101 protein-coding genes, 1 tRNA gene and 3 pseudogenes (2 of these 105 running past the window's edge) are annotated in these 114777 nt (G+C 59.7%); 41 read left to right on the forward strand and 64 right to left on the reverse strand.

Annotated features, from left to right (window positions below):
* The 4 genes in view from ACKUG4_RS02560 to ACKUG4_RS02575 are tightly spaced (at most 54 nt apart) and all read left to right on the forward strand, a layout consistent with a single transcriptional unit that may run on beyond the window.
* Positions 1-79, forward strand: partial view of a VRR-NUC domain-containing protein gene (locus ACKUG4_RS02560; protein WP_445433343.1) — the end only. The gene continues 1574 nt to the left of window position 1, outside the view; the window shows 79 of its 1653 coding nt (coding positions 1575-1653); its start codon lies off the left edge, out of view; its stop codon occupies positions 77-79.
* Positions 76-2394, forward strand: a complete 2319-nt coding sequence (locus ACKUG4_RS02565; protein ID WP_445433344.1) for an ATP-dependent DNA helicase — start codon at positions 76-78, stop codon at positions 2392-2394. Before ACKUG4_RS02560 ends, ACKUG4_RS02565 begins: the two co-directional genes overlap by 4 nt.
* Before the next feature lie 10 nt (positions 2395-2404).
* Entirely contained in the window at positions 2405-4345 is a 1941-nt protein-coding gene (locus ACKUG4_RS02570; RefSeq protein WP_445433345.1) for a hybrid sensor histidine kinase/response regulator, read from the forward strand.
* A gap of 54 nt (positions 4346-4399) precedes the next feature.
* Complete coding sequence (locus ACKUG4_RS02575; RefSeq protein WP_064596549.1) at positions 4400-4936, forward strand: hypothetical protein; 537 nt, start codon at positions 4400-4402, stop codon at positions 4934-4936.
* Between the two features lie 11 nt (positions 4937-4947).
* Here ACKUG4_RS02575 and ACKUG4_RS02580 read toward each other — a convergent pair whose 3' ends face one another.
* The 4 genes from ACKUG4_RS02580 to ACKUG4_RS02595 form a co-directional block, all read right to left on the reverse strand.
* Entirely contained in the window at positions 4948-6324 is a 1377-nt protein-coding gene (locus tag ACKUG4_RS02580; protein WP_445433346.1) for a cation:proton antiporter, read from the reverse strand.
* 48 nt (positions 6325-6372) lie between these two features.
* On the reverse strand, positions 6373-6984 hold the full coding sequence (locus tag ACKUG4_RS02585) for a Yip1 family protein (protein WP_445433347.1): 612 nt from the start codon (positions 6982-6984) through the stop codon (positions 6373-6375).
* Between the two features lie 90 nt (positions 6985-7074).
* Positions 7075-7932: a glucose 1-dehydrogenase gene (locus ACKUG4_RS02590; RefSeq protein ID WP_085610275.1), complete on the reverse strand. Its 858-nt coding sequence runs from the start codon at positions 7930-7932 to the stop codon at positions 7075-7077.
* 95 nt (positions 7933-8027) lie between these two features.
* Positions 8028-9176 (reverse strand): MalY/PatB family protein, encoded by a 1149-nt coding sequence (locus ACKUG4_RS02595; RefSeq protein ID WP_445433348.1) that lies wholly within the window; start codon positions 9174-9176, stop codon positions 8028-8030.
* A gap of 321 nt (positions 9177-9497) precedes the next feature.
* Here ACKUG4_RS02595 and fdnG point away from each other — a divergent pair, with 321 nt between their 5' ends.
* From fdnG to ACKUG4_RS02630, 7 genes are all read left to right on the forward strand, one after another.
* Positions 9498-12563, forward strand: coding sequence for a formate dehydrogenase-N subunit alpha (gene fdnG / locus ACKUG4_RS02600; protein ID WP_146615283.1), 3066 nt, complete (start codon positions 9498-9500; stop codon positions 12561-12563).
* Between the two features lie 14 nt (positions 12564-12577).
* Positions 12578-13513, forward strand: coding sequence for a formate dehydrogenase subunit beta (gene fdxH / locus ACKUG4_RS02605; protein ID WP_221397335.1), 936 nt, complete (start codon positions 12578-12580; stop codon positions 13511-13513).
* Complete coding sequence (locus tag ACKUG4_RS02610; protein ID WP_011334113.1) at positions 13510-14163, forward strand: formate dehydrogenase subunit gamma; 654 nt, start codon at positions 13510-13512, stop codon at positions 14161-14163. The genes fdxH and ACKUG4_RS02610 overlap by 4 nt, the downstream gene beginning before the upstream one ends.
* A gap of 3 nt (positions 14164-14166) precedes the next feature.
* The gene (gene fdhE / locus ACKUG4_RS02615) at positions 14167-15093 is read left to right on the forward strand and encodes a formate dehydrogenase accessory protein FdhE (protein WP_445433349.1); all 927 of its coding nucleotides are present in this window, start codon (positions 14167-14169) and stop codon (positions 15091-15093) included.
* A gap of 47 nt (positions 15094-15140) precedes the next feature.
* A complete protein-coding gene (selA, locus tag ACKUG4_RS02620) occupies positions 15141-16550 on the forward strand; it encodes an L-seryl-tRNA(Sec) selenium transferase (protein ID WP_445433350.1) in 1410 nt (469 codons plus the stop codon).
* Entirely contained in the window at positions 16547-18457 is a 1911-nt protein-coding gene (selB, locus tag ACKUG4_RS02625) for a selenocysteine-specific translation elongation factor (RefSeq protein ID WP_445433480.1), read from the forward strand. Before selA ends, selB begins: the two co-directional genes overlap by 4 nt.
* A 6-nt stretch (positions 18458-18463) precedes the next feature.
* A tRNA-Sec gene (locus ACKUG4_RS02630) sits at positions 18464-18559 on the forward strand.
* A 6-nt stretch (positions 18560-18565) separates the two neighbouring features.
* Here ACKUG4_RS02630 and ACKUG4_RS02635 read toward each other — a convergent pair.
* On the reverse strand, positions 18566-19861 hold the full coding sequence (locus ACKUG4_RS02635; RefSeq protein WP_445433351.1) for an OprD family porin: 1296 nt from the start codon (positions 19859-19861) through the stop codon (positions 18566-18568).
* Between the two features lie 207 nt (positions 19862-20068).
* Here ACKUG4_RS02635 and ACKUG4_RS02640 point away from each other — a divergent pair, with 207 nt between their 5' ends.
* Positions 20069-22264, forward strand: a complete 2196-nt coding sequence (locus ACKUG4_RS02640) for an OsmC domain/YcaO domain-containing protein (protein ID WP_445433352.1) — start codon at positions 20069-20071, stop codon at positions 22262-22264.
* A 67-nt stretch (positions 22265-22331) separates the two neighbouring features.
* Here ACKUG4_RS02640 and ACKUG4_RS02645 read toward each other — a convergent pair whose 3' ends face one another.
* Both ACKUG4_RS02645 and ACKUG4_RS02650 read right to left on the reverse strand, forming a co-directional pair.
* A complete protein-coding gene (locus tag ACKUG4_RS02645; RefSeq protein WP_445433353.1) occupies positions 22332-23630 on the reverse strand; it encodes a carbohydrate porin in 1299 nt (432 codons plus the stop codon).
* A gap of 84 nt (positions 23631-23714) precedes the next feature.
* Entirely contained in the window at positions 23715-26120 is a 2406-nt protein-coding gene (locus ACKUG4_RS02650) for a glucose/quinate/shikimate family membrane-bound PQQ-dependent dehydrogenase (protein WP_445433354.1), read from the reverse strand.
* 284 nt (positions 26121-26404) lie between these two features.
* Between ACKUG4_RS02650 and ACKUG4_RS02655 the strand changes: the two genes are divergently transcribed.
* Positions 26405-27376 (forward strand): LysR family transcriptional regulator, encoded by a 972-nt coding sequence (locus tag ACKUG4_RS02655; protein WP_172829483.1) that lies wholly within the window; start codon positions 26405-26407, stop codon positions 27374-27376.
* Between the two features lie 72 nt (positions 27377-27448).
* On the opposite strand, the gene ACKUG4_RS02660 is transcribed toward ACKUG4_RS02655, so the two are convergent.
* The 3 genes from ACKUG4_RS02660 to ACKUG4_RS02670 all read right to left on the reverse strand — a co-directional run bounded on the left by ACKUG4_RS02660 (position 27449) and on the right by ACKUG4_RS02670 (position 30398).
* Positions 27449-28600, reverse strand: coding sequence for an L-dopachrome tautomerase-related protein (locus ACKUG4_RS02660; RefSeq protein ID WP_445433355.1), 1152 nt, complete (start codon positions 28598-28600; stop codon positions 27449-27451).
* Positions 28601-28812: 212 nt separating this feature from the next.
* Complete coding sequence (locus tag ACKUG4_RS02665; RefSeq protein ID WP_011334128.1) at positions 28813-29577, reverse strand: SDR family oxidoreductase; 765 nt, start codon at positions 29575-29577, stop codon at positions 28813-28815.
* A gap of 23 nt (positions 29578-29600) precedes the next feature.
* Entirely contained in the window at positions 29601-30398 is a 798-nt protein-coding gene (locus tag ACKUG4_RS02670; protein WP_064381600.1) for an SDR family NAD(P)-dependent oxidoreductase, read from the reverse strand.
* A gap of 105 nt (positions 30399-30503) precedes the next feature.
* On the opposite strand from ACKUG4_RS02670, the gene ACKUG4_RS02675 reads away from it, so the two are divergent.
* Positions 30504-31475, forward strand: a complete 972-nt coding sequence (locus ACKUG4_RS02675; protein WP_445433356.1) for a GlxA family transcriptional regulator — start codon at positions 30504-30506, stop codon at positions 31473-31475.
* 27 nt (positions 31476-31502) lie between these two features.
* Here ACKUG4_RS02675 and ACKUG4_RS02680 read toward each other — a convergent pair whose 3' ends face one another.
* The 4 genes from ACKUG4_RS02680 to ACKUG4_RS02695 form a co-directional block, all read right to left on the reverse strand.
* Positions 31503-32525, reverse strand: a complete 1023-nt coding sequence (locus ACKUG4_RS02680; RefSeq protein WP_011334131.1) for a transketolase family protein — start codon at positions 32523-32525, stop codon at positions 31503-31505.
* Positions 32522-33370 carry a transketolase gene (locus ACKUG4_RS02685; RefSeq protein WP_445433357.1) on the reverse strand — a complete coding sequence of 283 codons (849 nt, stop codon included), beginning with the start codon at positions 33368-33370 and terminating at the stop codon, positions 32522-32524. The genes ACKUG4_RS02680 and ACKUG4_RS02685 overlap by 4 nt, the downstream gene beginning before the upstream one ends.
* Before the next feature lie 18 nt (positions 33371-33388).
* Complete coding sequence (locus ACKUG4_RS02690; protein WP_445433358.1) at positions 33389-34687, reverse strand: MFS transporter; 1299 nt, start codon at positions 34685-34687, stop codon at positions 33389-33391.
* Positions 34688-34784: 97 nt separating this feature from the next.
* On the reverse strand, positions 34785-35534 hold the full coding sequence (locus tag ACKUG4_RS02695) for an SDR family NAD(P)-dependent oxidoreductase (protein ID WP_064381592.1): 750 nt from the start codon (positions 35532-35534) through the stop codon (positions 34785-34787).
* A gap of 197 nt (positions 35535-35731) precedes the next feature.
* Here ACKUG4_RS02695 and ACKUG4_RS02700 point away from each other — a divergent pair, with 197 nt between their 5' ends.
* Positions 35732-36646, forward strand: coding sequence for a LysR substrate-binding domain-containing protein (locus tag ACKUG4_RS02700; protein ID WP_011334135.1), 915 nt, complete (start codon positions 35732-35734; stop codon positions 36644-36646).
* Here the strand turns inward: ACKUG4_RS02700 and ACKUG4_RS02705 are convergent.
* Positions 36640-37440 carry a DUF1206 domain-containing protein gene (locus ACKUG4_RS02705; RefSeq protein WP_221397345.1) on the reverse strand — a complete coding sequence of 267 codons (801 nt, stop codon included), beginning with the start codon at positions 37438-37440 and terminating at the stop codon, positions 36640-36642. The two genes, ACKUG4_RS02700 and ACKUG4_RS02705, sit on opposite strands and share 7 nt — an antisense overlap.
* A 282-nt stretch (positions 37441-37722) precedes the next feature.
* Between ACKUG4_RS02705 and ACKUG4_RS02710 the strand changes: the two genes are divergently transcribed.
* A complete protein-coding gene (locus tag ACKUG4_RS02710; RefSeq protein WP_011334137.1) occupies positions 37723-37953 on the forward strand; it encodes a hypothetical protein in 231 nt (76 codons plus the stop codon).
* A 93-nt stretch (positions 37954-38046) separates the two neighbouring features.
* A complete protein-coding gene (locus tag ACKUG4_RS02715; protein WP_445433359.1) occupies positions 38047-38898 on the forward strand; it encodes a LysR family transcriptional regulator in 852 nt (283 codons plus the stop codon).
* 4 nt (positions 38899-38902) lie between these two features.
* On the opposite strand, the gene ACKUG4_RS02720 is transcribed toward ACKUG4_RS02715, so the two are convergent.
* Complete coding sequence (locus tag ACKUG4_RS02720) at positions 38903-40357, reverse strand: MFS transporter (RefSeq protein ID WP_445433360.1); 1455 nt, start codon at positions 40355-40357, stop codon at positions 38903-38905.
* A 230-nt stretch (positions 40358-40587) separates the two neighbouring features.
* Between ACKUG4_RS02720 and ACKUG4_RS02725 the strand changes: the two genes are divergently transcribed.
* Positions 40588-41346: an SDR family NAD(P)-dependent oxidoreductase gene (locus tag ACKUG4_RS02725; protein ID WP_445433361.1), complete on the forward strand. Its 759-nt coding sequence runs from the start codon at positions 40588-40590 to the stop codon at positions 41344-41346.
* Positions 41347-41406: 60 nt separating this feature from the next.
* Here ACKUG4_RS02725 and ACKUG4_RS02730 read toward each other — a convergent pair whose 3' ends face one another.
* Positions 41407-42321, reverse strand: a complete 915-nt coding sequence (locus ACKUG4_RS02730; RefSeq protein WP_085646569.1) for a LysR family transcriptional regulator — start codon at positions 42319-42321, stop codon at positions 41407-41409.
* A gap of 213 nt (positions 42322-42534) precedes the next feature.
* On the opposite strand from ACKUG4_RS02730, the gene ACKUG4_RS02735 reads away from it, so the two are divergent.
* The 3 genes from ACKUG4_RS02735 (at position 42535) to ACKUG4_RS02745 (ending at position 45209) form a co-directional block, all read left to right on the forward strand.
* Entirely contained in the window at positions 42535-43875 is a 1341-nt protein-coding gene (locus tag ACKUG4_RS02735; RefSeq protein ID WP_445433362.1) for a nucleobase:cation symporter-2 family protein, read from the forward strand.
* Between the two features lie 30 nt (positions 43876-43905).
* Positions 43906-44415, forward strand: coding sequence for a nucleoside deaminase (locus tag ACKUG4_RS02740; RefSeq protein WP_011334143.1), 510 nt, complete (start codon positions 43906-43908; stop codon positions 44413-44415).
* Between the two features lie 134 nt (positions 44416-44549).
* On the forward strand, positions 44550-45209 hold the full coding sequence (locus ACKUG4_RS02745; protein WP_445433363.1) for a carbonic anhydrase: 660 nt from the start codon (positions 44550-44552) through the stop codon (positions 45207-45209).
* A 124-nt stretch (positions 45210-45333) separates the two neighbouring features.
* On the opposite strand, the gene ACKUG4_RS02750 is transcribed toward ACKUG4_RS02745, so the two are convergent.
* On the reverse strand, positions 45334-46557 hold the full coding sequence (locus tag ACKUG4_RS02750; RefSeq protein ID WP_064596590.1) for a zinc-dependent alcohol dehydrogenase: 1224 nt from the start codon (positions 46555-46557) through the stop codon (positions 45334-45336).
* Between the two features lie 264 nt (positions 46558-46821).
* On the opposite strand from ACKUG4_RS02750, the gene ACKUG4_RS02755 reads away from it, so the two are divergent.
* On the forward strand, positions 46822-48612 hold the full coding sequence (locus tag ACKUG4_RS02755) for a thiamine pyrophosphate-requiring protein (protein ID WP_064596592.1): 1791 nt from the start codon (positions 46822-46824) through the stop codon (positions 48610-48612).
* Positions 48613-48879: 267 nt separating this feature from the next.
* Here ACKUG4_RS02755 and ACKUG4_RS02760 read toward each other — a convergent pair whose 3' ends face one another.
* Positions 48880-49395, reverse strand: a complete 516-nt coding sequence (locus ACKUG4_RS02760) for a cupin domain-containing protein (RefSeq protein WP_445433364.1) — start codon at positions 49393-49395, stop codon at positions 48880-48882.
* Positions 49396-49517: 122 nt separating this feature from the next.
* Entirely contained in the window at positions 49518-49988 is a 471-nt protein-coding gene (locus ACKUG4_RS02765) for a MarR family winged helix-turn-helix transcriptional regulator (RefSeq protein WP_445433365.1), read from the reverse strand.
* A gap of 284 nt (positions 49989-50272) precedes the next feature.
* Here ACKUG4_RS02765 and ACKUG4_RS02770 point away from each other — a divergent pair, with 284 nt between their 5' ends.
* Positions 50273-51226 (forward strand): PDR/VanB family oxidoreductase, encoded by a 954-nt coding sequence (locus ACKUG4_RS02770; protein ID WP_445433366.1) that lies wholly within the window; start codon positions 50273-50275, stop codon positions 51224-51226.
* Between the two features lie 36 nt (positions 51227-51262).
* Entirely contained in the window at positions 51263-52336 is a 1074-nt protein-coding gene (locus ACKUG4_RS02775) for a Rieske 2Fe-2S domain-containing protein (RefSeq protein ID WP_064596598.1), read from the forward strand.
* A 95-nt stretch (positions 52337-52431) separates the two neighbouring features.
* On the opposite strand, the gene ACKUG4_RS02780 is transcribed toward ACKUG4_RS02775, so the two are convergent.
* The 12 genes from ACKUG4_RS02780 to ACKUG4_RS02835 form a co-directional block, all read right to left on the reverse strand.
* Positions 52432-53226: a cyclase family protein gene (locus tag ACKUG4_RS02780; RefSeq protein WP_236188040.1), complete on the reverse strand. Its 795-nt coding sequence runs from the start codon at positions 53224-53226 to the stop codon at positions 52432-52434.
* Complete coding sequence (locus ACKUG4_RS02785; RefSeq protein WP_445433367.1) at positions 53204-54205, reverse strand: NAD-dependent epimerase/dehydratase family protein; 1002 nt, start codon at positions 54203-54205, stop codon at positions 53204-53206. The genes ACKUG4_RS02780 and ACKUG4_RS02785 overlap by 23 nt, the downstream gene beginning before the upstream one ends.
* Before the next feature lie 9 nt (positions 54206-54214).
* Complete coding sequence (locus tag ACKUG4_RS02790) at positions 54215-55198, reverse strand: fumarylacetoacetate hydrolase family protein (RefSeq protein ID WP_064596603.1); 984 nt, start codon at positions 55196-55198, stop codon at positions 54215-54217.
* On the reverse strand, positions 55195-55776 hold the full coding sequence (locus ACKUG4_RS02795; protein WP_445433368.1) for a cupin domain-containing protein: 582 nt from the start codon (positions 55774-55776) through the stop codon (positions 55195-55197). The genes ACKUG4_RS02790 and ACKUG4_RS02795 overlap by 4 nt, the downstream gene beginning before the upstream one ends.
* A 13-nt stretch (positions 55777-55789) precedes the next feature.
* Positions 55790-57037 carry an MFS transporter gene (locus ACKUG4_RS02800; protein WP_445433369.1) on the reverse strand — a complete coding sequence of 416 codons (1248 nt, stop codon included), beginning with the start codon at positions 57035-57037 and terminating at the stop codon, positions 55790-55792.
* The gene (locus tag ACKUG4_RS02805; RefSeq protein WP_445433370.1) at positions 57027-59501 is read right to left on the reverse strand and encodes an efflux RND transporter permease subunit; all 2475 of its coding nucleotides are present in this window, start codon (positions 59499-59501) and stop codon (positions 57027-57029) included. The genes ACKUG4_RS02800 and ACKUG4_RS02805 overlap by 11 nt, the downstream gene beginning before the upstream one ends.
* A 4-nt stretch (positions 59502-59505) precedes the next feature.
* Positions 59506-60609, reverse strand: coding sequence for a WD40/YVTN/BNR-like repeat-containing protein (locus ACKUG4_RS02810; protein ID WP_445433371.1), 1104 nt, complete (start codon positions 60607-60609; stop codon positions 59506-59508).
* 60 nt (positions 60610-60669) lie between these two features.
* Positions 60670-62058: a DUF1329 domain-containing protein gene (locus ACKUG4_RS02815; RefSeq protein ID WP_236188025.1), complete on the reverse strand. Its 1389-nt coding sequence runs from the start codon at positions 62056-62058 to the stop codon at positions 60670-60672.
* Positions 62059-62070: 12 nt separating this feature from the next.
* Positions 62071-63768: a DUF1302 domain-containing protein gene (locus ACKUG4_RS02820; RefSeq protein ID WP_445433372.1), complete on the reverse strand. Its 1698-nt coding sequence runs from the start codon at positions 63766-63768 to the stop codon at positions 62071-62073.
* Positions 63769-63825: 57 nt separating this feature from the next.
* Entirely contained in the window at positions 63826-64962 is a 1137-nt protein-coding gene (locus ACKUG4_RS02825; protein ID WP_445433373.1) for an FAD-dependent oxidoreductase, read from the reverse strand.
* Between the two features lie 134 nt (positions 64963-65096).
* Positions 65097-65459 carry a Rieske (2Fe-2S) protein gene (locus tag ACKUG4_RS02830; RefSeq protein WP_236188018.1) on the reverse strand — a complete coding sequence of 121 codons (363 nt, stop codon included), beginning with the start codon at positions 65457-65459 and terminating at the stop codon, positions 65097-65099.
* A gap of 14 nt (positions 65460-65473) precedes the next feature.
* Complete coding sequence (locus ACKUG4_RS02835) at positions 65474-66415, reverse strand: VOC family protein (RefSeq protein ID WP_064596619.1); 942 nt, start codon at positions 66413-66415, stop codon at positions 65474-65476.
* 257 nt (positions 66416-66672) lie between these two features.
* On the opposite strand from ACKUG4_RS02835, the gene ACKUG4_RS02840 reads away from it, so the two are divergent.
* The 4 genes from ACKUG4_RS02840 (at position 66673) to ACKUG4_RS02855 (ending at position 70849) form a co-directional block, all read left to right on the forward strand.
* Positions 66673-67635 carry a LysR family transcriptional regulator gene (locus ACKUG4_RS02840; RefSeq protein ID WP_064596621.1) on the forward strand — a complete coding sequence of 321 codons (963 nt, stop codon included), beginning with the start codon at positions 66673-66675 and terminating at the stop codon, positions 67633-67635.
* A gap of 59 nt (positions 67636-67694) precedes the next feature.
* Positions 67695-68852, forward strand: coding sequence for an alpha/beta hydrolase family protein (locus ACKUG4_RS02845; RefSeq protein ID WP_236188010.1), 1158 nt, complete (start codon positions 67695-67697; stop codon positions 68850-68852).
* 189 nt (positions 68853-69041) lie between these two features.
* Positions 69042-70391: a metal-dependent hydrolase family protein gene (locus tag ACKUG4_RS02850; protein ID WP_445433374.1), complete on the forward strand. Its 1350-nt coding sequence runs from the start codon at positions 69042-69044 to the stop codon at positions 70389-70391.
* Between the two features lie 11 nt (positions 70392-70402).
* The gene (locus ACKUG4_RS02855; protein WP_445433375.1) at positions 70403-70849 is read left to right on the forward strand and encodes a GlcG/HbpS family heme-binding protein; all 447 of its coding nucleotides are present in this window, start codon (positions 70403-70405) and stop codon (positions 70847-70849) included.
* Here the strand turns inward: ACKUG4_RS02855 and ACKUG4_RS02860 are convergent.
* Positions 70834-71769 (reverse strand): LysR family transcriptional regulator, encoded by a 936-nt coding sequence (locus tag ACKUG4_RS02860; RefSeq protein WP_445433376.1) that lies wholly within the window; start codon positions 71767-71769, stop codon positions 70834-70836. The two genes, ACKUG4_RS02855 and ACKUG4_RS02860, sit on opposite strands and share 16 nt — an antisense overlap.
* A gap of 668 nt (positions 71770-72437) precedes the next feature.
* Positions 72438-73469, reverse strand: a complete 1032-nt coding sequence (locus ACKUG4_RS02865; RefSeq protein WP_445433377.1) for an alcohol dehydrogenase catalytic domain-containing protein — start codon at positions 73467-73469, stop codon at positions 72438-72440.
* A 157-nt stretch (positions 73470-73626) separates the two neighbouring features.
* On the opposite strand from ACKUG4_RS02865, the gene ACKUG4_RS02870 reads away from it, so the two are divergent.
* Positions 73627-74547 (forward strand): LysR family transcriptional regulator, encoded by a 921-nt coding sequence (locus ACKUG4_RS02870; RefSeq protein WP_248482800.1) that lies wholly within the window; start codon positions 73627-73629, stop codon positions 74545-74547.
* 571 nt (positions 74548-75118) lie between these two features.
* Entirely contained in the window at positions 75119-75277 is a 159-nt protein-coding gene (locus ACKUG4_RS02875; protein ID WP_445433482.1) for a hypothetical protein, read from the forward strand.
* A 74-nt stretch (positions 75278-75351) separates the two neighbouring features.
* On the opposite strand, the pseudogene ACKUG4_RS02880 reads toward ACKUG4_RS02875, so the two are convergent.
* From ACKUG4_RS02880 to ACKUG4_RS02950, 15 genes and pseudogenes are all read right to left on the reverse strand, one after another.
* A pseudogene (locus ACKUG4_RS02880) lies at positions 75352-75567 on the reverse strand (DNA-binding protein); the annotation flags it as partial.
* A 268-nt stretch (positions 75568-75835) separates the two neighbouring features.
* A complete protein-coding gene (msrA, locus tag ACKUG4_RS02885; protein ID WP_103385253.1) occupies positions 75836-76303 on the reverse strand; it encodes a peptide-methionine (S)-S-oxide reductase MsrA in 468 nt (155 codons plus the stop codon).
* A complete protein-coding gene (locus ACKUG4_RS02890) occupies positions 76296-77222 on the reverse strand; it encodes a homocysteine S-methyltransferase family protein (protein ID WP_445433378.1) in 927 nt (308 codons plus the stop codon). The genes msrA and ACKUG4_RS02890 overlap by 8 nt, the downstream gene beginning before the upstream one ends.
* A complete protein-coding gene (locus ACKUG4_RS02895) occupies positions 77219-78196 on the reverse strand; it encodes an ABC transporter substrate-binding protein (RefSeq protein WP_011334193.1) in 978 nt (325 codons plus the stop codon). Before ACKUG4_RS02895 ends, ACKUG4_RS02890 begins: the two co-directional genes overlap by 4 nt.
* Before the next feature lie 87 nt (positions 78197-78283).
* Positions 78284-80338 carry an ATP-binding cassette domain-containing protein gene (locus ACKUG4_RS02900; protein WP_445433481.1) on the reverse strand — a complete coding sequence of 685 codons (2055 nt, stop codon included), beginning with the start codon at positions 80336-80338 and terminating at the stop codon, positions 78284-78286.
* Between the two features lie 488 nt (positions 80339-80826).
* Complete coding sequence (gene metC / locus ACKUG4_RS02905) at positions 80827-83595, reverse strand: cystathionine beta-lyase (protein WP_445433379.1); 2769 nt, start codon at positions 83593-83595, stop codon at positions 80827-80829.
* A gap of 21 nt (positions 83596-83616) precedes the next feature.
* Positions 83617-84273, reverse strand: a complete 657-nt coding sequence (locus ACKUG4_RS02910) for a glutathione S-transferase N-terminal domain-containing protein (protein ID WP_064596647.1) — start codon at positions 84271-84273, stop codon at positions 83617-83619.
* The gene (locus tag ACKUG4_RS02915) at positions 84270-84866 is read right to left on the reverse strand and encodes a cysteine dioxygenase family protein (protein WP_064596649.1); all 597 of its coding nucleotides are present in this window, start codon (positions 84864-84866) and stop codon (positions 84270-84272) included. Before ACKUG4_RS02915 ends, ACKUG4_RS02910 begins: the two co-directional genes overlap by 4 nt.
* A gap of 16 nt (positions 84867-84882) precedes the next feature.
* On the reverse strand, positions 84883-85719 hold the full coding sequence (locus ACKUG4_RS02920; protein ID WP_445433380.1) for an amino acid ABC transporter ATP-binding protein: 837 nt from the start codon (positions 85717-85719) through the stop codon (positions 84883-84885).
* Positions 85706-86494 (reverse strand): amino acid ABC transporter permease, encoded by a 789-nt coding sequence (locus ACKUG4_RS02925; RefSeq protein ID WP_064596653.1) that lies wholly within the window; start codon positions 86492-86494, stop codon positions 85706-85708. Before ACKUG4_RS02925 ends, ACKUG4_RS02920 begins: the two co-directional genes overlap by 14 nt.
* Positions 86484-87218, reverse strand: coding sequence for an amino acid ABC transporter permease (locus tag ACKUG4_RS02930; RefSeq protein ID WP_064596656.1), 735 nt, complete (start codon positions 87216-87218; stop codon positions 86484-86486). The genes ACKUG4_RS02925 and ACKUG4_RS02930 overlap by 11 nt, the downstream gene beginning before the upstream one ends.
* Positions 87215-88426, reverse strand: coding sequence for an aminotransferase class I/II-fold pyridoxal phosphate-dependent enzyme (locus ACKUG4_RS02935; protein WP_445433381.1), 1212 nt, complete (start codon positions 88424-88426; stop codon positions 87215-87217). The genes ACKUG4_RS02930 and ACKUG4_RS02935 overlap by 4 nt, the downstream gene beginning before the upstream one ends.
* Complete coding sequence (locus ACKUG4_RS02940; protein WP_445433382.1) at positions 88423-89847, reverse strand: FAD-binding oxidoreductase; 1425 nt, start codon at positions 89845-89847, stop codon at positions 88423-88425. Before ACKUG4_RS02940 ends, ACKUG4_RS02935 begins: the two co-directional genes overlap by 4 nt.
* On the reverse strand, positions 89844-90695 hold the full coding sequence (locus tag ACKUG4_RS02945) for a transporter substrate-binding domain-containing protein (protein WP_064596663.1): 852 nt from the start codon (positions 90693-90695) through the stop codon (positions 89844-89846). Before ACKUG4_RS02945 ends, ACKUG4_RS02940 begins: the two co-directional genes overlap by 4 nt.
* A gap of 65 nt (positions 90696-90760) precedes the next feature.
* Complete coding sequence (locus ACKUG4_RS02950; protein ID WP_445433383.1) at positions 90761-91603, reverse strand: transporter substrate-binding domain-containing protein; 843 nt, start codon at positions 91601-91603, stop codon at positions 90761-90763.
* Positions 91604-91844: 241 nt separating this feature from the next.
* Between ACKUG4_RS02950 and ACKUG4_RS02955 the strand changes: the two genes are divergently transcribed.
* The gene (locus ACKUG4_RS02955; protein WP_064596666.1) at positions 91845-92696 is read left to right on the forward strand and encodes a LysR substrate-binding domain-containing protein; all 852 of its coding nucleotides are present in this window, start codon (positions 91845-91847) and stop codon (positions 92694-92696) included.
* Between the two features lie 308 nt (positions 92697-93004).
* Here the strand turns inward: ACKUG4_RS02955 and ACKUG4_RS02960 are convergent, their stop codons facing one another.
* The 5 genes from ACKUG4_RS02960 to ACKUG4_RS02980 are packed head-to-tail and all read right to left on the reverse strand — an operon-like array spanning position 93005 to position 97244.
* Positions 93005-93541 carry a carboxymuconolactone decarboxylase family protein gene (locus ACKUG4_RS02960; protein WP_445433384.1) on the reverse strand — a complete coding sequence of 179 codons (537 nt, stop codon included), beginning with the start codon at positions 93539-93541 and terminating at the stop codon, positions 93005-93007.
* A gap of 36 nt (positions 93542-93577) precedes the next feature.
* A complete protein-coding gene (locus tag ACKUG4_RS02965; protein ID WP_445433385.1) occupies positions 93578-94585 on the reverse strand; it encodes a zinc-binding alcohol dehydrogenase family protein in 1008 nt (335 codons plus the stop codon).
* Positions 94586-94619: 34 nt separating this feature from the next.
* Positions 94620-95654 carry an alcohol dehydrogenase catalytic domain-containing protein gene (locus ACKUG4_RS02970; protein ID WP_445433386.1) on the reverse strand — a complete coding sequence of 345 codons (1035 nt, stop codon included), beginning with the start codon at positions 95652-95654 and terminating at the stop codon, positions 94620-94622.
* A gap of 10 nt (positions 95655-95664) precedes the next feature.
* The gene (locus ACKUG4_RS02975; RefSeq protein ID WP_445433387.1) at positions 95665-96384 is read right to left on the reverse strand and encodes a hypothetical protein; all 720 of its coding nucleotides are present in this window, start codon (positions 96382-96384) and stop codon (positions 95665-95667) included.
* On the reverse strand, positions 96381-97244 hold the full coding sequence (locus ACKUG4_RS02980; protein WP_445433388.1) for an alpha/beta fold hydrolase: 864 nt from the start codon (positions 97242-97244) through the stop codon (positions 96381-96383). Before ACKUG4_RS02980 ends, ACKUG4_RS02975 begins: the two co-directional genes overlap by 4 nt.
* 375 nt (positions 97245-97619) lie before the next feature.
* Between ACKUG4_RS02980 and ACKUG4_RS02985 the strand changes: the two genes are divergently transcribed.
* On the forward strand, positions 97620-98573 hold the full coding sequence (locus ACKUG4_RS02985; protein WP_445433389.1) for a GlxA family transcriptional regulator: 954 nt from the start codon (positions 97620-97622) through the stop codon (positions 98571-98573).
* Here the strand turns inward: ACKUG4_RS02985 and ACKUG4_RS02990 are convergent, their stop codons facing one another.
* Positions 98574-99488 (reverse strand): LysR family transcriptional regulator, encoded by a 915-nt coding sequence (locus ACKUG4_RS02990; protein WP_445433390.1) that lies wholly within the window; start codon positions 99486-99488, stop codon positions 98574-98576.
* Between the two features lie 145 nt (positions 99489-99633).
* Here ACKUG4_RS02990 and ACKUG4_RS02995 point away from each other — a divergent pair, with 145 nt between their 5' ends.
* From ACKUG4_RS02995 to ACKUG4_RS03005, 3 genes are all read left to right on the forward strand, one after another.
* Positions 99634-100680, forward strand: coding sequence for an SDR family oxidoreductase (locus ACKUG4_RS02995; RefSeq protein ID WP_445433391.1), 1047 nt, complete (start codon positions 99634-99636; stop codon positions 100678-100680).
* A gap of 58 nt (positions 100681-100738) precedes the next feature.
* Positions 100739-102049: an NTP/NDP exchange transporter gene (locus ACKUG4_RS03000; protein WP_445433392.1), complete on the forward strand. Its 1311-nt coding sequence runs from the start codon at positions 100739-100741 to the stop codon at positions 102047-102049.
* Positions 102050-102222: 173 nt separating this feature from the next.
* A complete protein-coding gene (locus tag ACKUG4_RS03005) occupies positions 102223-103125 on the forward strand; it encodes a bestrophin family protein (RefSeq protein ID WP_039768508.1) in 903 nt (300 codons plus the stop codon).
* Positions 103126-103232: 107 nt separating this feature from the next.
* Here the strand turns inward: ACKUG4_RS03005 and ACKUG4_RS03010 are convergent, their stop codons facing one another.
* From ACKUG4_RS03010 to ACKUG4_RS03025, 4 genes are all read right to left on the reverse strand, one after another.
* A complete protein-coding gene (locus ACKUG4_RS03010; protein ID WP_445433393.1) occupies positions 103233-104150 on the reverse strand; it encodes an alpha/beta fold hydrolase in 918 nt (305 codons plus the stop codon).
* Between the two features lie 21 nt (positions 104151-104171).
* Positions 104172-105101 (reverse strand): ZIP family metal transporter, encoded by a 930-nt coding sequence (locus ACKUG4_RS03015; RefSeq protein WP_085610298.1) that lies wholly within the window; start codon positions 105099-105101, stop codon positions 104172-104174.
* 61 nt (positions 105102-105162) lie between these two features.
* Positions 105163-106047 carry a manganese catalase family protein gene (locus ACKUG4_RS03020; RefSeq protein WP_064596678.1) on the reverse strand — a complete coding sequence of 295 codons (885 nt, stop codon included), beginning with the start codon at positions 106045-106047 and terminating at the stop codon, positions 105163-105165.
* 283 nt (positions 106048-106330) lie between these two features.
* Entirely contained in the window at positions 106331-106579 is a 249-nt protein-coding gene (locus tag ACKUG4_RS03025; RefSeq protein ID WP_178076437.1) for a hypothetical protein, read from the reverse strand.
* 150 nt (positions 106580-106729) lie between these two features.
* Between ACKUG4_RS03025 and ACKUG4_RS03030 the strand changes: the two are divergent.
* Together ACKUG4_RS03030 and ACKUG4_RS03035 are read left to right on the forward strand one after the other, a co-directional pair.
* Positions 106730-106996, forward strand: a pseudogene (locus tag ACKUG4_RS03030) (short chain dehydrogenase); the annotation flags it as partial.
* Positions 106997-107279: 283 nt separating this feature from the next.
* The gene (locus ACKUG4_RS03035; protein WP_445433394.1) at positions 107280-107600 is read left to right on the forward strand and encodes a hypothetical protein; all 321 of its coding nucleotides are present in this window, start codon (positions 107280-107282) and stop codon (positions 107598-107600) included.
* Between the two features lie 152 nt (positions 107601-107752).
* Here the strand turns inward: ACKUG4_RS03035 and ACKUG4_RS03040 are convergent, their stop codons facing one another.
* From ACKUG4_RS03040 to ACKUG4_RS03050, 3 genes are all read right to left on the reverse strand, one after another.
* Positions 107753-109069: an APC family permease gene (locus ACKUG4_RS03040; RefSeq protein WP_445433395.1), complete on the reverse strand. Its 1317-nt coding sequence runs from the start codon at positions 109067-109069 to the stop codon at positions 107753-107755.
* 233 nt (positions 109070-109302) lie between these two features.
* Entirely contained in the window at positions 109303-109668 is a 366-nt protein-coding gene (locus ACKUG4_RS03045) for a histone-like nucleoid-structuring protein, MvaT/MvaU family (protein ID WP_039768520.1), read from the reverse strand.
* Positions 109669-109796: 128 nt separating this feature from the next.
* Complete coding sequence (locus tag ACKUG4_RS03050) at positions 109797-110096, reverse strand: hypothetical protein (RefSeq protein WP_039768521.1); 300 nt, start codon at positions 110094-110096, stop codon at positions 109797-109799.
* A 348-nt stretch (positions 110097-110444) separates the two neighbouring features.
* On the opposite strand from ACKUG4_RS03050, the pseudogene ACKUG4_RS03055 reads away from it, so the two are divergent.
* The 4 genes and pseudogenes from ACKUG4_RS03055 to ACKUG4_RS03070 all read left to right on the forward strand — a co-directional run.
* Positions 110445-110726 (forward strand): annotated as a pseudogene (locus ACKUG4_RS03055) (TolC family protein); the annotation flags it as partial.
* 32 nt (positions 110727-110758) lie between these two features.
* The gene (locus ACKUG4_RS03060) at positions 110759-111301 is read left to right on the forward strand and encodes a redoxin domain-containing protein (protein WP_103385245.1); all 543 of its coding nucleotides are present in this window, start codon (positions 110759-110761) and stop codon (positions 111299-111301) included.
* A gap of 11 nt (positions 111302-111312) precedes the next feature.
* On the forward strand, positions 111313-111840 hold the full coding sequence (locus ACKUG4_RS03065) for a DsbA family protein (RefSeq protein ID WP_064596690.1): 528 nt from the start codon (positions 111313-111315) through the stop codon (positions 111838-111840).
* 159 nt (positions 111841-111999) lie between these two features.
* Positions 112000-113100, forward strand: a complete 1101-nt coding sequence (locus ACKUG4_RS03070; protein WP_064596692.1) for a low temperature requirement protein A — start codon at positions 112000-112002, stop codon at positions 113098-113100.
* Between the two features lie 141 nt (positions 113101-113241).
* On the opposite strand, the gene ACKUG4_RS03075 is transcribed toward ACKUG4_RS03070, so the two are convergent.
* Both ACKUG4_RS03075 and ACKUG4_RS03080 read right to left on the reverse strand, forming a co-directional pair.
* A complete protein-coding gene (locus tag ACKUG4_RS03075) occupies positions 113242-114057 on the reverse strand; it encodes a CmcJ/NvfI family oxidoreductase (RefSeq protein WP_082934417.1) in 816 nt (271 codons plus the stop codon).
* A 264-nt stretch (positions 114058-114321) separates the two neighbouring features.
* On the reverse strand, positions 114322-114777 hold the end of the coding sequence (locus ACKUG4_RS03080) for an OprD family porin (protein WP_047530962.1). It continues 852 nt past the right edge of the window; 456 of the gene's 1308 nt are visible here — the last part of the coding sequence; its start codon lies beyond the right edge, outside the window; the stop codon is at positions 114322-114324.

Raw genomic sequence — 114777 nt, forward strand, 5'->3', positions numbered from 1 at the left:
GCGCTGGCTGGAGTTCTGCAACACGCATCGGATGCCGGTCGCCGTGTGTTACGTGCAATGGGCGGAGCAGGGCGCTTGAGCTACAGCATCGCGGTGCGGGCGCTGTGCGAATTCACCGCAAAAACCGGTGACCTCGACTTGCGCTTCACCCCGTCACCGACCGCGCTGGAGGGCATCGCCGGGCATCGCACGGTGGCGTCCCGACGCAACGACGCCTACCAGAGCGAAGTGGCGCTGGAGGGCGCATTCGGGCCGTTGAAGGTCAAGGGCAGGGCGGACGGCTACGACCCGACGCAGAACTGCCTGGAAGAGGTCAAAACCTACCGCGGCGACCTGAGCAAGCAGCCGGCCAATCACCGTTCGTTGCATTGGGCCCAGGCGAAGGTCTACGGCTGGTTGATGTGCTGTCGATTGCAGCTTCAGCAGATCAATCTGGCGCTGGTGTATTTCGACATCGTCACGGAAAAGGAAACCTGCCTGGTCGAGGTTTTCAGCGCCGAAGCGTTGCGGCAGTTCTTCGAACAACAGTGCGGTTTGTTCCTGAAGTGGGCCGAACAGGAAATGGCTCACCGCGAAGCGCGCAACCGGGCGGCGCAGCAGTTGGGTTTTCCTCATGCTGCCTTTCGTCCCGGTCAGCGTCACCTCGCCGAATCGGTGTTCAAGGCCGTCAGCACCGGCCGCTGCTTGATGGCCCAGGCCCCGACCGGGATCGGCAAGACTCTCGGCACCCTGTTTCCGATGCTCAAGGCCCTGACGCCGCAGAAACTGGACAAGGTCTACTTCCTCACCGCCAAGACGCCCGGACGCAAACTGGCGCTGGATGCAGCGCAAGTGCTGTTCGATCACAGCGAAACCCTGCCGCTGCGGGTGCTGGAAATGGTCGCCCGGGACAAGGCCTGCGAACACCCGGACAAGGCCTGTCACGGCGAATCCTGTCCGTTGGCCCAAGGCTTTTACGACCGTTTACCCGCCGCCCGTGAGGCTGCCAGTCAATTGCGCCTGCTGGATCAGACCGCGCTGCGAGAAGTCGCGACGCAACACGCGGTGTGTCCGTATTACCTGAGCCAGGAAATGGCCCGCTGGGCCGACGTGGTGGTGGCGGACTACAACTATTACTTCGATTTCAGCGCGCTGCTGTTCGGTCTGGCCCAGTTCAATCAATGGAACGTTGCGGTGCTGGTGGACGAGTCGCACAACCTGGTCGAGCGCGGGCGGCAGATGTACAGAGCCACCCTCGATCAGGCGACACTGGGCAGCGTGCGCAAATCCGCGCCCGAGGTCTTGAAGAAGTCGTTGCAACGGGTCAATCGTGAATGGAACGCGCTGCACAATGACCAGTTGGCGCCGTATCAGGCCTACGACAAGGCGCCGGAAAAACTGCTGCAGGCGCTCTCATCCTGCACGGCGAGCATCGGCGACTACCTCAACGATCACCCGCAAGGGCTCGACAGCGGATTGCAGAACTTCTACTTCGAGATGCTGCAGTTCGGTCGGGTAGCGGAACTGTTCGACGCGCATTACCTGTTCGACATCAGCAAACGCGATCTCGAACGCAAACGCCCGTTATCGCAACTGTGCCTGCGCAACGTGGTGCCGGCTGCATTTATCGGCCCGCGCCTGAGCGCGGCACGCAGCAGCGTGCTGTTTTCCGCCACCCTCAGCCCGCGCCACTATTACGCGGATTTACTCGGCACGCCGGCTGACACAGTCTGGATCGACGTCGAGTCGCCGTTCAGCGCCGAACAATTGCAGGTGCAGATCGTCAGCCGGATTTCCACGCGTTTCACGCATCGGCAAGCGTCGCTGGAACCGATTGTCGAGCTGATCGCCCGCCAGTTCAGTGAACGTCCGGGCAACTACCTGGCGTTCTTCAGCAGCTTTGATTACCTGCAACAGGTCGCGCAGTTGCTCGCCGAGCGGCACCCACACATCACCCGCTGGCAGCAATCCCGCGGCATGGCCGAAGGGGCGCGGCGGGATTTTCTCGATCAATTCACCGCCGACAGCCAGGGTGTCGGCTTCGCGGTGCTCGGCGGCGCGTTCGGCGAAGGCATCGATCTCCCCGGGGCGCGGCTGATCGGCGCGTTCATCGCCACCCTCGGGCTGGCCCAGCTCAACCCGGTCAATGAACAGATGAAGCGCCGTATGGCGGCGATCTTCGGTGCCGGCTACGACTACACCTATCTTTTCCCCGGCGTGCAGAAAGTGGTGCAGGCTGCCGGGCGGGTAATCCGCACCCAGCAGGATCGCGGCGTGGTGATGCTGATCGATGATCGCTTCGCCGAAAGTCGCATCAGGCAGTTGTTGCCGCGCTGGTGGCATCTCGATCACACAGAAGACGCTGTCCATTCCCCCGGTTTGACGCATACTCCTGTCATTGAGAATTTGCTTTGAGCCAAGCCTGATGAGCGAGAACAAGAAGTCCGCTGCAATCGAAGACATGCGCTTTCGTTTGCTGATCGATGCGGTGGTCGATTACGCGATCTACATGATCGACCCCGAAGGCATCATCACCAGCTGGAATTCCGGCGCCAAACGCTTCAAGGGTTACGAAGAAGCGGAAATCCTCGGCGAACACTTTTCCCGGTTCTACACCGATGAAGATCGCGCCAACGGTTTGCCGCAGCGGGCGCTGGACACGGCGATCCGCGAAGGTCGGTTCGAGGGTGAGGGCTGGCGGGTACGCAAGGACGGCACGCATTTCTGGTGCCATGTGGTGATCGATCCGATTTACAGTCCGAGCGGGCAACTGCTCGGGTTTGCCAAGATCACCCGCGACCTGACCGACCGCAAGATGGCCGAAGAAACCCTCAAGCAGAGCGAACAGCAGTTTCGCCTGCTGGTGCAGGGCGTTAGCGACTACGCGATCTACATGCTCAGCCCGGACGGCCGCGTGTCCAACTGGAACCCTGGTGCGCAGCGGATCAAGGGCTACAGGCCGGAAGAGGTCATCGGCCAGCACTTTTCGATGTTCTACACCCCTGAAGATCGTGAGATCGGCGAACCCCAGCGCGCTCTGGAAACCGCCGCGCGCGAGGGCCGTTTCGAGAACAAGAGCTGGCGTTTGCGCAAGGATGGCACGCGCTTTCTGGCGCATGTGGTGGTCGATGCGATACGCGGAGACACCGGCACCTTGCTCGGTTTTGCCAAGATTACCCGCGACGTCACCGAGGCTACCCAGGCACAACAGGCACTGGAGAAAACCCGTGAAGCGCTGTTTCAGGCGCAGAAAGTGCAGGCCATCGGTCAACTCAGCGGCGGCATTGCCCACGACTTCAACAATCTGCTGACGGTGATCCTCGGTAATCTGGAGATCGTGCGCAAACGTGTAGGCGACGACCCGAAGGTCAGCCGCCTGCTGGAGAACGCCACTCAGGGAGCATTGCGCGGCGTATCGCTGACCCAACGCATGCTGGCCTTCGCCCGGCGTCAGGAGCTCAAGACCGAACCTGTCGACATTGCGAAGCTGGTGCAGGGCATTACCGGGCTGCTGCGCAGTTCGCTGGGGCCGGGGATCCGCATCGAAACGCAGTTTCCCGAAGACCTGCAAGCGGTGCTGGCCGACAGCAATCAGCTCGAACTGGCGGTGCTCAACCTCGCCACCAACGCCCGCGACGCCATGCCCGAGGGCGGCAGCGTCACCATCAGCGCGGAACCTGAAGTGGTCATCGAACAAAACGATTCGACGCTCGCGGCCGGGCGCTATGTCTGTCTGCGGATGACCGATACCGGGGAAGGCATGGACGCTGATACGCTGGCGTCGGCAACCGATCCGTTTTTCACCACCAAGGGTTTGGGCAAGGGCACCGGCCTGGGATTGTCGATGGTCCATGGCTTCATCGAACAACTGGGCGGCCGGTTCTTTCTGAAAAGTATCAAGGGGCAGGGCACCACTGCTGAGCTCTGGTTACCGGTCGCCCTAGACGGAGTCGCGACCCAATCGTCTGGCACGATGGTGTCCACCGTTACAGTGCCGCGCCTCAGCGTGCTGGTGGTGGATGATGACAGTCTGGTGCGTACCAGCACCGTCCTGCTGCTGGAAGACCTTGGCCATCGGGTGATCAGCGCCTCCTCTGGTACCCACGCGCTTGAGCTGTTTGACCAGGGAGAGGTCATCGACCTGATGATCACCGACATGGCCATGCCGCATATGAGCGGCGCGCAACTGGCTCATGCCGTGCGTTTGCTCAAGCCGGATCTGCCGATCATTCTCGCCACCGGCTTTGCCGAACGCCTCGAAGGCTTCGCAGCGGGGTTGCCACGGCTGTCGAAACCGTTCAATCAGATGAATCTTGTAACGATTATTGCCCAGACGATGAAACGAACCGGGGCTGAATCCGGCTGAACTTGTCCGCGACGGGGCGGCTCCAAACGCTTTGCCTTTCGGAGCGTTCGTACCGTGCCTCGCATACTGACCCAACCGACCGCCGAAGAAACCCTGACTGAACACAACGCGAAGATGTTCGGTTCACCCAAGGAACGACTGGATTTCTACCGCCGGGAAATCCAGTACGAAACCAGCATCCTAGCCAACCGAACCGACGCCTATCTGGCCGCGCAATCGTTTCTGGTAATTGCCTTTGCGTCCTGCATGGCCAACCTCAACCCGGAATGGGGCAAGCTGTTCACCCTGGTGGTGCCGCCGTTTCTGGCGTTACTCGGGCTGCTCAGTTCGCTCAACGCCTGGCCGGGGATTCGCGCCGCCTACGACATCATCGATCATTGGCACTACAAACAAAGTGAATTGCTGCGCAGCGAACCCCTGATGGGCCTGGCTTATGACGAATCGCCGTTATTCAGCGAAATGGAGTCGAGCCACAAGGGGTATCGCAAGTCATTGTTGTTTTCCATTCGTACGCCGTGGATCTTTGCCACGTTCTGGATGTTGCTCGGCAGCTATGCCTTCTATATTCAGGTGACCAATCCGGGAGGATGAACGACACCCCGCTATCGAGCCCGGTCATCATGGCCGGGCTTTTTTCGCCCGTTTCGGTTCTTGCGCCGCTCATAGCTGGCGAGGATCGGCTGGGTGCTGACGCCGTGCAGCAGAATGCTCAGCGCCACCACCGACAGGGTCAGGTCGGTACACAGCGCGCCCACGCTGTCGCCTAGTCCATGGTTCAGTGCATAGAAGAGGTAGAACAGACTGCCGATACCGCGAATACCGAACCAGCCGATCAATAACCGTTGGCGCCCCGCGAGCAGCGATCCCCACGGCATCAACCCCACGCAGACCGGGCGGATGACACAGAACAGCACGCCGCCGACCAACAGCGCCCGCCAATCCCAGTGACTGACCAGCACCACGCCCAGCAGGGTAACCAGAAACACTTCCATCGCCCGTTCCACCAAACCGCCGAACGCGAGCATGTCGCCCATCATGATGCCGGCTGCCACCTGACTGTCTTCCAGCCGCTCGGTATCGCCGTGCACCGCCTGCTGCGGCTCGACGTTCTGATGACCGACCACCGGTTGCACCATGTGTTCGGCGGGCGGTTGGTGGGCGCCGGTGGATTTGACTTCCTCCTGACGCAAGCCAAGGCCGGCGGCGAATACCGACAGAAAGCCGTAGCCACCAATGGATTCAGCCACGACATACGCCAGCGCAATCAACGCCAGGGCCAGATAGTCATTGGGGCTGAGGGTGCTGTCATCGTTGCGAATGCGCAGCGACAAGGTGAGTCGACCGATGCCACGGCCCATCCAGTAGCCGCAAAGCAACCCGACCGGAACCGCCCACAAAAGGCTGCGCAGTACCCAGTCGGGCCACTCGGCGGCAAACCCTTCACCGTGCAGCAGCAACAGCCCGAGGATCACGAAGGGAAATGCAACGCCGTCGTTGAGCCCGGCCTCGCCGGACAGGCCGAAACGCACGCTGTCGACGTCCCGCGCATCGTTGACCTGCACCAGCGCCGCGAGCACCGGGTCGGTCGGAGCCAGAATCGCTCCGATCAACAGCGAAGGGCCCCAATTCAGATCCAGGCCAAAATGCAGCAACAGGCAGACGCCAATGATCGTCAGCACCATCACCGGGCCCGCCAGACCGAATGCAATCCGCCAGCGTTTGTCGCGCAACGGCAACCGCAACTTCAAACCGCAGACGAACAGGGAAAACAGCACCGCGACTTCGGTCAGGTGCTCCATCCACAAAGAGGCTTCGTCCAGCGGCAGTTTCAGCAGATCGAGCCCTGCAGGCCCGATGCCGACGCCCAGCAGCAAGCAAACAGCCGAGGTCGTGACCGGCATCCAGCGCAGGTACGACGATGTCAGCGCCAAGGTCAGCAGCACGGCACCGAGCACCGCCACCCAGATGATGAAGCTCATGACGCGCGGCCCGTAAGGTCAGTTCGATGCCGCCCCGACATGATCGGCCTAACCTGCAGTCGTGCGCAGGTATTCCGGCGTCAGCACGTTGAACCACAGCAGGATCATCGACACCAATAACGTCACCAGCACCAGCAGCGCCACACCCCAGACACTGGCCGAGTACAACAGGCCCTGTTCCTTGCGCTCGTGCATGAAGGTCGGCAGGCCGACGAACAACAGGAATGTCGAATAGATCGATGCAGCGCCGAGCACCAGCACCGCCAGCCACCGGCTGGGATACAGGCCGGCGAGACCGGCGATGAAAAACGGGGTGACGGTGTACGCAGCGAAACCGATGCACTGGTTGAGTGTCGGCCGGGCATCGAAGGTACGCGACATCCAGCGGATGAAACCGCCAATGATCGCCACGCCGAACACGATGGTGATATAGAGCAGGACACTCAGCTGCAAGGCGCTGGCACTGCTGAGCCTCACGGTTTCACCCACTGCCAGGCTCCAGCCGACATACGTGGTGCCAATGAACAGGCACACCGCCGGGACGAGGGCCAGCAACAGCAGGTGAGCAAGGTAATGACGCGGATGTGCCTCTTCTTCGCGGCGGATGTCGGTCCAGGCAAAGTTCGGCTGGGTGAAGAGTTTGATAATAGGCGCAGACATGACGACCTCCTGATCTCTTGCAACCCGAACGGGCCATGAAGGTATGGAGAGGTCGCCGTGTCCAGCGGTTCACTTTTTCTGGCAGGCGGTTCAGAGCATCGGTTTGCCGCCGGTCACGCCGTAGCGCTGGCCGGTGATGTAGCTGGCTTCATCCGATGCCAGCAGCACGTAGATCGGCGCGACCTCCACTGGCTGGCCGGGACGCCCGAGTGGTGTTTGCTCGCCAAAATGCTGCACTTCCTCATCGGGCATGGTCGAGACAATCAGCGGCGTCCAGATCGGCCCCGGCGCCACGCAATTCACGCGGATTTCCCGCGGACCGAGCATCTGCGCCAGTCCACCGGTGAAATTGGCGATGGCGCCTTTGGTGGTCGCATAGGCGAGCAGGGTGGGCTTGGGCATGTCCGAGTTGATCGAACTGGTGTTGATGATCGAGGCACCGGGGCCCATGTGTTTGATCGCAGCCTGGCACAGACGGAAAATCGCAGTGATGTTGACGTCGAAGGTCATCACCCATTCGTCATCGGGAATCTCCTCGAAGGTTTCGTGGGTCATCTGGAAGGCGGCGTTGTTGACCAGCACGTCGATGCGGCCGAAGCGCTCAACGGTTTGGTCCACCAACGCCTGGCACTGGGCTTTCTGGGCAATGTCTCCAGGCAGCAACAGGCACTGGCGACCGGCCTGTTCGACCCAGCGCGCGGTTTCCTTGGCGTCTTCGTGTTCATTTAAATAGGCGACCGCTACATCGGCACCTTCGCGGGCAAAGGCGATCGCCACCGCCCGACCGATGCCACTGTCGGCACCGGTGATCAAGGCAATCTTGCCGGCCAGCCGACCGGAGCCGGTGTAGCTCTGTTCGCCGCAATCAGGATACGGCTCCATTTTGCGCTGCGAACCGGGAACCGGTTGCGCCTGTTTCGGGAACGGGGGTTTTGGATAGTCGGTCATCGTCAATCTCCGGGTCTCATGGCAAGTAGGCCGGTTGACCCGGCCCGCTTGCGCTGAGTTCGATCGGATTGACGCTTGGATTTGCCCTGACTTGATTACCGGGACTTGAGGGTTCGCTCCATCCGGGCAATGCCTTCTTCCAGCATCGAACGCGGGCAACCGAAGTTCAGGCGCACGAATTGCTGGCTGTGGTCGCCAAAGTCCAGACCCGGGCTGAGGCCGACACGAGCGTGGTCCAGGAAGAACTTCTGCGGGTCGTCCAGATCCAGCGCCGAGCAATCGAGCCAGGCCAGATACGTGCCTTGCGGCACATTGAGGGTCACGCCGGGCAAGCGGCTGCGCACGGCGTCCACCAGCCAGTCACGGTTGGCTTGCAGGTACTGCTTCAGCGCCTCAAGCCACGGACCGGCTTCGCTGTAGGCCACGCGGGTGGCTTCCATGCCCAGCGGATTGACGCTGTCGACCATGCCGCAGCGGGCATGGTTGACGCGCTCGCGCAGGGCCGCGTCTTGGATGATCATGAACGAGGTTTTGAGGCCGGCGATGTTGTAGGCCTTGCTCGCCGACATCAGGGTGATGGTGCGGCTGGATATTTCCGGGCTCAGGGATGCGGTCGGAATGTGCACGCGGCCGTCGTAGCACAGCTCGGCGTGGATCTCGTCGGAGATGATCCAGGCGTCCTGCGCCACGCAGATGTCCGCTACCGCTTGCAATTCTTCACGGCCAAAGACCTTGCCGATCGGGTTGTGCGGGTTACTCAGAAGCAGGGCGCCGCCACCGTTCAGGGATTCACGCAGTGCGTCCAGCGGGGTGGCGTAGCTGCCGTCGGCCTGGGCGTTGAATTCCAGCTCAACCTTGTTCAGGCCCCAATGGCCCGGTGCATGACGCAACGGCGGGTAGTTCGGGGTTTGCACCACGACGTTCTGCTGCGGTTGCACCAGCGCCTTGAGCGCCATGTTGAAACCCGATTCCACGCCCGGCAGGAAGATCAACTCCTGCGGTTTCACGCGCCAGGCGAACTTGTTCCAGAGGTCGGCGACGATGGCCTCGCGCAGGTTGTCCTGGGCCACGCTGTAGCCCACCAACGGGTGCAGCAGACGTTGTTGCAGCGCCTCGATGACCACCGGCGGGGCGGCGAAATCCATGTCAGCGACCCACATCGGCAACACGTCGGCCGGGTAGCGGCTCCACTTGGTGCTGCCGGTGTCGTGGCGGTCGAATACCTGATCAAAATCGAAAGTCATGCGCGGTCTCTGAAGGCGGAGATGGGTCGTGCCCGCCATGATAAGCCCATGCCCTTGAAGGAGCACACAAAACCTGTGGGAGCGAGCTTGCTCGCGAATGCGTCTGGTCAGGCAGCATCAATGTTGAATGACACACCGCTTTTCGCGAGCAAGCTCGCTCCCACAGGGAGGTGATGCTCCGACAAACGGCCGACGGTCGGTTTTCACACAGGTCGCAAAGGCTTTGTCTACAGTGAAAAAGTCGGCACTTGTGTGTCGCAACCGTGATTGTCCAGAACAAACCCGGCACCAGTACCGGGTCCACCTGATCAGGAGTGCACGATGGATCTCAGCCGTCGTCAGTTCTTCAAGGTCGCCGGTATCGGCCTTGCAGGCTCTAGCCTGGGCGCGTTGGGCATGGCCCCGACGCAGGCCTTCGCCGAGCAGGTGCGCCACTTTAAGCTTGCCCACACCCATGAAACCCGCAACACCTGCCCGTATTGCTCGGTCGGTTGCGGTTTGATCATGTACAGCCAGGGCGACGCCGCGAAGAACGTTGCGCAAAACATCATCCATATCGAGGGCGACGCCGACCACCCGGTCAACCGCGGCACCCTGTGCCCGAAAGGCGCCGGCCTGCTGGATTTCATTCACAGCCCCGGCCGCTTGCAGTACCCGCAGGTGCGCAAGCCCGGCAGCAGCGAATGGACCCGGATCACCTGGGACGAAGCCCTCGACCGCGTCGCCGACCTGATGAAGGCCGACCGCGATGCCAATTTCGTCGAGCAGAACGCCCAGGGCCAAACGGTCAATCGCTGGCTGACCACCGGATTCCTCGCGGCGTCGGCGGCGTCCAACGAAGCGGGTTACATCACCCACAAGGTGGTTCGCAGTCTCGGCATGCTGGGGTTCGATAACCAGGCGCGTGTCTGACACGGCCCGACGGTGGCAAGTCTTGCCCCGACGTACGGCCGTGGAGCCATGACCAACACCTGGACCGATATCGCCAACGCGAATCTGATCCTGGTGATGGGCGGCAACGCAGCAGAAGCCCACCCTTGTGGCTTCAAATGGGTGACCGAAGCCAAGGCGCATAACGCCGCGCGGCTGATTGTGGTCGATCCGAGGTTTACCCGGACCGCATCCGTGGCCGACTACTACGCGCCGATTCGCACCGGCAGCGACATCGCGTTCATGGGCGGGCTGATCAATTACCTGCTGACCGAGGACAAGATCCAGCACGAATACGTGCGCAACTACACCGACGTATCGTTCATTGTCAGAGCCGGATTCGGCTTCGAGGACGGGCTGTTCACCGGTTACGACGCGGCCAAGCGCAGCTACACCGACAAATCCACCTGGGGTTACGAACTGGGCGAGGACGGCTTCGTCAAAGTCGACCCGACCCTGCAGGACCCGCGCTGCGTCTATCAACTGATGAAGCAGCATTACAGCCGCTACAACATCGACCTGGCGAGCCAGATCTGCGGCATGCCGGTCGATGCGATGAAAAAGATCTGGGAGGAAATCGCCACTTGCTCGGCGCCGGGCAAGACCATGACGATTCTTTATGCACTGGGCTGGACCCAGCACTCGATCGGCTCGCAGATCATTCGCAGCGCGGCGATGGTGCAACTGCTGCTGGGTAACGTCGGCATGCCCGGCGGCGGGGTCAATGCTTTGCGCGGGCACTCGAACATTCAGGGCCTGACCGACCTTGGTCTGCTGTCCAACGCGCTGCCGGGTTACCTGACCTTGCCGACCGACGCCGAGCAGGATTACGCGGCCTTCATCCATAAACGCACGCAAGTCCCGCTGCGGCCGGGGCAATTGTCCTACTGGCAGAACTACAGCAAGTTCCACGTCAGCCTGATGAAAGCCTGGTACGGCGCCAATGCCACCGCCGAGAATCAGTGGGCCTACCACTACCTGCCGAAACTCGACATCCCCAACTACGACATCCTCAAGGTGTTCGACCTGATGGGGCAGGGCAAGGTCAACGGCTACATGTGCCAGGGCTTCAACCCGATTGCCGCGTTGCCGGACAAGAACCGGGTGATGGCGGCACTGGCCAAACTGAAATGGCTGGTGGTGATGGACCCGCTGGCCACCGAAACTTCGCAGTTCTGGGAACACGTCGGGCCGTTCAACGATGTAAAGAGCGCCGACATCCAGACCGAAGTCATCCGCCTGCCCACCACCTGTTTTGCCGAAGAGGACGGCTCGCTGGTCAACAGCAGCCGCTGGCTGCAATGGCATTGGAAAGGCGCCGACGGCCCCGGCGAGGCGCGCACCGACGTGCAGATCATGAGTGCGCTGTTCTTGCGCCTGCGTGAGCGTTATCAGGCTGAGGGTGGCAAATTCGCCGATCCGCTGTTGAAACTGTCGTGGCCGTACAAGATCGCCGAAGAACCCTCGCCGGAAGAGATCGCCAAAGAGGTCAACGGCTACGCCACCACCGATTTCACCGACGCCACGGGTGCGGCGATCAAGGGCAATTCGCAACTGGCCGGGTTCGCCCAGCTCAAGGATGACGGCAGCACCGCGTCCGGCTGCTGGATTTTCTGCGGCAGCTGGACCGAAGCCGGCAACCAGATGGCCCGCCGCGACAACAATGACCCTTACGGCATGCATCAGCATCAAGGCTGGGCGTGGGCCTGGCCGGCCAACCGGCGGATTCTGTACAACCGCGCTTCGGCGGACGTCGCCGGCAAACCCTGGGATCCGAAAAAACGCCTGGTCTGGTGGAACGGCAAAGCCTGGGGCGGCACCGATGTTCCGGACTACAAGGCCGACGTGCCGCCGGAAGCCGGGATGAACCCGTTCATCATGAATCCCGAAGGCGTGGCGCGGTTCTTTGCCGTCGACAAGATGAACGAAGGGCCATTCCCTGAGCACTACGAGCCGTTCGAAACGCCGATCGGCATCAACCCGCTGCACCCGGACAACAAGAAAGCCACCAGCAACCCGGCGGCACGGATCTTCGATTCGGTGTGGGACAGCCTCGGCGTGGCCAAGGATTACCCGTACGCCGCCACCAGCTACCGGTTGACCGAGCACTTCCACTTCTGGAGCAAGCACTGCAAGTTGAACGCGATTGCTCAACCCGAGCAATTCGTGGAAATCGGCGAGGTGTTGGCCAAAGAGAAAGGCATCGTCGCCGGGGATCGGGTTCGCGTGAGCAGCAAGCGCGGGTTCATTGAAGCGGTGGCGGTGGTGACCAAAAGGATCCGGCCGTTGCAGGTCAACAACCAGGTGGTGCACCAGATCGGCATTCCGCTGCACTGGGGCTTCACCGGCCTGACGCGCCACGGTTACCTGACCAACACCCTGGTGCCGTTTCTCGGCGATGGCAATACACAGACCCCGGAATCCAAGTCATTCCTGGTCAACGTGGAGAAGCTCTGATGGAGAATCTTTAGATGGCCAGCCAAGACATCATTGCCCGCTCGGCCACCACCACGCCGGCGCCTTCGATACGCGGCCAGGAACAGGTGGCCAAGCTGATCGACACCACCAAATGCATCGGCTGCAAGGCCTGTCAGGTCGCGTGCTCGGAATGGAACGAGCTGCGCGACGAGGTCGGCCACAACCACGGCACCTACGACAACCCGCAGGACCTGAGCGCCGATTCATGGACGCTGATGCGCTTCACCGAGCACGAAACCGACGCCGGCAACCTCGAATGGCTGATCCGCAAGGACGGCTGCATGCACTGCGCCGAACCCGGTTGCCTGGCGGCGTGCCCCAGCCCCGGCGCGATCATCAAGCACGCCAACGGCATCGTCGATTTCGATCAGGACCACTGCATCGGCTGCGGTTATTGCATCACCGGTTGCCCGTTCAACATCCCGCGCATTTCGCAGAAGGACCACAAGGCCTACAAATGCACGCTGTGTTCGGACCGTGTGGCGGTGGGGCTGGAGCCGGCCTGCGTGAAAACCTGCCCGACCGGGGCCATCGTGTTCGGCACCAAGGACGACATGAAGACCCACGCCGCCGAGCGCATCGTCGACCTGAAAAGCCGTGGCTTCGACAACGCCGGCCTGTATGACCCGCAAGGCGTCGGCGGCACCCACGTCATGTACGTGCTGCACCACGCCGACACCCCGAAAATCTACGCCGGCCTGCCGGACAACCCCGCGATCAGTCCGCTGGTGGGCTTGTGGAAAGGCATCAGCAAGCCCTTGGGTCTGCTGGCCATGGGCGCGGCGGTGCTGGCCGGGTTCTTCCATTACGTGCGGATCGGCCCGAACCGGGTCGAGGAAGATGAACATCCCGATCCGCCCGACACCTCGGTGCACGTCGTCGATCCGGCAGTGCACACCTTCGACCCACGTGGGGAGGGCCGGCCATGAGCAACAAGACGATCCTGCGCTACACCGCCAACCAGCGCACCAATCACTGGCTGGTGGCGATTCTGTTCTTCATGGCCGGGCTGTCGGGGCTGGCGCTGTTTCATCCGTCGATGTTCTGGCTGACAAACCTGTTCGGCGGCGGGCCGTGGACGCGAATCCTGCACCCCTTCATGGGCGTGCTGATGTTCGTGTTCTTCCTGGGCCTGGTGTTTCGCTTCTGGCGCTCGAACTTTTTCATCGACAACGACTGGAAATGGCTGCGGCGCATCGACCGGGTGATGGTCAACGATGAAGAAACCGTGCCGGCGGTGGGCAAGTACAACGCCGGGCAAAAGCTGCTGTTCTGGACTTTACTGCTGTGCATGCTCGGATTGCTGTTCACCGGGCTGGTGATCTGGCGCGCGTATTTCAGTCACTACTTCGGCATCACCACGATTCGCTGGGCCATGCTGCTGCACGCACTGGCGGGGTTTGTGCTGATCCTGAGCATCATCGTTCACATCTACGCCGGGATCTGGATCAAGGGCTCGGTGGACGCGATGATGCACGGCTGGGTCAGCCGCGCCTGGGCCAGGAAACACCATGCACTCTGGTATCGCGAGGTGGAAAGCCAGGATCCGCCGGAGCGACCGGTCACGAAAAAGGGCTGACAGTTGCCAACCATCCTCGAACCCGGAGAAATCGAAGCGGCGGCCAGTTCGCCGCCGTTTCTGCATTTGCCGCCACCCAACCTGTTCATGCTGCGAGCCCAGCGTCTGGAACGTTTGGCCGAAGGACATCCGCTGGCCGATTACCTGCATTTGATCGCCGGTTTGTGCCGTGTCCAACAGCAAATCCTCGATGATCCGCCCTCGACCGCGCCGCTTGATGAACAGCGGCTGGAAGTCTGCCGGCAACACGGCATGCCACCGTTCGCCGCCGACACCCTGATTCGCGAGAAAACCTGGCAGTTGTATCTCGAGGCTTTGCTCCAGCGTTATGTCGCCCCCGAACAACCGGCCGTGATCGAAGCCGTGACCACGCTGCGCATCGCCAGCCCCGGCCAGTTGCGCGCCTGGGCCGTGGCGCTGGTCAGCGGCCAGTATTCGCTGGTGCCGGCGGCGCAGGTGCCGTTTCTCGGGGCGGCGCTGCAAGCGGCGTGGAGTCACTGGCTGCTCAGCGCACCGAACCTGCAACTGACACCCGGCGACAGCCTCAGCCAGTGCCCGGCCTGTGGCTCGCCGGCCATGGCCGGGGTGATCCGCCATCGCGGCAAGCACAACGGCCTGCGTTATCTGGTGTGTTCGCTTTGCGCCTGCGAATGGCATGTGGTACGGGTCAAGTGCGTGTATTGCGAACAGAGCAAAGGCTTGGAATACCTGAGCCTTGAGGATGACCGCCACGCCGCCAATCAGGCGCCGCTGCGCGCCGAAGTCTGTCCGGGCTGCAACAGCTATCTGAAGTTGCTGTATCTGGAAAACGACGGCGAAGGCGAGGCACTGTCGGCGGATCTGGGCAGTCTGTTGCTCGACATGCGCCTGGCTCAGGACGGCTATCAGCGGCTGGCGCCGAATCTGCTGTTGGCGCCAGGAGACGAATGAGGCAAGGGTCTACACTCAGGCGCATCGGCTTTTTTCCGGAGTGCCTGATGTCCGTCAGTGTCTGTGCCTTGCGTTTGCCTTCCCTCGACAGCCTGTTACGCCACCCCGCGTGCCAGCCATTGGCCGAGCGTTACGGGCGTGAGGCCTTGTTGACGGGGTTTCGCCAATTACTGGATGACTTGCGCGAAGCGGTGGTGGCAGGGCAACTGACCGCCGTCGAAATCAGCTCTGAAGCGCTGGCCGGAAGGGTCGCCGAACGTCTGGCGCTGAAGCAGCGCAGCCAGGTGCGCCGTGTGTTCAACCTGACAGGCACGGTGCTGCATACCAACCTCGGGCGCGCTTTGTTGCCCGAAGAAGCCATTGAAGCGGTGCAACTCGCGGCGCGCTATCCGTTGAATCTGGAATTCGATCTGGCCAGCGGCAAGCGCGGTGACCGCGACGACCTGATCGAAGGCCTGATCCGCGAACTCACCGGTGCCGAAGCCGTGACCGTGGTCAACAACAATGCCGCCGCCGTGCTGCTGGCCCTCAACAGCCTCGGCGCGCGCAAGGAAGGCATCATTTCCCGGGGCGAGTTGATCGAGATCGGCGGCGCGTTCCGCATCCCCGACATCATGAGCCGCGCCGGCGTGCGCCTGCACGAGGTCGGCACCACCAATCGCACCCATGCCCGCGATTACGAAGCGGCGATCGGCCCACGCAGCGGCCTGATCATGCGCGTGCACGCGAGCAATTACAGCATCGAAGGCTTCACTGCCCGGGTGCCAACCTCCGAACTGGCCGCGTTGGCCCATCGGCATGACCTGCCGCTGCTGGAAGATCTTGGCAGCGGCAGTCTGCTGGACCTGACCCGCTGGGGGTTGCCGGCGGAACCGACGGTGCGTCAAGCGTTGCTTGATGGCGCCGACATCGTCACCTTCAGCGGCGACAAACTGCTCGGCGGGCCGCAGGCGGGGGTGATCGTCGGGCGCAAGGACTTGATCGCGAAGATCAAGAAAAACCCGCTGAAACGCGCGTTGCGGGTCGACAAACTGACCTTGGCCGCACTCGAAGCAGTACTCGGGCTCTATCGCGACCCGGATCGGCTGGCCGAGCGCTTGCCGAGCCTGCGCCTGCTGACCCGCCCGCAAGCCGAGATTCTGGCCCAGGCCGCACGCTTGCAACCGGCCTTGTCCCAACTGCTGGGCGAGGGCTGGACCGTCACGGCGCAACCCGCTTTGGGCATGATCGGCAGCGGCAGCCAACCGGTGGCGCGCCTGCCAAGCGCGGCGCTGTGCCTGCGACCGCTGGTGTCGAAGCGCCTGCGCGGACGTTACCTGCTGAATCTGGAAGCCGCGTTGCGCGCCTTGCCGATCCCGGTGCTCGGGCGCATCGATGACGACGCGTTGTGGCTGGATCTGCGGCAACTCGACGATGAACCGGCGTGGCAGGCACAACTCGGGCAGTTGCAAACGTGATCGTCGGCACGGCGGGGCACATCGACCACGGCAAGACGTCACTGCTCGAAGCGCTGACCGGGCAAACCGGCGACCGCCGCCCGCAGGAGCGCGAGCGCGGGATGACCATCGACCTCGGTTATCTGTACGCCGAACTGGCACCCGGCGCCGGGCTGACCGGTTTCATCGACGTGCCTGGTCACGAGAAATTCACCCACAACATGCTCGCCGGCGCGCAGGGCATCGATCTGGTGTTGCTGGTGGTGGCGGCGGATGACGGGGTGATGCCACAGACCCGCGAGCATCTGGCGATTGTCGAGCTGCTGGGCATTTCACGGGCGCTGGTGGCGATCACCAAGTGTGATCGGGTTGAGGCGGGCAGAGTGGAAGCGGTTCGCCGACAGATTCAGAGCCTGCTGGCGCCCGGGCCCTATGCCGGCGCGCCGTTGCTGACGGTTTCCAGCGTAACCGGCGAGGGCGTCGATGCGCTGCGCCAGACGTTGCTGCAGATAGAAGGCGAGGAACGCAGTCGCGAAGGCGGTTTTCGCCTGGCCATCGACCGGGCGTTCAGTGTCGCCGGTGCCGGGATCGTGGTGACGGGGACGGCGCTTTCGGGTTCGGTCGCCGTGGGTGACAAGCTGAGTCTGGGCCCGGCGGGCAAAACCGTGCGGATCAGAGGCCTGCACGCGCAAAATCAGACCGCCGAACAAGCCTTCGCCGGCCAACGCGTGGCCCTGAATATCAGCGCGGATCGTCTGGAACTCGGGCAGATCCATCGCGGCCAATGGTTGCTCGCTGAATGGCTGCATGCACCGGCCCAGCGGCTGGACATCGAATTCCGGTTATTGCCGGGCGAGCGGGTTTTCGAGCATTTCCAGCCGGTGCACCTGCATCTCGGCACTCAGGACGTGATCGCCCGAGTCGCCTTGCTTGAAGGTTCGAGCCTGGCGCCCGGCGAGAGCATGTTTGCGCAAGTGCTGACCAACGTCCCGGTGCACGGCGTCCACGGTGATCCGCTGATCCTGCGTGACGCCAGCGCCCAGCGAACGCTCGGTGGCGGGCGCGTGCTCGATCCCTTCGCCCCGGCCCGCCAGCGGCGCAGTCCGGAACGGCTGGCACAACTGCGGGCACTGGCGATCAGCTCCGAACTGGAACAGGCCTTGCCTACGTTGCTGGAATACAGCGCAAGCGGCCTCGACCCGCAACGCCTGGAGCGTCAGTTCAATCGCCCGCGTGACGGCTGGACGCTGCCGGACAACATCCGCCTGATCGAAACCCGTCAGGGCCCGGTGCTGTTCAATGCGCAGCGCTGGGGCATGCTCAAGTTCAGGCTGCTGGAGCAACTGGCGCGTTTTCATGAGCTGGAGCCCGATCAGATGGGTCCGGACCGCGACCGTCTGCGGCGTTTCAGCAGTTTGAGCCTCGAACGCGCGACCTTCATCAGCCTGCTGGAAGAGTTGCTCGGCGCCGGCTCACTGGTCGCCAGCGGCCCGTGGCTGCATTTGCCCGACCATCAGGTGCGCCTGAGCGCCGACGACGAAACCCTGTGGCAGGCGTTGCAGCCGTTGTTTGAACGGGCCGGCTTCGATCCACCGTGGGTACGTGACGTGGCGAAAGTCGTCGGTCAGGACGACGCGATCGTGCGTTTGCTGCTGCGCAAACTGGCGCGCCTTGGCGTGATGCATCAAGTGGTGCGCGACCTGTTTGTCACCGACATCACCCTGCGGCAAATGGTGGCGGTGCTGTTGCGCCTGGCCGAAGAAAATCCGCAGATCGAAGTCACGGCCTTCCGCGATGCGCTAGGCTTGGGACGCAAGCGCAGTATTCAGATCCTCGAATACTTCGATCGGCTGGGCCTGACCCGGCGCGTCGGCGAAGGCCGGCAAATCCGCTCCGACAGTGCGCTGGCCAACCCCGGCGCGGACTGAGTTCAAGGAAGGCAATCGCGCCCGGTGGCGCGGCCGGGCTTCAAACCCGGTTGGGGACGGCATCCGTTCCCGGGCAGGTTCGACTCCGGCTGCCTTCCGCCAATTCCCTCAAAAGCCCAGCGGGTACTGAATCACCACGTAGATCCGGTCGATGTCATCGCCCGCCTGAGCGCTGTTGGCCCGGTGCGACACGTGGGACAGCTGCACCGACAGATCCTTGGCCGCGCCGGACTGGACGATGTAACGCAGATCGATGTCGCGTTCCCAGTGTTTGCCGCCGTCCCCTTGCTGAGGCTGATATTCACCGGAATCCGCGTCGAACGGGTTATAGGCGCCGCCCTTGGGCGCGTGGGTGCCGTCGATGTGGCTGCCGGAAACGTAGCGGGTCATGAAATTCAGCCCCGGAATGCCGAAGGCGCCGAGATCGAGGTCGTAACGCGCTTGCCAGGAGCGCTCGTGGGCACCGTTGAAGTCGGCGTATTTGATCGAGTTGGCCAGGTAGATCGAGTCGCCACCAACGAAATCGAAGGGCGTGTCGCCATTGATGCGTTGCCAGCCGAGCATGACCGCGTGGGCGCCAACGGTGTATTTGCCCGAAAGGCTGAACGCGGTGTTGTCGATGTCGCCGGCCAGTGCCTGCCCGGTGTCGCGGGTGTGATAGACGTTGGCATCGAGCAACAGACCGGACTGTTTGAAATGCAGGTTGGCGTAGTACTGGCGCCAGGTGTCGCTCAGATCGGACGCATACAGCGCGCCGCCCACCGGGCTGTCGCTGAACAGGTCGGTGCCGACAAAACTGATGCTTTCGCCTTGGGTGCTGGCGCCATAGCCCTGAAAGTCGCCTTTGCCGGAGGAACTGTCCTGGTTCTTGAACGCCGTGAAGCGCCCGGCGACAAGGCGCGCGTTATCGATCTCATGGCTGTCGAGCAGAAAACCCGTGGCGTATTCCGGTTGCAAGCGTTTGTCCGAGGTATCGAACACCGGCGTTTCCACGGTCATTTCACCGAAGGCGAGGGTGGTTTTCGAAATCTTCAACTTCAGCGCACCGCCGGCGCTGGAATACTCGCTTTCGCTACGACCGTCGCTGTCCACCGGCAACAACCCGGTACCGGAATGCCCCTTGCCGCCATCGAGTTTCAGCCCATAAAAGGCGTGGGCATCAAGGCCAAATCCGACGGTTCCTTGCGTGAAACCGGATGCGAAAGTGCCGATAAACCCTTGAGCCCATTCCTGTTTGTAGTTTTTTCCGGCAGGCGAGGGCGAGCGGTAATCGTTGCTCAAGTAGAAATTGCGACTGAGCACTTCGGTCTTGGCGTCGTCGAGAATTCCGCTGGCGCACGCGGTGTCGGCGAGCCCGCCAATCATTAAGGCGAGCGCGAGGCGCGGCTTGGATAAAACCATCATGTGTCAGCAACCAGGATTGGCGGAAGGTGGCGCCATGGTCACGCGGATCGGCTGCCGGCGATTGAGCGCATGTGCTGAGTTGAATGTGTGAACAAGCGTCATGTTCCGCCGGCCGGCTCAGGATTGATTGCTCAAAGCACAAGACTTCACGCTCAAAAGCCGGATAATGGCGGCCAATTTGTTTAGCTCGCTATTCTGGTAACCCGCATGGAAATCAAGGTCAATTTTCTCGACAACCTCCGACTCGAAGCCAAGTTCGATGACTTCACGGTGGTGGCCGACCAACCGATCCGTTACAAGGGCGATGGCTCTGCACCGGGTCCGTTCGACTATTTCCTGGCGTCGTCGGCCTTGTGCGCGGCTTACTTCGTAAAGTTGTACTGCAGCACCCGCAATATCCCGACCGAAAACATTCGTCTGTCGCAGAACAACATTGTCGACCCGGAAAACCGCTACAACCAGATCTTCAAGATCCAGGTCGAGCTGCCGGCAGACATCTCGGAGAAGGATCGCCAGGGCATCCTGCGCTCCATCGACCGCTGCACGGTGAAGAAGGTGGTGCAGGCCGGGCCGGAGTTCGTAATCGAGGAAGTCGAGAACCTCGACGCCGATGCCCAGGCCTTGCTGATGCCGGCGTCCACCTCAGGCGCGGGCACCTGCATTGCCGGCAAGGACCTGCCGCTGGAACAGACCATCGCCAACATGTCGGGGATTCTGGCCGACCTGGGCATGAAGATCGAAATCGCTTCGTGGCGCAACATCGTGCCCAACGTCTGGTCGCTGCACATCCGCGATGCGCAGTCGCCAATGTGCTTCACCAATGGCAAGGGCGCGACCAAAGAAGGCGCGCTGGCCTCGGCGCTGGGCGAGTTCATCGAGCGGCTCAACTGCAACTTCTTCTACAACGACCAGTTCTGGGGCGAAGAGATCGCCAATGCCGAGTTCGTGCATTACCCGGACGAGCGCTGGTTCAAGCCTGGCGCCAAAGATGAGTTGCCTGCGGAAATCCTCGACGACTATTGCCTGGGCATTTACAACCGCGACGGCGAACTGCGTGGCTCGCACCTGTACGACACCAACTCCGGCAACACCCAGCGCGGCATCTGCTCGCTGCCGTTCGTGCGTCAGTCCGACGGTGAAGTGGTGTATTTCCCGTCCAACCTGATCGAGAACCTGTTTCTCAGCAACGGCATGAGCGCCGGCAACACCCTGGCCGAAGCGCAGGTGCAGTGCCTGTCGGAAATTTTCGAGCGGGCGGTGAAACGCGAAATCCTCGAAGGCGAAATGGCCCTGCCGGATGTGCCGCAAGAGGTGCTGGCGAAGTACCCGGGCATTCTCGCCGGGATCAAGGCGCTGGAAGAGCAGGGCTTCCCGGTGCTGGTCAAGGACGCGTCGCTGGGCGGTGAATTCCCGGTAATGTGCGTGACGCTGATGAACCCGCGCACCGGTGGCGTGTTCGCCTCGTTCGGCGCCCACCCGAGCTTCGAAGTGGCGCTGGAACGCAGCCTCACCGAATTGCTGCAGGGCCGCAGCTTCGAAGGCCTCAACGATTTGCCGCAGCCGACCTTCTCGGGCCAGGCCGTGACTGAGCCGAACAACTTCGTCGAGCACTTCATCGATTCCAGCGGCGTGGTGTCGTGGCGCTTCTTCAGCGCCAAGGCCGACTTCGAATTCGTCGAGTGGGACTTCTCCGGCAACGGCGAAAACTCCAACGCCGAAGAGGCCGCAACGCTGTTCGGCATCCTCGAAGACATGGGCAAGGAAGTCTACATGGCGGTCTATGAGCACATCGGCGCCAAGGCGTGCCGCATTCTGGTGCCGGACTATTCGGAGATCTATCCGGTAGAAGACCTGATCTGGGACAACACCAACAAAGCGCTGCAATTCCGTGCCGACATCCTCAACCTGCACAACCTGAGCAAGGTCGGCCTGCGCAACCTCGCCAAAGGCCTGGAACACAGCGAGCTGGACGATTACACCGACATCACCACGCTGATCGGCATCGAGTTCGACGACAACACGCCATGGGGCAAGTTGACCATTCTCGAACTGCGCCTGCTGATCTACCTCGCCTTGCAGAAGTTCGAGCAGGCCAAGGATCTGGTCGAGGCCTTCCTGCAATACAACGACAACACCGTCGAGCGCGGCTTGTTCTATCAAGCGGTCAACGTCGTGCTGGAAATGGAGCTGGACGAGGATCTGCAGCTGGAAGACTACGAAGCCAACTTCCGCCGCATGTTCGGCGACGAGCGCATGGATGCTGCGATCGGCTCGGTCAACGGCACTGTGCGCTTCTACGGCCTGACGCCGACCAGCATGAAACTGGAGGGGCTGGATCGGCATCTGCGCCTGATCGAGAGCTACAAGAAACTGCACGCAGCGCGGGCCAACTTCGCGGGTTGATTCGGTTGGCGGCACGTACAAAAAAAGCACCTTCGGGTGCTTTTTTTGTGGTCGGCAAATGATGGTGTCAGAGCGCGGCTTTCACCTGCAATCCAAACACCAATGCATTGTCGATGTCCTGGCCGGAAAACGCGCCTGGCTCAATGATGTATTGCACATTCGGGCGCAGCGTCAGCCAAGGCGTGGCCTGATAGCCGTAACCGAGCTCGATCAATTGCTCGGCGCTGTCCAGATTGGGGAACACGGCGCCATTGGCCATGGCGGTGTCCTGCAGCACATCGCGGCTGCGCGGGTTCGGCACTGCGCGGCCGTAGCCCAGCGCCACGGTGTCACGCGGGCGGCCTTCGAAAGGCTTGTACAGAACCAGACCGGTGCCGTACCACTTGCTGAACGGCGAAGCTGCTTCGCTGGCCGCCGAGTATTGGCCGAAAGCGTGCAGGCTGCGACCTTCGGACACATCCGAAGCCCAAACGGCCTGGTCGATCAGGACGTAATGGCCGCCGCGTCCGGACACTTCCTTGTCACTGCCGATGCGTTTGACGTCGGAGCTGTCGTAGTAATACCCGACCTTGTACTCGCCGGGCAGTTTGCCGGCCTGCTTGTAGACCAGTTCGATCGGCACCACGGTGCCGGTGGTGTGTTTCGGGCCCAGATGCCAGGCACGGCTGGAATTGCCGTTACTTTCCGGATCGACATTGAACGCGGCTACGCGCAGTTGCCAGGCCGGGGAGAGGTCATATTTCACCCGCACACCCAGGTGGGCGTTGGGGTAGTTGGTCCAGCCACTGCCACCGGACATGTTCAGCGGATGGCCGCAGAAACCGGCGTTCATGAAGTTGCAGAGAATGCCGCTGTCCAGCCCACCGAGGTCGTTGCCCATCGCCATGTAGCCGAGTTTGACGTTCAGCGCCGGGGTAAACAGGCTGCGCTCGTAGCTCAGCTCGGTCAGGCGGGTGTAGAGGCCGCCGTAGTTTTCCTGAATCGGCAGACGGTTGCCGACCAGGTCTTCGGAGGCACTGTTGCCGCGTCGATCGTTGATGGTCAGCTGAATCTTGCCGGCGTTTTCCACGCCGTACAGTTTGCTCAGGTCGAACTGCGCGCCGAGCTTGATGTTCTGCGAGTAACGCGCCGAGCGATGCAGACCGCCGTCGGCGTTGTAGGCGGTTTCGCCGGTGTAATCACCGGTGAACTTGATGCCGTCTTCGTCGAGTTGGTGACGCAGGCCGCCCCAGTCGCCGGTCAGGGTGCTGCGGGTAAATATGTTCGAATCGGTATCGGCAAGGGCGGGCAGGGCAGCGCCGAAGGTGAGACCGAACAGCATGCCGGTGAAAAACCCGGCGTGAGAAAAGCGAACAGCCAATGACATTGCGCAAATCCAGAGCGAAGGACATGAAACAACGCGGCACCCGAAGGTGCCGCGCACAAGTGAAACGAAGGCGAACACGACGGTTTACGGCAGGGCGTAAGCCATCACGTAGTCACCGCGATCAGTCGACTGGCGAGCGCCACCGGCGGTGATGACCACGTATTGCTTGCCGGTTTTCGGCGACACATAGGTCATCGGGCCACCCTGGCTGCCGACCGGCAGACGCGCTTTCCAGATTTCTTCACCATTGGCGCTGTTGAAGGCGCGCAGGTAGAAGTCCTGGGTGCCGGCGATGAAGATCAGGCCGCCCTGGGTCGACAGCGTGCCGCCGAGGGTTGGCAGACCAATCTTGATTGGCAGGTGCATGCGGATGCCCAGCGGGCCCGTGTCTTCAACGGTGCCGACCGGCACTTGCCAGGCGACTTTCTGGGTTTTCATGTCGATGGCGGTCAACGTACCGAACGGCGGAGCCTGGCACGGAATGCCGGCAACCGACAGGAAGCGGTTTTTGTTCACGGCGTAAGGCGTGCCCTTGAGCGGCACGGCACCCATGCCGGTGTTCAGCGCTTCACCACCGGAAGAGGCCTGAGCCTTGTTCTGCGACGGGATCATCTGAATCCACAGGCCCAGACGCATGTCGTTGACGAAGATGAAACCATGCACCGGGTCAGTGGAAATGCTGCCCCAGTTCATGCCGCCCAGCGAACCCGGGAAACTCAGGGATTTGTCAGTGCCCGGCGCGGTGTACAAGCCGTCGTAACGCATCGACTTGAAATCGATCCGGCACAGCAGTTGGTCGTACGGGGTGGCGCCCCACATGTCCGATTCAGTCAAGTGCTGGGCACCGATCTGCGGCATGCCCACCGATTTCGGCTGGGTCGGCGAGTACGGTTCGTTGGGGATATTGGCGGCCTTGACCGGCACTTCTTTAACGTCGGTCAACGGTTTGCCGGTGGCGCGGTCGAGTACGTAAATCTGCCCGGCCTTGGTGCCGATCACCACCGCCGGTACGGTTTTACCGTCCTTGGTGAAGTCGATCAGGCTTGGCTGCATCGGCAGGTCGAAGTCCCAGAGGTCGTTGTGGACGGTCTGGAATACCCACTTTTCTTCGCCGCTGTTGGCGTCCAGCGCCAGGACGGAGGCACCGTAGGTGTGATCGAGTTTGCTGCGCTCGACACCATAGATGTCAGTGGAAGAACTGCCCATCGGCAGGAATACGGTGTTGGTCGCCGGGTCGTAGGACATCGGCGCCCAGCTGTTCGGCGTGCTGCGCACATAGGTTTGGCCATCGGCCGGTGCCTTTTTATCCTGCGGGTTGCCCGGGTCGAACGCCCAGCGCATGGCACCGGTCATGACGTCGAAACCACGGATCACGCCGCCCGGCATGTCGGTCTGCACGTTGTCGGCCACACGACCGCCAACCACCACGGTGGTGCCGGCCATCAGCGGCGCGGAGGACAGTTGATAGTAGCTGTCCGGCACATCACCCAGACCGGCCTTCAGATCCACCTGGCCGTTGTTGCCGAAGCCCCGACAGAACTCGCCGGTGTCAGCGTCGACCGCGATCAGGCGGGCATCGATGGTGTTGGTGAGCAAGCGACGTGTGCAGTTGGCGACCGGAGCGGTCGGGGTTTCAGTCACTGGCGAGCTGGCCGGTTTGGCGACGGCGGCGCTGGCGTCGAAATACGCCATGCCACGGCAACGCTGCCAGACTTTGGACTGAGCGTTGATCGCGTTTTTCCAGAGTTCTTTACCGGTGTCGGCATCCAGTGCGATCAGGTTGTTGTGCGGGGTGCAGATGAAGACTTTATTGCCGATCTGCAGCGGAGTCAGCTGGTCTTCGGCACCGTTGCCATCGCTCTCGGCGATGTCGCCGGTGTGGTAGGTCCACGCGACTTTCAGCTTGTCGACGTTGCTGCGATTGATCTGGTCCAGCGCGGCGAAGCGGCTGCCGCCTTCGGTATTACCGTAGTGCGCCCAGTCTTTCTGCGCCTTTTCCGGCTCGACCGGGGTGAGGCCCGGGCCGGTGCCGGTAGGGGCGACGGTCGGGTGCGCGACGAACATGTTGCCGGCAGCCACGGCCAGTCCAACGGCCAGAACAGCCGCAACGCCGTAAGCACCGCGACCTGCAACGTCACCATTGGCGCGTTTGAGCAGCGGATAGACCAGCGCGACCACCAGACCCACCGCGCTGAACATGAACAGGCGCGAGAACACCGGCCAGAACACCAGCCCTGCGTCGATCACGGCCCAGATGGCGGTCCCAACCAGAAACGCCGCGAACAGCCAGGCCCCGGCAGGCTTGCGCCGCGCGATCAGCAGACCGGAAACGGCCATTACCAGACCACCCACCAGGAAGTACCAGGAGCCTCCCAGGCTGACCAATTTCACACCGCCAGCAGCCAGTGCCAGGCCGAGCAGGGCGATGATCACCCCGAGCCCGACCAGAATGAATGTTGATATGCCCGAGAGGCGTTGACTCTGCTTCACGTTGAATGTCCCGTTGAAATGAGGCGAGCATTATATAGTTAGGTAACTACCTAGTTAAATCACTAAATCAGCATGAAGTGTAGTTTGCTGCTCAGCGAAGCGTCGGATCGGGGGACGGTTTGCGCCTGTCAGGCTGCGGGCGATATTGAAAAGTGGTTGAAAGTCGCTTTTCTGTCAGGGGAAGTGGGATTTGTGACAGGCATGGCTCGCGCAGTGATTACGTCGGTGCCTGGGCTGATTAGACTAATGGCTAACAGCGCCGGCGCCTGAGCCGCGGCTGGGCAATGATCATTTTTCCCATTACGCTGAAAAACTTCGTCCGCACCCTACAGAATTTCGTGATCGTGAAGAAAATAGTCCGCGTAGATGACCTTCAGGTATTCGTCACCACGGCTGCGGCCGGCAGTTTCTCCGCCGCCGCCCGACTGCTGGACATTTCTCCAGCCTTGGCCAGCGGAGCGGTTCAGCGTCTTGAAGGCAGTCTTGGAGCAAGGTTGTTCGTTCGCTCGACCCGGCGCTTGAGATTATCGGACGATGGCGAACGCTATCTTTCCCATGCCCGTCAGGCACTCGAAGCGCTCGAAAATGGCGAGATCGCGCTGAGTGAAGGTCGCGATGAAATCGCCGGCACGATTCGATTGTCGATACCGTCGGATATCGGCCGAAACGTGCTGTTGCGATGGCTCGACGAGTTTCAGCAACTGCATCCGAAGGTGCTGCTGCAGTTACGGGTCAGCGATCAGATTGCCGACCTGGTCGGCGAACAACTGGATGCCAGTATTCGCTATGGTTTGCTGGCCGATTCCAGCCTCGTCTCTCTGGCCCTGGCGCCGTCGAACAGAAGAACGGTCTGCGCCTCGCCGGACTATCTGGCTCGCCATGGCAGGCCAGCCACACCTGAAGAATTGGGCAACCATAACTGCCTTCGGTTTGTGATGGGGGAGCAGACTTACGAACGCTGGAGCTTTCATTCGGCGGACGGTGTCAGGACCGTTCAGGTGACGGGCGACCGGGTCAGTGATGATGCCGATATCGTCCGGCGCTGGGCAGTTGCCGGTTTCGGAATCGTCTACAGGTCGAAAATCGATGTGCTGGATGACTTGCGCAGCGGTCGACTGGTGGAGCTTTTCCCGGCAGACGTCGGACAGCCGGCACCGCTCCAACTCGTGTGCCCCCATCGCACCTCGCTCACACCTGCCGTACAGGCCTTGAGGGCTTTCCTGGCGCAACGCTTCGAACGTTACGTAGCTCATTGAGAACCTGACGAGGCTGCAGGTGCCGCGTCAGGTTCAGGCCTTTGAGCCACACCTCATTGCTCTGACGTTTCTTTAGTACGTCGCTGCAGGCCTGGCGCCGATCTTGACGCGCATCAGGCTGTACGGTTTGACGCGTTTGTCCTGTCCGTCATTAAAGCCTGCCGAACGATGAAGCTGGTTGGCGGTGAAATACAGGTAGCCGTCCGGGCCGATCGACAACGTATCGGGCCAAAGCACTCGTGAGTCTTCGACCAGCGTCTGCCAGCGACCGTCCGGCAGGCGTTTGCGAATCGCGTTGTGCTCGTAGTCACCGGCGTACACGCCACCGTCGGCATCGGCTTCAAGACCGTCGGAAGCACCTTTTTCACCGAGGTCGACGACGGCTTTTTCCAGTTCGGCATCGCTCACACCCGGATCACGCAACAGGGCAGTCGGCACGGCGTACAGATGCCTGCTCGATAACGGGCAGAAGTAAAGCGTCTTGCCGTCACTGGACAGGGCAATGCCGTCAGACGCCACCGTCAACAGGCCGGTTTTGCCTTGAGCATCGCGCGTCACCAGTGCGGGCTTGCCTTCAACCTTCGGGATAAAGGACGGGTCGGCCGAGGTGGATTGGGCGCCAGTCAGTTTGCGGCTTGCCTGGCCACTCGCCAGATCGACCACGATGATGCCGCCAGGACCACTGACCGAAGAGTCGGTAATGTAGGCGGTCCCTTCCTTGCCTGTACGGAAGTCAAAGCGCACGTCATTGACATAGGTGGTCGGCAGGATGACGTCGTCAGGGAACACAATCGTTCTTGTGATCTTGTCGGAGGCCAGGTCGATCGCCACCAGCTTGGCTCCGCCCGCCTGAGGTGCGGAAAACTTCGGTGCTGCCGTGTCGAGCACCCAGACGCGGCCTTTGCCGTCGGCAACCACACTTTGCACGCTGATGAATCCCTTGGCCGGGTTCTGCGGATCCGCGACATTGGTTTTCAGATCAGGGTAGGGCACAAGTTGACCGTTGGAAATTTCCGCAACGGTGTAGGGCACGTCATCGCCCCAGCGGGGGAAGTTCACGAAGATCCGGCCGGTTTCGGTTACCGTCACGCCTGTCGGCATGGCCCCGTTGAACGCGTAAACACGTTCGATGGCGGCGCCTTTGCCCGTATCACTTTGCGCTACGGCCAGGCCGCTTACGGATACCGCAAGGGCCAGGCCTGCGATTTTAAATAATCTGTTCATGTTCAAGTCCTTGAGCGCCAGTGATATGAGGAGCCTTCAAGCACGAGTCGCGATAAATCAGTGAGCGCGAGAAGGCAGTGACAGGCTATGCGCGACGACCTTCTTCAGACAGAAGCAGATCGCAGGAAGACTTTCCGCATTTTGCGGAAAATACAAAACTGCCAGCCCTCCATCAGGGTGGGCTGGCAGCCTTGACGACAGATGGCTTCAACTCAGGCGACCGGAATCGGGTTCTCCTCCAGTGCCTGGTTGAACTGATTGATCAGAGCGTGCTCATTAATGCCTTGGTTGGCTCGCAACGGGACGACCCGATCCACCAACACTTCCGTGGTCGCCGTTTCGAGTTTTTCCAGGGTTTCCCGAATGAATTCGTCGAGCGGCATGGCGCGTTCATCGCCGCTTTTGTGAATCAGGTCGGTGTCGACCCATGGCGGCGCGATCTCCAGCACTTTTACGCGGGTGTCGCGCAGGGTGAAGCGTTGCGACAGCGAGTAGGAGTGAATGGCCGCCTTCGTCGCCGAGTACAACGCTGTCGCAGCCAGTGGCAGATAGGCCAGCACGGAGCTGTTGTTGATGATGAAGGCTTCGGGTTGACGCTTGAGGTGCTCGACGAATGCGGCGCTGACACGCACCGGGCCGAGCAGGTTGGTTTGCAAAAGACTCACCGCCTGTTCGTCGTCGTAATCACCCGAGGCTGGATTATCGAACGGCATGATCCCGGCGTTATTGATGATCACGTTCAGCGAGGGGTGGCGGCGTATGACTTCCTGGGCGACGTCCTTGATTTGCTGCGGGTCATTGATGTCCAGCTGGACCGTGTCGATACCGGGATTGGCCCGGGCGATCTCATCCAGCAGGGCCTGGCGACGGCCCGCGATGATGACCTGATTGCCGCGCTGGTGAAATGCCTCGGCCAAAGCGCGGCCAATGCCGGAGGTGCCGCCGGTGATGAAGATCGTGTTAGCGCTGAGTTTCATGATTCATATCCTTTTGATAGCGATCAGTTGGCGTTGTAGCGCGGCGCGAGCCGGTTGCTCGAAAGCTCGGAGAACAAGGCCTGGCGGCTGGCTTCGTAACGCTCGTAACCTTGCAGGTCGTGCATCGAGGGGATGGAAATCAGTACGCCGTTGTCGAAATCCTGCAGAGCGCCGGCGACCAGGTCCTGGGCCGACATCACGATGCCCGGATCCAGATGCTCGACAGGCAATCCACCGATTTGCCAGAAGTCCGTCGCGGTTGCGCCTGGCAGGACAGCCTGGATCCGGATGCCTTTATCCGAGAGTTCCTTGTGCAGGGACTGGGTGAACGCGGTGACGTAGGCCTTACTGCCGCCGTACACGCCGTTGAGCAGCTCCGGCGCCAGGCTGACGATCGAGGAAATATTGATCACGGCGCCTTGTTCACGGGCGACAAAACCTGGAATCGCGGCGTAGGTCAGGCGGGTGAGGGCGGTGACGTTCAGCGTGATCATCTCGGCCATCCGCTCGACATCACTCTCCAGCAGGCCGGTATGGGTGCCGATGCCGGCATTGTTGACCAGCAAGGTGATGCTGGCGTCCTCACGCAACTTGCGTTCGACCTTGGCGAGGTCTTCGGGGCGGCCAAGATCGGCCTGCAACACTTCGATGTTCTGCCGGGTTTCGCTGGTCAGGCGGCTGGCCAGTGCGTTCAGACGTTCGCGGTTGCGCGCCACCAGCACCAGGTCGTAACCCCGGCGGGCAAGGTGTTCGGCGTAAATCGAGCCGATGCCGGTGGACGCGCCGGTAATGAGCGCAGTGCCTTTGTATTGTTGCGTCATGATCAAGCTCCGTGGGTTGTGTGTGGAGCCATGATGAAGGAGAGAACTGATGTCTTAAACGACGTATATGGTAGTGTTTAAGGACATTCAAAAAGGAGTTCAGTCATGCATCGCGTCGGCTATCTGATTACCGAGGGTTTTCAGGTGATGTCCCTGGCAACCCAAGCTGTATTCGAGTTCGCCAACATCGTTGCGGGGGAAGAGATCTACAAGGTCCAGAACTTCTCGATCGGCGGCGGAACCGTGCGTTCTTCATTGGGCATGTACATCGACACGCTCCCTCTGGGCGCTCCGGGATTGGCCGACACCTGGATGATTACCGGTACGCTGACCCCCTTGAACCCGCCACGTGAAGAGGTGCTGGCCAGCGTGCGAGCCTTCGTCGACGGGGCACGACGCACAGCGGGTCTGTGCACCGGCTCGTTCGTTCTGGCGCAGGCAGGGGTTCTGGACGATCGGAGGGCGACCACCCACTGGGCCTATGCGAACAAGCTCCGTGAGCTGCATCCAAGAATCGAGGTCGAGGAAGACCGGATCTTCATCGTTGACGGTCCCGTCTGGACGTCGGCAGGAATGACAGCCGCGCTGGACATGGCGCTGGGCATGGTGGAAAAGGATCTGGGCACGGACATGGCCCGGTCGGTGGCGCACAAACTGGTCATGCATCAACGGCGTTCGGGTGGGCAATCCCAGCATTCGGAACTGCTTACGCTTGCTCCAAAGTCGGACCGTATTCAAAGTGCGCTGGAGTATGCGCGCACGCACCTGGACCGCCCGCTCAGCGTGGAGGAACTTGCCGACGTCGTGCACTTGAGTCCCAGACAATTCACCCGGGTGTTTACCGCCGAGACAGGCCAGTCACCGGCCAAGGCTGTTGAAAGCCTGCGTCTGGAGGCCGCTCGTGTGATGATCGAGCAAAGTCGTCACAGCCTGGATCGCGTGGCGAAGGAAACGGGGTTTCGAGACCGTCGCCACATGCGCGAAGTGTTCATGAGAGGGTTTGGCGTTCCGCCGCAGGCGGTTCGACGAGATGCCAGGCGGATCGGCCAGGGGGAATACACCTCATCGGGGCGCTAATCCGTAAGCGCCCCGATCAGCCAGCCGTCAAAGCCAGGACTTGATTTGCGCGCAGACGGCGTCGGTGGAAATGCCGTAGCGATCATGCAGTGTCGGCAGTGCGCCGGCGTCGAGGAACGCGTCAGGCAACGCGATCTGCCTGAAAGTCGGCGTCACTCCGTTGCGCAGCAGTACCCCGGCAACCGCTTCACCGAGCCCGCCAATAATCGAGCTGTTTTCTGCGGTAACCACCAGCCGGCCAGACTTGCGGGCCTCGGCGAGAATGGTCTGTTCATCCAGCGGTTTGATCGTCGGCACATGCAGCACGGCGACATCGACGCCATCGGTCTGCAGCGCCTTGGCGGCCTCCAATGCGCGCATGGTCATCAAACCGGTCGAGATGATCAGGACATCGTTACCGGTGCGCAGGGTCTTGGCCTTGCCGATCTCGAATTGATAGCCGTATTCATCCAGCACCAGTGGCACGTTGCCGCGCAGCAGGCGCATGTAGACCGGGCCCTGATGCGCGGCAATGGCAGGCACGGCCTGTTCGATTTCAAGTGCGTCACAAGGGTCGACGATCATCAGGTTGGGCATCGCCCGGAAGATCGCCAGATCATCGGTGGCCTGGTGGCTGGGGCCGTAGCCGGTGGTGAGGCCGGGCAATCCGCAAACGATTTTGACGTTGAGGTTTTCCTCGGCAATCGCCATGCAGATGAAGTCATAGGCGCGACGCGAGGCGAACACCGCATACGTGGTCGCGAACGGCACGAAGCCTTCGCGGGCCATGCCTGCGGCAGCGCTCATCAACAGTTGTTCGGCCATGCCCATCTGATAGAAACGATCCGGGTGGGCCTTGGCGAAAATGTGCAGGTCGGTGTACTTGGACAGGTCAGCGGAGAGGCCGACGATGTCCGGACGCTGATCCGCCAGTGCAGCCAATGCATGGCCAAAAGGTGCTGAGCGGGTGGCTTGGCCTTCAGAGGCAATCGAGGCAATCATCGCCGAGGTGGTCAGGCGCTTCTTGATCGGTTCGCCAGTCGAGGTCGGTGTGTTGGCGGCGTTGCTCATTGGTTTTTTCCTTCTTCAAGCGTGGTCAGTGCCAGATCCCATTCGTGTTCGTCCACACGGATGAAATGGGTCTTTTCGCGGTTTTCGAGGAAGGGCACACCTTTGCCCATGGTGGTGTCGCAGATGATCACCCGTGGCTGAGCGCCGGGGTGGTGGCGGGCGGCATCGAAGGCTTCGACCAGTGCGTCCAGATCGTTACCGTCGACGCGCTGGGTGAACCAGCCAAACGCTTTCCAGCGATCCACGATGGGTTCGAACGACAGGATCTCGCTGGAATGGCCGTCCGCTTGCTGATTGTTGACGTCAACGATGGCGATCAGGTTGTCGAGCTTCCAGTGCGAGGCCGACATTACGGCTTCCCAGGTCGAGCCTTCGTTCAACTCGCCGTCCGACAGCAGGTTGTAGACGAACGATCTCGAGCCCTTGCGCTTGAGGCCCAGGCAGGCGCCGACCGCGATGCCCAGCCCCTGACCCAGCGAGCCACCGGTGATTTCCATGCCCGGCGTGTAGGCGGCCATGCCCGACATCGGCAATCGGCTGTCATCCGAGCCGTAGGTTTCAAGCTCATCGAGCGGGATGATCTCGGCTTCGATCAGCGCCGCGTACAGCGCGATCGCGTAGTGACCGATCGACAGATAGAAACGATCACGCGGCTCCCACGCCGGGTCTTCGGGGCGATAGCTCAGCGCATGGAAGTAGGCGACCGCGAGCAGGTCCGCCGCACCGAGGGCCTGGCCGACGTAGCCCTGGCCTTGCACCTGCCCCATGCGCAAGGTATGGCGGCGAATGTTGTGGGCGCGCTCGGCCAGCGTCTGGGGTGTTGTGAATGAAAGGTTGGCAGTCATGGTGAATTCTCCTGTGAATCAACGATTGACCAAGGCAGCGGGAATGCGCAGGACCAGCGAGGCGCCGACCAGCAGCACGCCGGTGATCAGATACATGCCGATAGCGCTGGAGCCTGTGAGTGTGGTTATCCAGCCAATCAGGTAGGGCGAGCAGAAGCCGGCAAGGTTGGCGAAGCTGTTGACGGCGGCGATGCCAGCCGCGGCGGAGACACCACCAAGCAGCGTGGTGGGGAGCATCCAGAACAGCGAGGTCGCGGACAGGATGCCGGAAGCCGCCAGGCACAGACTGAGAATGGACAGCATCACATTGCCTCCCATCAGCGCCGCGAGGGTCAGGCCGATGGCCCCGGCGATCATCGGCACGATCAGGTGCCAGCGGCGTTCGCGATGTTTGTCGCCACTGCGTCCGACCAGCAACATGGCGGCGATGGCACAGAGGTAAGGCAGGCTGGTCAGCAAGCCGATCTTCATCGGATCGGAGACCCCGGCATTACGCACAAGGGTCGGCAGCCAGAAGGTAATTGCGTACTGCCCCATCACCACACAGAAATAGATCCCCGCGAGCAGCCAGAGGCGACGGTCACGAATGAATTCGCCGACGGACGCATGCGTCACTTTCTGCTGGTCGTCCTCCGCCAGCTCACGAGCGATCAGGGCTTTTTCGTCGTCGTTGAGCCAACTGGCCTGATGCACGCCATCCTTGAGATAGCTGAGCACCAACAGTCCGACAACCACCGTAGGCACAGCCTCCAGCACAAACATCCATTGCCAGCCGGCCCAGCCGTGCATACCGGCGAAGTGGTTCATGATCCAGCCGGAGAGCGGGCCGCCGACCATGCCCGACAACGGGATAGCGATGAACCACAACACCGTCATGCGTGCACGCCGGTAGGACGGAAACCAGTAGGTGAGGTACAGCAGCAGACCCGGCGCCAGGCCGGCTTCGGCAATGCCCAGCAGAAAGCGCAGGGCGTAGAACTGCCAGGCGGTTTCGACGAAGGCGAAGAGGGCGGAAACAATGCCCCAGGTGATCATGATGCGCGCGATCCAGACCCGCGCGCCGACCTTGTGCAGGATGATGTTGCTGGGCACTTCGCAGAGAAAGTAGCCGATGAAGAACATGCCCGCGCCCAGCCCGTAGACTGTTTCGCTGAGCGCCAGATCGTTCATCATTTGCAGTTTGGCAAAGCCGACGTTGACGCGATCGAGGTAGGCGCACAGGTAGCACAGCATCAGGAACGGCATCAGGCGCCAGGCGGTTTTACGGTAGGCGTTGGAACGCACCGCCGAAACGGCTTTGAGCGACAGGGTAGTCATGATGGTCTGATCTCTTGTTTTTATTGACCGCCGGGCAAGCCTGCCCGGCCGTATCATCGATCCAGAACCGCACGGGCCGCGAGGCCCGCCACGTGTGTCAGTGAATCAGCATGCCGCCGTTCACATCCAGGGTGATGCCGGTCAGATAGGAGGACAGGTCGCTGGCCAGGAACAGCGCCGCATTGGCCACATCCTGGGCCTCGCCCAGGCGACCCAGCGGAATGCCGTCGATGATCGCGTGGCGGCGCTCGTCCTGCATCAGGCCGCCAGTAATGTCGGTGTGAATCAGGCCGGGGGCGATGGAGTTGACGCGCACGTTGTCCGGCCCAAGCTCACGCGCCATGGCCTTGGCCAGGCCCAGCACACCGGCCTTGGCGGCGCTGTAATGAGGCCCGCCAAAAATGCCGCCGCCGCGCTGCGCGGAAACCGAAGACATGCACACAATGCTGCCGCTGGCTTGCTGGCGCATGAGCGGAATCACCGCCTGGGACATCAGCAACGTACCGCGCAGGCTGACGTCCAGCACCTTGTCGTAATCACCGGGGCGGATATCGAGGGTCTTGAGGGGTTGGGTGATGCCGGCATTGTTGACCAGTATGTCGATCCGGCCAAAGTGTTCGATGACGGTGGCGACAGCCTGCTGCACCTGGGACTCGTCGGCGACGTTGGCAGCCAGGCCGAGATGCCCCTCGCCCAAAGAGGCAGCGGCATCGCGGGCAGCGGATGCGTCCAGATCCAGAATCACCACCCGGGCGCCATGTTGAGCGAAGGTCGTAGCTGTCGCGCGGCCGATACCACGTGCGGAGGCAGCACCTGTGATGATCGCGACTTTGCCTTGAAGAAGCATGGGAGAAACCTCTGATTGTTTTTATTGAGTCGGTCCGTGCAGAACCGATGACTCAGCTTGTCTCCCGCAACGACCCTGAGCAATAACGCAAACTTCACTGGATGCTGAAAAAAATTCAGCACTCGCCAACATGCGGTTGCGGTGTTTGAATAGCCGAACGCCCGGCCTCAGCCACTTGCAGCGGAACAACCCACATGATGAGTTCATCTGGCGAAGCACCGCCAATCCTGCCACCCCTGAAAGCCATTCAGGCCTTTGAGCAAACTGCGCGCTTTGGCAACGTCGCGCGTGCGGCCGAAGTGCTGGACCTGACGCCCTCGGCAGTCAGTCACCAACTGGCCAAACTCGAGGCGATGATCGGGCGGCAGCTGTTCCTCAGAACGGCCAGAGGGGTGACGTTGACGCCCGTGGGCGAGCAATACCTGTCCGAGATATCCGGCATCCTGCACAGCCTGGCGGTGGCAACAGAGCGCGCGACCAGTGATGTCAGCCTCGACTGTCTGCGATTGCATTCATCACCCAGCTTCGGCCTGTTGTGGCTGATGCCGCGCCTGGAACAGTTTCGCGAGAGCCATCCCGACATTCAGCTCAATCTCTCATGCTCTTATGAATCGCTGCACTTCAGTCGGGACAAGATCGACGTGGACATCCGCCACGGCATGCCGAACTGGCCAAGTTTCGAAGTGCGTACGCTGCGCAACGAAAAAATCGCAGTTCTCGCATCACCCAAGCTTCTGGAAAAACGCCCCATCCGCGCCGTCGCCGACTTGCTGGACTGCAACCTGATCCTGTCGGAAGCGACGCTGATCAAGTGGCCGCAACTGTTTGCTCAACACGGGCTGTCGCGCCCAGAAAGCCCCTACACCTTGAGCTTTGACCGCTCCTACATGACCCTCGAAGCCGCCAGCCACGGGCTTGGATTTGCATTGGAAAGCACGCTGCTGGCGCAGGACTACCTGGCGCGCGGCGAGTTGGTCGAAGTCATTCCCGGGTTGAGCGCCCCGATCACCGCACACCACCTGGTTTTCCCGAAGGCGCATGCGGGGTTTCCACGGGTGAGGCGTTTTCTGGAATGGATGCAGCGTGAGTTGGGGCATGACTTCAGTTACTGAAGCACATCCATATTGATCTTGCGCCAACACGCTTCCGAGAAACTGTAAACCGAGAACGCAATCAGCCCCAGGGCCATTACCATCAAAAGAAGCCATCCAGCGGGCAGATTCTGCAGCGCGTCCAGCGCTTCCTTCATGCCAGGCGGGTCCATGGCTTGATAAGCGGAACCGCTGACGGCCAGCAGCAAAGCAATCTCCATAAACACGACGCCGCGAGCGATCAGACCGAAGCGAGACACCGGACGGACATAGCGCATGACCTCTTCGTCGGCCTCAAAATACTTCTCGAACGAGGCCTTCCAGCCCTTGATGATGTGCGCAACGCCAACCCCCAGCGGAATGAGCGCAATCAGGTACAACAATAGATTCGAGTGTTCCCACGACAAAAGATGCGCCAGCCAGTCTTTGGTCTGCTCTGCGGAATGGTTCGAACTGCGGCTACCACTCACAAGCAGGCCCAACGCAAAAAACGCCAGAGCACCGTTGACCAGACCTCCTGCAAACAGGCCTGCACGAATCACCAGCCCTTTGAGCTGCGTGCCGTGATGATCGACATCGCGTATCGCTTGCAGGACACGCCAGGCTGCAAACGCAAGCAGACCCGCCACCACAAGGCCCACCAGAAAATAGCCGAACGGCTGGCTCAGCAAGGCCTCCAGGCTCTTGTGACTGTCTTTGGGTTTTGTCGAATCCTGGGCTGCCAATAGCGCGAATATGCCGATGATCAAATAAAGCACTCCGCGAGCGGCGTATCCGCCCCGAGCGAGTATGACGAGACTGCGTTGCGCGGACATTGGATAGATTTCCGAGGTGTATTAAGAGAGCAGACCCTTGTCGCTGAAAGGGGTTCTGTTGCAAATCGGAGTACGGACGTTTACCCGGAGTGCGATGGATGAAGGGGACGAACTGACATTGCGAGCGGGCCGATCCTGACCCATCATTCAGATTCATATTGATGCCGTGGTGAAAATGGACAAGCAACTGGCTGGTTACTCGATTGTATTGACCATCATCTGGGTTTCAGCGGTTATCGCGGTCATGTACTGGATGTCTAATTGAACGTATTGGGTGGCGATGTGGAAGGCGTGGTGTTGGGCGACAAGATTCAGCGAGAAGCGGACCGGCTGCTGGCGCAGATTGTCCGGGCAGACTCGATGATCATTGCTGTCAAGGCAGGGGCGCGGGCGGATGGTTTCGTGCTGGGACTGGAAACCGGCGGGGCCTTGCGTGCCGGCGATGCCGAGAGGCTGTACATCATTTTCGAAGCCGCGCTGGTGGAGCGTTTGAAGTCATTGTCGCGAGGCTGATCAGATCGGCTGATTGAATCGAAATTCATGAACAGCCATCTACTTGAACTATAAGCTGACCACTCAATGTTCATTTTTGTACGGGGCGAGGGCATGGACTGGAGTGACATGCGGATCTTCCTGGCGATTGCCCGCAGCGGCTCGCTGGGCGGAGCCGCCAGGGAGTTGGGGGTCAGTCATCCGACGGTCGGACGGCGCTTGCAGGTGCTTGAACAAACCAGTGGGCAAGCCTTTTTCCTGCGGACCGCTCAAGGGCTGGTGCTCACGGACAGTGGCGAGAGGATTCTCGGTCTGGCGCAGGACATGGAACACAGCGCCTTGGCCATCGAGCGGCGTCTGGCGGGGCATGGTGATCAGCCTGAAGGCCTGTTGCGGATATCCTCAGCCGACTGGTTCGCCTGTCATGTTTTGTCGCCGGTTCTCAGCGAACTGGTGCACCGCTACCCGTTGATCGTTCCCGAAGTCATCGCCGGGCATAGACTGTTCGATCTTGCCCGCCGGGATGCCGACATCGCTTTCCGGATCGTACCTTTCACCGAACCCGACATAGTGCACCGCAAGCTGACAACTCTGTCGTACGGCCTATACGCGGCTTTGCATGTCCCGGCGCCGCAGCCGGACGGCGATGGGCTTGGCCTGATCCTGATGAACATCGCCCAGGCCCATTACCCGGACGTGCAATGGCTGCAGCAACGCTATCCGCTGGCCCGCACCGTGTTCACCAGCAGCAGCCGTACGGTTCAGGCACAGATGTGCGCGAAGGGCCTGGGCGTTGCCGTCTTGCCCCGCGTCCTCGGTGACTCCGTGTCGGGACTGCGACTGCTGGATGAGGACGAGCCACCGCCAGGGCGAGATATCTGGATGGGGTATCACCAGGACATGCGCCAGATGGACCGGCTGCGCGCCCTGGCTGACCTTGCCTCCAACATGATCGGTGCGGGGTAGCGCCTCAGGTCGGGCGAACAGCCGAGGCTTGCGCTACCGTCGCTGGCTCGCGCGCTAACGCCAGGCTTATCGCTGCCCCTACGGCCAGGCAAACGGCGATGCACAGAACAGCGATCGTGAACGCATGAGTGATGCTGACCGCCGTCGCCGGTTCTCCGAGCAAGGTATAAAACACACCGCCAATCAGTGCGACGCTCAGCGATGTGCTGATCTGCAGCGTGGCGCTGGTAATGCCTGCGATCATCCCGGCATACGCCGGCGCTACCCGTCCCGTGACCATGCGCATCAACGTCGGCAGACCGAGCCCTTGTCCCAGACCGATCAGGAACAGGATGACCGTCATGGAAGTTAAGGGCGGGGCGAGGGTAGTCGGTGTCACTGACACGAGCCAGCCCAGCCATAGTAATCCGACTACTTCCAGTCCCATGCCTACAGGATTCACGTAGCCCCCGAGGACGCGCCTGAGGAGCGGAACCGACAGGGGACCGAGCAGAAATCCCGCGCCAAACGGCAGAAAGATCAGGCCGGCATGCAGTGCGCTCATATGCAATGCGCTTTGCATGTACATCGAAAACATCAGAAAAAACACACCGATTGAATAGAAGCAAAGCGCGACCAGAAGCGCTCGCCCCAGGCCCGGTGCATTCAGTACGGCCGGGGCGAGGATGGGAGTTCCTCCGGTCCGGTGCAAACAGCTCTCGTAGCGCCAGAACACTACCGCCAGCACAGGACTGGCGGCCAGCGACAGCCAGGCCCACCACGGCCATCCCGCCTCGCGGCCTTCAATCAACGGCACCACAAGGGTGGTCAGCGTCAGCATCGACAACGCGGTGCCCACCAGATCCAGCTTGCTCGCGTGTTGCGCACGCGTTTCTTTGAGCACACGGATGCCGAACGCAATCACCAACAACGCGATCGGCAGGTTGACCAGGAAGATCGCGCGCCATCCCATGCGCAACACGTCGACCTCAATCAAAAAGCCGCCCAGTGCCTGACCGATCACAGACGCCAGTCCAAATACGGCCCCGTAAATGCTCAATGCCAATGGTCTTTCCGACACTGGGAAAATCGCCTGCACCGATGCAAGTGCCTGAGGGGCCATTACCGCGGCGGTCACACCCTGCAAGGCGCGTCCGAGGATGAGCATCCACGGCGAAACCGCCACGCCGCACATCAGCGACGCGGCGGCGAAGCCCAGCAGGCCAAGGAAGAACATCCGCCCGCGGCCGTACAGATCGCCGAGTCGTCCGCCGGTAATCAGCGTCACGGCATAGAGCGTTGCATAGGAAGAAATCACCAGCTGCTCGGCAGAGGAGCCTGTCCCCAGATCCTCCTGTATCGAGGGCAGGGCGACGTTGACGATAAAAAAATCCAGGGGCGGCAGAAACGCACCGACGAGCAAGATGGCAAACATCAACCAGCGCCGGGGTTCGGGCACTTCGATTTCGATTCGAGACATGACAGGCATCCTGTAGGGAAACTCAGGTTTGACGACGACTGAAGGGCAAGGCTTCGCGCCTGCCCGGGTCAGGTCGCCGCGTCCCAATTTAGGGAGTCTCTCCTGCGTTTTCGCCTTACAAAACTGCACGGCCAACGTTCATTCCTGTCAGTGCCGTTCTGCGCCGTTGACGCTCACCATGGGCCAGGTCGTTTCAGACATTCCCTTCATCAACGACCGAGGAGTCAGACATGTCAGGTAAATTCAGCGATCAGGTTGCCGTCGTGACCGGCGGTTCCACAGGGATCGGGTTTTCCATCGCGCAAGCCTTGATCGCCGAGGGCGCCGAACGCGTTTACATCACTGGAAGGGCAGCAGACAGGCTGGAGGCGGCAGTTGCCAGACTCGGCGACAAAGCTGTCGCGGTGGTTTCCGATGTCTCGCTTCAGGCCGATCTCGACACGCTCAAAGCGACAATCCAAACGCGCGATGACCGGCTGGACGCGGTGTTCGCAAATGCCGGGATCTGTGAGAAAAATCCGCTCGGAGAGACCAGCGAGGCTGCTTACTACGCCACGTTCGACGTGAACGTGAAAGGCGTTTTCTTCAGCGTTCAAACGCTTCTTCCGTTGATGAAAGACGCTTCGTCCATCGTCTTGACTGCCTCAATCTGCTCCAGCAACGGCATGGAAGGATTGAGTCTGTACAACGCGTCGAAGGCGGCGGTCCGATCGTTTGCACGCACGTGGGCCAATGAACTCAAGGACCGCAAAATCCGCGCAAACGTGTTGAGCCCTGGCTTCACCCGCACACCGCTGATGGACAACGGGCTGAAAATGAGCGAGAGCGACATTGCCGCGCTGCGCCAGCACGTCGAGCAAATCACGCCATTGGGCTACATGGCGCAACCCGAAGAAATTGCCAGCGCGGCACTGTTTCTCGCCTCGGACGACGCCAGATACGTGAACGGCGTGGAGCTGATGGTCGATGGTGGTTTATCGCAAATCTGAAGCAGGGGATTGGTAAAGCATCGGGCAGGCGTAAGGCGACTTGTTCCATCTGCATTGATCTCAAAGCGTGGTGGTCTGCCCGTTGCGATCCAGTTCATACACCTTGTTGCCCTGCAACTTCTCCTTCAGCCATCGCTCTGCCTTACCCAACGGCCGCTGCCGCGCCCAGAGCAAATCCACACCAATCTGCCAGTCGGTATGCGGATACGCCGAGAGCTGCAGTTCCACCAGCTCACCCTTGGCCAGTTCACGCTGAATGAGTTGGCGGGGCAGGGTGGCCCAGCCGAGTCCGGCGCGGACCATTTCCAATAACGCCAGATAACTTTCCGCCTGCCACAGCTGGGTCGAACGCAGATATTCGCTGCTCGGCAGTTTGCTCGCGTGGGCGCTGAAGGCAAGGCGGCGATGGACGTGCAGATCCTCGAACGTGACGTTATCGAGTTGCGCCAATGGGTGCTGGGGATGGCAGACGTGCAGCATGATCAGTTTGCCCAGTTGCTGGAACGCCAGCTCCTTGGGGTAGCCGGGCTGTGAGAACGCCACACCGAGCACCGCTTCGCCGCTGCTGACCAGTTCACTGACGTCGCCATGGACCGGATGACGAATGATCAGGTCGACAAAGGGGAAGGCTGCTTCGAAGGCTTTGAGCACCGGCATGATCGGGCCGTACGGCGTTTCAATGGCCAGTGTCAGGCTGGGCTCTACGTTTTCCGACAGACAATCGGCGTGGGCTTCGAAGGTCATGCAGCGTTCAAGCACGGCTTCGGCCTGCACCAGCAATTTGTGGCCGCTGGCGGTGAGGGCAGGGCTGCGGTTGCTGCGGTCGAACAGGTCGACGCCAAGGTCGGTTTCGAGGTTGGCAATCGCTGCGCTGATGGTCGATTGGGTCTTGCCCAGTTTGCGCCCGGCGGCGGAAAACGATCCGCTTTTGACTACTTGGACGAACATCAACAGTTGATCGAGTGAGAAGCGCAAGCATTGAACTCCCGGTTCGAAAATGAAGGTTTGGAGCGGCTAGCGGATGCCAGATTCGTGCCATCGGAAAAAGCGATGGTTGCTAATTTGTTTCATCGCAATAAACGTTCAACTATGGCCCCGCGTCAAACGATCTCCGGGGCGGATCCACCTTCAAACGCCCTGGGCATGCCCGCAATCTCAACAGATGCCGCACCTTCAGGAGCGTGTGAAATGACCACACAACGCATTCATCCGGTGGACGAGGTTTTGCCACTGCGACAGTTGTTCACGTTTGGCTTGCAGCATGTTCTGGTGATGTACGCGGGAGCGGTGGCGGTGCCGCTGATTCTTGGCAGCGCGATGGGGCTGACCTCGGCGCAAGTCGTGTTGCTGATCAACGCCAACCTGTTGACCTCTGGTGTGGCGACGCTGATTCAAACCCTCGGTTTCTGGAAGTTCGGCGCCCGCCTGCCGCTGATTCAGGGCTGCTCGTTCATTGCCCTGGCGCCGATGATCATGATCGGCAAAGAGTTCGGCCTCAGTCAGATTTTCGGCGCGGTGATCGCGGCGGGATTTATCACCGTCGCGCTGGCACCGGTGTTCAGCCGATTGCTGCGGTTTTTTCCGCCGGTGGTGATTGGCAGCCTGATCACCATTATCGGCATCTCGCTGATGCCGGCGGCGGCGATATGGCTGGGGGGTGGCAATCCCGATGCGGCAGATTTTGGCAATCCCGCCAATCTGTTACTGGGTTTGGCCACGGTCAGTGTGACCCTGGTGATCTACGCCAGATTCAAGGGCTTCATCGGCAACCTCAGCGTGCTGATTGGTCTCTTTGTCGGCAGCCTGATCGCAGCGGTTTGCGGCATGACTCACTTCAATCGGGTCAGCGAAGCGGCGTGGTTTGAGCTAAGTGCGCCGATGGCATTCGGCGCGCCGGAATTCGCGCCGGTGCCGATTCTGATCATGACCCTGGCGATGCTGGTCATCATGGCCGAGACCACCGGCAACTGTCTGGCGATCGGCAAATTGACCGGCAAACCGACCACGCAACAGACCCTCGGCAATGCATTTCGCGCCGATGGCTTGTCGACCATGCTCGGTGGCTTGTTCAACAGCTTTCCTTACAACGCCTTTACTCAGAACACCGGCTTGATTGCGCTCTCCAACGTTAAAAGCCGCTTCGTTGTGGCCGCTGCCGGGGCAATCATGGTGCTGATGGGCCTGTTCCCGAAACTCGGCGCGTTGATCGCCGCGGTGCCGACGCCGGTGCTCGGTGGCTGCGCGATTGTGATGTTCGGCATGACCACGGTGGCGGGGATTCAGGAACTGTCACGGGTGCAATTCGAGGGCACGCGCAACGGCATTATCGTCGCCGTGTCAGTGAGTGTCGGGGTGCTGCCGATGTCCTTTCCGGCGCTGTTCGAACACGTAGGCCCGACCCTGAAACTGGTGCTCGACAGCGGGATTTTCCTCGGAGCGATCACCGCCATCGTCCTCAACGTTCTGCTCAACGATGAAAAAAAATCGACCGAAACCATCGGTGCTACATCGGCTGAACTGGCCGACTGACTTTTGTTTTCCACTGCCCTGGAGTTACCCATGAATCAATTGACTGAGCTCATCCCGGCTGGCATCAGCGCGCTTGATCTGACGTTACTGCGCCAGACCATTGCCTTGTCCGAGGCATCGAAGCAACGCGGTCGCCATCCGTTCGCGGCATTGGTGGCCGACCGCAACGGCAAGGTGATTGTCGAAGCGGGGAACAACTCGATGCCCCCGGAAGGTGATCCAACGCAGCATGCCGAGTTGGTGGCAGCGGCGGCAGCGGCAAAACTGCTGTCGCCGCAGGAGTTGGAACTGTGCACGCTGTACACCAGCGCCGAGCCTTGCTGCATGTGCGCCGGCGCGGTGTATTGGACGGGGATCGGACGTGTGGTCTATGCCTTGTCGGAGCATGCCTTGCTGGGACTGACGGGGGACCATCCGGAGAATCCGACGTTCTCGCTGCCGTGCCGCGAGGTGTTCGCCAAGGGGCAACGTAAGGTCAGTGTGTTGGGGCCGATGCTGGAGGGGGAGGCGGCTGAACCGCACAGGGGGTTTTGGTCGTAACAGGTTTTGAAACGAAGCTCGAGTGATGTGATGTCGCGCACTCGCATGCGACGTCTGCAATAATGACGCCCCACTGAGACGCGAAGGCATCAAGTGCTCGTCTCGGCATCCGGAATCAGGTTTTGGAGGACTCCATGCGTGACATTATTGATGGCTTTCTGCGTTTTCAACGCGAGGTGTATCCACAACGCGTCGAGCTTTTCAGGCAGCTCGCGACAGAGCAAAACCCAAAGGCGTTGTTCGTAACATGCTCGGACAGTCGTGTAGTGCCTGAACTGCTCACACAGCGGGAGCCGGGTGAGCTGTTCGTGATCCGCAACGCCGGCAACATTGTGCCATCGTATGGCCCTGAACCCGGTGGTGTATCGGCCACCGTCGAATATGCGGTTGCAGTGCTCGGCGTACGGGACATCGTGATCTGCGGCCACTCGGATTGCGGAGCGATGGGCGCGATTTCACGCTGCACGTGTCTGGATCATCTTCCGGCAGTTGCCAACTGGCTTCGTCACTCGGACGCCGCGAAAGCGATCAACGCGGCGCATGAGTTCGATACGCCACGCGACAAGCTCGATGGCCTCGTTCGTGAAAACGTGATCGCACAACTGGCGAACCTGCGGACTCATCCATCGGTGGCGCTTTCGCTTGAGCAAGGACGTTTGAATTTGCATGGCTGGGTCTATGACATCGAGGCAGGTTGCATCGATGCGCTGGATGGAGCCACTCGACGCTTCGTTCCACTGTCCGATTCACCGACCACCGTTGCCGTCGCTGCGCGCAACGGTGGTCAGATATAACGGCGACAGACAGGTCGGGACGGGGAAAATTTCGTCCCGGCCGATCGGTCCCTGGCCCGAATCAAAGACCCACCGATGACTCACAATCGTTTGATATTTCACGTCCTTTCTTTTATTCACACATTTACGTGGCCAACGCCGTGGTGTTGACATCGTGTTCCGGTAGAGCCACATCGCTATCGCCCGGCGTCAGAATGACCTTGCGGCAATCCTCTTCCTTTTTATCAAAAATTTTATAGCCCTCTGGAGCCTGTTCCAGCGACATACGATGGCTGATGATGACCTCCGGTGAGAGGCGGCCTGCCTCGATGTGATGGAGCAGCTCCGGCAGGAAGCGATGCACGTGGGTTTGACCCATTTTGAAAGTCAGACCCTTGTCAAACGCGTCCCCGAAAAGGAATCCATGTATGAATCCAGAGTAGACTCCAGGGACACTCACAATGCCACCACGTCTGACAGCTGCAATACACTGGCGCAGAGCTTTGCCGCTACTTCCCTCGAGCTTGAGTGTCGCGAGAACCGTTTCCGTCGTACTACCTTTCGCTTCAAACCCGACCGCGTCCACGACGCCGTCGACGCCCCGCATTCCTTTGGTTTGCCGAATGATCGTATCTGCAGGGTCGTCGTCTTCATCGAAGTTGATGGGAATTACGCCGTATGTTTTCTGCGCGTAAGCCAAGCGGTAAGGATGGTGATCGACCATGAAAATCTGGTCGGCCCCGAGCATTCTTGCGCAGGCTGCACTTAATAAACCGACAGGGCCCGCACCATAAATGGCGATGCTGGAGCCGTTGCCAATCCCCGCGTTCGTTACAGCCTGATACGCAGTCGGGAGGATGTCGGAGAGGAAAAGAACTTTTTCATCCGGCAGTGTCCCTGGCACTTTGAACGGCCCGGTGTTGGCTTTCGGTACACGCACGTATTCGGCCTGCCCGCCAGGCACTCCGCCGTACATATGGCTGAATCCGAACAGCGCGGCTCCCGGGGGGATCGCCTTTTTATTCAAGATCGCTCCACGCCCCGTATTTGTAGTTTCGCAGGCCGCGAACAGATCCATTGCGCAGAAGAAACAGCTGCCGCAGGCAATGACGAAGGGAATGACAACCCGATCGCCCGGCTGCACGGCGGTCACCGCTGAACCTGCCTCCTCGACGATCCCCATGAACTCATGACCGAAAATATCGCCATGCTCGACGGTTGGAATCTTTCCTCGATAAAGGTGAAGGTCAGATCCGCAAATCGCGGTTGCCGTCACTCGAAGAATGATGTCATCGCTGTCCTGGATGACTGGATCCGCAACGTTGTCGACTTTGACGCTGTGCGCGCCGTGATACGTAAGTGCTCTCATGGCGTCCTACCTCTGACTTTCACTGGATGTAAGTGGGAGAGGGCACACGGAGAGCGTAAGTTCATAATGAAAGGCGGGGGAAGTGACTGGCGGTGGTCCTCACAATGAAGAGCGCCTTATCACCCTGTCTTGCATCTCCGTCGTGATCCGCAATTAATCGAAACTTCGCCGTCCGCCGGGCGGTCCAGACCTTTACATCTCCCGAGCGTGTCGTGGATGTCGGCGCACCGGGATGTCATACGCAATGAAAAGATGAGGTCGGACATGACGGTGACAGTGGGTGATTTTCTGGTCGAACGCCTGAGCCAATGGGGGGTGACGCGAATTTTTGGTTATCCCGGCGACGGTATCAACGGCGTCTTCGGTGCGTTGAGCCGGGCGGGCGGCAAGATCGAATTCGTCCAGGCGCGTCACGAGGAAATGGCGGCGTTCATGGCGTCCGCCCATGCCAAATTCACCGGTGAACTGGGTGTGTGCATCGCGACATCCGGGCCTGGTGCTTCCCACCTGATCACCGGACTGTACGACGCTCGGCTGGACCACATGCCGGTGCTGGCGATTGTCGGGCAGCAGGCGCGCACGGCACTGGGCAGCCATTATCAGCAGGAGCTGGATCTGGTCTCGATGTTCAAGGATGTGGCCGGAGCGTTTGTGCAACAGGCCTCGGCGCCTTCTCAGGTCCGGCACTTGCTGGATCGTGCGGTGCGCACGGCGATTGGCGAACGCCGGGTGACTGCGTTGATCCTGCCGAACGACCTGCAGGACTTAGAGTACAAGGCGCCGGCGAGGGCCCACGGCACTGCGCATTCGGGGGTTGGTTACAGCAAGCCGAAAGTGCTGCCTTATGACGCGGATCTGCAACGTGCGGCCGATGTACTGAATGCGGGAGAGAAGGTTGCGATTCTGGTGGGTGCCGGAGCGCTGCACGCCAGCGAGCAAGTGTTTGCGATTGCCGAGAAACTGGGCGCCGGAGTGGCAAAGGCACTGCTCGGCAAAGCTGTATTACCGGACGAATTACCTTGGGTCACAGGTTGTATCGGTCTGCTCGGCACCGAACCGAGCTACAAATTGATGACGGAGTGCGACACCCTGCTGATGATCGGATCGGGGTTTCCTTATGCCGAGTTCTTGCCGAAAGAAGGGCAGGCGCGCGGGGTTCAGATCGACCTGCAACCGGACATGCTCAGTCTGCGCTACCCGATGGAGGTGAACCTTGCCGGCGATGCGGCTGAGACCCTGGCGGCACTGGCACCGTTGCTCGAACACAAGCCACTGCGCAAGTGGCGTAAAAAGATCGAAGGCTGGCGGGCGAGCTGGGATAAAACCCTCGAGAAGCGCGCGATGGCCAAGGCCGACCCGGTTAACCCGCAACGGGTGGTGTATGAGTTGTCCCCGCGTCTGCCCGAGCAGGCCATCATCACCAGCGACTCCGGTTCTTGCGCCAACTGGTTCGCCCGTGACTTGAAAATCCGCAAGGGCATGAAGTGCTCGCTCTCCGGTGGCCTGGCCTCGATGGGCGCCGCTGTGCCATACGCGATAGCGGCGAAGTTCGCTTTCCCGCAACGGCCGGTGATCGCCCTGGTGGGCGATGGCGCCATGCAGATGAACAACATGGCCGAACTGATAACGGTCGCCAAATACTGGCGACAGTGGGACAGCCCGAAGTGGATCTGCGCCGTGTTCAACAATGAGGATCTGAATCAGGTCACCTGGGAACAGCGCGTGATGGAGGGCGATCCGAAATTCGTTGCCTCGCAGAGTATTCCGGATGTGCCTTACCATTTGTTCGCCATCTCCATCGGCCTCAAAGGCATTTTTGTCGATCGGGAGGAAGACGTGGCCGCAGCCTGGGAGCAGGCGTTAGCTTCCGAAGTACCGGTCGTCATTGAATTCAAGACCGACCCGAATGTGCCGCCGTTGCCGCCGCATATCAAGCTGGAACAGGCAAAGAAATTCGCCAGAACGTTGCTCAAGGGTGATCCGGACGAAGCGGGCGTCATCGTGCAAACGGCTAAACAGGTATTGGGGACGGTATTGCCCGGGAAGCGCAAGTAGTGACGGTAAGACCCGCGAAGAGTTTCGTGACGATGGCTTGGTTTTCAACCTGCATATCACCAGGACGCCGGGGAGTCAGGGCGTCCTGGCGTCAAAGGTGAACCGAGGAAGTTCCGATCAGAAACACTATTTAACATAATATACATTACACGTAACAAAGTATTACGGAGTCAGCCCGGTTGCGCACGCCATTTCGATCTCCAGCATCGCTTTCAAACGACCTGATCTTTGTTGGCTGTAGGTCCCTCTATTTAAAACGTGCCGCTCTCAATCCTCGGCACGCGTCAGCTTTTCAATCAGCGCTCGATGCTGCGGATACCGCGCTGTGAGTTTCTGCCGGTTCCCCATTTCCATATCGGCAAAATCAAAGCCTGGTGAAACCGCTTCGCTGATCAAACCAAATCCGTTCGAACCATTCAGCAATCTGGAGGCTTTCCAGATTCCGCCCGGTACGTGCAATTGCAAATGTTGTCCGGCTAGAACATCGCTGCCCATCACCAACGTCTGCAGTGAACCGTCTTCAAGGATCAAGCTGTACTCAATGGCATCGCCCAGATGGAAATAATGCAGGATGTCCGAGTGGTTGAAATGAAACTGGCCGACCGGTGAATCTTTGGTAAGCAGGTAGTAAATCGACGTCATCAGAAAGCGTGAGCCGCTCGTGGTTTCAAGCATGTCCCGGTGATCAGCCTGGTATGTCCTGCGGAAATAGCCGCCCTCAACATGAGGTTCAAGGTCCAGTGATGCAATCAGGTTCGACGCACTGATCTGACTCGGATTCATGGCCTGCTCCATTGATTTTCAATAATTATGTAATAACTCGACTAAACGACCATTTAGTGTAGTTAAGCGAAAATTCAAGACGAACGACGAATTTAACAGCTAAATCTCGGTCTTCCGCTGATTCATTCCTCACTCGGGTCGTAGCTGTTCACATTGGGCACTTGCAGATGCAGGCGCCCAAGCAAGTCAACCAATGTATCAATCTCAGCCGGAGTCAAGCCGCTGAGCAGACGCGACTCTCGCTCAAGTGCAACTTTGAGCACGCGGTCATGCAGTTCTTTACCGCTGGCCGTCAATCGCACGGTGTAACGCCGTGCATCCTTGGGATCCAGTTGACTGGTGATCCGCCCCGCCGCTTCCAATGTCTGCAATGAACGACTGACAGCGCTCTTGTCGAGGCCGATGGCTTGGCAGATTCGATTGGCGGTGATGTCGGATTCAACGGCCAGCATTGAAAGCATCCGCCATTCAACCACGCCGATTCCGAAGTGTTTGCGATAGCACTGGGAGGCCCCGGTGGCGAGTTTGTTCGCCAGGAACGTCACCAGGCCAGGTACATAACGCGATAGGTTCAGTTGTGTATCAGTAGCCATCGAGAAAACACCATAGATCAAAGACCTTACATATTGGTTGACACCGCAACCAATTTATCTGAGGATTCACTCAGCCAAGCATTGCGGACAATGCGCCGCATGATACGCCGTAGCACAACCTCAAAAAAATAATTAACAGGTCTTGCTTATGAACGCTCCCCATCCGTGCCCTTTATTGGCGCCCATGATTAGCCACCCTTTCTACTTCTTCTTGCCCGGCTGATTCGTCACCCGCTCGCCCCCTTTCTTTTTTCAGTAGCCACTTCAATGTGGAGGGAGAAGTCATGCTCCAAGTCAACGTCACCCGCAAAGTCGACGAGGCCGAGGATATCTGCAGTTTCGAGCTGTGCTCAGCAGACGGTCGCCCCCTACCGCCGTTCAACGCCGGGGCACACATCGACATCCACATTGCCGAAGGTCTGACCCGGCAGTACTCGCTGTGCAATGACTCCAAAGAGCGTCATCGCTACGTCATCAGTGTGCTGAAAGATCCCGCCTCGCGCGGCGGTTCCGCTGCGATGCACGACACCATCAGTCAGGGACAGACGCTCAGCATCAGCGAACCACGCAACCTCTTTCCACTCGCAGGCTCAGCCAGGCGCCACCTGCTGTTTGGCGCAGGCATTGGCATCACGCCGATGGTGGCAATGGCCCATGAACTTCACCACCAAGGAGCAGATTTCGAGCTGCATTACAGCTTTCGATCCCGTGAGCGTGCCGCGTTTATCCAATGGCTCGCCCAAGCGCCCTTCGCCAGCCGCGTGCATTTGCATGACGACAGCGGATCGCCTGCACAGAAACTCGATGCGACCGCCCTCCTCGCCACCCCAGATACCACAAACCACCTCTACGTATGCGGCCCGGTCGGCTTCATGAATTTCATCTTCGACACCGCGCACGCCGCTGGCTGGCCCGAAGATCGCGTGCACAGAGAGTTCTTCGCCGCTGCACCGGTCGATGCTAGCGCTGATTCGCCCTTCGAAGTTCAGTTGGCGAGCACAGGGCGGATTTTTTACATCCCCGCCGATCGCACTGTATTCGAAGTGCTCGATGAGGCCGGGATTGCCATCGAGTCATCGTGCGAGCAAGGCGTCTGCGGCACCTGCGTCACGGGCTTGCTCGAAGGTATTGCCGATCACCGTGACCAGTTCATGACCGCCGCCGAACACGCTGCCAATGACCGTTTCACCCCATGCTGCTCACGTGCCAAATCGCCCCGCCTGGTATTGGACCTTTGACCTGAACCGAGCCTTGACCGCTCGCCGGAGAACATCATGACCACCGCTGCCCTGCCCCTTGCACACGAAATTCTCCCGGCCACTGCGTCGAGCTTCCCGCTCGATCAATGGTACGTCGCGGCTTTGAGCCGGGAACTGAAAAACCAGCCGCTTGGCCGCACGTTACTGAACAAACCGGTAGTGCTTTTTCGCACGGCGGATAACCAGGTCGCCGCACTGGAAGACCGCTGCTGCCATCGTGCACTGCCCCTGTCCGGTGGCACGGTAGAGGAGCGCGGTTTGCGCTGCGGTTACCATGGACTGCTATTCAATGAAGGCGGTAAATGCATCGAAATTCCGGGCCAGGACAAGATTCCGAGCAAAGCCAAAGTGCCTGCCTACCCTGTTCGGGAGCAGGATCAGATCATCTGGATCTGGTTCGGCAGCGCTGAGCATCCGCAGCCGACATTCTCGCCACCGGTCTACGACGTGCACAGCAGCGGCAAATACCTGTTCGACGGTGATGTCTACCACTACGACGCGCCTTATCAACTCATCCACGACAACCTCATGGATCTGAGTCACCTGGGCTATGTCCATCTGCACACCATTGGTGGCAACGCCAGCATTCACATGAACGCGCAGATGAGTGTGGACAGCGACGACTCGATGGTTCGCGTGGTTCGCCACATGCCCGATTCCGTTCCGCCGCCGACCTACACCGCCGCCTATCCGTTCAAAGGCAACATCGACCGCTGGCAGGAGATCGAGTTTCACGTCAATCACCTGCGCATCTGGACCGGCGCGATCGACGCAGGCACTGACGATTTGAATAACCCGGATCGAGGCGGTTTCCACATGCGTGGTTTTCACGGCGTAACGCCAGAAACAGACACTTCAAGCCACTACTTCTGGACCATGGCCACCAACCCTGAACATGATCCCGAGGCCGTCACAGCCAAAGTCCTGCATCAGACGCGATTGACGTTCGACGAAGACAAAGTGGTGATCGAGGCGCAGTACCAGAACATGTGCCGGTTCGGTACGCGCCCGATGATTGATATTCATGTCGACGTCGGTGCCAATCGTGCCCGTAGAATCATTGAGCGACTGCGCAATCCGACGGGTTGATGGCCGCAAAACAGTGGCGGCGGCAAACGCCGTCCACTGTGTTCAAAGCCTGCCGTTCTCTTGCTGTCGTTAAAGGAATGTCTCAAACAGCCCGATCACTCTTCGAAAATAGCCACCGCACGCACAAAACCTGCAGACGCATGCCGGATTTTGTAGGGAAAGCACGACACCGTGAAGCCGCTCGCTGGCAGGGATGCGAGGTTGGCCAGTTTTTCCATTTGCCCGTAGCCAATATCGCGCCCGGCCTTATGCCCTTCCCAGATGATCGAGGCATCGCCGCTGGCGGCAAAACGTTCACGGGTGTACTTGAACGGCGCGTCCCAGCTCCACGCATCAGTGCCGACCACGCGCACGCCGCGTTCCAGCAGATACATCGTCGCTTCGCGTCCCATGCCAATGCCGGCATCGAGATAACCCGGCTGGCCAAACAACGCCCCGGCGCGTGTATTAACCAGGACGATATCCAGCGGTTGCAACGTGTGCTCGATACGTGCCAGCTCCGCTTCGACCTCTTCTGCCGTCACCACGTGACCGTCAGGCAAATGGCGAAAATCCAGTTTGACCCCCGGCTGCAAACACCAGTCCAGCGGCAACTCATCAATGCCAAACGCCGGCTCGCCGCCATCGGTGGTCGAGGCGTAATGCCAGGGCGCGTCCATGTGGGTGCCGCTGTGGGTGGTGATCTGCAAGCGCTCGGCGGCCCACGATTCATTGCCGGGCATCTGCTCTAGCTGCAAACCCGGAAACATCGCCGCCATCTCCGGCCAGCCTTGCTGGTGATCCATGTAATCGATTTTCGGCAACAGCGGCGGCGGGTCTGTATACGGGTTGTTATCGAGGGTCACCGAAAGGTCGACCAGACGACGTTTACGCTGGATGGGCTGTGACATAAGGCGTATCTCCGTTCAACGGCAGAGGCCGATAAGGGGCTGGATTGAGGGCGTTGCGAATAAGCGTGGCGACGTTGCCGTCATGGCAGAAACCGGCAGCGCGGGCCTGCGGGGTTTTCAAGGGAGGCATGCGCCCGAACAGGGTTTCGAGGTCAAGGTCAGCGGCGAAACTGATCAGCGCACGGCGTTGCTCGCCGTAAGTTGCCGCCAGTGCATCGATGACCTGGGCGATGGACAACTGCAGCACCGGCAGTTGCCAGACCCGCTGTTGCGCGGCGACGTCATCCAGTTCAGCGGCGTGGATCAAGTTGTTCACGCAACAGCGCGCCGACATCCACCACGCCGTCGCTTGCGGCGACACCGGGCAGCAATAGTCAGCGCCCTCGGCAAAGGCACGCATCAAGTCGCTCATGAAGGCCGAGCGCAACCCGTTGGGTTCGCGTGGGCGCGCGACAATGCCCGGCAGGCGCACCGCGCGACTGTCGACTTCACCGCGCCGACCCAGATCGATCAGCGCGCGCTCGACCATCACCTTGTGTGTGCCGTACGACAGTTGCGGGTGCAGTTCAGCCTGCTCGTTCATCTTCGCCGGCAGATCAGCGCCGTACACCGCGACGCTGCTGGCATACACCAACACCGGAGGTCGCGCCTTGTTGCGCAGTTGATCAAGCAGTTCGAGGCTGGCCAGCAGGTTGACCTGATAACCCAATTCGTAATGCGCCTCCGCTGCTCCGCCGGGAATGCTGACCAGGTGAAACACCACATCAATGCCATCGGCCAAGACACGGCGCATCAACGCCGCATCCGTCACGCTGCCGCTGTGCCGACGCAGGCGCGGATCGACTGGCAGGCCTTGGACATCGGTGTCCAGCACCAGCAACGAACGAATGACTTGCCCGCGCAAACTGCCGCGCGCGAGCAGACAACGCAGCAGTTCGCGACCGACAAAGCCATTGGCTCCGGTAATCAGTACACGCATGGGCGTTCCTTAGCCGTGGGCCTTGACGACGCGTTGATCGATCGCACCGAACAGTGACCGGCCATCGCTGCCGGTGACGTCCATGCGCACGCGATCACCGAAACGCATAAAGCCTGTCACCGGCGCGCCGTGCTCGATCATCTCGATGGCCCGACGTTCGGCGATGCACGCCGAGCCGACGTTGCGCTCGGCATTCGACACCGTGCCGGAACCGATCAGGGTGCCGGCGCGCAAGCGCCGGGTTAACGCGGCGTGGGCGATCAGTTGGCCAAAATGAAAGTTCATCTGCGCGCCGTGCGGCTGGCCAAACCACTCGCCGTTCCATTGCACTTGCAGGGGCAAATTGACGCGCCCATCACGCCAGGCTTCGCCGAGTTCATCCGGGGTAATCGCCAGCGGGGCAAAACTGGAGGACGGTTTTGCTTGCAGAAATCCAAAACCGGTGCGCATTTCACGCGGTGCCAGCGCACGCAGGCTGACATCATTGATCTGCAGAATCAGCTTGATGTGCTGCAACGCATTTTCCGCCGAACAGCCCATCGGCACATCATCGACCAGCACGACAAATTCGCCTTCGAAATCGATGCCCTGGCTTTCGCTCGGCAGTTCGATGTCATCGTGTGCGCCGATGAAGTCATCACCGGCGCCCTGATACATCAACGGCGTACGGTCAGCGCCTTCGATCGGGTCGAGGTTGAACGCCTTCTGCATCAGTGCACCGTGACTGAGAAACGCCGAGCCATCGCACCATTGATAAGCACGCGGCAACGGGGCCATCGCCTGCGCGGGGTCGAAGGCAAAGGCCTCGCGGCAATCGTGGTTTTCAAGCTCACGCGCCAGGGCTTGCAAACGCGGCTCGGCTTCAGCCCAGTTTTCGATGGCTTGCTGCAAGGTCAGCGCTACCGAACGGGCGTCCAGCGCCCGGGCCATGTCACGCGAAACCACCACCAATTGGCCGTCACGGCTACCGTTTTTCAAGGTTGCGAGCTTCATGATTTTTCTCCCGGGCAGTCTTGCAATTCAGCGGCGAAACGCCCGTCCAGCAGAATAAACACCATGCGCACCATGGCCTCGGTACGGTTGCTCCACGCGTGATGGGTGCCGCGCTGAACCACCACGTCGCCGCGTTTGAGGTGGACTTCTGTCTCGTCGAGCACCAGCCACACTTCGCCTTCGGTGACGATGCCGTAATCGAGGGTTTCGGTGCGGTGCATCAGTTTGTGTCGCGCGTTGGCGTGACCGGTGCCGGCGTGCGCCTGGCCAATCTCGGCAAATGCAGCCGCAGCAGCGGCATCACTGACCTGGTTCTGCATGCTGTCCGGCGGAATGTCGACGACACGTATCACACTGCCCAGCGGGCCGGGGCTCAGTTGTAAGGGTTTGCTGGTTGGATCATCAGCATTGTCGAGCAGTGCCGGACTGCCGCTGCTGTTCCATATTTCATGAAACACCGTGCCTGGCACCGCTTGCAGTGCGAAGACGTTGGCAGTTGCTCCGTGACTGGCGACGACCGCGCGGCCATGGGCATCATGACCGGTGACCACGCGTTTGAATTGGGGAAGCGCTTGCATGGAAAATCCTCGTTCAATGGCCGTTGCTGATGGAGTCGTGCCCGCCAACATTCGTGCGGATCAATAGACCACCGAGCCTCGGCACGGACAGACAAAACAGCGCCACGACCAGTTGCAGCCAACCGATCATGGCCAACGCTTGCGGCAACGCCGTGGAAGCCCCGGAAGTGATGGCGAGTACCACCAGCGGGCTGATGAACTCGCCGGCAAAAATCGCGGCGGTGAAGCACCCCGCCGCTCGTCCACGCTGATCAAAGCCGACTTGCGCCATGATCCAGGTGATCAACGTCGGCAACATCAGGCCGATGCCCAGACCGTTGACCAGAACCGCGACCACGACTTGCGCGTGACTGCCGGCGGCGGCCATCAACAGGCCGCCGATGCCGGCCAGGCCATAGGCAATCAGCAACAGATGCTGGCTGCGCAGACCGCTCAACAGGCGAAAACTCAAGGCCCCGACGAGCACACCGAGTTGATTGGCGCCCATGGTCATGCCGATCTGCTGCGGCGCATCCACGTGCAACAAGTTGAGCAAGTAGCCGGCCTGCACCGGCACGATGAACAGGCTCAGGCCCGCGAGCAGCGACAATGCATACATGGGTGTTAGTGCCCGCCATGGAAATGCGCGCGGGGCTGGCACCGGCAATGTTGCTGCCGGTTGCACGCGGGGTTGCGGTTCCCAGAGTTTCCACGCCATCAGCGGCAGGAAGATCAGCCCGACCGCGTACAGCGCAAACGGCGTGCGCCAGTCGTCCTGACCGAGAAAACCACCCAAGGCGATAAAAACCGCAGCAGACAGCGACGTCGCGACCATTTGCAGTGCAAACAGGCGTTCACGGCGTGCGCCGCTGTAGTAGTCGCCCATCAGCGTCGTGCAGCAGGTCATGATCCCCGCCTCCGCCAGACCGATCCCGGCGCGGCTGGCGACAATCGCCGGCAGCGAATCCAGCCACAGCGGCAACACACCGCAGAGCGTGTACAGGGCCATGCTCGCCAACAACAGCGGTTTGCGCCCGAGCCGATCGGCGATGACCCCGGCAAACGGTGCCAGTAATGCAATCATCAATGCCGGTAAGGTCAGCACGATCGGCACCAGCACCGTGCTGCCCGCGACCTCGGCAAAATGTGCCTGCATGCGCGGTAATACCGGTGCGAGCAATACCGCGCCGAGCACGGGCAGACAGCTGCCGAGCAGCAACAGCAACGATTGCGACAAACCGGCACGGCGGCCGCTGCTTTCCAATGAGGATTCAACGGCCATGACAGGTCTCCCGATGACGCGATTGAACAATATCTACCGCCACAGCTCGTGACGGCACGGCCACATCGACTGCCTCCGCTGGCGTTTCTGCGTCGGTGTTCGTGCGCCGTGCAGGCAGCAGGAAGTACGCCAGCGCTGGCAACAACACCAGTGCGCCGACCATGTTCCAGACGAACATGAACGCCAGCAGCACGCCCATGTCAGCCTGGAATTTGATCGGCGAGAAGATCCACGTGGCCACGCCAATGGCGAGCGTGATACCAGTGAGCATCACCACTTTGCCGGTGGATACCAGTGCGCGGTAATAAGCCTCGGACAGGCTCGCGCCCTGGCGCAGATGGCCGAGCAGAATGCTCATCACATACAACGCATAATCGACGCCAATGCCGACCCCCAACGCAATGACCGGCAACGTCGCGACCTTCACGCCGATGTTCAGCCAGACCATCAATGCTTCGCAGAGGATCGAGGTGACCATCAGTGGAATCACCGCGCACAGCGTGGCGCGCCACGAACGGAAGGTGATCAGGCACAGGACGATCACCGCGCCGTAGACCCAGAACAACATCTCGCGATTGGCCTGTTTGACCACGATATTGGTCGCCGCTTCGATGCCGGCATTGCCCGCTGCCAGCAGGAACTGCACATCATCGTTGTTATTGGCAGCGGCGAATTGCTCGACATGATCGACCAGCCGCGTCAGCGTTTCAGCCTTGTGGTCGGTGAGATAGGCGTACAGCGTCAGCAGGCTGCAATCCTCGTTGTACAAGCCGCGTGGCGCACTGGCGGTGATCATGTTGAGCATCGCCTGATTGTTCTGCAGCTCGTACCACTTGGCGCTGCCTTCGCTGAGGCCAACCAGCATGCGCCGGTTGAGCAAGGCCAGCGAGTTGGTCGAATCCACCCCCGGCAGCGCGCGCAGTTGCCAGTCCAGCGCATCGACCTTGGCAAGGATGTCGTAACGCGCACATTGCCCGGCCGGGGTCTTGACCATCACCGCGAACAAATCACTGCTGGCACCGTAATGCCGGGTCAGAAACGCATCGTCCTGGTTGTAGCGCGAGTCAGCACGCAGCTCCGGTGCACCGGCATCCAGATCACCGATCTTCAATTGCAGGCTGACCACAAAACCCAATGCCGCCAACGCCAGGCTGATGGCAATGCACAGGCTGGCCCAGCGACGTCGGGTAAACAGATCGAGAAAGCGCCAGAAGCCATGACGCCGCGCGCCGGCCTGATCGTTCTGCTCGCTCTTGAGGCTCAATTGCGCCGCACGTGGCGTTACGCCGACATAGGACAGCAACACCGGCAGCAGAATCAGGTTGGTGAAAATCAACACCGCCACGCCGATGCTGGCGATCACGGCCAGATCCTGAATCACCTGGATCTTGATCAGCATCAGCACGGCAAAGCCCACGGCGTCGCAAAGCAATGCCGTCAGCCCCGCCAGAAACAGCCGTCGAAAAGTGAAGCGTGCGGCAACGACCCGGTGCATGCCGCGACCGATGTCCTGCATGATGCCGTTCATTTTCTGCGCGCCGTGGCTCATGCCGATGGCGAACACCAAGAACGGCACCAGCACCGAATACGGATCCAGCTGATAGTCGAGCAACGGCAACAGACCCAGTTGCCAGACCACCGCCACCAGCGAGCAGAACACCACCAGCACGGTGCTGCGCAGGCAGCGTGTGTACCAGAACAGCACGGCGGTGGTGATCAGGATCGCGACGGCGAAGAACAACAGGATCTGCTTGAGCCCGGCAATCAGGTCGCCGACCTTTTTCGCGAAACCGGTGATGTGAATGTCGATCCTGTCGTTCTGGTACTCGCTGCGCAACGCCTCCAGTTGCTCCGACAGCACCGAGTAATTCAGCGCTTGGCCGTCAGCAGTCGTTGCCAGCAACGGTACGTAAATGATGCTCGAGGTTTGATCGAACGCTACCAGTTGACCGAGCTCGTTGGAGCGCTGCACGTTGCGACGCAAGGCCTCGAGACTGGCCGGTGTGCCAGCGTAATCATCCGGGATCACCGGGCCGCCATCCAGGCCGTCTTCCGTCACTGCGACCCAACGCGTTGCCGGGGTCCACAGCGACTTCATGTAGGCACGGTCGACGCCGGGCAGCAGGTAAAGCTTGTCGCTCAAAGCCTGCAAGGTTTTCAGATAATCAGCGTCATAGATATCGCCCTGGCGATTGGCGACGACAATGCGCAAGGAGTTGCCCAGACCGCTGAGCTGCTTTTGATGTTGCAGATAATTGGCGATGTAGGGTTGTTGCGTGGGAATCATCTTTTCGAAACTGGCGTTCAGCTCGACGCGCGTGGCCTGATAGCCCAAGAAGAGCGTGGTCACCAGGCACACCAGCAACACCCACAACCGGTGATTGAACAAAGTGCGTTCCACGACCGAGCCGGAGCGCGGGTCGAAACTCGCCAGGCTGGCCGTGGCGTTGTCGAATGGTTTCATAACCTCACTCCGAAGCTGTAGCAGTGGGCGATGCAAGCCGCGTCAACCCGGTGAAACCGGACAGCACCAGGCTGCCATCGGCGGCCTGCACGACACTGGAAATCGGTTTGCCCAGCGGTTTGCCGAAAGGCTGAAGGGTGGGTGCATCACCCGAGGTGCGAAACATTGCGCCCGCCTGATTGACCAACAACAGCTGGCCGTCGGCGGTGCGAATCGCTTCACTGAAGGACACCGGCATCGGTACGGGCGCGGGCAGAAAGCTGTTGCCGTCGTCGGTGGAAATGAACGCGTTGCCTTTCAGTCCTGCCGCCAGCAGCGTGCCGTCATCGCGCACTTGCAGGGTGAAGAGGCTGCCGCTGTACGGGCTGTCGAGCGCGACGAAAGATTTTCCACCGTCCTCGGAACGCGCCACATAACCTTGCTCGCCGGAGATGAACCAACGCTCGCCGTGTTGCGCGATTGCATACAGATGCGCGCCCATCGGATTGTCGATCTGGCCCATCAGCGAGTGCCAGCTCACGCCGCCGTCTTCGGTGGTAAACGCGAGGCCGTAGGCGCCGACGATCACGCCGTGACGCGCATCGGTGAACTTGAGGCTGAGAAACGGTTTGTCCGCGCCTTCGCTGACCATCCGTTCGGCGGTTTGCACGCGCGCCGCCGCTGCGTCGGGGTCAGTCGCTGTCGGCAGTTGCTCGCGTGCGGCGTGCAACTCCAGTTGCGCAGCGCGGTTGCCGTCCAGCTGCAACGCCCAGTTTTCGCCGCCGTCGTGGGAGACCAGCACCGCACCGGCATGACCGACCGCCCAGCCCGTGTTGGCATCGACAAACTGCACCGCCGTAAGGCTGACGGAGACCGGCACCTGCGCCTGCCGCCAATTGATACCGTTGTCATCGGAGAGCAAGACGATGCCGCGTTCGCCGACCGCCACCAACCGCGCACCTGCCCGCGCCAGATCAAGCAACACGGCTTGCCGGGCCTGCGGCGCTCGCATCGCCGGGGTGTGCAATACATCCCCAACGACAGCAGCCTGAGCCTGGCTCACGGGTAATACGCAAGGCAGCGCCAGTAACGCTAACAACCGCCCGAGCACCTGACAGATTCTGTTCATACCGACCTCGAAACCACCTGTGAAACCGGATCGCCACACCGTGTGGCGATCCGGCCCGATTCAACGAACCCCGGCACCCGCCATCGCCGCCGGCGAGAATTCAGACGCCTTGTAGCGATCGACCACGCCGTATTGCTCAGGCAGACCGGTGTAGACGTTCTGGATAAACCAGGCGCCGGAGGTCAGGTCGTAGAACCCCGAAGACAGCTGCGCTTGCGCTGGCAGATCCGGCAGCACGGCGGGCAGCGACCACAAGGTTTTGGCGAGTTGGCCGTTGGCGTCCCAGCGATCGCCGAGCATGGCTTGCCAGGTATCTTCGTCGAGGTAGTAGCGGCCTTTCGGCAATTGGTGACGCTTGCCCGGCGCGAGTTCGGCGTCCACCACCCACACGCGGTGCAGCTCCCAACGCACGTAATCGGGGTTCATGTGATGAGCCAGGAACAAATCTTCCGGTTTGCCGGCGGTCAGGACTTTGTTGGTGTTGTAAGGGATGTACATTTCCTGCTTGCCGACCAGTTTCCAGTCGAAGCGATCGATGCGCCCCTGAAACACGCTCAACTCATCGAACGACATCACCCCGGCGGTGGCCGGCGTCGGTGTGTCGCAGCAGGCATTCGGCAATTTGCGCACGCGGCGCTGGCCGGTCAGATAGACGTGGGCCTGGGACTTGTCGCCGTTAATATTGGTGCGCCCCATGATTTGCTCACCGGCACGCAATGGCGGGCCGACGTTAAGCAGGCGGAACAACCAGTAATCACCGGCGAAACTTTCCGGCGTGCCGTCTTGGTAGTAATAGGGCATATCCTGGATCGCCTGGCCGTCGGTGGTCATCACCTGTTTGCCGTCTGCGGTCATCAGGTAATGACGAAAGTGCATGGCCAGGGACGTGCCGCGCCAATTGAGGATGTGGTTCCACATGGCTTCGGCGCCGTTATGCGGAATCGGGAATGGAATACCGCCAAACGCACCTTCGGGCACCGGTCCGGCGCTGCTGTCGACCAGTTTGGCGCGGGTCGCGTTTTTCAAAGTGTTGTCATACACCCATTGCGGTGCGGCGGCCGTGCGACGGGTCGGATAGACATCGATGCGATAGGTCTCGGGAAAACGCTTGAACATTTCCTTGGTGCCATCGCTGAGCTTGGCGGCGTATTGCGCCAGGTTTTTCGAGGTGATGCTGAACAGCGGCTTGTCGGCCGCAAACGGATCGCTGCGTTTGCCGCCCGGTTTATACGCCGGGTCGACCTTGGTGTAACCGCCCTGCCAGGCCGGAATGCTGCCGTCGGCATTGCCTGCGCGTTCGGCACCCATTGGCGTGAGACTGCTCGACAGTTTGGCCGCCTCTTCTGCGGTGGCTGCAGTTGCAACCTGACTCAGGACGGTCAGCGTTCCGAGCAAGGCAAAGCACAGGGCCTTCAGCCGTGGGAAGCGATTGTGGTGGTGAGAAGTCATGCGCAAGTCCTCTTAAAACGTGGTCTTGACGGAGAAGGCGAGGTAATCCCGATCCTTCAGCGATTGCTTGTAATTGAACTGGCTGAGGCCGTTGAGGTTGGTGTCCTCGGCGCCGTAGTAATGCGTGTAGGTCAGGCCGGCCGTGACGCGATCGAGGTATGTGGCGGTGATGCCGATGTTGATGTCGCCACCGTTGTCCGGGCCGAACGAACTGACCACCGCTGATTTGCCCAGCGGGAAGTAACTGACGCCGACTGGAATGCTGATATCGATGCCGGAGAAGAACTGGCGGTACGTCGGCGTGTAGACGACTTTGAAACCGAGGCCATCATCGGTGGCGTTCGGGTCCAGCGCGGCGCGATTTTTAGTGACGCTGAGCAAACGGTTCCACGCCACTTCGCCAACCAGTCCGGACTCGCGGGCGATGAAGTTGGGGCCAAACGATGCCAACACGTTCAAGTTGACGTGAGCGGTGCGACCCACGGCGTACAACGCGTCATCATCGTTGTCTGCGATGACGCCGGGCAGCACGGTCTGACCGTTCGAAACCAGCGGCATGTTCCAGCGCATCGACGCTTCACCGGCGAAGCTGTACTCGTCCACGGTGGTGGAAAAACTCGCACCCAGCGCGCGAATATCTTCGGGGTAAACCCAGTAGTACTCGCCGATCTGTCCGGTGCTGAAGTCCGGCGCCGCCGTTGACGGTTTCAGATACAGCTTGGGTGTCTTGTCGTGGTACTGAATGGCGTAGAGGCCGTATTCGACGGTCTCAGCGCTGTATTTCAGTTGCAGACCGCCCTGCCCCGAACTGCGCGCTTCCTTGTCATTACCGTGAAAAAACGCGGCGGGACTGGCCGAGTTGCCGCCGAGGAATGCCGGAAACGGTGCACCGACGATCAGACGCTCATTGCCTTCGCCAATGGTGTCGCTGGTGGAGAAATAGCTGCCGGCGGCGGGCAGTCGGGTTTCTTCCCATTCAAGTTGGTAATACGCCCCGAGCGAGACGTCGTCAGTCAGTTGGAAGGTGCCAGACAGTTGATTGACCGGACGGGTGATTTCCTTGAACTGCGTATTGGGCACCGACTGCGCCTTGACCACATCAACCGGGGCCATGCCACCGGCAATGCCGTTGGCGCCGAAGAACAGGCTTTCCCCCCAGATCAGGCCATGACGGCCGGCACGCACTGACGTTGCACGGTCGGCCAGTTCACCGTTCCAGTAGACAAAGGCGTCGAGGATTTCGCCGTCACCACCGTGCAAATGACGGGTGTCATCGGTGAACTCGTCGTAGCCCACCGAACGCGCGTTGGCGCGGCTCGGATCGTTATTGTCGTTGTTGCCCTGGTACTCGCTGTCGTACCACGCTGCACCGCTCAAACGTGCGCCGAAGTCCTGAAACGACAGATCCAGCTCCGAGAGGATGTCGGTGCGATTGGAGATCAGGCCTTTTTTGAACGCACGATCGCCATCGTCCTGATTGAGCGCCACCTGACCCTCGGTCAACTTGCTGCTCGGACTCTGCGTGCGCCAGGCAGCGCTGTACTTGACCGTGTTGTCCCAACGCAGCTTGAAATCCGGGTTGCCGGTATCGATGTCGAAAGCGTGAGCGGCCTGGCTGCACAGCACCAGCAGCGCAGCGACGCTCAAACCAAAGGGTGCAGACGAGCAGACCGGGCGACGCGCGAGCGCCGCAGTCGTAGAACTAACCATCGCGTTAACCTCTTGTTTTTATAGTGGTAACTGCTGTGGATGCGTCGCAGGTGGGACTTAGATCGGCTCGGCGGTGCGCGCGAGCATTTGCTTGACCAGACCGATGCGATCGAAGTCGCGGTCGTGTTGCATTTCCTTGTCGCCGGCCAGCACCGAGCTTTCGCTGATGTATTTGCAACGCTCGAAACGCCGCGCCATGAAGCGCTGCAGCTGCTGTTCGACGCTGCTGGAGGCGGACTGCTCGCGAGTGAGTTCTTCGCTGAGCACAATCGCGTCTTCGATGGCCATGCCGGCGCCTTGACCGAGGTGCGGCGTGGTGGCGTGGGCCGCATCGCCGATCAGCAGGACGCGTCCGCGATGCCACGGCTCATCGACGAACACCACTTCCATCGGCTTGTAGACGACCAGGCTGTTGTCGGTGATTTGCTCGCGCAGCTCGCCGATCAGCCCGGTAAAACCCTGCAGGCGCTGGCGCATTTCCGCAGCCAGATCGGCAGGATCCATCCACGGATTGGACGGCTCGTGGGACGTCAGAAACAGGTACATCAAGTTGCCGGCCAACGGCACCAGCCCGGCGTTGCCGTCGGCGCTTTGATAGTTGGCCAGATGATCGATCTGAGGCGCGCGGGGAAAGTTGTAGCGCCACACTGATTGGCCAGTGAAACGCGGGGTGTAGGCATCGCCAAAGACTAGGCTACGCACTTTCGAGAACAGACCGTCGGCACCGACCACCAGGTCGTAGCGGCCGCGACTGCCGTCGGTGAACAACACGTCGACCTCTGTGCCATCGTCGTTCAGCGTTTCCACGCTCAAGCCCAAACGCACGTTGGCGCCGAGTTGCAGAGCGGTTTCGCTGAGGACTTTGTGCAGCGCCAGGCGGGAAATGCCGACGTTGGCAGGGTATTGCGGGCCGGCGAGGCGCTGACCCGGAATGCGCGCCAGTTGTTGCCCGCCCGGGCCATAGATGGCGACGTCTTCGAAGGCATAAGCGGCATCGAGATAGCCGTCGAGAACGTCCAGCTTGGCCATCTCACGGACGACGTTGCTCTGCTGAATAATCCCGACGCCGTAGACTGTCCATTCGGACTTGAGCTCGATCAGGTCGACCTCGATACCTTTACGCCGCAAGGCGATGGCCGCACACAAGCCGCCGATACCACCGCCCACGATCAGAACGTTGTTCACTGCACTCATGGTGTTCTCTCTTTTTATTCTTGTGATCGATGCTGCGTCGGGCACGGCATCGTTGGATGAAGCTTCCCGGCAAAGCAGGGATTTGACTAATCGCGAGTAAGGATGCGATGTATCGCCATACGCGATACCTCGACTTATCCCGGCTGCGGCAACTCTTCAGGCATTCGTAACAGCAGCCAGCCATCCTTCTCGCAGAACGGCAGCGCCTCCAGCCTCTGGCCCAGGCACGGGCCGTAGATGCACTTGCCCGTCGCCGGCAGAAATTGCGCGCCGTGGGCGTAACAGACGATCAACTGGCCATCGGCGGACAGGAAGCGGTCCTTGCGATACTCCAGACGCACGTCCAGATGCGGACAACGGTTGCGATAGACCCGCACCTGATTGTCGTGACGCAGAACGAACACGCTGTCGCGGCCCTGCGCCAACGGATCGAATCCGCGCGCCCGGCCCTCCTCCAGTTCGTCTAGCCGACACAATGGCTGCGCAATACCGCTCATGATCAGCGCGGCCCTCAGCCGAGTTTTGGCGGCGGGCCACCGGGGGCCCATTTTTCTTTGGCGCTGAACAGGAACAGCTGCGAGTTATCCGCCGACAGCGGCGCGCGACGGGCCTCCCAGGCGTCATCGTGCTTGTCCATGTCGGCGTCGTATTCGATGTGGCAGCCCAGCGGACTGTTGAAGTACCAGAACCAGTTGGAGCCAAACAGGTGACGGCCCGGGCCCCAGAAACTGGTCCAACCCTTTTGCTCGAATCTCGTCCCGGCCAGCAGCACTTCGGTGCCACTGCCCATGTGGAAGGTGAAGTGTTCGCAGCCCTTCATGTGCGGTGGGGTCTGGATCATGAACAGGCAATGGTGATCGTCAGAACCGGCCGGGCGCATGAACGGCCCGGCGCCAATGAAGGTGTCGGTGGTGCGAAAACCCAGACGCTCGGCGTAGAACGCTTCTGCTTTCGCTGCATCGGGTACGAAATACACCACGTGCGACAAAGTGCGCGGAACAGCGCCCATATCGAGGGTAATGCCGGGCTGGTTAAGCGGCCGCTGTGGCGCATGGCCGGCGGCGTTGGTCAGGTCATTCGGAGCGCTGTAAGGCTTGCGTACGCTGACTTGAAAAGCGATGGCGAAACCCATGTCGTCAACGCTGTGCAGCACGCCGTGCTGATCACGACGGACGATGCGATCACGGGCCAGCTCATCTTCGATGGCATCCAGATCGCTGATCGCAGCGACCCCGTAGACCGTCTCGCGAATCGACGGCGCCGGGCCTATCGCCGCCGGCAAGTCAGGATCGTCGGCTCGGCGGATAATCACGGCGGTGCCGTCCAGCGCTTCGAAACGCCCGCCCTCGCCGTCAACGCCAACCGGCGCGAGGCCGTAATCGCGCAGGCAATCGGTGCAGGCTTGAATGTCATCGACGCCAAAAATCAGGGCATCAAGGCCAATGATGTTCATGGCTTACCACTCCATTGAAATTATGATCCGGAGACTGTCGCCATGGACGCCTTGCAGCGCGCCAGGCCTGACTGGAAACCGGTGGTGGTGTCGGCAGCAGGGCCGACTGCGGCGAAGATTGGCGCAAGGGCTGACAGCTGACTAATCGCAAGTCGGGATGCGACCTATCGGCAAACGCGATACCTGCGACGAAGGTTGACGTGTCGATGGATTCGTTCGAATGTATTGCGAAAATAAATACAAGAACGGACCTGCCCATGCGTTTCAACCATTTGGATCTGAACCTGCTGGTCGCGCTCGATGTGTTGCTCGAAGAGCAGAACATCACCCGCGCTGCCGAACGCCTGCACATGACCCAATCCGCCACCAGCGGCGTGCTCGCGCGTTTGCGCACCTACTTCGAGGATGAGCTGCTGGTCCAGGTGGGACGCCGGATGCAGCCCACACCCTATGCCACGGAACTGGCGAAACCGGTGCGTGAAGTACTGCTAACGATTCAGTCCTCGATTACCGCCAAACCGGTGTTCGATCCGGCGACCAGCAAGCGACATTTTCGTTTGGTGACCTCGGATTATCTGATCAGCGTGCTGTTCGCCCAGGTGATCCAGAACATTCATCAGGAAGCGCCCAATATCACGTTCGAAATGCTTGGCCCCAGCGACAACTCCGGCGAGTTGCTGGTACGTGGCGAGGTCGACCTGATGATTGTCCCCGAGCGCTACATCATTGATGGCCACCCTTCGCACCTGCTGTTCGAAGAAGAGCACGTGTGCGTGGTGTGGCAAGGCAATACGCAGGTTGGCGACAGCCTGACCCTTGAGCAGTACATGGAGATGGGCCATGTCTCGGTAGGCTTCGGCCGTACTCGGCACATGAGCATTGAAGAATGGTTCATGAATCAATACGGCTTCAATCGGCGCATTGAAGTGATCACCAGCGACTTCAATACCTTGCCGCAATTGATCGTCGGCACGCAGCGCATCGCCACGATGCACCAACGTCTGGCGAACCTCTACGCGCACTATCTGCCACTGCGCATCCTGCCGCCGCCGGTGAAAATCCCGGTCATGCGCGAGTACATGTTGTGGCACCGCAGCGTCGACGGCGACCCGATGCACCGCTGGCTGCGCGAACGCATCAGCGAATCCATCCAGCAGCTGCAACACGTGCCTATCGTATCGCGCGATACCTCGTATCCGCCGTCACGATTGGCCAATTAACCGGGTGATCCTTAACGTGCCTTGGGAATGCCACGGCAACCATAAGGACAACAATAATCATGTTTCGCTATTTCCCGACCAACTACGTTTGGAATCTCTCTGTCGACCTGGCCATTGAAATGGGCGCCCGCATGGGTGAAATCGAAGCGATGTGCGCCCCGCTGCAAGAGGCTGCGAAACAGCCAGACGCGGCCGGCACCCGCGCCTTTCGCGAAACCTGGGCGAAAATGGCCGACAAGCTCTGCGGTCTGGCCGAGGAAGACGAAGGCAATGGCCGGATGCTCTCGGCTGGCGAAAAATACAACCGCGCCGCCACCTATTATTTGACCTGCGAGCGCCTGCAAGCCCACGGCGCGCCGGGCCGTACCGAGCTCTATCAACGCTTCCTGCAAACCTTCAAGCGCGGCATCGAACTGTCGCGTGAAAACTGTGAACGGGTGGAAATCCCGTATGAGGGCAAACACCTTTCCGGCTTGCTGGTGCGCGCCGAAGGCGTCGATGGGCCGGCGCCGATTCTGGTGCAGGTCAACGGTCTGGACTCGACCAAAGAAATGAAATACCGCGTGGGCCTGCCAGCCTGGCTGGCGAAACGCGGCATCTCTTCGCTGATCATCGACCAGCCCGGCACCGGCGAAGCGCTGCGCCTGCACGGCCTGACCGCACGATTTGACAGTGAGCACTGGGCCAGTCGCGTGGTGGATTGGCTGGAAACCCGAAGCGACATCGATGCCAAACGTATCGGGCTCGAAGGTGTCTCCCTTGGAGGGTATTACTGCCCGCGCGCGGTCGCATTCGAACCGCGCTTCGCCTGTGGCGTCGTATGGGGCGCCAACCACGACTGGCGTGATGTGCAAAAGCGTCGACTGGAAAAGGAAGGCAGCTTCCCGGTGCCGCACTACTGGGCGCATGTCTGCTGGGTGTGGGGGGCCAAGAACGTCGAAGAGTTCATGACCATCGCCGAAAACGTCCACCTTGACGGCGTGCTCGACCGGATCAAGGTGCCGTTCCTCGTGACCCACGGCGAGCAGGATTCGCAGATTCCGTTGAAGTGGGCGCATCGCACCTACGAACAACTGGTCAACAGTCCAAAATGTGAACTGAAAATCTTCACCGAACGTGAAGGTGGCGTGCAGCATTCGAGCTTCGACAACAGCATCAATGCCGGGCATTACATTGCCGACTGGATCGCCGAAACCCTGGGCGGTCGCACCGCTTGATCCACTGAAAAAACACGCAAAAAAAAACGCCGGATAATCTTTCGATTTTCCGGCGTTTTGCATTAACGGATTCAAGCGCTGGCGCACCTATTGACGCCGTCAATACGCAGCCATCGATGCAATCTGCTGGTCGTCCCCTCGCCTGCTCTCTAGCCTCTCTTTGCAGAACAATCACAAAGCGAAGACGCCATGACTGCCCTGCACCTGAAATGCCAGACCCTGTTCGACGGCACTGGACTGGAGACCCGCCAACAACAGACATTGATCGTCGAAAACGGCCTGCTCAGTTACGTCGGCGCTACCGCGTTGGCACCCGCTCCCCAGCCAGGCGATACACAGGTGGATGCGGGGGATGATTTCGTGATGCCGGGGCTGGTGGATGTGCACACGCATCTGGCCTTCGGCAACGCGCAAAGCGAAGAAGACATTGATCTATGGACCAGCGACGAATTTCGCGCGTTGCGCGGGATGTTCTTCGCGCAACACGTGCTGGCCGCCGGCGTCACCAGCATGGTCTGCCCCGGCGACAGCGGCCAGCTCAGCATCGCCGTGCGCAATGCGGTGACCGCTGGTTTGTTCAAAGGCCCGAGGATCGCGGCCAGCAGCCGCGTCATCACCAATCGGCAGAGTCTGAATGACTGGTTCCCGAGTCGGGTCGGCGCTCCGGAGTACTTCACCGCGCAGTTGGTCACCAGCCGAAGCGACGCCCTCGCGGAGATCCGCAAGCAGGCCAAGGATGGCGTTGACCTGATCAAGATCGCCATGGACGGCACGCACCGCCGCCCCAACGGCGAAATCATTGCGGCCTTCACTGCCGACGAAACCTTCGAAATGGTCGAGGAAGCACATCGTCTCGGCTGCAAGGTCGCCACGCATGCCTACGGTCGCGAAGCCGTGATGTACGCGGCGCGCGCGGGCGTTGATCTGGTCTTTCATGCCTTTTACATGGACGACGCGTGCATCGAAGCGCTGCTTGAGGCCGGCAGCATCCTTGCCCCGACCATGACGTTCCCGCAAAACACCGTGGATTTCTGCCAGCCCCATGATCCGGCCATCAGCACCGGTTATGCCGGTTATTGTGCTCGCACACTGGAGGTCGGTTCTGCGGTACTCAAACGCGCCAAAGCGGCCGGCGTACCGTTTGCCTGCGGCAGTGATAGCGGTTTTGCGGTGACGCCCTATGGCGAATGGCATGCCCGTGAGCTGGAACTGCTGGTGACACGCCTCGGCTTCACAACAGCAGAAGCTCTATACGCCGCGACGGCTGTCGGTGCGCGCTGCATGCCGCGCGGTGAAACCCTCGGCACCCTGCAAGTGGGCAAGCAGGCAGACTTCCTCGTGCTCGACGGTTCACCGCTGGATGACATCCGCATCCTTCAAGATCGTTCGCGCCTGAAGGCCGTTTACAAGGCCGGCCAACCGGTACGTATGGATCGCAGCCCCTACAACCCCAAGCAGGTGTCCGATTTCAACTCACTGAAATGGACGGATCTTTACACCCGCGACCGCGTTGCTCAATTGGGTAAATGGGCCGTATGAGGACCCAAACCATGCAACGACTGGATCTGCTCACTGCCACGAACATAGCGAGCGCCGCCATCCACTTTGCTCGGGAAACCGGGATCAAACCTCTGGGCGTCGCGGTACTGGATGCCGCCGGCCATCCATTGGCGGTTCTGCGCGACGAACACGCCACTTTCCTGCGCACGAAAATCGCCAACGGCAAGGCGCGTGGCTGCTTGGGTATGGGTTTTGGAGGCCGTGAACTGGCGCGACGCGCGCAGGCAATGCCGACGTTTTTCGACGCGATCAACAGTTTGACCGGCGGCGAGGTGATTCCCGTGGCGGGCGGGGTGTTGATCCGGAATGCCGAGGGCGTGGTGCTCGGGGCCATCGGCATCAGTGGCGATACCTCAGACAACGACGAGCGCTGCGCATTGCTGGCCATCGCCAAGGCCGGATTGGTCGCCGACAACGGCGATCAGGCAGAGGGTTGATCGAGTAACGCGGCCTGTTCCAGAAGCAGGCCGCGAAACCATTGCATGGCCGGGTCATGCTCTTGATAGGGATGCCATTGCAAGACTTGAACAGCCTCGGGGAACGCCAGCGGTGCTGGATGGACGCGCAATGGATATCGCTGGGCGAAGCGCTGAGCCTGTCGTTGAAACATCGTGGCAATACGCGCAGTGCCAACGATGTACTCCGGCATCAGCACAAAGCTTTCAACGGTCACCGCCACTTGCCGTTCAATGCCGAGTTCATGCAGGTGCATGGCATCCATCGCCAAGTTGTGCCCGTCGGCAAACTCGCGCACCACATGCGCTGCCGCGCGATAGTCAGCCATGCACAGTTGCTCGGCAAACTGTGGCTGTTGGGCGCAGACAATACAACAGAGCTGGTCAGTCATGAGCGGCATATGGGGATAGGCCGGATTCAGCGTTCGTTGCGGCACGACCACACAATCGCTGCGCCGATAATCCAGCGCTTCGCTGACGACATCACCGTCGCGTGGCACCGGCATGTCGCGCAGGCTCAAGCGAATATTCGGAGCGACACGCGCCAAAACACGGCTGACCGCCGGAAGCAGCACGTCGGCCACGTAATCGGAGGCTACGAGGGTGATGTGCCGGTCACAGTTCGCCGGATCAAAACTTAGTGGCGCGTCGACGACTTCCCGTGTCAGCGCCAACGCTGCACGCACTTTTGGCAGCAACTCCAGGCCCAGCGCCGTGGGTTCCAGGCGGCGCCCCACTTGCACCAGCAACGGATCATTGAAATGTTCACGTAAGCGGCCCAATGCCGAGCTGGCAGCTGACTGCCCCAGGCACAAACGCTCGGCCGCTCTGCTGACGCTGCATTCGCTCAGTAAGGCGTCCAGCGCAACCAAGAGATTAAGGTCGAGGCGTCGATATCGCATGTGGGTTCCGTTGGCGCTGGTAGCGGCTTGTCTGCTCCGAGTTACGGGCATGATCAAAAACGAACCATGACCTTATCGAGCTGTGTACCCATGCGCCAATCGCATGCGTCGTTGGGAGGTATCGCTAACGAAGATACCAAGCGCCAATGCGCGCTATATCAGGTAAGCAAAAGCCCTGCGACCACTTTTTATCGAGAGCAACTTATAGGTTGCTCGAAAATCGATGCTCGTGGATGACGGCAATCGGCCAAAAGCGGCATTCCGTGAGCGGCAGCTTTCGGCCAGAAGCGGACGTCTAGCTAGGAGAAAATAGACCTATCACCATTTGCTACGCACTGATCCAAGCGACTTGCCACGACTCAACCCGACGTGGCGTTTTGTCACCAAGCCACTTCGGTCCTATCTTAGGCGCACGATCAGGATTAGCTGCGGAGCGCGGGCATAGAAAAGGGGGCTGATTTATTTTCTGAGCAATAAATCAGGCGTCGTTACCACAAGCCGATATTCGACCGATATCAATGCCACGTCGCAGGCTTTCAGCATGGCGATGTTGAGGGGGCGTTCGTTTGCGCATTACCGATGACCTACCCGCCGCCATTTTTCAGTCCCCACGTTTCATAATTAACGCGGTTCCGGCGACCGCGCGGTCGCCGGAACCGCTCTGCGTATCAATTTCCGCCGTGAGGCAGGAACACACCACGGAATCGCATCTTCCCGGAGGACAGACGTTCATAAGCCTCCGTTGCCTGGTCAAGCGAAAAGGTTTCGACAATGGGCTTGACCTTACCCTTCGCGGCCAAGTCGAGAATTTCGGCGAGATATTGCTGTCCGCCATGCGTGGAGCCAACCACCCGTTGGCGCATCATATGGAATGGCTTGCCGTCGGACGGAATCGAGAACGGCTTGCTGAAGTCGAGTCCGCAAAGGACGATACGACCGTCAGGATTGACTCCCGCGAGCGCCTTTTCGGCGGTTTCGAAGTCGTTGGTGGTGATCAGCAGCACATCGGCACCACCGACTGCCAAGAGCTCCTCGGCATTGGTGACGACGTGGTCGGCACCCAGGTTGGTCGCAAGCTTGTGCTTGTCTGGGGAATGCGTGATCGCGATGGTCTCGAATCCGCACGCCTTTGAGAACTGCAAGGCGACATGGCCCAACCCGCCGATACCCAGCACCGCGACTCTGTCACCAGGTTTCGGCTCCGCGTCGCGCAGGCCGCTCCAGGTTGTATAGCCCGCGCACATCATTGGCGCGGCGTCCGTGTAGGACAGCCCATCGGGCAACAATACGGTGCCTTCCGCAGAAATTGCGATGTACTCCGCGTGCCCGCCCTGCGACGCGAAACCGGTCGTTCTGGGCGAAACGCAGTTCATGGCCGTCTGGCCGGTCAACGGGCGGTTCTGGCGGCAGTACGGGCATCGACCGCACGAGGACTGTACCCAAGTGGTGCCCACTCGGTCTCCAACCTTGCGCGTGTGGACGCCCGCACCGACTTCGACGATTTCACCGACTACTTCGTGACCCGGGGTCTGGGGATAAATGTCACCGCCAGCCCCCTGAGTTGCCCACACGTCCGTGTAGCACATGCCGGAGGCGTGAACTTTCACCAGGACCAGCCCTGGCTCTGCCTTGGGCATGGGAACCTCATGAACCTCCCAAGGCTTGTTCGCGCCAGTCATCACAACTGCCTTCATCTTCATCGCATGTTCCTTTCGATCAGGTGGTCATTGCTGTTAGGGCTGCGGACGAGATGCTCTGAGAGCGACACAGGCCATTTTGGTCCCGCGATGCTGCAGCTTCATTCGAGTCTATGGCTCATTGACTGTCGCAACAATCTGGTCAATATTTGATTCCATGATGAAAGTAATTCACCAATCCAAGGGTAATGACCTGTCGGCTTTTGCCGCGTTCTTGGCGGTCGCAGCCCACCGAAGTTTCCGCAGCGCCGCAATCGACCTCGACATGACGCCCTCGGCGATCAGCCACTCGATCAAGGCTCTCGAACAACGGTTGAACGTCCGCCTTTTCAACCGGACGACTCGAAGCGTCTCCTTGACCGAGGCGGGAGAGCGCCTAGCCATAAAACTAAGACCGGCAATGGCCTCAGTTGAAGAAGCCGTTCGGGAGTTGGAGGGCATTGACCACGCCCCCAGCGGAACGGTGCGAATCAATGCCAGTGAGGGCGCCATCCGGTTGGTACTGTGGCCAGTGCTTGCGCGCTTTTTGCGCGAGTATCCTCGCGTCCATCTCGACATATTCAGTGATGGCAAGCTGAGCGATATCGTTGCAGATGGTTTTGATGCGGGCATCCGATTAGCGGAAGCCGTACCCAAAGATATGGTGGCCATCCCAGTCATGGGAGAGGTCCGCTTTGCGGCAGTGGCGTCGCCCGAGTACTTCGAGCAACGCGGATATCCAAGGGTGCCGCAAGATCTGTATGACCATCATTGCATCCGCTTCCGGTTTGAAAGTGGTGCAATCTACCGATGGGAGTTTGAGCGCCATGGCGCTGTCGAAAGGATCAATGCTCCCGGCCCTCTCACATTGACTGATCAGCCGCTGATGGTGGAGGCAGCAATCGATGGAGTCGGCATCGCCTTTGTGCCCGACCATCTTGCAGCCAATGCGCTCAAGGACGGACGACTCAAACGAGTTCTGGAAGAGTGGTGTCCCGCGTATCCGGGGCTGTGCCTCTATTACTCGGCGAATCGCCATGTACCATCCGGCCTGAGAGCGTTGATCAATATGCTGACTGAAACACGGTCCGGCATTAGATGACCTTGTGCCCAAGAGGCGGCAGGTTAGTTGTAACACCGCCTGGCACAACTCATCGACCAGCATCGTCAACGCCTTGCCATTGCAACTGACCGGCAGCTATGGATCGAAAAAGCAGTCGTCCATGAACGTCTGTTTCTAGCCGTAAGCGGTCGGTCATGATTGTCCGCTTTTGGCCGATAGCGGTCGCTTTTGAGGGTTCGCTAATGGCCGCTAGCTGACACCTGCGGTTAATCTTTAGGGTTGCTTGATGTCGGTTTTTTCTGACTCGCGGCTTGCGCTTGATCTCTGGCAGCTGGCGTATCTGAATCAACTGTTGTTCTAAAGTTTCTGCGCGGGCCAACTGCGCCGCAGTACGTTGCTCCGCTTGGCTGAGCTCGCTCTGGGCCGACTCCAACCTACGTCGCAAGTCGTCGCACCTGCGGCTGGCTACTTTTGATTGGCTTACTGCGGCTTTCCCCTCCTCCCGGGCCCGATCAACCTCGCGGTGAGCCCGATCCTCAACGCCACGCAAATAGTTCTCCTGTGTGATTCGCTCCTGCTCGGCCTTGAGTCGTAGCGAGTGGAGTTCCTATTGGAGAATTTGATTTTTCTCTTGGGCATCGTGCCGTTCACGCTTCAAGACATCACGCTGTTGCTGGAGCTCCTCAATCTGGGCCTGCCGCTGCACCAACAGAAGGTCCAGGTCAGCCAAGCGAGATTCGGCCGCCTGACGCCCGGCCATTGCTTCTGAAACCTGTTGGCGCCCTTTTGCCAGATCCTGATGCGCTCTATCTTCAATTTCTGCGAGTCGCTCACGTTCGGCGTCCAGCACAACGCCTGCGACACCTCACTAGGTAACGCCGGCAAACGGGTCTCCCCGCTCAGGCGTTCGGCCAAACGTGCCCACCAAATATCGAGGAGCCCACCGACTCTAACCGGACTTCCCCTACCCAGTTCCAGGCGCACGCGCTCGACCCCATCTCGTCGAACTGAAATTTTAGTTGGTGATGCAGCGCCGCTGCCCATACTCATTCCATTCATCTACGTCCAACTGAACTCAGGCACCCTGCGTACAACATGGCTGCGGCGCACCTGCGAGCGATCCAGGCTTTCTATTGCGAGGAGATTCTGGCTTTCTCGACGGTTACGCCATCTGGCTCCAAAGCGGCCGTCAAGCCGACAACCTGGTCGCCAGAATCGGCAAAGCTGAAACGGCACTTTTCCGCAGATCGATCCGCGTCCCCGCGACCAGTACCTCGCCGAGCAATTGCAACGCCCCGGCCCAGACGGCAAAAGCGTTGCCTATGCATCAAATGGAACAGGCGCTGCCACCGTGCTTTTCAAGGTAGCGCTGATGTTCTTCATCCGCCTTTTGAAACTCACCCAGTGGCAGGATCACCGTAGCCACTGGCTTGCCCAACTGGCCACTGGCATCCAGCTGCTGCCTGGCGACAAGTGCCAGTCGGGACTGCTCGGCACTGTTGAAAAACAGCGCGGAACGGTATTTCGCCCCGACGTCCGCACCCTGCCGGTCGACTGACGTGGGATCGTGCAGTGTCCAGAAGTGCTCGACGAGACGGCTGTAGGAAATGAGTCGAGGGTCGAAGTCGACTTGCACGACTTCGATCAGGGTGGCGTCGCCCAAGTCTGACCGCGCGAACCCGACGCGGGTGTCGAGCACACCCGGCAATGCCCGGAATGAGGCTTCCGCCCCCCAGAAGCAGCCGGCACCGAATGTCGCCTGCTCTGACAGAACGTCGCCTGAAAAATCACTCATGCGCGGCCTCCTCACCATTTTGATAGTGCAGGTGCAAATGCAACTGGGCGATATGCTCCGGGCCGATCCCACAGCATCCGCCGACAATGCTGGCCCCTGCGGCAACCCATGATTTCGACCAGTCCAGGTAGGACTCGGGGCCCAGATCGCGCCGAATGTCCAACAAATCGCTATTGGCCTCGGCTTTGGCACTGACAGGGGGGAAAGCATTGGCATAAACCCCCAGTTCGACAGGATGATCCAGGTTTTCAATCACAGCGCGTGCCTCAATCAAGGCCGCGGCCATCACTTCCGGCTGGCTGCAATTGAAGAGCACCGCCTTGGCCCCCAGCTCAGCCGCCACGCGGACCGCATCGGCAACGGCCTCGTTTGAGCGTAATCGCGGTTCCCGGCCCTCTTCGTCCAACAGCGTGAATGACACCCAGAGTGGCGCGGGATCCGTTCCAAGGGCTTCGACCACCGCCCGCAATTCAGCAATGGAACTTTGCGTTTCGGCCAGCCAAACATCGACGTGCGTTCGCAATCCGGCAATGAGTTCGCGGTGGATCGCTACTGAACGCTGATGATCGAACAGATCCGGCCGGTACGACCCCAACGCCGGCGGCAACGACCCGGCCACGGTGACCGCATCGGTACTTTCGCCGGCGGCCTGCCGCGCCAGCCGTCCGGCGCGCTCAGCCAGCGCTCTTCCCTGCTCGGCAAATCGCTCGTCGCCAATGTGAAAAGGCACCACCGCATAGCTGTTGGTGGTGATGATCCGGGCGCCCGCTGTCACGAACGCCTGATGCGCCTGCAGTACATACTCAGGCGCTTCGATCAGCGCGAGGGCCGACCATTCCGGTTGACGGAACGGCGCGCCGATTCGCTTCAACTCCCGCCCCATGCCGCCATCGAGCACACGTACGTTCGCTCTGGTCATTGGGCTGAACTCACTTGCTGCGCCTGCCCTGCAAACCACTGGTCAACAGTAGAAGGGTTGGCTTGAACCCAGGCCTTGGCGGCGACGTCTGCTGGCTGTTTCTCCTTTTCGATCTTCTGGATCAGTCCGTTCAACTGTGCCGGGTCGATGGAGAAGTTGTGCAGAAACTCGGCAATTTTCGGCGCGCGCTTTTGCAGTGCTGTGGAAGCCAGGACGTACACCTTGGCATCCGGGAAGGCGCAGGTGATGTGGCTCTTGTTCAGCCAGTCGGGATCGACGGTCGGGCTGATGAATTTCCAGCAGCCATCCGCCTTGTAAAGAGGATCTTCTTTTTTGTTGTCCTGGGCGTAGCCATCGAACGCGGGCTCTTCCAGACGACGCAGATCATAGGCCGAGAAAATCCAGTCAGGGGTGTAGGCGTAGAACACCACGCCGCGTTGCGCTTTGTAAGCCGAGGCCAGTTTGGCGTAAGTCACCGAGGCTTCCGTCGACACGGACTCGAATTTATCGGCGAAGCCGTAATCCTTGGCCTTGATCTGGCCGATATAGGTCGACTCCCAGCCCGCCGGCCCCACCAGCAGTTCGGCCTTGCCGCCGCCCACTGGCTCGAAGAGCTTGGCCACTTCCGGTTTTTTCAGGTCGTAGATCGATTTGACGCCGTACTTGTCTTGCAGATAACCGGGAATGTAGAAGCCTTGTTCGCCGGCATAAGGGTGAGCATTGGGCACCAGTGAGCGGGTGCCGCCGGTGACGTACTTGGCCCACGCCGCCGACTGATTGGGCAGCCAGATGTCCGTCAGCACATCCACAGAACCGTCGCCCTTGGCCGCCGCACTGAACAGCACCGGCACGTCCCCGGCGAGATACGACACATCACCGTCCAGACGACTTTTGATCACCTCACCCAGAATGTGTTGAATGGCGATGGCCCCCGTCCAGTTCTGCTCGCCAATGACAATTTTGTCCTTGGCCATCACGCTGGCCGGCACGATCAGGGAAGCCAGCACTGCAACCGCACTCAGGTTACGCAATAGATGTTTTGTCACGATAAGTCTCACTGTTCAGTTATGCAGATGGTCTTGCTTGCGCAAGCTCGATTGAATGATTCGATCGGGGATCAATGCACACAGCACGATCGCCACGCCGGCCAGCACGCCCTCGCCGCCCTTGATATTGCGCAACGCCGTCATGACGTCGTAACCCAGTCCTCCAGCGCCGATCAGGGCAGCAACCACCACCATCGACAGGCTCATGACAATGGTCTGATTGATCCCCAGTAACAGGGATCGTCGCGCCAGCGGCAGTTGCACCTTCACCAGGGTTTGCCAAGGGGTTGCTCCATGGGCGATTGCCGCTTCCACGGCATCCTTCGGGACTTCCTGAATGCCCAGGGACGTCAGACGAATCATCGGTGCCAGGGCAAAAATCACCGTCGCAATGACCGCCGGGGTCTTGCCCACCGAAAAGAACGCCACAGCGGGAATCAGATAGACAAAGGTCGGCAGGGTCTGCATGACATCCAGCAAAGGCGTGAGCAGCCTGCGGGCAAATGGCCGCTTCGCCAGCAGAATGCCGGTGGGTACGCCGATCACCAGTGCGATCAGCACCGACGAACCAACCAGCGCCAGCGTGGCAATTGTCCGCTCCCAAAACCCGAACAGGCCGATATACAACAACGCAGCGCTGCTGGTGAGTGCCAGGGCCAGGCCCGCCGAGCGCCAGGCCAGCAATACCAGCGCCAGCGCGCAAACCGGCCAGGGCAGCCAACCGAGCAGGGTTTCGATCCCTTCAATGACCGTGCGAACCGCAACGATCACGCCGACAAAAGCGCTCTCGAATGTCACCTGTGACCAACCAATAAAATCATCCAGGCTCTGTGCAGTCAGTAACAGCGCCTGGCGGCTGGCCGGGAACTGCAAGAACGCCTGGGTGGTATCGGGCGTCAACACGCGCCAGATCACCAATGCCTGACTGACCAGCAGCACCGCCAGCGGCAACGCCCAACTCGAAATGGCGCGCCGCACCGGTTGACGGCCCAGCGAATACGCGGTGAAACGACTGGCCGCCAGCACGGCCAATCCCACCACGACCGATATCCAGGATGCGCTCGCAATGCCCTGCACCGCAGTGGCCAGGGCCGCGAGTTCTGCGGCGAACCCGAGCCAGAACAACCCGCCTCGGCCCCGCGCCGCCAGCGCTGCCGGCCCGAGCAACAGGGCTTGCCAGCCGCGCAAGCCCGGCTGAACCGGTTGCTCCTTCGGTGCCGTTTCGGGAACCTGACGTACCGCGCCACCGGCATCGTGCAATACCGGTGCGGCTGGAAGGCAATCGCGGAAAAAATCCGCGACCTCAGCATCGGCCGGCGTCTCGAGCAGCTGTTTCGGGGTGCCCGACTGCACCAGACGTCCCTGGCGCAATACCGCTATCCGGTCAGCGAGACGGACCGCTTCGGCAGGATCGTGGGTGACCAGCAACGTGGTGATCCCGCGCTCGCGTACCAAGGCCAGAAAGTGGCTTTGCAGGTCTCGCCGGATGGTCGGATCCAGTGCGCTGAAAGGCTCGTCCATCAGGAGAATATCCGGATCAGTCACCAATGCCCGCGCAAGTCCGACCCGTTGCTGCATACCGCCGGACAACTCGTGGGGATAATGCTCGCCCCATCCCTCCAGGCCCATCGCCTGTAACTGTCGGGAGGCCGCTGCGTGCCGGACGGCCTCGGATTCGCCGCGCAACTCCAGAGGCAGCGCAACGTTGTCCAGCACCGTGCGATGGGGCAAAAGACCAAAATGCTGGAACACCATGCCGATTCGCCGCGAGCGCAAATCCCGCAACGCTTTGTGGCTCAGGCCGCTGATAGCCTGACCTTCAATCAAGACCTCACCGCTGGTGGGTTCGATCAAACGATTGATATGGCGAAGCAAGGTCGATTTGCCGCTGCCGGAGGTGCCCATCAGGCACAGCACTTCGCCGCGCCGGACCTTCAAGCTGACATGGTTGACAGCCGGCAGCGGCGACCCGCCTTTGCGCAGATAAGCTTTAGTGACGCCTCGCAGTTCGAGGACAACATCGCCCTCCTCGGCGCTATCGTCGATGGGTGGGGCCAATCGTTCAGGCAAGTCGACCTGTACCGTTGCCAAAGAGGTTTGAATAAGTGTCACGAGGGCTCCGGGCAACAAACCGTTGACGGCCTGATGTGTGGCCGTACCAGGGTAGAAAAAATGGACAGGAGCCTCAGACAACGACCGCGAACGGGGTCGGCCTGAGGCAAAACAAACGCCGCAAGCGAGGCGCTGCACGTTTCCTTTGCTAAAAGCTAAACGATCTTAAAAAGATTAAATAAATATCTTTTTGGAATGAGCTTAGGCCTTCCCGCCCGGTTTTCCGGAGGTACTTTTCAAAGCGATCTGGTATTGCTGCGTGCCGACGGCTGGACGTGCTGCACACCGACAACGATCCTGTATCGCAGGCCCAAAGCCGTGCCGGTCAACGCTTGATCGACTCATCGACGGGCTGACGTCCAGCAGCAGACTCAGCCCGGTTTTGATGGAGTGTTCCGCGCCTGTGCAGACGCTACCTCAGAGCCCCCTCACTGAGTGAGCGAACATCAAACGGCACGACCTTGTTCCCTCTCCAAAGCCGCAAACCCGCGCTGCAGATCTTCAATCAAGTCGGCGACATCCTCCAGGCCGACGTGCAAGCGCAACACCGGATTCAATAAGCGATCCGCCGCACTGTCGCGATCGCCGGTATCGGCCACGGTGATCAGACTTTCAAAACCGCCCCAGGAAGCCCCCAATCCGAACAGTTGCAGCGCATCGATGAAGCGTTCCACGTACGCGGCGTCCGTTTCACGCAATTCAAAGGACAGCAGGCCATTGCTGCCAGTGAAGTCCCGGCGCCACAAGGCATGGCCGGGATGATCGTGCAAGGCCGGATGAAACACCTGCTTCACCTGCGGGTGTGCCTGTAACCAGTGGGCGACTTCCAGAGCCTGACGCTCATGCACTTGCAGTCGTGATGCGAGCGTTCGAGCGCCACGCAGCACCAGATACGCGTCGTCAGGGCTGACGGTCGTTCCAAAGCTGTCGCTCATGGCCGCCAGTGCGGGCCATACGTCTTCGGTCGTGCAGACGCTGCCCATGACCACGTCACTGTGGCCGCTCAGGTATTTGGTCAGTGCCATGATCGAGATATCTGCACCGAGCGCCAAGGGACGGTACAGGTAACCGGAGCCCCAGGTATTGTCGACAGCCAGCAGAATACTTCGCGGTTTGCACAGGGCAGCCATGGCCGGCAAGTCGCACAGTTCATACAACAACGAGCCAGGCACTTCGGTGTAGACCATTCGGGTATTGGCTTGCAGCCGGGCCTCCAGGTCACGGCCGTCGGCCGCGAAATAGCTGACTTCAATGCCGAAGGGCTGAAGAAACTCCCGTGCCAGGCGCCGCACCGGCGCGTATACCGCGCCGGTGATCAGCACATGGTCACCGGGTCGCAGATAAGCAAGAAACGTCTGTGCGATCGCTGCCAACCCGGTACCGTACAAGCGCGTGCGATACCCACCTTCCAGCTCGGTGACCAGGTCTTCGAGGGCGAACGCCGTCGGATTGCCGCGCGCGCCATAACTCAGCACCCGCTCGCTATCACGACGAGCACGGGCGTCACGCATTTGCGCCAGGTTGTCGAACAACACCGTGCTCAAGCGAGTCACCGGCACATTGACTGCGCGGCCACCGGCCCCCTGGGCCAGTGCCGAATGCACCAGCCGCGTATGCACGTGCGACCCCGGACGTGCCTGCACCTGCAACGGTTTGAGACTGGCGATTTCGTCGGCGTTCATCTGCGCCAGCAAACCGATTTCCCACGTCAGGTATTGACGCGCTGCGTCCTTGTTGCCGGAGTGGCGGTCATGGGTAAAGAACAGAAAATCAATGCATTGCTCATCAGAGAGCGCGTCCGGACTTTCCTGCACAGCAAAACCGGCCGCACGCCAGGCATCAAGGCCGCCGTCCAGAAGCCGTACCTGCGCGCGCTGAGCTTGTGGCAGTTCCTGTGAGGCGAGCGCAGCCAGTTGGGCAACCTCGGCCAACAGCACCAGCGGCCGCTGCTCGCCCGCCACGTGTTGTGCGAGCAAGGAGCGAATCGACCAGCGCGCCCCGGCAATGTGGCCCTTGCGATAAGTCATGCTCGGCCGCAGATCAATCAGCGCGACGGCGTCATCCTTCAGTGCATCGGAAAGCGCCTGCGCCGTGATCAGGGGCAATGCCTCGTGGGCGACCCCATCGCTTTCCGGTAGCGACAGCGTGCTGCTCACACCACCTGCCAGCACGTAGGCTTCATGCCCCGCCTGACGCAGCCAGCTCGCGACAATCCGGGCGCGGACACCATCGCTGTCGATCAGCACCAGTCGCGCCTGGCGCACGCCGACATACAGATCGGTCGATTGAACCAACTGACCGCCTGGCGTGTGTTGCGCGCCCGGCAGACTGCCGGCAGCAAACTCTTCGGCGGTGCGCACATCACACAAAAACAGACTGCGATCAGCATCGCCGGCCCATTGCTCGACCTGTGTAGCCGTCACTGTCTCTGCGCCGGCTCTTTCGGCCAGTCGGGCAGCCGCCAGGCGCTGTGTGGTCAATGGCGCTGCGGTCACCGACTCGGCATAACGCCGGGTGCTGCCGTGCTCAAGCTCGAAGTCCTCCAGATACCAGCCTTGTGTGCCGTTTTCCAAGGCATACACCGGGTTCTTCAATCCGAGGTTGATCAGGGTCTGCGCACCGATAATGCTGCGGGTACGACCGGCGCAATTGATCACGATCGGCGTGTCTTCGTCAGGCACCAAATCATGGATGCGATACCCCAGTTCGCCATTGGGGCAGCACACGGAACCAGGAATGGTCATTTTGTAGTATTCATCGAACGGCCTGCCGTCGAGCAGCACCAGAGGCTCGCCTCGGGTTTGCCATTCGGCCAGTTGTTGCGCGGTGACATGGGGCGTGTGATTGACCTCTTCGACCAATTCGCCAAATGCCTTGGATGGCACATGCACGCCGGCAAACAACTGATGACCGGCTGCCTGCCAGCCATCGGCACCGCCCTCAAGAATATGCACGCGGTCATACCCCAACGCCTGAAGGCGCCGCGCGGCGCGCGTGGCAACATCGCCGCCGTTCTGGTCATGAATCACCAGTCGCACTTGAGGGTTGGGCGCCAGTCGCCGAACCTCCAGTTCCAGCCGGCTATAGGGCAGATTGACGGCAAAGAACGGATGGGCTTCGCCATACTGGCCATGTTCACGCACATCGAACAGGGCAATTTCCTGCCCGTCGAACAGCCACTGCTGCAATTGCGCTGGGGTTACGATCTGACTCATGGGGTTGCGCTCGAAAGAAAATTATTGAAGCGCCAGAGCGCGTTCACTGGCCGCCACGTCGCGGCCCTTGGCATACGCACGTTGAATGGCCGGGCGCGCCTTGAGGCGTTCGCGCCAGGCCCGAATGTGCGGAAAGTCCTGCAGTTCCTGCCCCTGTCGCTGCGGCTGAATCCACGGGAATATCGCCATGTCGGCGATGGAATAATCACCGGCCACGCAGGGCACTTCGGACAACCGTCGCTCCAGCACGCCATACAAGCGCGCCGCCTCGCCCGCCAGCAGTTCCAGGGCAAACGCCTGCGGTTGCGGCGCCTTCTCCTTGAACAGCTGCAACTGACTCAGGTATGGCGTGACGTGCCCCACTTGCCAGAACAGCCATTCCTGCACCTTCTGACGTTCGGCAGTGCCCGCCGCGGGCAGGAATCGCCCGGCCTTGTCGGCCAGATAATTGAGGATGGCACCGGATTCGAACAGGCTCAGCGGTTCAATCAAGCCGTGAGGCGCATGATCGACAATCGCCGGAATCCGCCCGTTGGCGCTGATGCGCTGGAATGCCGCCTGCTTCTGTTCACCCTCACGGATGTTGACTGGCAGCACGCGGTACTCCAGCCCCAGTTCTTCCAGGAGAATGCCGATTTTCAAACCGTTGCCGGTCGGCCAGTAATACAGATCGATCATGCGTAGGCCTTGATCGACGGCGCCATTTGCGAGGCGTTGTAGTTGAGAATGCGCCCGTCGGCCTCAACGCCGTAACGCCCGTTGAGGGATTCCAGCGGCAAGCCGTACAGATGGAAATGCAGGGTTGGCTGTTCGCCATCGACACGAATCCCGTGCAAGTCTTCACCCAAAAACGAGATCGAGGTGCCGGGCTGCACGATGACTTCCTTTTGCAGGTGCAATGTGGTGAAACCAGGCTCGCGACCCTCATCGCTGCGGGTATAGACGTAGTTGATTTCCTGGCCTTCGATGGCACTGATGATTGCCCAGGTCTCGTGGTTGTGGGGGATGGTGCTTTTGCCCGGCAGCAGCGAGTTCAGGTACAGCGTCGGGGTGTCGCCGTCATCGTTGAGACGGTAGCGGAACGCGGTGCTGCCCTGCCCCGGCACCGGCGCCGGGAATTCATCAAAGTTGAACAGGTCGCGGCGTTCGGCGAGCGTTTCCAGCAGGCTGACGATTTCGTCCAGCGCAGCGCGGTCGACGCCCCGTTGATGGATGACGCGGACTTTCTTCAGGAAGTCCTCGATGACATCGGCACGGTTCACGGTACTCATTAATATCTCCTCGGGGTCAGACGGACAGGCTGTAACGGCTGAGGTTGGTCAACAGATAAGGATCATTGGCAAGCGCCGCGCGCCGCCCCGGATCGCCCAGGGCATGGCGCAAAAAGGTCTGGGTCCGCTCACTTGCGGGGTGCTGGAAAATCTGCGCGGCGCTGCCGTGCTCGACGATGACCCCGTTTTCGGTGAAATAGACGACATCGCTGATTTCCTCGGCAAACCGCATCTCGTGGGTCACCAGCACACAGGTCATGCCTTCCTCGGTCAGTTCGCGAATCACCGTCAGCACTTCGCCGACCGTTTCCGGATCGAGGGCCGAGGTCACTTCATCGAACAGGATCAATTCCGGGCGCATCGCCAGGGCACGGGCAATCGCCACGCGCTGTTGCTGACCGCCGGACAGTTGGCCGGGATAGGCATCGGCCTTGTGTTCCAGACGCACTTTGGCCAACAAGGCGCGCGCGTCTTTCTCGGCGTCGACCCGATTGCGCCCCAATACCTTGCGTGGCGCCACCACCAGGTTTTCCAGCACCGAGAGGTGGGGGAACAGGTTGTACTGCTGGAACACGAACCCCACGCGCTTGCGCAATTCGATGCGCTGCGCTTCCTGCGTCAGGGTGTGGACGTCGGTGGCGCCGACCCGGATGCTGCCTCGCTGGGGCTGCAACAACCCGGTGATGCAGCGCAGAATCGTCGACTTGCCGGAACCCGACGGGCCGATAATCGACACCGCCTGGCCGCGATGCACCTCCAGATCGATGCCCTTGAGTACCGGGTTGCCACTGAACGACAGGTGCAAATCCCGCAGGCGGACCAGCGGTTCGCCGCCGGTTTCAATAGAAGGCATAACGTCGCTCCAGGCGTCGGGTGAGTCGGGATATCGGGTAGCAGTAGGCGAAGAACAGCGCGAGCAGGCTGAAGTAGATCACCACGGTAAAACCGGTCATGTTCACGGTATTGCTGGCGATCTGTGCGGTATCGATCACGTCATGCACGCCCACCAGCGAAGCCAGCGCCGTGCCCATGGTGATCACCGCGTACAGGTTCATCCACGGCGGCAGCATGCGTTTGAAACACTGCGGCAGGATGATCGAGCGGAAGATCTGCCCCCGCGTGAAAGCCAGCGAACGGGCGGCTTCCCATTGCGTGGCCGGGATCGACGCCACGGCACCACGAAAGATCTCCGCGACGTTGGCGCTGGCCGGCAGCGCGAGGCCGAGGGTGACCTTGACCCAGTCCGGAAACGCCACGTAAGTGCCGGCAATACGGATCTCGAACGGAAACACGTAGGTGGTGAAATAGATCAGTACCAGCCAAGGAGCATTGCGAAACACCTGCACCCAGATTTGCGCCGGCAGACGCATCAGGCGCAACGGCGACAAGGCCAGAGCCCCTACCAGCAACCCCAGCAGCGAACCCAGCCCGATGGCCACCAGGCTGATCAGAATGTTCTGCGCGAAGCCCGCCGCCAGTGCCGGCGACCATTGCAGCAAGGCCTTGAGCACCGGGCTCTGCGCGCTGAAATACAGCAGCGCCAGTGCGATGCCCGCCACTATCAACAGCTTGCCGAGGTGTCGGCGCGGCAGGGCCGTCATTGCAGTGACGGTCGATTCAGTGGCCATAACCGGGCATCCTCAGGCGCGCTTCGAGGTAGCGCCCCACGCAATTGACGATAAAGCTCAGCAGACCGAAAAAACTCAGGATCAGGATCATCAGTTCCAGCACGTTGTCACTCTGGGTCCAGATCATGATCGCCGCGTACGTGATGTCGCCCACGGCAATGGCCGACGCCACAGCGGTCATCTTCACCAGGTCGATCAGGTTGTTGATCAGCGAGGGCAGCGCAAAACGCAGGGCCAGCGGGAGCTGCACATTCCACAACAACTGCCGGCTGCTGAAAGCCAGCGAACTGGCCGCTTCCAGTGTCACCGCAGGCACCGCCTCGATGCCGGCGCGCAAGGCTTCGGCATGGAACGCGCCTTTGTGCAAAGAGATCACGATCACCACCCAGGCAAACGGTGTCAGCGGATTGGCCGCACCCACCGCCTGGGTCAGCAGCATGTTCAACACCAGGAAGGCGCAGTACAGCTGCACCAGCGTCGGCGTGTTGCGCGTGACTTCGACAAAGATTCGGGCCGGTGTCGCCAGCCACGACTTGCCCGATGTCAGCATCGCCGCCAGTGCGACACCGGCCAACAAACTGCCGACGATGGTGAACGCACACAGCAATGCGGTGGTGAGTGCGCCTTGCCCGAGTGTGCCGCGCTGGTACGCGTCCAGGAGAAAGCTGTAGTTCAGACCCAGCCCCGCCGTCCAGTGAACGAAAAGCTCCAGCCAGTGAGTCATGGCTCGCTCCGTAGCTGCGCGCAGGCTCGTGCGATTCGGCGTCCCGCTTCAACGACATTGTCAGTGGCCGTGGCGATGGACAGGCGGAACCACGGCGACAGACCATAAGCACTGCCCGCTACACCGGCAACGCCCTCCTCCAGCAGATAGTCGACGACATCGGCGTCGCTGCTCAGCCGTTGCCCGTCAGGGCGATATCGGCCGATCAAGCCGGCGCAGCGGACAAACACAAAGAAGCCGCCCTGTGGCTCAAGCACCTGCAGACCCTCCACCGGGCGCAGCGCATCGAGCAGCAAATCCCGTCGCAACTGATAGGCCTCGACCTGCGGCGGCAGAAACCCCAGGCCACCCTCCAGCGCCGCCAGCGCAGCAGCCTGGCCAACGGACGATGCGCCGGATGTGGATTGCGATTGCACCACGGTCATGGCCGTTGTCAGCGCCTGCGGCCCGGCGCCGAAGCCGACGCGCCAGCCGGTCATGGCATAGGTTTTCGAAACACCGCCGACCAGCAGGCAACGCTCTTGCAGATCTGGCGCAACGTTCAGCAGATTCAGCGCCGGACGGTCGTCGAAACGAATGTGTTCGTAGAGTTCATCCAGCAGGATCAGCAATTGCGAATGCCGCCTCAGTACGGTGGCAATCGCTCGCAATTCTGCCTCGGTATAAACCGCGCCGCTGGGATTGCCCGGCCCGTTGAGAATCAGCCAGCGGGTACGCTCGCCAATGCGCTGCTCCAGCTGCGCAGCCGTGAGTTTGCAGCCTTGCTCCAGCGGGCATTCGATGAACACCGGCTCGCCACCGTTGAACCGCACGCTGTCCGGAAACGACGGCCAGCACGGAACCGGCACCAGCACTTGATCGCCGTCGTCGAGGGTGGCAGCAAAGGCATTGAAGATGATCTGCTTGGCACCGTTGGCAATCACAATCGAGGGCAGCGGATAGCTCAGGTGGTTTTCCCGCTCGAGCTTGCGTTGCACCGCCAGGCGCAAGCCTTTGACGCCGGGCGTCGGGGTGTATTTGGTGGCTCCGGCGGCAATCGCTGCGCAAGCGGCCTGCTTGATGTGTTCGGGTGTGTCGAAATCCGGCTCGCCGGTGGTCAGGTCGAGAATGTCGCGACCGCCGTCACGCAGTTCGGTCGCGCGGGATTTGGCTGCCGCGTTGGCGGACAGCGAGACGCGTTGCACGCGTCTGGAGAGACGGAGCGTCATGAGCGGGACACCTCAATGACCTTGCCGGGATTGAGCAGGTTGTTCGGATCCAACGCCTGTTTGATACGGCGCATCAGATCCAGCTCCACCGGACTTTTGTAACGCGTCAGCATGTCGCGCTTGCGCTGGCCGATCCCGTGTTCCGCACTGATGGAGCCGCCATGGGCGTGGGCGCTGTCGTGCACCAGCAGACTCAGCGCGGCGTAATGGGCCATGTGTTCATCGACGGTCGAATGCAGCGGATGGGCGACGTTGTAATGCAGGTTGCCATCGCCCAGATGACCGAAGGTGAAGTGCCGCACGCCCGGAAAGTGCACCTGCAACAGGGCATCGGTGTGGGCGACGAAATCCACGACCCTGGAAATGGGTACCGAGATGTCGTGCTTCATATTGCGCCCGGCGCGCTTCTGCGCCTCGCTCATGTTCTCCCGCAGCAACCACAGGGCCTGACTCTGGGCCAGGCTTTCGGCAATCAGTGCATTGGCCAGCAAGCCTTGCTCGAAGGCTTCGCCCAGCACGCTTTCAAAGGCCTCGCGGGCTTGTGCTTCACCGCGATTGTCGGAGAGTTCGAGCAGCGCAAACCACGGTTGTACAGCGCCGAGAAAAGGTTGCGGGGCTTCAGGAAACTGCTCGCGCAGCAACGCCAGGCAATCGGCGTTGAGCAACTCGAATGCGGTAAGCCCGGCGCCGAAACCGGAGCGGGCATGGGAGAGAAATCCTACCGCTTGCGCCAGCGAATCGAACGCGAGGAAGGCCGTGGATTGCGCCTTGGGCAGCGGGAACAGTTTCAGGGTTGCGGCAGTGATGATGCCCAGGGTGCCTTCGCTGCCGATGTACAAGTCGCGCAAGTCGTAGCCGGTATTGTCCTTGCGCAACCCACGCAGGCCATGCCAGATCTCGCCCTCGGCCGTCACCACTTCCAGCCCGAGGGTCAGCTCACGGGTGTTGCCATAACGCAGGACAGCCGTGCCGCCGGCGTTGGTGCCCAGATTGCCGCCGATCGTGCAACTGCCCTCGGCCCCCAGACTCAGGGGAAACAGCCGCCCTGCTTCCTCGGCGACCTGTTGCACGTGTTGCAAAATGCAGCCGGCCTCGACGGTCAGCGTGTCGTTGTCGGTGTCCACTGCGCGCACTCGATTCAAACGATCGAGCAACAGCAACACCGAATGCCCGCTGGCATCCGGTGTCGCCGCGCCCATCAGGCCTGTGTTGCCGCCCTGAACCACGATTGGAGCGCGGGCAGCGACGCAAACCCGCACCACTGCCGCGACTTCTTCGGTATTGCCGGGGTGCACGGCTGCGATCACCGCGCCCACGTAGCGCCCCTGCTTGTCGGTCAGAAAAGCGCTCGCCTCTTCGCTGCGCTGCACATGAAGCTCGCCCAGCAGCTGTTGCAACTGCGCAAACAAAACCTCACTCATGGCTGCGACGCCAGCGGTTGAGCGTTGCGATACTGCTCGTGCAGATCACGCAGGGCCTGGGACGGCGCCATGCCGGTGCGCTCGCCCAATGCAATCAGCCAGCCGCTGCGGTGCCAATCGCGCACGATGGCGTCGAGTTTCGCCTGAGTGTCGTGCTCGCCCTTGCGCAGCCAGATCACCGAGTTGGAGGGAATCAGATCATTGGGCAGCGGAATTTCATAACCGGCCCATTCGGCATCGCCGAGCAAGGCGTGCATGGTCGGGCTGACGTGCACCGCCGCCACGCAGCCGTTGCCGCGCAGCGACAGCAACGATTCGGACTGGCTGCGGAACGCCTTGATCTGCGCACCGTAGGTTTCCTGCAACGGTTTAATGAAGTTGCTGCCCTGGGACACGCACACCGGCTTGTCCTTCAGGTCTGCCCACCGAGTGATGCCCGCACCCTTGCGGATCAGCGCCGCCCCGCCCACTTCCTCGTAGGGCGTCGGCACATAGTCGAGAATCTGCGCACGCTCATCGGTGAACTGCATGTTGGCGATCAGGATGTCGACCTTGCCTTGCTGCAGAAACTGCACCCGGTTAGGCGCCAGCACCGACACCGTTTTCGCCTCCACACCCAGAGCCTTGGCTACGCCCTTGGCGAGTTCGACGTTGTAACCCAGATGCTCGCCGGTCTTGGGATCTATGGTGCCGAACGGCGGGCCGCTGAGGATCACCCCGACGCTGATTTCGTGGCGTTGGCGGATCTTGTCCAACGTGGCATCGGCCCGGACGGCACTGGTGCCGATGGCAACCAGGGCGCCGAGGCAAAACGTGGTCAGGGCTTTAGCGGAAAAATGACGTTTCATGCAGGGCTACCTTGAACGACCGTCGAGTGACACGACGGTCGGATGAAAACTCTGAGGGAGGGATTTCAGGCCCCGTTGGCTTGAAACTGTTTTTGCAGTTCGACCAGCGCCGGTGACGCGGGGGTGATGTGGTTGCGAGTCTGGGCTTCGATCAACCAGCCGCTGCGGTGCAGTTCCTTCACAATCGGGTCGAGCCTGGCCTGAGTGTCGTTTTCACCACGGCGTGTCCAGATCACCGAAGGCGCCGGATTGAGCTCCGGGGTGATGGCGCGGTAGCCTCGCCACTCGGCGCTGTCGGCGATTAACGGATTGATCAGGGTGGCGTCATGAACTGCCGCAACGCAGTTGTTGCCACGCAGTGCCAGCAAGGACTCCGATGAACTTTTGAAAGCTTTCAACTCGACGCCCAGTTCAGTGAGCGGCTTGATGTAGCTGCTGCCCTGGGAAGTGCAGACCGGTTGCCCTTTCAAATCCTCCCAACGAGCGATCTTGCTGTCCTTCAGCACGGCGGCAGTACCGCCAACCCGATAAAACGGTGTGGGTACGAAACCGAGGATCTCACCGCGCTCCGCCGTCCATTCCATGTTGGCGATCAGCAAATCCACTTTGCCCTGTTGCAGGAATTGCACGCGGTTGGCTGGCAATACCGGCACCAGTTGCACCTCGGCGCTTAGCCGCCGCCCCAGTTCTTCGGCCAGTTCGACGTTCAAACCACGCGGTTTCTGTGTGGCGGGATCAATCCCGCCAAAGGGGCCACCTGACAACAGCACGCCGACCACCAGCACATGACGTTGCTCGATCTTGTCCAGCGTCGCATCAGCCAGGGCAGCGGTGCTGGCGGCCAGAGATATGAAGGCGCCCAGCATCAGGGGCAAAAAACGCTTTGAAGGCGCGCGATCGGACGACATGGATTTCCCCTCATGATTGATCGGCAAACCCCGATCCAGTGAGTGGGCATCCTGCTGACAGCACCGGCATAACGGAAATACAAATATCTAATATCGTTATAACTCAGGCACCGTCACTTTTTTACCAAACGCATATAATCGTGAGTTTATTGACCAAAGAGAACATCGAGAGAAAAAACTTCCTGCCAATGCATAAAGATATGTAATGTTTAAGTTCGTCCCTTTGATATAAAACCTGCCTATGACGATCCTCGATCTCGAATTGCTGCGCACGTTCATTGCCGTGGTCGATCACCACAGTTTTGCCGAGGCCGGCGTGCAACTGGCCCGCACCCAGTCGTCGGTCACTCAGCACATGCAGCGCCTGGAGCAACAGGTCGGGGTCAACCTGTTCGAAAAGCGCGGGCGGCAAAAGCAGCTGACGGAAGCCGGACAGCAGTTGCTGCGCCATGCCCGACAGATGCTTTCACTCAACGATGATGCGCTGAACTCCCTGCGCGAAAGCAGCTTGAGCGGCGTGCTGCGTATCGGCTCGCCCCATGACATCGCCGACACCATCCTGCCCCCGATCCTCAGCCACATCGCGCGTTCGGCTCCGCGCTTGCGCCTGGAGATCGATGTCGGCCGCAGCCCGTTTCTCATGGACGATCTGCAACGGGGCAAAATCGACATGGTGATCTCCACCCGCGAAGCGCCCAATCTGGAAGGTTTTGCGTTGCGCACCTCGCCGGTATGGTGGATTTGCTCTGCGCAGTTCATTCATAACCCCGGCGAAACGTTGCCGCTGATTCTGGTCGACGAACCGAGTATCTATCGACGGTATGCCCTGGAGGCCCTGGAGCGCGCCAACATTCCCTGGCGTCAGGCTTATCTCGCATCGAACCTGATTGGCATCAAAGCGGCGACGCGCGCAGGTCTTGGCGTCACCGCCAGAAGCATGGAAATGTTGGGCCCGGATATGCGGGTACTGGGGGAAAGCGATGGCTTGCCCCGCTTGCCGGACGTCACCTACTACCTGTGGATCCGTTCGAATACGATCAATCCGCTGGTGCGCCGGGCCTATGAGTTGATTCGCAGCAGCCGCGGGCATTGAATACCGACAATGCACTGGGTGCTCGCGGCGAATCTTCCCGTCCCCGTCAAACAACGTTGCCGAAACGGAACGAGGCGCCATGGGCCGATGCCGGCAAGTGACTTGAACCATCGGCCCGCAACCGCGAACGGAAAGTGCTTAGGATTTTGTTTCAGCGTCGCGGATTGGCCTTGGCAATATCGATCCATCAACCTGCTCGATGGTCAATAAGTCACCGAGGCCTATCGGCCAAAAGCGGTTGGTCGTCAACAACCTCTTTAAACTCCGATCAATAGGCTCCCCCGGTCATCTCTGAAACGGCTCAAGCCTCACGCCGGCTCAGGAAAATCGACAACAGTCTCGTTGATTCGATTGAAGACGTTGGTAAAAGTAATCACGGAGATTGCCAAGCCAATGTGGACGATCTCCTCACCACCGTATCCTGCCTCCTGAAGCGACTGCACCTGCGACTGCGCAACGCTTCCAGGATTGAGTGCCAGACTGCGGGTGAAGGCAACCAGCGTGTCTCTCTTGGAGTCCCCCGTGGACTGGCCTGCACGTATCTGACGCATTGCGTTGCCGGTCAGTCCCACCATTTTGCCGACCATGCTATGGGCCGCGACGCAGTAGTCACAGCCCGACAGCTCGCTGATCACGAGCTTGACGGTTTCTTGATCGGACTTGCTCAACGGTCCACCCGCGAGCACTCTGTCGGCGGCCAACATCGCCTTCAGCGCTTCAGGCGCAAGGGTTGCCAGTGTTGCGTAGGCATTGGGCACTCTGCCCAGCGCCAGCTTGATATTCGCGTAGACCTCGGCGGTGGAACCGCTGGCCTGATCCGCTGGAGTGGCTGTGAAATGTGTCATGGATCGATCTCTTAATTTAACGGGGACCGAAAAGCGTCAGAAACCGGCGAGGACGATTTTGCCTTTGGATTGACCGCTTTCGACCAAAGCATGAGCGCGGCGAAGGTTCTGCGCATTAATGGTTCCGAACTGTTCACCCAGCGTCGTTTTCAATACGCCGGTGTCGATCAGCTCGGCGACTCGATTGAGCAACTGATGCTGTTTGAGCATCGCTTGGGTTCGGAACATCGAACGCGTGAACATGAACTCCCAATGAAGCGAGATTGACTTGCGCTTGAGCGGCATCGCATCCAGTGATGCCGGATCGTCGATCAGCGCAAGATTGCCTTCGGGCTTGAGCAAACCAATGATCTGCTCGTAGTAGGTATCGGTATGAGTCAGGCTGATCACGTGATCGACCTCGTTCAGGCCCAACGCCTTGAGTTGAGGCTCCAGCGGTTCGCGGTGATCAATCACGAAATGCGCGCCCAGCTCGCTGACCCACGCTTTGGTTTCCTGTCGCGAGGCGGTGCCAATAATGGTCAGCGCGGTCAGTTGGCGTGCCAATTGGACGAGAATCGAGCCCACCCCACCGCCGGCACCAATCACCAACAGACTTTGCTTGTTACCAGCACCTTGCTCGATCTTCAGGCGATCGAACAGCAGCTCCCAAGCGGTGATGCTGGTCAGCGGCAAGGCTGCTGCATGAGCCGCAGGAATCGATGATGGGCGGTGGCCGGCGATGCGCTCATCGACCAGACCGTATTCGGCATAACTGCCTGCGCGGGTAATGTCGCCGGCGTACCAGACTTCGTCGCCAACCTTGAACAGATTGACCTCAGCACCGACGGCCGCCACCTTGCCGACGGCGTCCCAGCCGAGTACGCGCGGTGCGTTGGTCGGCATGCTCAGGCGCAATTTGCTATCGACAGGATTCACCGAAATGGCCTCGATTTTTACCAGCAAATCGTGTGGCCCCGGCTGCGGCACCGGCAGTTCGATATCGTAGAGGGAGTGCGGATCGTCAATGGACAATCCCGCTTGATCGTAGGCTATCGCTTTCATGGTGGATCTCCTTGCATTACGGCAATCGAGCTAATCAGGCTTTTTGCGGGGACATGACTAAAACCGCGCGCAAACGCACATCGGCTCGCATCATCCGGTCATAAGCTTCCTGGGCCTGATCGAGGGTGAATATTTCGATCAATGGGCGGATGTTCTGCAGATTGGCGAAAGCCAGTGTTTTTTCATTGTCTGGCACACTGCCGGTCAGCGCGCCGACCACCGAGCGAGCACCGAAGATAAGGTCGGTTGCATTCAGGGTGATGGGATCACCGGGTACCGCGACGACAATCAACTGTCCGCGAGGCGTCAGCCCTGGTACGGTCTGCGCCATTCCTTGCCCGGTAGGTGCGGTGCCGAGTACCACTTTGGCGCCACCGAGGGAACGCAGCACGTCAGTGACATTTTCTTCGGTAGCGTCGATGTAGCGATGAGCGCCCAAGGCCAGGGCCTGCTCGGCCTTGTCGGCGCCGCGTGCGATCGCCACGGTGTAGAAGCCCATTTTTCGGGCGAACTGCACGCCCAGATGTCCCAGACCACCGAGCCCGTGGATGGCCACCACGTCACCGGCTCGAGCGCTGGAATTGCGCAGCGCATTGAAGGTAGTCAGCCCTGCACAGAGCAACGGGGCAGCCTCGGCAGCCTCCAGTTCTTCCGGTATCCGCACCAGACCACGGGACTCGGCCAGCATGATCTCGGCATAACCACCGTCGACATTCATGCCGGTGATCACCGGGTTATGACAGTTCACTCCGTCGCCCTGGCGGCAGGACGGGCAACTGCCGTCTTCACCGCCGAGAAAGCCAACCCCGACACGCTGTCCGATCTGCCAGCCATCAACGCCTGCACCCAACGCCTCGATTCGCCCGACGACTTCGTGGCCAGGAACGCGGGGGTAGCTGATCGCGCCGGTCAAATTCTCTACCGTCGCGCTGTCGGAATGACAGACACCACAAGCCTCGACCCGGATGCGCACTTGTCCACGAGTCGGTGCGGGAATCTCGCGTTCAACCAGTTGCAGTTGTCCAGGAGCGGTCGCTACTACGGCACGGTATGTTGTACGAGTTGTCATGAATCACCTGTTATTCGAATCGGAAATCGGAGAGATCCACGCCAACGATGAGGGGCTCGGCGAGGGCGAGGTTATCGCTGGTGCGTGGATAAATGCGAAAGCGCGTCGGCAGGCGCAGGCCTTGCACTTCGGTGTAGTCACTGAGGTATCGGACCGCAGCGTTACGCCCCTGAATGTCGACCTCATAGTCATGACGGCGGAGCAACCCATCGCTATCGAAATAGAACGTCTGCACTGCGCTGTGACTGGCGATCTCGGGAGCGAATTCGACACGCAGACGACGCCATGGCAATCCATCGACGTACCAAGGCTCAATCTCTTCGGCGCGAATACCCGCGTGGCGGAGCAGGAAGGGAGAAGTCAGGTAGGTCCACATGGTGTAACCGGCGAAGTAAGCCAGTTGCGGGCGCGACCAAGGTGTTTCCATCTCGAAACCGGCGAAGGACGCACGAGGGTCTTCAAGCGCTTCGGCAAGACTGCCATCTTCGTGTCGGATCTCGACACGCGACGGTGTGTAAACCGAATAATCGCTGCTGGGGGCGAACGGCCCGTGGGAGACCTGCTGTTGGTGAAGCTGGACGGTCACACGTGAATGAGTGAGTACACCGTCGCACTGTTTGAGCGCCCAAAGGCCTCCGCTGTGATGCAAGGTGGCTGAAAGGCGCTGGAACGACTTGAAACGCTCCAATCCCCCGGCGGCATGGATAGCCAGATCGATCAGATCGCTCATTGGTCATCCTCGTCACTGCTGCTGACGAACGCTGCGATGTGCCGCGCGGCTGCACTCGGGTACTGCAAATGCGGGCCGTGACCGGCACTCGGGAAGGTGACGAGATGCAACGTGGGAAGTTGATCGTTGAGGCTGTACCAGTTTTCAACCGGGAAGACGATATCGTGATCCCCACCCAGATGCAGTACCGGGATGCGGGTGGACTTCAGCACTTGCAGCACCGCGTCTACCGGGAACACAGGATTCTTCGGACCGTCGCCAAGTTGCTCCCCCGCCCACGCATGGGGTACCTCAGGGCTGGCATCCTCCCTGACTATATTCAAGCGCTGCCACGAGCGTTCGGCGCTGGCTCTTGACGACGCGGAGTCGGGCTCGAAAAACAGCCTGACGAAGTCTTCAAAGTCGTTTTCGCGCTTCGCCATTTCATAGAACAGGGTCTCACCAGGCTTGACCAGATTCCCCGGAGGCGTAGTTGCCAGCAGCACGGCATGGCTGATCAGTTGCGGTGCTTGTGCCAATACGATCTGCGCAGCGATTCCCCCAAGCGACCACCCCCCTATGATCACCTTGCCCAACTTCAAGGCGGTAATGAGTTCAATGGCGTCTTTCGCCAGCGAAGCAGGGTTATAAGTGCGTTCGCCGCTGGACTGGCCCAAACCGCTGTAGTCAAAAATCGTGACCTGAAAGCCCTGTTCAGCAAGGCTATTGAGGAAGAGCGGATCCCAGGACTCCATCGTGCCGCGGAATCTCACGCACAGGACCAGAGGCGTGCCGCTGCCAAAGGTGCGATAAGCGAGACGCCTGCCATTGATTTCCAGAAATTGTGTGACAGCTTGTGCACTGAGGAATTGTTTACTCATGTCGTAACTTTCCGATGATGTTGCGTTAGAGTTCTAAAGACGTCAGCAGGTGCTCAATAAATATCTGACCGGTTATTGATCTGGGCTATATAGGGTTATTTCCCGCCGCCTGGTTCAGGCCGACTTTACTTAAGCAAACAATTAATTTGCGCGCAGCCCTCAAGCACCAGCCAGACTAAAAAAGCCGAAAAGTTGCAATGAATTTCAAGATTGGCCGAAATGCTAGTTGTAGTAAGTCAGTATTAAAAACGTTGGATTCAGTGTTTTGAGCGCCCGACTTTTTGCGTTACAAGTGTCACCAATATTGCATTGCGTTGACTGGAATTGAAACGACATTTATGGTCGTGGTTTCGGACATGGCACAGGGGGACAGACATGCATCGGATCGGCTATTTCTTGACGGAGGGTTTCCAGGTGATGGCGCTTGGGACTCAGTCTGTTTTCGAGTTCGCCAACGTGGTCGCCAAGGAAAAAATCTACCAGATCACCAACTACTCCATACGCGGCGGCGAGGTCACTTCATCGGTCGGCGCAACAGTTAAAACGCAGCGGGCCAGCTCTGCAGGGTTGGCTGACACCTGGATGGTTTCCGGCATCGCCGACCCCTTGGCTCGTCAAACCACTGATGAAGAATTGAAGTTCATCAAAGCGGCCGCTGGAGGTGCACGTCGCACGGCAGGCCTGTGTACCGGTGCATTCGTATTGGCGCAGGCAGGCCTTCTCGATGGCCGTCGGGTCACGACGCATTGGGCCTATGCCAAACTCCTCGAGACGCAATTTCCCAAGACTCAAGTAGAGTCGGATCATATTTTTATCAATGACGGTTCAATCTGGACGTCGGCCGGACTTTCCGCTGCGATGGATTTGACGCTGGGTATCGTCGAGAAAGATCTGGGGCAGACGATCGCCAATAAGGTGGCTCGCGTTCTCGTTATGTACCACCGTAGATCAGGCGGTCAGTCGCAACATTCACAGATGCTCGAAATCGCGCCGAAATCGGATCGAATTCAAGTCGCGCTTGATTATGCGCTATCAAATCTTTCCAGTAATTTGTCGGTAGAGAGACTGGCCAAAGTTGTTCATCTGAGTGAGCGACAGTTCAGTCGAATTTTCTATTCTGAAACTGGCTTGTCACCGGCTAAAGCCATCGAGCAACTTCGTATTGAGACTGCGAGAAACATGGTCGAGCGTGGCCATCACCCATTGGAAATTATCGCAAGGGAAACAGGCTTTCGCGACAGGCGACATTTGCGTGAAGTCTTCATTCGTAAGCTGGGAGTATCTCCACAATCGTTGAGGAGAGAAGCAAGAGAACTTGTTATCGAGTAACTAGCGTGAGTTCTCTGCAAGCTGCCGCTCGGCCCGCAGAAAATCTACAAACGCCCTGAGCGGCGAAGGCATGTGACGGCGCCCGTGGTAGTAAAGAAACGGACCGTCGAAGGCCTGCCACCAGTCCTCGAGAATCGGCACCAGTCGACCATCGGATAGCGGCTCGCGCAGAAAATCCTCGAAGGTATACACGATGCCCAGCCCGTTGATGGCCGATTGGATTTTCAAATCGTGGGATGACGTCAGCAATTGTCCTTTAGGCGGGATACGCACCACACGGCCGTCTCGATGGAACTCAAACACGCCCACTTTTCCACTCTCGAATCGATGCCCGAGCAGGTCATGGCCCGGCAGTTCTTCGGGCTGAGTAGGCGTCCCACGTTCAGCCAGATAGCGCGGGGCGGCCGCCGCCACGAAGCGCTGGCGACGTGGGCCGATGGGAACGGCGATCATGTCCCTGGCCAGGCTCTCTTCATAGCGCACGCCGGCGTCATACCCGCCAGCGTTGACGTCGACAAATGTATTGTCCATGACGACTTCGACGTTGATCCCTGGATAAAGACGCAGAAAACGCGCCAGCAGGTCGGGCAACAAAAAGCGGGCTACCGGCACTGGCACATTGAGCTTCAGCGTGCCGACCGGACGCTGAGCGTCGTCGTCCAGATCGTTGAAAGCGGCGTCGATTTCTTGCAAGGCCGGGCGCAGGCGCTCGAGCAATCGCTCGCCGGCCGCCGTTGGCGTGACGCTGCGCGTGGTTCGATTGAGCAGGCGCAAGCCCAGGTCGCCTTCCAACCGACGTATGCAGTCGCTCAGCGACGAGGCGGACAAACCCCGCTTCTGCGCCGCAGCTCGAAATCCCCCTGCCTCGACCACCGCAGCAAATATCGACACATCGGTAAGGTTTGGTTTACGCATGGATTATTCCTCCGCAGGCGGTTGACTGTACGCCATGCCGTACGGGCCATCCACCAATGCCCGACTTATCCTCGCGCGCTCGTACACCGATACTGCTCACTCGCCCCGCAAACCGGGAACCTACAACGCGAATGAGAATTCCCAGATGGTTCATTCACCCGTTACGCCGAGCATTACCGCGACCCAACGTATCCTCAAGGCAGCCCGGACGCTGTTCGCCATTTCCGCGCTGGCCAGTACACTGGCTGCGCAAGCCACTCCCCGAACAGAGCCGAAGCCGGACTGGTCAACCCAGGACATGCCCAGCCAGAATGGCCGCATCGTGCTGGTGACCGGAGGGACCAGCGGCATGGGCTATGAAGACGCGCTGGCCCTGACGCGAGCCGGTGCCGAGGTGATCATCGCCGCACGGAACGCCGAGCGCGGCCGCGAAGCGATCGCAAACATCAAGCAAGCCGTGCCCGAGGCGCGCGTGCAATTCGAAACGCTGGATCTTGCCAATCTGCAATCCGTGCGCGACCTCGCCAACCGTCTGCAAGGGCGTCTGCCAAGGCTCGACGTGCTCATCAATAACGCCGCCATCATGTCGCCGCCTGTTCGAGGCGTTTCGGCCGACGGCTACGAGATGCAGCTGGCGACCAACTACCTGGGGCATTTCGCCTTGACCGGCCTGCTGATGCCTCTGCTACGCAAAAGCGACGATGGTCGGGTAGTCAGTCTGTCGAGCATCGCCGCAGGGCGCGCCGTCCTGAACTTCGATGACCTGCAGGCTGAGCGCGCTTACGACCCGTTCACCACCTACAGCCAATCGAAACTGGCTGTACTCAAGTGGAGTATTGAGCTGCAGCAGCGCAGCGATGCCGCCGGTTGGGGGATACGCAGCATCGCCGCTCACCCCGGCGTTGCCGTGACCGAGCTGATCGCCCGAGGGCCTGGCCTGGACAGTGAATTCGGCAAACAATGGGCTGTAGAGCGGGACATGTACCATTCCGCAGCGCAGGGCGCACTGCCCACACTGTATGCGGCGACGGCGCCGGAGGCCGTCGGCGGAGCCTACTACGGGCCCACCGGTGATAACAAGAAGCGCGGGCCGCTGGGCTTCGCCAAGATGCCTCCGGCCGCTGCCGATCGCTCGAATTCCGACGCGCTGTGGCAACTTTCCGAGCGTCTGACCGGCGTGACCTACCGCTGACCAACCCGGCACGGGCAAGCCGCGTGCCATTGCCTCGACACTCCTACAGGAGCGCAACATGGATATGTCCCTTCTCGCCCACCGCACGAGCGCCATCATCAATGCCGAGGCTCACGAGCTGCGTCCCGCGCTCAATGGCTTTGTGCTGTTCGTTTGCCTGTTCGCCGGCTATTTCATGCTTCGTCCGATCCGTGAATCGATGGGCATCACTGCCGGCGTCGAGAACCTGCAGTGGCTGTTCACCGCGACCTTCTTCGTCATGCTGGCGGCCGTTCCGCTGTTCGCCTGGCTCAGCACACGCGTGCCGCGCCTGCATTTCGTAGACTGGGTGTACGGATTTTTCTGCGCCAACCTGCTGTTGTTCGCAGCCTTGTTCCTGGGCGAGGAAAGCCCGTGGCTGGCGCGAGTGTTTTACGTCTGGATATCGGTCTACAACCTGTTTGTCGTATCGGTCGCCTGGAGCCTGATGGCCGATGTATTCGACAGTGCCCAGGCCAAACGCCTGTTCGCTTTCATCGCGGCGGGCGCCAGCGTGGGTGGCCTGAGCGGCCCTGCTCTGAGCGCCTTGCTGATCGGTCCGCTGGGCGAGTCCGGCCTGATGCTGCTGGCCGCTGTTCTGCTGGGCACTGCGATGTTATTCAAGCGCAAGTTGATGCGCTGGCGTAATCGGGGTGGCGCAGGACGCCCAGGTGCAGCGCCGAACGAAAGCCCCCGCAGGCCGTTGCCGGGCAATCCCTTCAGTGGGATGACGGCGATTTTGAAATCACCTTATCTGTTCGGCATCTGTGGCTTTGTGGTGCTGCTGGCCACGGTCACCACTTTCCTCTACTTCGAGCAGGCACGTGTTGTCGCCGACCACTTCCCGGACCGCGAGTCGCAGGTGCGCGTGTTCGGCATCATCGACTTTGTCGTGCAGGCGGGCGCCTTGCTCTGTCAGTTGTTCATCACTGGACGCGTCGCCCAAAAGCTAGGTGTCGGCGTGTTGCTGGCAATGGTCCCGCTGGTCATGTGCGCGGGGTTTATCGGACTGATCTTCGCACCCGGCTTTGGCCTGATCGCCGCGCTGATGATCGTGCGCCGCATCGGTGAGTACGCCCTCGTTCGCCCAGGCCGGGAGATGCTGTTTGCCCCGCTCGATGCCGAAAGCAAGTACAAGGCAAAGAACGTCATCGACACCGTGGTCTACCGCGCCGGCGATGCCATCAGTGCCTGGGCGAAAAGCGCGCTGGACGCGCTCGGCCAAGGTGCAGGCATGGCAGCGCTGGTCGGCGCGTTGTGTGCACTGCTATGGGGTCTGCTGGGATGGCGGCTCGGCGAGCGCGCAGACCGACGATCCAGTGTGTCGGCAGCGCGGCAAACCCCCGCCTAGTGTTCAAGAGTCTTTGAGAGAGCGGACGAACACCTTTTTGCTCGGTCGCTCTGTCAGTTCCCTCCTGCGTTCGCAGATTGACTGACGGTTGGCTGCTTCACCAGGGAACTGCCGGTGCCAGGCGTCGTCCGAGCTTAAGCGTTTAAGCAAACTGCTCGACACGAGGTTTCCGTTTGAAAGCTGCCATCGTCAAAAAATACCGCCTGATCATCAAGACCCTGGGCTACGTGGGCTGGTCTCTGTTCTGGTTGCTGCTGTGGGACATCGCCGTCACCGTCGACTTCATGCTGTTTCTCAACGCCAAGCTGAACCTGCCGCTGATGCCGCTGACCTTGCTGGGTTCGGCGTTGATCGTATTGATCAGTTTTCGCAACAGCAGCGCCTACAACCGCTGGTGGGAAGCGCGGACGTTGTGGGGGGCGATGATCAACAACTCTCGCAGCTTCGCCCGGCAGGTGCTGACGCTGCTGGACGATGCCGGCGGCGAGGTGAATCCGGTCAAATCCACCCTGCTGCGCCGCCACGTCGCGTATGTGAATTGCCTCGCCGCGCATCTGCAAGGCCAGCCTTGTCCCGACGAGGTGCGGGCGTTTATTCCCGCCGAAGAGTTCGCCCGCAGTGGCACGACCAATAACTTTGCCAACGACATCCTCACCGGCTCCGCGACTTTGCTCGCCAAGGAATACAAGGCCGGGCATCTGGACAGTATTCGCCTGGCGCGGCTTGAGTCGACGCTGGTCGACCTGTCCAACAGTCAGGGCGGCATGGAGCGGATCGCCAATACCCCGCTGCCCTACCCTTACGTCTATTTTCCGCGGCTGTTTATTTCGCTGTTCTGTTTGATCGTACCGGTGGGACTGGTCGAATCCCTGGGCTGGTTCACGCCGCTGGCGTCGACCGTGGTGGGATTCATGCTGCTGGCCATCGAACGCATCGGCACCGATCTGCAAAGCCCGTTTCGCCACAGCGAACACCAGATTCAAATGGAAGCACTGTGCGAAACCATTGAAAAGAACTTGCAGTCGATGCAACGTGATTCGTTGGGTGATGTGCGCAGGCTTGAAGAGCACGCCTGAGGCGCTGCTTCAGCATCAGCGTGATAGCGGGTCTCCCCTTTTCTTTATCAGGTGTAGAGCGACTATTGATGAGACGAGCGTGTGCGCTCCAGGCCAGCCTTGGTGTTTCAGTTTGCGATCCTCGGTGCCTTCTCTTCTTCGTCGTAATGGCGGCGAAGAAATTCGCGGACCAGGACGGCAGTTCGTCCAGCGCTGGTCACCACAAAGAAATGTCCCTCACCCTTCAGAAGGCGAAGTTCTGAACGTCGAATTGTGCGGCGCAGGATATGGCCGTTGTACGCCTGTATTAACGGATCGCGGTCGCCGGCAAGAATCAGCGTGCGTTGAAGCAGCCGGGACAAGCGAAGCAGGCTTGTCCATCCGATCAAGGCTGCGAGTTGGAAATAGTAGGTTCGCGGATTAACAGAGAGCATGCCCTTCATCACACCGAACCGCAGCAGCGTCTGAACTGAATGGCCGGTTCTTTCTTGCTGGTGCGTTTTGGTGTTTTTACTCTTGCGGAAAAAATCCATCACGTCTGCAGGCTTCATCAACAGCAATGGGCCGGGAGAGGTCGCCGCGAGGATCAACCTGCGTACCCTGCTCGGGTAACGCAGAGCGAATTCTTGAGCCAATGCACCTCCCCAACTCACACCGAACACATCGACCTGGTCGATCCCCAATTGCTCAAGCATCCCCGCAATCACGTCGGCATGGCGTGGCAGGCGAAAGGGCCAACGGGGCATTTGCGACTTGCCGACTCCGGGCACGTCCAGCGTAATGGTCATGAAGTCGTCAAGTTCATTGCGCAGCGGATCGAAGGTACGAATCAAACCACCCAAACCATTAAGCAAAAGCAGCGGAGAGCCTTGACCGCAGATCGAAACGTTCAACTGCAAGCCCTTCGTTGTCAGCCTGTGCGTTGTCATGATTTCTCCTTGCTGCACGTGTTGGTCAGGAGTCATGGCCTTGGACTTCTCATCAAGCACGGCGCCTTTGCCAATTTCCTCCAGCGGCTTCTTTGACTCTTCAACCAAGTCTTTCAATGATGAATGGGAGGTAAAGGGTCAACCCAAAGCCGTATCGAGGAACATCATGACCCCGAAACCGAGCATCAACCCCAAGGTTGCAGGTGTCTCATGACCATTGCGATGGGTCTCGGGAATGACCTCATGGGACACCACAAAAATCATCGCGCCCGCCGCCAGACCGAGCGCTATGGGATATCCCAATGCGAAGCTGCTCGAAATCCCCAAGCCGACGATCGCGCCAATGGGTTCCATCAACCCTGAGCCCACCGCAATAAGCGCAGCGCGAAGCGCTGAAATCCCGGTCACGCGTAACGCAAGCGCCACAGCCAGGCCTTCGGGAATGTCTTGAATGGCGATGGCAGTGGTTAGCGGCAATCCCACCTTCATATCGCCATTGGCAAAGCTCACTCCAATGGCCATCCCCTCCGGCAAGTTATGCAGCGTGATTGCCAGAACAAACAGCCATACGCGATTGATGCGCTGCGCTTCTGGCCCACGGCGACCGCTTTTCTCATGTTCGTGAGGCACGAATCGATCCAGACCGACCATCAGCGCTACCCCCAGTCCCAATCCTGCGACGACGACGCAGGCTGCGAGCAACTGGTTACCGTACAGCGCCTGGGCGGCTTCGATACCCGGAAGAATGAGCGAAAACGAACTGGCGGCCAGCATCATTCCGGCGGCGAAGCCGAGCATGATGTCCTGCGTTCTGGCGGCGATATCGCGTAACGCAATCGCTGCCAACGCACCTATGGCCGTCGCAGCGAAGCCTGACATGCCGCCGAGAAATGCAAAGTGAAGATTTTGTTTGTTGGCGCCGACGAAGGCGCCGTACCCGCTGATCAGCAAGCAAAGCGTCACGCCAATCAGAATTGACCAGAAGGCTAGCCCGCCCCATCCGGATTTTGAGAGCCGAACAAACCGTGAGCGAAGTGTTGCGCCAGATGAGGTCAACGGCTCGGACATCGCACCCTCCTGTTTTCTTGAGTTGGAAAAACCGCACGCCCTTCGGCGTGCGGTCGCGTCGTTAAGGTTGTGGTTCGCCTTGCACACCCGCCCCCAGGTCCGCACCCGTGATCGGATTGCTGTCTGGGTCGGACATCGTCCTGGCTTTCATGTCCATGAGCAGCGCTTCATCCTCGGCGCTCAATTGCACAGTCGCGGTGCCCTCGCCTCCATCCACCGCCGGCGCTGGATTCTCTACGAACTCCCAGTCCTCCCCTTCGTTCCACGGCCCGCGGGTGCTGCCTTCGCCCTGAGACATGTTGAAGTAAACGTTGGTGAATTCAGGCATACCCGGCAGTTTGCCCTGAGGGAAATTAGGCTGGATGGCGTGCAGTGCTTTTTCGAAAGACAGTTGATGGGCGATTTCACGGGTCATCAGAAATCCGAGGGCTTCCTTTACACCCGGATCATCTGTGACATTCATCAAACGCTCGTAGACGATCTTCGCCCTGGCCTCAGCGGCGATATTGGAGCGCATGTCTGCAGTAGGTTCGCCGATGGTATCGACGTAAGCCGCTGACCAGGGAACGCCTGCCGAGTTGGTCAAAGGAGCACCCGCTCCGTACAACAGACTTGTGATGTGGGAATCGTTGCCGGCCCCGTTGATGGCGCGATACAACTCGCCCTCTTCCTCGACACCTTCGGCCATTTGCCCTTTGGCGCCCTTGTTCAACATCACGATAATCGACCCGACGATCTCAAGGTGGCTGAGCTCCTCGGTGGCAATATCCATAAGGAGATCCTTTCTGCCTGGATCATCTTCGGCCAACGCCTGTGTGAAGTAGCGTGAAGCTGCAGCGAGTTCCCCTTGGGCTCCCCCGAATTGTTCCAGTAGTAGATTGGCCAACCCCGGATTGGGCTGAGCAACGCGCACGGTGTATTGAAGTCGTTTGTTATGTAGGAACATGACATTCTCCTCAGGTGCATCAGGGCTGCCGTTCACTCGGCAATAGACCGAATGCCAACCCACATTCATCTGAAGCAAATGCGCCGGAGTTAATTTCAAAAACCTTCTGCGCTGTCGACCAACGGGTGCTGATTTCCCTTTGCTGTTGGAAACCTGCGAGTCAGTCTTCCTGGACAATAACGGAGATCCAGACTTTCAACTGATAGGCCATGTGCTCGCGTATTGGATAATTCCGGCTACGCAATTGCGAGTGTCGTCGGCAATAGACATGAGCTGAATGACCTCAGTGATAATCCTCACCAGCGACCGCACGCAGATAGGCCGCATCTGCCTCCCTTCTCAGGTCACGCCATTCGGAATCGGTCAATCTACCCAACCGATGCATCTCATCAGTCTGGCGCAATAGCTCCTCGTGATAGGCATCGGGACACTCCATGCGTAACGCTCGGTTCTCCAATGCAAGATGCCAGGCATCCAGGGCTTTCAATTTGGATTCCTGCTCAAGCGTCAGTTGATTCTTGAAAGCATTCATTTCACCTACCCCGAACATTTCCCGGTTGAGCAACAGTTTTCGAATTAGGTTCAAAAGGTCTGACGAAGAACAGCCTTTCGGTAATCTCGATGGAACGTTGCGCCAGGCCCCGTCCTCTATCGCAACACCAGCGAATCTGAGGATTTCATCATGATCGACCCAGCAACCGGTATGAAGGCAGGCGAGCGCTACACCATAGACAGTCTCGAACGCACGCGACATTTCCCGGGTTTCTTCCTCGACGGAAAATATTACCTTGGCCCGGAATTGATGACGGCCATCGGTTGGCTGGAAGGAAAGCAATTTTATTACGATGAGCTTGATCCCACGGGTGAGCCGGTGTTTCCCGATCGACTCGCCGGCACTGTCGAAGACCTCACCCTGACTCTCGCGGACGGTGCGCGATTGCCCTTGAACGAAATGCCGTACAGGACAGATGCCGACCCCACTGCCAGTCCAAGCCGTCTTACTCCATCGTCATCACGACATCGACATGCTCCGGCAAGCGATCAACACGGAGTCGAGGGTGTGCGGATGTCAGGTAAACACCCATATCCAATACTCCTGGCGGCAGGCGCCGCGCTAGTACTGGGAATACTGCTTGGAGTCAAACAAGCCAATCGCCTTCCTGCCCGAAAACCGAGATAGCCGTCCTTGCTGATTTTTTGGAGAAATGCTCTTTGAACGGTCGGAGACGGGAATGCATCCAGTGACACCAGACGGTCGCTACTTTGTTGTCAAAGGCCAGCTATGGCGATGTTCCAACCCATCATTGGATGAAGAGGTGCGCCAGCGTCTTGTCGAGGCGCTTATGGCCGCTCGACGAGAGGTCAAGAACGCCAAGGGTTCGCAAGACGCGTCGCAACTGAAGCGCGCTCGGGAAAAGGTACAAATGGCCAAAGTGGCCCTCGGGGAACGGGGGCCCGTCTGGTGGACTGATGGAAGCCCGGACTTCAACCGGCGGCTGGTCATCAATTCCCCTTATGCCGAATGGTTCAGCTCGCTCCAAGAGGCTGATTAACTCTCGGCGTAAGGCGGGATTCTGATGATGTTCCAGTGTTGCTCACAACCGCCGATCCAAGGCATTGAATGCACCCATACAACCGCTCGCCCTGGCACTTGTATAACTTAGCCAAGTTAACGCTGCGGTAGACAGGGAAAGCGCTTACAAGCCTAGCCAGGCTCCACTGGCGCCGGCAGTGCCACTCTTGCACAGGCGAAAAGCAGCATGCCTGTCAGGATCAGCGCGCCTCCACGCATCCAGGTTTCCAGACTTTGCTGACTAAGCAGTACCAGGCACGAGACGATAGCAAGTAGCGGAACCCACGTAGGTACTCGAAAGTGATCTTCCGCAATCTCGTCACGGCGCAGGATCAACACGGACAAATTGGTACTGAGAAATACGAACAGCAGGAGCAGGACGACCGTTTCAGCGAGCGTGGCTAGCGTCCCAGTCAGCGTGAGCCCGATTGCTACGAGGGTGGTAGCGATCACTGCTATCCACGGGGTGCGTCGTTGAGGCAGCACCTTGCTCAAGGCATTCGGCAAAAGTCCAAGGCAAGCCATGCCATAAGTAAGGCGGCTGGCCATTATCATGGTTAGAAGTGCGCCGTTGGCGACTGCGACCAATGCAATAAAGGCAAAGACGCGAGGCGGGATGTTCAAACCTGACGCCCGAACCACCTCAAGAAGAGGAGCAGAGGTTGCAACCAGTTTTTCCATGGGCAGTACGGAAGATGCCGCTATACCGACCGCCATATAGAGGACTCCGGCGGTCAGCAATGCGCCAAACAATGCGCGGGGGTAAACCTTTCGAACGTCTCGAATTTCTTCTGCAAGATTGGCGGATGTTTCGAATCCTACAAAAGAATAGAAGGCGATCAGTGCCGCACCCAAAACGGCTAACATCGGGCTGACTCCCGGCTTGAACTCCAGGCTGCGACCCAAATCTGCGTCGCCTGTACGGAAATACCAAGCGGCGGCAACAACGACCAAAAGAAGGCCTGACAGCTCAATGACTGTCATCACCAGGTTGGCTCCCAAGGATTCTTTAATTCCCCTCGCATTGAGTATCGCGATCACGAGAAGAAACAGTAAGGCTGAAATGTGAGGTGGTACATGGATGAACGCCGCCAGGTAATCACCCGCAAACGCCAGCGATAAACCCGCAGCGCTCGTGACAGCTGCAGATAGCATGCAAAAGCCCACGAGAAAAGAAATGAGCGGTGACCCGAACGCTTTCTCGGCGAAAACCGAAGCGGCGCCCGCGTGGGGATATTTTGTCACCAACTCGGCATAGGAACCTGCAGTAAGCATCGCGAAAAAAAGAGCAATCAGCAGCGGCATCCATATTGCGCCACCCACCTCCCCTGCAATTGTCCCGGCAAGAGCATAAACGCCCGCCCCGAGCACATCGCCGAGAATAAATAGAAAAAGCATCGGGCCGGTAACGGCCCGGCGCAGGGAGGTCTTGGAGGGCAAGGTCTTCACGATCTACTTCCTGACTTGAGGTTCGGAGGGCCGATTACCGGGCTGGAAGTCAGGCGGCTCCACTCTCAAGCAATGGAAATTCGCGTATCACTAAAGTTCACATATCTTGCCAGGGTGACAAGTAATAGGTGCCTCACGTACACCCTGATTAGAGCTAAGGAGTTCCTCTCAAGTAGCTAAAAATCGAAAACAAAAAAGGGCCGTAATCAGGCCCTTTTGTGTTCAAACCAAAATCATTTGGTCAGCCAGGACTCCACAGTGTCGGAGCCGTGCTCTGCTTTCCAATCCTTCAGCGTTTTATGATTGCCGCCTTTGGTTTCAACCACTTCCCCAGTGTGCGGATTTTTATAGACCTTCAACTGGCGAGGCTTGCGACTGCCGGCTTTGGACCCGGCGGCTGGAGCGCGACGACCTGCTTGCGGATCAAGCAGGTTGATCACGTCCTTAAGGCTGTAGCCGTATTTTGCGAGCAAGTCGCGCAGCTTAGTTTCGAACTCGATTTCTTTCTTGAGGCCAGCATCACCCTTGAGGGTTTCGAGGGCCTGGAGCTGTTCGGCGAGGTGTTTTTCGAGCTGGCGGAATTCGGCAAGTTTAGACATGAAAAAATCTCGATGTGAGTAATACCTGAAGGTTACACCATAAATCACGGACCGCACTTACAAGGAGTGGCGCTGGGTCTTTACCTGGACAGCCTCAACAGGCCTTGAATTGATTCCCTGTGAATGTCTTATCGATGAGTATCCGCCTCCTCAGCCGGATAAAACTCACCTTCCTTCCCTATCCTTTTGAGCTGTTCGCGCACCATCAACTCAACGCTGGCAACTGCGGCTTGATCGTCAGGGTCGACCAGCTGCAGGCACAGGCGCTGGATATTCTGATCGTGGGTGCCCTCACTCATCATCTCGTGCGTAAAGACTTGTTCACCTCGCCATAGGCAAAGTTGAGTATGAGTTTCGCCGAGCCATATTTCGTTGATTGATCTGAGGTCGGTGGTAGCCAGTTGATCGACAGTGATTGTCTTATCCATTGCGCTGTACCTTACCAATGAGTAGATACAGATAGACTTACGGGCCCAGGGGTCGTTCCAAGTGAAGGCAGTTCACTGCGATTTCCGATGATGACGAAACCATCCCGTTCGTCCGCTTCCAGCCCTTCCTGCACCTCAGCCAAACCAGCAAAGAACATCGACTTCATGATCAGAAATACCGGCAGTGGTAAATCACCCACTCATCAGCAATTGAGGCTATGGAATCACCAGAGTGATCGAGCAACGCTTTGATCTGCGAATTCGCAGAGGCGAATCGATCAGTAATGAGATGACCAGGCGTTTACGGCGAAGGTGTATGGCAACAGAGCGAGAGCGCGAAACCCTGCCAAGGAAACCGAAAACGCGTTTAGCGACTACGACAAGCGACAACAGCGACTATAGTCATTGCTGAGCCAGAGCGAATCCTGTCGCTGCTCTCCCCACCTGGCCCTCAATTCAATACCGCGAAAGCACGGCGAGCGTCGTCGTGCTTCTGGACGCGGAATATGAACGTCTTGCTGCCGAAAACACTCAGGCTCAGGCTGAGATCGTGGCAGCGTTGCCTCTTATAAATCCCTTGATGGTGGATGGAGTTATCCCCGCCGGGCAAGTCGCATCCCCCCTGAGTAGACCCCAAACTCCTATCTATCAGGGCTCAAGCAATGAACACTTCAGAATTTGGTGATGCAGAGGAAACGAAAGACGATCTGGTTCAGGAGCCGCTGCCAGCCGGCACCGTAGCTCCCGACTTCTTACTGTATGCGACTCCCGATCAGCAATTGTCGCTACGCGAGCTGAAGGGAAATCCCGTGATACTGACGTTTTATCCCGCCGATTGGAGTTCGGTTTGTGGCGATCAACTGACCTTGTACAACCAGTTGCTACCCACATTCAGAGAATACGGTGCGACGCTTCTGGGTATCTCAGTCGACAGCGCCTGGTGTCATCAGGCCTTTGCCAAAGATCGGAATTTCCACTTCAGCCTGCTGGCCGATTTTGAGCCCAAAGGAGCTGTAGCGCGACGGTATGGAGCGTACGACTCCCACCTGGGAGTTTGTAAGCGGGCACTGTTCGTGATTGACAAGGAGGGAGTGATCACCTGGAGCTACATCTCACCAATGGCAATCAACCCAGGGGCGGACGGCATTCTGGATGCTCTGGATGCACTGGCGAACGCGCCACAAAGCACGCCAACCAAAAATTAACAGGTGATCACATGGCCACTCTCAAAGTGCCGGTAAGTGCCAACGACCATCGCCAAGGAAGCGCGCATGCCAAAGTCACCTTGGTGGAATTTGGCGATTATGAATGTCCCTATTGCGGTTTAGCGTATTGGGTCGTCAAAAATCTCCAACAGCGTTTTCGCAACGATTTGCTCTTCGTGTTCCGTAACTTCCCCCTGACCACCGCCCATCCGCACGCAATGGGTGCAGCCGTCACCGCTGAATATGCAGGGAGTCGAGGACTCTTCTGGGAGGCTCACGACGAACTGTATGAAAATCAAGATCGATTGGGCATGCCACTGTTTCGGGCCATCGCTCTAAAACACGGTCTCTCCAGTGAAGAACTTTATGTTGCGCTGCAGGAAGGCACTTACCTGGCCAAAATAAAATCCGACTTTAATGGCGGCGTACGGAGCGGCGTTAATGGCACCCCCGCGTTTTACATTGACGGGCTTCGCTATGACGGGGTTCCAGAGTTCGCCGAAATGAGTCAGATGATTGAGCTTTCGTTGGTGAGTTGACGAAATTGCCGGATAGCCAACTCGCTTGCCAGCCCCCACACCATAGTCGAGGCGGCATGTACGGCTGTTGAACGGCAGCATCTGCCCGATCCAATTGGCTCGCTGCCACGCACTCGCCATTTGGCCATATACAGATCGCCGACACGGAGCCAGCAGCGAATGAAATCTTTGAAGTATTATGAAAAGAATCGACACGCCACATGGTTAGAGTTGTTTTTTGACCTGATTTTTGTTGTTGCAATTGGCAAGGTTACGCATACTCTCGGACATCTTCATCACGGCCATTTTGAACAGGAGCAATTATGGACATTTTTACTGCTTTTTGTTCCATTATGGTGGATCTGGTCCAGTCACACGATTTACTCAAATAGGTTTGATACAGACAGTAACCTTCACCGCTTGGCAACATTATTTATAATGTTGCTGCTCATTGTGCTGTCTGCACGGATTGGGGAAGAATTGGAAGTCAACTATGCGCTTGTTATTGCCTGCTATTTTGGCATACGTGCCATTATCAGTATCATGTACATTTCGTCCATAAATAAATTCGATCATCATAGCGAATTCTCCTCCAGGCTTGGCGTTGCCCTGTTAGTTAGTGCAGCTGTTAGTCTTTCATCCATTCTTTTTGAACCACCCATGCGTTACCTTGTCGCTTACATTGGGATTTTTCTTGATATTCTGCTCCCTTTATTTTCTTGGGGTAAGCTAAAGCCATTGCCCGCACATACAGAACACTTGGTTGAACGAATAGGTTTACTCACCCTCATCTTATTGGGCGAGTCAGTAATTAGCCTTTCTGGAGGGTTATCTGACATTCAATGGGATCGTTATAATGTGATGGCGGCAGTCACCGGATTCATCATGATCTGCAGTATATGGTGGATATATTTCGATAGCTTTTACTTGTTGAGCAAAAATGAAAGCAGCATGAGTGGACACTCCTTAATCTACTCGCACCTTTTTCTATTTGTGGGGCTGGCACTTCTCGCAAATTTGATCAGGCATGCGATCTTGAATGACATTGCGATGCGCGATTTCCAGATTGCGTCAATCATCGGCATGGCCTTGTTTTTCTTAGGCAAGCAATATGGCTACTTCATAGCGGTACCTAAAATAAGGAAATACATACTACAAAATACCTTGATCGTGTTTTCTCTAGGTGGGTTGGTTATATTCCTACCGCGTATTGAGTACATATTGGTCGGCCTGACAGCAACCATGATCTGTTATGTTTTACTAAACTTCAGGTATCGTTGAATCTTTAAAGTTTGGCCATATCACGGGTGGATCAGCTATCCGCGCACATCAACACATCCCTACCAACCAAAGCGGGTGCTCGCCTGGAAAGCATGGGGGCAAACACCGCGCGGCGTGAGGCCCGCGGCAAGCGGCAAAACCCTAATCAAAGAAGGCCAGGGTGCGAACTTCGATACTCTCGCGCGGCGGGGCTCCCGGCGGCGTGTTGGGATCTTTGAAGGCGGTATGGGGCGTGAATCGGGCACGGCCGTCGTGACGTGAGTCATACCCCTTGATCAGCAAGACTTCGTCACGGCGCATGTCCGGAAAATAGTACCAGCGCTGTTGCGGATTGTAGGCCAGGTGGTAGATCTCACCGATACGATCCGGATAGACCAGGTCGGTGGCCAGCAGGTCATTGGGGTCGAGCGTCGAGGCGTCCAGCACGGCCAGCGGTGAGCGCTTGACGGGCCCGCTCATCGGGCGCCAGAGGTTAATCTGGGCCACCGACACCTGTGCGCCGGCCTGATCCTGGCCCAGCATGTCGCGAATACGCTCAGGCCCCGAGCGGTCGGTGTAGTCATTATGCACACGGCTGGCTGGCCCGCGAATATCCCGCCGCTCGGCGTCGCTGCGCCTGGTGTGGTCGAAGATGACGACCCGGCTCGCGCCCGTCAACTCCTTGATCAAGGCCTTGACCTCGTCAAAGTAGACGCTTTCCACTGAGGTATCGTCGTAGAGATCGTCGACCACCGTAGCCCGCCGATGGAGTTCAAACCCCTGCTTGTCCAGGGAAAGGCTGTCTGCCAACGGACGACCGTTGTGTATCGTGACCTCGCGCTCCTCCTGCTCAGCAAAGTAGTGCGGTTCACTGTCACCGGTCAGAGCCTCGGTATGCACATAGGGCTTCGCATCGTGCTTGACCAGGTAGGTGAGTTTTGTGATGACGCTGGCGGGCATATCAGTTGTGCACTTCAAGTAACACCTCCCGGTCTGCTGAGCGCATCCGGCTTAGTGTCACCGTGGTGGCGCTGTAACTTGCATGTAGACACCTTCAATCTCGATCGTATGCCTTCGAACGGACACTATCAAATGCAGCCCGAGGTGCATGGCACCCGACCGGTAGAAAAGGACCTCTCTAACCTCGGCATCGACGACCAGCTTGACCATGACTGACTTGTCGCACTGCAGGTCTGCGCCGATCATGAGCATCCGATATCCCTAAACTTCCCGCACCGCTATCTAGAGAAGCGGAATGCTATAGGTCACAAAAATACGATTCTGATCTACGTTACGAGATGCTTCGCTGTTGGACTTGCCGTTACGCCAGCCGAACCCGACGCCTTTTAGCGCTCCCGACTGAAGGACGTAGTCCAGGCTAATGTCTCTTTCCCATTCCTTTTGGTTGGCGCCTGACGTCGTTTTAATATTATCGCCAGAGAGGTACATGACCGAGCCTTTTAGGCCAGGGACGCCCAGAGCGGCGAAGTCGTAAGCATACTGACCGAAAGCTGTGCGCTCGCCTGCGCGGGTGAAAGTTTGGATAAAGCGGTCTGTATACAGATACAGGCTTGCTCCACCGGCGCCCTTGTTTGGCAGGCTACCTTGACTGAGTTGAGTGAAGTTGCTGCCATCCGACACACTTTGGTACCCCGCAGTAATTGCGTGGCCACCCAGTGTGTAAATCAACGCGGCACT

It is taken from the genome of Candidatus Pseudomonas auctus, from assembly GCF_048654275.1.
Classification (GTDB): Bacteria; Pseudomonadota; Gammaproteobacteria; order Pseudomonadales; family Pseudomonadaceae; genus Aquipseudomonas; species Aquipseudomonas pharyngis.

What these genes read in the sequence shown, in the direction of transcription:
- ACKUG4_RS02570 (WP_445433345.1), top strand. Translation starts at nt 2,405, where the DNA reads ATGAGCGAGAACAAGAAGTCCGCTGCAATCGAAGACATGCGCTTTCGT.
- ACKUG4_RS02580 (WP_445433346.1), bottom strand. Translation starts at nt 6,324, where the DNA reads ATGAGCTTCATCATCTGGGTGGCGGTGCTCGGTGCCGTGCTGCTGACC.
- ACKUG4_RS02585 (WP_445433347.1), bottom strand. Translation starts at nt 6,984, where the DNA reads ATGTCTGCGCCTATTATCAAACTCTTCACCCAGCCGAACTTTGCCTGG.
- ACKUG4_RS02590 (WP_085610275.1), bottom strand. Translation starts at nt 7,932, where the DNA reads ATGACCGACTATCCAAAACCCCCGTTCCCGAAACAGGCGCAACCGGTT.
- ACKUG4_RS02595 (WP_445433348.1), bottom strand. Translation starts at nt 9,176, where the DNA reads ATGACTTTCGATTTTGATCAGGTATTCGACCGCCACGACACCGGCAGC.
- fdxH (WP_221397335.1), top strand. Translation starts at nt 12,578, where the DNA reads ATGGCCAGCCAAGACATCATTGCCCGCTCGGCCACCACCACGCCGGCG.
- ACKUG4_RS02610 (WP_011334113.1), top strand. Translation starts at nt 13,510, where the DNA reads ATGAGCAACAAGACGATCCTGCGCTACACCGCCAACCAGCGCACCAAT.
- selA (WP_445433350.1), top strand. Translation starts at nt 15,141, where the DNA reads ATGTCCGTCAGTGTCTGTGCCTTGCGTTTGCCTTCCCTCGACAGCCTG.
- ACKUG4_RS02635 (WP_445433351.1), bottom strand. Translation starts at nt 19,861, where the DNA reads ATGATGGTTTTATCCAAGCCGCGCCTCGCGCTCGCCTTAATGATTGGC.
- ACKUG4_RS02640 (WP_445433352.1), top strand. Translation starts at nt 20,069, where the DNA reads ATGGAAATCAAGGTCAATTTTCTCGACAACCTCCGACTCGAAGCCAAG.
- ACKUG4_RS02645 (WP_445433353.1), bottom strand. Translation starts at nt 23,630, where the DNA reads ATGTCATTGGCTGTTCGCTTTTCTCACGCCGGGTTTTTCACCGGCATG.
- ACKUG4_RS02655 (WP_172829483.1), top strand. Translation starts at nt 26,405, where the DNA reads ATGATCATTTTTCCCATTACGCTGAAAAACTTCGTCCGCACCCTACAG.
- ACKUG4_RS02660 (WP_445433355.1), bottom strand. Translation starts at nt 28,600, where the DNA reads ATGAACAGATTATTTAAAATCGCAGGCCTGGCCCTTGCGGTATCCGTA.
- ACKUG4_RS02665 (WP_011334128.1), bottom strand. Translation starts at nt 29,577, where the DNA reads ATGAAACTCAGCGCTAACACGATCTTCATCACCGGCGGCACCTCCGGC.
- ACKUG4_RS02670 (WP_064381600.1), bottom strand. Translation starts at nt 30,398, where the DNA reads ATGACGCAACAATACAAAGGCACTGCGCTCATTACCGGCGCGTCCACC.
- ACKUG4_RS02675 (WP_445433356.1), top strand. Translation starts at nt 30,504, where the DNA reads ATGCATCGCGTCGGCTATCTGATTACCGAGGGTTTTCAGGTGATGTCC.
- ACKUG4_RS02680 (WP_011334131.1), bottom strand. Translation starts at nt 32,525, where the DNA reads ATGAGCAACGCCGCCAACACACCGACCTCGACTGGCGAACCGATCAAG.
- ACKUG4_RS02685 (WP_445433357.1), bottom strand. Translation starts at nt 33,370, where the DNA reads ATGACTGCCAACCTTTCATTCACAACACCCCAGACGCTGGCCGAGCGC.
- ACKUG4_RS02690 (WP_445433358.1), bottom strand. Translation starts at nt 34,687, where the DNA reads ATGACTACCCTGTCGCTCAAAGCCGTTTCGGCGGTGCGTTCCAACGCC.
- ACKUG4_RS02695 (WP_064381592.1), bottom strand. Translation starts at nt 35,534, where the DNA reads ATGCTTCTTCAAGGCAAAGTCGCGATCATCACAGGTGCTGCCTCCGCA.
- ACKUG4_RS02700 (WP_011334135.1), top strand. Translation starts at nt 35,732, where the DNA reads ATGAGTTCATCTGGCGAAGCACCGCCAATCCTGCCACCCCTGAAAGCC.
- ACKUG4_RS02705 (WP_221397345.1), bottom strand. Translation starts at nt 37,440, where the DNA reads ATGTCCGCGCAACGCAGTCTCGTCATACTCGCTCGGGGCGGATACGCC.
- ACKUG4_RS02715 (WP_445433359.1), top strand. Translation starts at nt 38,047, where the DNA reads ATGGACTGGAGTGACATGCGGATCTTCCTGGCGATTGCCCGCAGCGGC.
- ACKUG4_RS02720 (WP_445433360.1), bottom strand. Translation starts at nt 40,357, where the DNA reads ATGTCTCGAATCGAAATCGAAGTGCCCGAACCCCGGCGCTGGTTGATG.
- ACKUG4_RS02725 (WP_445433361.1), top strand. Translation starts at nt 40,588, where the DNA reads ATGTCAGGTAAATTCAGCGATCAGGTTGCCGTCGTGACCGGCGGTTCC.
- ACKUG4_RS02735 (WP_445433362.1), top strand. Translation starts at nt 42,535, where the DNA reads ATGACCACACAACGCATTCATCCGGTGGACGAGGTTTTGCCACTGCGA.
- ACKUG4_RS02740 (WP_011334143.1), top strand. Translation starts at nt 43,906, where the DNA reads ATGAATCAATTGACTGAGCTCATCCCGGCTGGCATCAGCGCGCTTGAT.
- ACKUG4_RS02745 (WP_445433363.1), top strand. Translation starts at nt 44,550, where the DNA reads ATGCGTGACATTATTGATGGCTTTCTGCGTTTTCAACGCGAGGTGTAT.
- ACKUG4_RS02750 (WP_064596590.1), bottom strand. Translation starts at nt 46,557, where the DNA reads ATGAGAGCACTTACGTATCACGGCGCGCACAGCGTCAAAGTCGACAAC.
- ACKUG4_RS02755 (WP_064596592.1), top strand. Translation starts at nt 46,822, where the DNA reads ATGACGGTGACAGTGGGTGATTTTCTGGTCGAACGCCTGAGCCAATGG.
- ACKUG4_RS02760 (WP_445433364.1), bottom strand. Translation starts at nt 49,395, where the DNA reads ATGAATCCGAGTCAGATCAGTGCGTCGAACCTGATTGCATCACTGGAC.
- ACKUG4_RS02765 (WP_445433365.1), bottom strand. Translation starts at nt 49,988, where the DNA reads ATGGCTACTGATACACAACTGAACCTATCGCGTTATGTACCTGGCCTG.
- ACKUG4_RS02770 (WP_445433366.1), top strand. Translation starts at nt 50,273, where the DNA reads ATGCTCCAAGTCAACGTCACCCGCAAAGTCGACGAGGCCGAGGATATC.
- ACKUG4_RS02775 (WP_064596598.1), top strand. Translation starts at nt 51,263, where the DNA reads ATGACCACCGCTGCCCTGCCCCTTGCACACGAAATTCTCCCGGCCACT.
- ACKUG4_RS02780 (WP_236188040.1), bottom strand. Translation starts at nt 53,226, where the DNA reads ATGTCACAGCCCATCCAGCGTAAACGTCGTCTGGTCGACCTTTCGGTG.
- ACKUG4_RS02785 (WP_445433367.1), bottom strand. Translation starts at nt 54,205, where the DNA reads ATGCGTGTACTGATTACCGGAGCCAATGGCTTTGTCGGTCGCGAACTG.
- ACKUG4_RS02790 (WP_064596603.1), bottom strand. Translation starts at nt 55,198, where the DNA reads ATGAAGCTCGCAACCTTGAAAAACGGTAGCCGTGACGGCCAATTGGTG.
- ACKUG4_RS02795 (WP_445433368.1), bottom strand. Translation starts at nt 55,776, where the DNA reads ATGCAAGCGCTTCCCCAATTCAAACGCGTGGTCACCGGTCATGATGCC.
- ACKUG4_RS02800 (WP_445433369.1), bottom strand. Translation starts at nt 57,037, where the DNA reads ATGGCCGTTGAATCCTCATTGGAAAGCAGCGGCCGCCGTGCCGGTTTG.
- ACKUG4_RS02805 (WP_445433370.1), bottom strand. Translation starts at nt 59,501, where the DNA reads ATGAAACCATTCGACAACGCCACGGCCAGCCTGGCGAGTTTCGACCCG.
- ACKUG4_RS02810 (WP_445433371.1), bottom strand. Translation starts at nt 60,609, where the DNA reads ATGAACAGAATCTGTCAGGTGCTCGGGCGGTTGTTAGCGTTACTGGCG.
- ACKUG4_RS02815 (WP_236188025.1), bottom strand. Translation starts at nt 62,058, where the DNA reads ATGACTTCTCACCACCACAATCGCTTCCCACGGCTGAAGGCCCTGTGC.
- ACKUG4_RS02820 (WP_445433372.1), bottom strand. Translation starts at nt 63,768, where the DNA reads ATGGTTAGTTCTACGACTGCGGCGCTCGCGCGTCGCCCGGTCTGCTCG.
- ACKUG4_RS02825 (WP_445433373.1), bottom strand. Translation starts at nt 64,962, where the DNA reads ATGAGTGCAGTGAACAACGTTCTGATCGTGGGCGGTGGTATCGGCGGC.
- ACKUG4_RS02830 (WP_236188018.1), bottom strand. Translation starts at nt 65,459, where the DNA reads ATGAGCGGTATTGCGCAGCCATTGTGTCGGCTAGACGAACTGGAGGAG.
- ACKUG4_RS02835 (WP_064596619.1), bottom strand. Translation starts at nt 66,415, where the DNA reads ATGAACATCATTGGCCTTGATGCCCTGATTTTTGGCGTCGATGACATT.
- ACKUG4_RS02840 (WP_064596621.1), top strand. Translation starts at nt 66,673, where the DNA reads ATGCGTTTCAACCATTTGGATCTGAACCTGCTGGTCGCGCTCGATGTG.
- ACKUG4_RS02845 (WP_236188010.1), top strand. Translation starts at nt 67,695, where the DNA reads ATGTTTCGCTATTTCCCGACCAACTACGTTTGGAATCTCTCTGTCGAC.
- ACKUG4_RS02850 (WP_445433374.1), top strand. Translation starts at nt 69,042, where the DNA reads ATGACTGCCCTGCACCTGAAATGCCAGACCCTGTTCGACGGCACTGGA.
- ACKUG4_RS02855 (WP_445433375.1), top strand. Translation starts at nt 70,403, where the DNA reads ATGCAACGACTGGATCTGCTCACTGCCACGAACATAGCGAGCGCCGCC.
- ACKUG4_RS02860 (WP_445433376.1), bottom strand. Translation starts at nt 71,769, where the DNA reads ATGCGATATCGACGCCTCGACCTTAATCTCTTGGTTGCGCTGGACGCC.
- ACKUG4_RS02865 (WP_445433377.1), bottom strand. Translation starts at nt 73,469, where the DNA reads ATGAAGATGAAGGCAGTTGTGATGACTGGCGCGAACAAGCCTTGGGAG.
- ACKUG4_RS02870 (WP_248482800.1), top strand. Translation starts at nt 73,627, where the DNA reads ATGAAAGTAATTCACCAATCCAAGGGTAATGACCTGTCGGCTTTTGCC.
- msrA (WP_103385253.1), bottom strand. Translation starts at nt 76,303, where the DNA reads ATGAGTGATTTTTCAGGCGACGTTCTGTCAGAGCAGGCGACATTCGGT.
- ACKUG4_RS02890 (WP_445433378.1), bottom strand. Translation starts at nt 77,222, where the DNA reads ATGACCAGAGCGAACGTACGTGTGCTCGATGGCGGCATGGGGCGGGAG.
- ACKUG4_RS02895 (WP_011334193.1), bottom strand. Translation starts at nt 78,196, where the DNA reads ATGGCCAAGGACAAAATTGTCATTGGCGAGCAGAACTGGACGGGGGCC.
- metC (WP_445433379.1), bottom strand. Translation starts at nt 83,595, where the DNA reads ATGAGTCAGATCGTAACCCCAGCGCAATTGCAGCAGTGGCTGTTCGAC.
- ACKUG4_RS02910 (WP_064596647.1), bottom strand. Translation starts at nt 84,273, where the DNA reads ATGATCGATCTGTATTACTGGCCGACCGGCAACGGTTTGAAAATCGGC.
- ACKUG4_RS02915 (WP_064596649.1), bottom strand. Translation starts at nt 84,866, where the DNA reads ATGAGTACCGTGAACCGTGCCGATGTCATCGAGGACTTCCTGAAGAAA.
- ACKUG4_RS02920 (WP_445433380.1), bottom strand. Translation starts at nt 85,719, where the DNA reads ATGCCTTCTATTGAAACCGGCGGCGAACCGCTGGTCCGCCTGCGGGAT.
- ACKUG4_RS02925 (WP_064596653.1), bottom strand. Translation starts at nt 86,494, where the DNA reads ATGGCCACTGAATCGACCGTCACTGCAATGACGGCCCTGCCGCGCCGA.
- ACKUG4_RS02930 (WP_064596656.1), bottom strand. Translation starts at nt 87,218, where the DNA reads ATGACTCACTGGCTGGAGCTTTTCGTTCACTGGACGGCGGGGCTGGGT.
- ACKUG4_RS02935 (WP_445433381.1), bottom strand. Translation starts at nt 88,426, where the DNA reads ATGACGCTCCGTCTCTCCAGACGCGTGCAACGCGTCTCGCTGTCCGCC.
- ACKUG4_RS02940 (WP_445433382.1), bottom strand. Translation starts at nt 89,847, where the DNA reads ATGAGTGAGGTTTTGTTTGCGCAGTTGCAACAGCTGCTGGGCGAGCTT.
- ACKUG4_RS02945 (WP_064596663.1), bottom strand. Translation starts at nt 90,695, where the DNA reads ATGAAACGTCATTTTTCCGCTAAAGCCCTGACCACGTTTTGCCTCGGC.
- ACKUG4_RS02950 (WP_445433383.1), bottom strand. Translation starts at nt 91,603, where the DNA reads ATGTCGTCCGATCGCGCGCCTTCAAAGCGTTTTTTGCCCCTGATGCTG.
- ACKUG4_RS02955 (WP_064596666.1), top strand. Translation starts at nt 91,845, where the DNA reads ATGACGATCCTCGATCTCGAATTGCTGCGCACGTTCATTGCCGTGGTC.
- ACKUG4_RS02960 (WP_445433384.1), bottom strand. Translation starts at nt 93,541, where the DNA reads ATGACACATTTCACAGCCACTCCAGCGGATCAGGCCAGCGGTTCCACC.
- ACKUG4_RS02965 (WP_445433385.1), bottom strand. Translation starts at nt 94,585, where the DNA reads ATGAAAGCGATAGCCTACGATCAAGCGGGATTGTCCATTGACGATCCG.
- ACKUG4_RS02970 (WP_445433386.1), bottom strand. Translation starts at nt 95,654, where the DNA reads ATGACAACTCGTACAACATACCGTGCCGTAGTAGCGACCGCTCCTGGA.
- ACKUG4_RS02975 (WP_445433387.1), bottom strand. Translation starts at nt 96,384, where the DNA reads ATGAGCGATCTGATCGATCTGGCTATCCATGCCGCCGGGGGATTGGAG.
- ACKUG4_RS02980 (WP_445433388.1), bottom strand. Translation starts at nt 97,244, where the DNA reads ATGAGTAAACAATTCCTCAGTGCACAAGCTGTCACACAATTTCTGGAA.
- ACKUG4_RS02985 (WP_445433389.1), top strand. Translation starts at nt 97,620, where the DNA reads ATGCATCGGATCGGCTATTTCTTGACGGAGGGTTTCCAGGTGATGGCG.
- ACKUG4_RS02990 (WP_445433390.1), bottom strand. Translation starts at nt 99,488, where the DNA reads ATGCGTAAACCAAACCTTACCGATGTGTCGATATTTGCTGCGGTGGTC.
- ACKUG4_RS02995 (WP_445433391.1), top strand. Translation starts at nt 99,634, where the DNA reads ATGGTTCATTCACCCGTTACGCCGAGCATTACCGCGACCCAACGTATC.
- ACKUG4_RS03000 (WP_445433392.1), top strand. Translation starts at nt 100,739, where the DNA reads ATGGATATGTCCCTTCTCGCCCACCGCACGAGCGCCATCATCAATGCC.
- ACKUG4_RS03015 (WP_085610298.1), bottom strand. Translation starts at nt 105,101, where the DNA reads ATGTCCGAGCCGTTGACCTCATCTGGCGCAACACTTCGCTCACGGTTT.
- ACKUG4_RS03020 (WP_064596678.1), bottom strand. Translation starts at nt 106,047, where the DNA reads ATGTTCCTACATAACAAACGACTTCAATACACCGTGCGCGTTGCTCAG.
- ACKUG4_RS03025 (WP_178076437.1), bottom strand. Translation starts at nt 106,579, where the DNA reads ATGAATGCTTTCAAGAATCAACTGACGCTTGAGCAGGAATCCAAATTG.
- ACKUG4_RS03035 (WP_445433394.1), top strand. Translation starts at nt 107,280, where the DNA reads ATGCATCCAGTGACACCAGACGGTCGCTACTTTGTTGTCAAAGGCCAG.
- ACKUG4_RS03045 (WP_039768520.1), bottom strand. Translation starts at nt 109,668, where the DNA reads ATGTCTAAACTTGCCGAATTCCGCCAGCTCGAAAAACACCTCGCCGAA.
- ACKUG4_RS03050 (WP_039768521.1), bottom strand. Translation starts at nt 110,096, where the DNA reads ATGGATAAGACAATCACTGTCGATCAACTGGCTACCACCGACCTCAGA.
- ACKUG4_RS03060 (WP_103385245.1), top strand. Translation starts at nt 110,759, where the DNA reads ATGAACACTTCAGAATTTGGTGATGCAGAGGAAACGAAAGACGATCTG.
- ACKUG4_RS03065 (WP_064596690.1), top strand. Translation starts at nt 111,313, where the DNA reads ATGGCCACTCTCAAAGTGCCGGTAAGTGCCAACGACCATCGCCAAGGA.
- ACKUG4_RS03070 (WP_064596692.1), top strand. Translation starts at nt 112,000, where the DNA reads ATGAAATCTTTGAAGTATTATGAAAAGAATCGACACGCCACATGGTTA.